The following is a 115,343-nucleotide window of genomic DNA, read 5'->3' on the forward strand; positions in this document are numbered from 1 at the left end:
GCCCGCCGCGTTCGCCGCGAAACGGACCCCTCGATGGCAGGGGCGCTGAGGACCGCCCATCCCGGGCGCTACCGCGCGTGGTCTCGGGGCAGGAACGGCACGAGACCGGGTTCCGGCTGGATTCCGAACGACCGCAACGCCATCGCCAGCATGGCGTAGCAGCCGACAGTGAACACCACATCCATGAGCTGTTGCTCGTCCATGTCGCGCGCGAGCGCGGTCCACGTCTCGTCGCGGATCGTCCCCTCGTTCAGCAGTTGGTCGACCGATGCCACCAGAGCTCGGTCGGCAGGCGACCATCCGGTCGCATCGGGACCATCGGCCACCCGCTCGATCTCGTCGGCGCTGACCCCGGCCCGGTCGGCGAGGATCACATGCTGGGCCCACTCGTATGCGGCCTGGCGCAGGTGCGCGACCCGCAGGATGAGCAATTCACGTTGTCGCGTCGACAATGCGGATCCGGCCAGCAGATGTTTGTTGAAGGACAGGAACGCCATCGCCAGGCTGGGGTATCGGGCGAGAGTGCCGAGCAGATTGTCGCCGGCCTGCCGCTCGTGATCGGGAGCCACGCTCTTGACCGACGACCGGAACCCGCTCACGAAGTCCCGCATCTCTGGGGACCAATCTACCTGTGGCGCAGGACTTATCCGATCGGTCACGTGTTGCGCCCGCCGTTGACCCCGATGATCTGGCCGGTGATGTAGCCGGCCTCCTCGCTGACGAGGAACGCGCATGTCGCGGCCACGTCCTCGGGCTGTCCGATGCGTCCAACCGGTGTCTTGGCGATCTGGGTGTCGACGTCGAACATCCCCGAATCGACGGTCTTGCGCAGCATCGGGGTGTCGATGAAGCCCGGCGGGATCGTGTTGACCGTGATCCCACGCCGTCCGAACTCGAGCGCGAGAACCTTTGTCAGCCCGACCACCCCGGACTTCGCGGTCACGTAGCCGGCCAATCCGGGGGAGCCGCTGTGCACGCTCGACGACGAGATGTTCACGATGCGGCCCCAGCCCTCCTCGAGCATGTCCGGGATCACCGCCTGACAGCAGTCGAACGTGCCGGTGAGGTTGATCGCGAGTGCGCTGTCCCAGCTCTCACGGGTGATCTCGAGGAACGGGGTCGCCAGGGTTGCACCTGCGCTGTTGACGAGTACGGTCGGGCGGCCGAGCCGGTAGCGCACCTCCTCGACACCCGCGTCGATCTGGGCGCGGTCGGTCACGTCGACGGCCAGTCCGATCGCCTTGCCACCGGCATCCTCGATCGCCCGGGCGGCCGCCTCGGCGGCCTCGCCGTTGACGTCGAAGATCGCGACCTGGTCGTTGCCGGATGCGAGTCGCGTACTGATCGCGCCGCCGATTCCCGATGCGCCGCCGGTGACAATTGCCGTACGACCACTCATTTGATCTTCTCCTCGCCTGCGACGGTGATGCGGTGCATGATTCGGGGCTTGTCCCGGTCGAACTCGCGGACCCGATGGACCAGGCCGGTGTTGTCCCAGAAGACGGTGTCTCCTTCGGTCCAGCTGTGGCTGCAGACCTTTCCCGGTCCGGTGATGCGGTCGCGTAGTTCGGACAACAGCGCCTTGCCCTCGTCGACATCCATCCCGGCGATATGCGACGCCGTCGCGCCGAGCACCAGGGAGCGACGACCGGAATCGTGTTCCCACACCAAGGGGTGTTCACGGACCGTGCGAGTTGCCCAGTCCTCCAACTGCTCCGGCGTCGGGTCGGTGTAGGTCATCCGCTGGACGGCGTCGAAGGTGTGGACGACCCTGAGCTGGGCGAACCGCTCCTTCTCGCTCTCCGAGAGGTCGTCGTAGGCCCCGTAGGTGCTGGCGAACTCCGTCTCGCCGCCTTCGGCCGAGGTGACCCTCGCGGTCAGGATGGACGACTTGGGCGCGATCTCGTCGAGGAGGCCGTCGATATGCCAGAACTCATTGCTCCGAAGATAGGCGGCATTCGGGTTGGACGGGTTGAAGCTGATCTCCATCACCTCCTCCGTCTCCGGTGGCAGGTGTGAGAAATTGATCAACGTGCCGAGCTTGCGGCAGAACTCGACCAAGACCTCGTCGCTCGCGTTCAACTCGGGGAACAGCAGGACCCCCGAGTTCTCGAGTGCCTCTGCGATCGTGCCCGGTAGATCGGCGTCACTGCTGAGTCGGCCGGCATCGACGTCGAGCACCTTTGCGCCGACGTTCTCCGAGAGCCTTTCGGTTCTGATCGTGCTCATGGGTGATTCTCCTACTGTCGGGTGTCGCGGGGTTCCCTGGTGTCAGCCGGGGATGTTCGCTGCGCGCTTGTTGGTCAGGGGCCGGGTGTAGGAAGGGTCGTCCGGACTGCGGGACGGGGCGCCGTTGCCGTTGATGTCGGGGACGTCGGCAAACGGGATGGCCATCGTCGGAACCATGCCCGACCATTCGATCGCGTTGGTACGCAACGCGATCTTCCATTGCCCTTCGCGCCGCTCGAGGCGGTCGATGTAGCGTCCGCCTGCGATCCAGTTGCTGTCGTCGCGGTTTCGGCCGACGAACAGGTAGTACGTCTCGGTATGGGCGACATCGCCGGTGATGTCGCAGGTGTGGTTCAACAGGTTGTGGTGCGTGGCGACCTGGCCTTGTTCGTGCATCGGCACGGACCACTCGTAGAGGTCGACCGGACCTCCGACGAAATCTCCTGCGGCGATCGTTGCGTCGGGATGGAAGGCCGACAGGAACGCATCGCGATCGAATCGGTCCATCCCACGGCTGAACCGCGTCATGACATCCATGATGTCCTGGCGATCCAACAATTCGTCGAGTCGCGTGAGCGACTCCGCGGATACCGTGCTACTCATCGTTGTTGGCTCCGTTCGTGTGGTGCTGCTTGCTCAGACAGGGGCCCAGATCGGCTCGCCGCGGGTGGCCCGCAGCGAGGGGATGGACCGTCCGTCGATGTCTTTGATCCGGTAGTCGTCAGCGAGTTCGGCGGTGATGAACGTTCCACCGCTGCGACTCATGACGGCGTCGTCGGCGGCCAGTGCCGCGATCACCCGGCCGGGGTACTCGGGCGAACAGCCGTGGGCAGGCTGCGTGGCGGCCTGTGCCTCCAGTCCCTCGATGGCGGCCAGATTGCGTTGGGCGCGCTCGGTGAACGTCAGCCCCTGCCACAGCGAGATCGAGGCGACACCATGACCTTTCAGTTCGATCGCCATGTCCCGTGCCATGCGGTCGACGGCAGATTTTGCGGTGCCGAAGACCACGCCGTAGGTGTATGCCACACCGGTATAGCCGGAGATCGCGACGATGAGACCCGACTTCTGCGGGACCATGATCCGTGCCGCGTGCCACGCGCACACGAAGTTCGACCGCACCCCGACGTCCATCATCTCCCAGTTGGCGAGGGGTTTGTGCCAGAAGGGCTCCGGGTCGGTGAGGTCGTCTGGCAGGGCGAAGGCGTTGTTGACGAGGACGTCGAGGCGACCCTGCTCGCGCTCGATCCGATCGAACAGGGCCGCGACATCGTCGTCGTCGCCGTGGTCGACCTGTACGGGGATACCCTTCCCGCCGCGGCGATCGCACAGCGCCGCCGTTTCCCCGATGGTGCCGGGCAGCTCGTGCGTGTCCGGGGTCAGGGTGCGGCCGGTCACGTAGACCGTCGCGCCCTCGCCGGCAAGGGCCAGGGCGATGCCCTTGCCGATGCCGCGGCTGGCGCCGGTCACGACGGCCACCCTGCCCGACAGCGAATACGGTTCCGACGACGACGTCACGTGTGGCCCTACCGCTGTCCTGCGACGAGGGAGGCGCCGAAGAAGGCTTCGCTGTGATCGCCGTTGGCTTTGCCGGTGTAGTGATCACCCCGGAATTGCTCGCCCATCATGCCCTGGGACCAGTCCGCTGCGACCCCGAGATCGCGGGACCAGTCGTAGAGCATGGTGCGCGCAGCGATTCGCCACTCGCCGTCCCGTCGCGCAAGGCGATCGAGGTAGCGGCCGCCGAGTACGACGTCGTGCTCCTCGGTACCGAAATCCACCCGGTGGTAAGCCGTGACATGGGTCTCGGCCAACGCTGTGGCACCGTCGAGGGAGATCACGCTCTGGCCGAGGGCATGCTGGGTCAGCGGTACCGCAGGCGATCCGGGCACGACCCAATCCAGGTAGGCATCCAGATCCCCGGCGAAGATCCCGAAATCCATGGCGGCGTCGGACCAGAAAGATGCCCGGATCAGGTCGGCATCTCGCCGGTCCTCACCCCGAGCGACCCCCGCGATACCCGCGCGGATCTGTTCGTGATCGAGCAGTGTCTGGACATCCTTCGGCCCGAACGTCATTCGCTGTCTCCCTGCGTGGGGCTGTATCCGAGGATGCCCTTGATCTCCAGGTAGTCGTCGAAGCCGAACTCGCCCCATTCGCGACCGTTGCCACTCTTCTTGTACCCGCCGAACGGTGCGCAGAAGTCGAACGCATCGTTGATGGCCACCGACCCTGCGCGGATTCGGCGGGCCACCGATCGCGCTTTGTCGAGGTCGGCGCCTGCGACGAAACCTGCGAGTCCGTACTCGGTGTCGTTGGCGATGTCGATCGCGTGGTCGATGTCCTCGTACCCGAGGATCGTCAGCACCGGGCCGAATATCTCCTCACGGGCGATCGCCATGTCGTTCTTGACATCAGCGAACACCGTCGGCTGCACGTAGAAGCCCTTCGTGAGGCCCTCGGGCCGTCCGGGACCACCGGTCACCAGGGTCGCGCCGTCGTCGATGCCCTGTTGGATGAGGCCCTGGATCTTGTCGAACTGCGATTCCGACACCACCGGTCCGATCGAGAAGTCACCTGCCGGATCGCCGACGGTGACCGACGGTGCGGCGTCCTTGGCTGCTGTGATCGCTTCTTCCATGCGGGCGTTGGGCACCAGCATGCGCGAGGGGGCACTGCAGGTCTGCCCGGAGTTGAGCATCATGGTGACGACGCCCTTCGAGACATTCTCGGCGAAATCCGCATCGTCGAGGACGATGTTCGGTCCTTTGCCGCCGAGTTCCTGGGTGACCCTCTTGACACCGGCCGCGGCGTTCTTGGCGATGTCGATGCCGGCGCGGGTGGAACCGGTGAAGGAGACCATGTCGACGTCCGGATGTCCCGACAGCGGCACCCCGACACTCGGTCCGTCGCCCTGGACCAGGTTGAAGACACCCGCCGGAACTCCTGCAGCGTCCAGGATCTCGGCAAAGACCTGACCGGTGAACGGCGATCTCTCCGACGGCTTGAGCACCATCGTGCAGCCGGTCGCCAGTGCGGGGAAGACCTTCACGGCGATCTGGTTCATCGGCCAGTTCCACGGCGTGATCAGTGCACAGACACCGATCGGTTCCTTGACCACCAGCGATTCACCGCGCTGCTCCTCGAAGGTGAAGTTCTGCAGCGCTTCGATCGCGGTGCCGAGGTGACCCGCACCCAGGCCGACCTGGAAACCGTTGGCGAGTGCGCTGGGCGCACCCATCTCCTCGGTCAGTGCGGCGGCCAGATCGCCGCTGCGGTTCTGGTATTCGGCGGAGATGTTCTGCAGCAGCTCGACACGCTCCTCGACGGTGCTCGTCGACCAGCCGGCGAACGCCTTCCGGGCGGCGGCCACCGCCTTGTCGACATCCGCCGCGGAACCCGACGCGACCGTGCCACAGACCTCTTCGGTAGCGGGGTTGATGACGTCGAAGGTCGCCGACTGTGCGGAGTCGACCCATCGGCCACCGATGTAGAACTTACGATACTCACGCATGACAGCCCCAATTCTCTTTTCGTGCAACGGGAAGTGCTACTGCTGGCCCTCGGCGTACCACGTGCGGAACTCGTCGTAGCTCGGCATCTCCTCGGAGTTCGCCTTGGGGTCGACGGCGACGTGGATGACGCCCGGCTTGCCACTGGCGAACGCGCGCTTGATGGCCGGTGCGATGTCTTCGTCCTTCTCGACGTATTCGCCGTAGCATCCGAATCCCTCGGCGACCTTGTCGAGCCGGGTTGCCTCGCTCCAGTGGACGCCGGTCTCCCGGGAACCCTGACCGTAGGTGCGCTTGTAGACGCCCACCTCGAGTCCCCACGCGTAGTCGACGGCGACGACGCAGACGAGCGGCAGATTGAGGCGTGCCGCGGTCTCCAACTCGGAGATGTGGAACTGGAACGACGAATCACCGGTGATCAGCATCATCGGACGCTTCCCGCCGTCGGCGACGCCTGCTCCGACCGCGTACGGCAACCCGGTCCCGAGGTGCCCGAAGTTCTGATTCCACATGACGTCATGCGGTTTGGCCTGCGAATAGGTCCAGCCGAAGATGGTCGTCGCGCCGCCGTCGCGCACCATGATCCCGTCGGCCGGGAAGTCCTTCGTCGCCTCGACAATCAATCGTGCGGGATGCACGGGGCTCGCTCCCGACGGCGCGGTCTCGGCGAGCTCGGCCAACTGCGCCGCGTCGTCGGAGATCCAGCGCTTGAGTTCCGGGGTCGCTGTGCGCGGCGAATCCTTCAGGGCCTCGACGAGTTGGGGCACCACGGCACGGAGATCGCCGACCAAGGGCACGTCGATCGGACGATTGACCCCGATCGCGGCCGGGTCCTGCTCGATCAGCAGCCAACTGCGCTCGGCCTCGCCGTCGACCCAGTGCCTGCCCTTGCCGAAGTGCACCGGCTCGCCGAGTTCGGTGCCGATGGCAAGGCACAGATCTGATGTGACGACTGCCTCGACGGCCGCCTTGGAGAAGCCGTACGGGAAGGTGCGGTCCTCCAGTCCTTCGATATAGGACGTGCCGCCGGAGGTCTGGATCACCGGACACGCCATCAGGTCTGCGAGTTCCTTCACCGACGCGCCGGCGCGAGCCGTGTGGACGCCGTGGCCGATGAGCAGGATGGGCTGCTTGGCAGCACCGATCAGGCGTGCGGCCTCGTCGACCTTGTCCTGGCCTGCGGTCTGTCCGACGAGCCGATATTTGCTGGGAGGCAAGGCAGGCGGCACATCCAGTTCTTCCTGGATCACGTGTGAGGGGTACTCGATGTAGACCGGACCCGGTGTCCCCGACAGCGCCTTGCGCAGACCTTCCCTTATGATCTCGTCGGTCTGATCGGCGTATTCGATACTGGCGCTGTACTTCACGGCCGGCTCGATGAGCCCGGACTGCTGGACGAACTGAATCCGTCCGCGGCGAACCCGCTGTTCGGTGATCCGAGCCCGCTGCCCACCGAGGAAGATGACGGGTGAGTTCTCGACCTTGGCGCACATGACGGCGCCGGCCATGTTCGCGATGCCCGGTCCCAGTGTGCCGATGCAGACCGCGGCTTTGCCGGTCATCCGGGACACCGCCTCGGCCATGAAACCCGCCGTCTCCTCATGGTGCGGGGCGACCACATTCCAGCCCCGCTCCTCGGCTGTGTGGAACAGGTGGACGAAATTGGGGTCCGGGATGCCGAACATCGTGTTGATGCCCTCGGCCTCGAAGAGGTCGAGAATTCGTTCATAGACCTTGACTGACACGCGCGCTGCCCTCCGTCGCTAGTGCGAAACTCTTCGTGATGTGGTCGACATGGCCTGACGGGACTACCGGCAGGAGCCACGAATTGGTGGTGTCGCGGATTTCGTCGATGCGCTCGCCGACGTCGTCGACGGACCACGAGGACTGGTACACGCCCTCGGTCTCGGCGATATAGGCGCGGGCCACCCGTCCGGCTATCGACACCAGCATCTCGCCGGTGATCGAACAGGATTCGTGGGCGAGCCACCCCACCGCGGGTGCGATCAGCTCCGGCCCCATCGGCGGGTAGGCGGAGGTGTCGAGTCCTTCGGCCAGCCGCGTCAGGGCGGCCGGGACGATGACATTCGACAGCACCCCGTGTTCGTGGCCCTCCAGCGCCGCGACATTGGAGAGGCCGATGATCCCGGCCTTGGCCGCGCCGTAGTTGGCGACGCTCTTGTTGCCGTAGATGCCGCCGATCGACGATGTCAGCACCACGCGGCCGTAACCGGCTTCGCACATCAGTGGGAACGCCGGTCGCACCACATGGAAGGCACCACGAAGGTGGACATCGAGGACGGCATCGAAATCCTCGTAGGTCATCTCCGACAACGACGCATAGCGATTGTTGCCTGCGTTGTGCACGAGAATGTCGATCCGGCCGAAACCCTCCACCGCCGAATCGATGATGGCGCGTCCGCCGTCGGCGGTGGCCACCGACTCGGTGCACGCGATGGCCTCGCCGCCCATGTCCCGGATCTCCCGGACCACGCCGGCCGCGGGACCGGAGTCGGTGTCCTCACCGCTGATGCTGCTGCCGGGATCGTTGACGACGACCTTGGCGCCACGGGATGCCAGCAGGAGGGCATAGGCCCGCCCGAGGCCACGTCCGGCACCGGTGATCACCGCGACCCGGTTGTCGAATCGGAGCTCAGACATCGAAGGCTCCGCACTGACGGTGCGTTTGACAATCGCGTATCACTTCTCCAGCACCAGGCCTTCCAGCTCGCCGGTGTCGCGCCACGCCTGCAGCCGATCACTGAGCTCGTAGAAGCCGCCCCAGAACGGATCACCCAGGAACGACCGTCCGTTCGGCTCACCCTCGCTGTTGTAATAGCCGGGGGTGCACTCCATGGTGAAGGTGCTGTTGTCCACGGAGAATTCGCGGATGGTCTGCACCCAGCCCTCCTCGGCCTCCGGGGTGGGCTCGACGTAGGTGGCGTCGCGGCGCAGGGCCTCTCCGATGATGTAGGAGATGTGATCGGCCTGCTGCTCGAACATCAGCGTGGTGGATGCGGTGACACCGCCTTGTACGAACCCGGTGGCGAAATGGTTGGGGAATCCGTGCGCCATCACTCCGTGCAGAGTGCGGAAGCCCTTGCCCCAATGGTCATACAGTGACACCCCGTCGCGGCCCGCGAACGGTTTGATGTCGAACTGCCGATCCAGGGCAGTGGTGATCTCGAAGCCGCTGGCGAACACGATGCAATCGACCTCGTACTCGACACCGTTGGCGACAACCCCCTTCTCCGTGATCCGCTCGACCCCCTTGGTCTCCGAGACGTCGACGAGGGTGACGTTCGGACGATTGAACGTCGGCAGGTACTCGTCGTTGAAGACGGGCCGCTTGCACATGTTTCGGTAGTAGGGCTTCAGCTTCTCCGCCGTCTCCGGGTCCTCGACGATCTGCTCGACGCGCTGACGAAGCCGCTCCATCGCGCGGTAGTCCTCGATCTCCTTGAGTTCCATGAACTTCGCCGGATCGGCCAGTGCGGCCCAGCCCTCGTAGTTCTCGGTCGCGTTGAGCTTTGCCGCCATGTTGCGTGCGACCTCGGTCCAGCCATCGCAGATGAGGTCGGGTTCACCCGGGTTGTAGAACGCGAACGCCGCATTGTGGAAGTTCCGCTGCCGCGCGGCCCGCCACCCCGGTTCCAGGGTCTGTACCCATTCCGGGTCGGTGGGGTAGTTTGCCCGCTCGAAGATGTAGGAAGGCGTGCGCTGGAAGACGGTGAGATGCTCGGCTCCGCGCGCGAGATGCGGGATGGCCTGTACACCACTGGAACCCGTGCCGATGACGGCGATGCGCTTGTCGCCGATCTTGTCCAGGCCACCGTGCAGATCGCCGCCGGTGTAGTCGTAATCCCAGCGGGCGGTGTGGAAGGTGTGGCCCTTGAAGTCCTTGATACCGGGGATGCCGGGCAGCTTCGGCCGGTTGTAGGGGCCCTGGCACATGATCACGAAGCGGGCGCGGATCGCATCACCGCGATTGGACGTGATCTGCCACCGGCTGATCTCGCCATCCCACTCCAGTGACTTCACCAGGGTGTGGAACAGCGCATGGTCGTACAGGCCGAAATGCTCCCCGATGCGCTGAGCGTGATCGAAGCACTCGTCACCCTTGGAGAACTTCTCCTTCGGCATGAAGCCGGTCTCTTCGAGCAGGGGCAGGTAACAGTAGGCGTCCGAGTCGATCTGGATGCCCGGGTAGCGGTTCCAGTACCAGACGCCACCGAAATCCCCGCCGAGCTCGATGATCTTGAAGTCGGAGACGCCCGCCTGTTGGAGCCGTTGTGCGGTGATGAGACCGCAGAATCCGCCTCCGAGAATCACCACGTCGATCTCGTCGGTGATCGGCTGACGCGGTACCACCGGGAGATGCGGGTCGCCCTCGTAGAACTCTGCGAAGTCGTCCTCGGCCTCGAGGTACTGAGCCTGACCATCGGAGCGGAGTCGCTTGTCACGCTCGTGGAGGTATTTCTCATGGAGAGCGGCGATGTCGACGTCGGGTGTCTGCGTGGGTTCGCAGTTCTGCATGATGATTCCTTGCTTCGGTACTGCTGGTGAGGGGACGGAGTGATCAGGGGTTGGAGACGATGGGCCTCAGGCCAGGTCTTCGGGGGCGCCGGTGCCCATGTACCTGGCCAGGTTGTGATGCAGGTTGACGATGCTGCGCTCCCGGTACGGATTGGGCTTGGCGCCCGAGAAGCCTTGTGACTTAACACCCTTCTGGACCGCGGCCATGTTGGAGAAGTCCTGGGGCAGCACGGTGCGCCAGCCCGGGTCGTCCTCCGGGGTGAACTCCCATTCGGTCTCCGGCTCTTCGCCTTCGGGGAACAGTTCGAAGACAGCAGCCTCGAAGTAGCACTTGTCGGGATCGTCGCCGTACGGTCGGGCGCTGTAGCAGAGCATGTTGTTGAGCGCGTGGCCGATCTGGAAATTGGGGAAAATCTGCCAGGCCGTCCCGCTCTTGGAGACGGTTTCGTTGTCGACGGTCGGCCAGATCACGCCCCGTTCGGCGTCGTCGCGCCGTGCCGACGTCAGCCAATGTGCGAGCACTTCGTTGGCCGGTGTCCCTTCGGGCAGTTCATCGATCAGCCGCTGAGCCGCGTCCACCAGGGTGCGGGTGGTGTTGGTGTTCGCGTTCTCCCACGTGAAGTTCTGTAGATCGATGGTCGAGATCCGGGCATCGGGGCCGTCGGCGACGCGTAGCTTGGCCTGGTTGTCCTCCATGCCCTTCGGCGCGTCGTACCCGATGTTGCTGTGCTTGCCCTGCGCGCGGGACCAGCCGAGGAACGTGCCATAGGCGCGGAACTCGGGGTGTGTGTAGGGAACGTGGTAGGTCTCCATGAAGGCTTCGAGTGCGATCTTCCAGTTGCAGTCGAATACCAGCCACTTGCGCCAGCGGTACCGCATGTTCTCGAGCTGGAACGGATCGAGCAGACTCGCCGCGGGCTCCAGGTAATCGCGCAACGGCTCGCAGTCCGGATCCATGTTGATCCAGATCCAGCCGCCCCAGGTGTCCACCTGCACGTTGCGCAGGTGGGTCTTCTCCTCGGTCAGACCCGTCGGCCAGTCCTCCCGTTCGGCCGCCCAGGTGTTGCGGCCTTCGAGATCGTAGGTCCAGCCGTGGAAGCCGCAGACAAACGTGCGGCACTTGCCCTTTGCCTCTCGTTTGCCCTCGGGGGTGTCCACCAGGCGGCGTCCACGGTGTGAGCAGACGTTGTGATAGGCGCTGATCGTATCGGGGGAGGAGCGGGCGATGATGAACGAGTCCTCCATGATCTCGTAGGTGAGAAAGTCGCCCACCTTCGGGATCTCCTCGACCCGGCCGACCTGCTGCCAGACCTTGTTCCACAGTTTGTCCCGCTCGGCGCGGAGATAATCTTTCGAGATGTAGGCTTCGACACCGATCTCCAGAGGAGTCGTCGGCGGCTCGCCGTTGGACTGTCGGGCCGCTTCCTGGATGTCGTCGATTGTGTCAGTCATGACGTTCTCCCGGTGAAAATTGTTGGTTCAGTGCGTGATTGCTTCGCGAAACGACTGGTCCTTGAGGAACAGCGAGGTGTGATCGGCGCCCATGTGGGTCCACTTGAGGTTCAGGCCGCCGTCCACGAGAAGGGTTTGCCCGGTGATGTAGCTGGAGAGGTCGGACAGGAGGAACAGGATGGCACCGGCCTGCTCCTCGGGGCGGCCGCGGCGCCCCATGGCGATGGCACGACGATCACGGTCCGCGTCGTCGTCGACATAGGTCAGCGAGGCGGGCGTCGCGGTCACGCCGGGCGCGACGGCGTTGACCCGGATGTCATCGATGGCCAACTCCACGGCCATGGTTCGCGTTGCCGCGACCAGGGCAGCTTTGGCGGTGCCGTAACCGATGTGGAACGGTGCGGTGTTCATGCCGCTGATCGACGAGATCGAGACGATCGAGCCCGGCAGGCCCTGCGACTTGAGTTCGGCGGCAACGGCCTGACTCATGAAGAACATCGTCTCGAGGTTCTGGGTGAACAGGTCGCGCCAATCCTCGCGGGTGACCCGGGTCGCCGGCATCCAGGTGGTGGGCGCCGCACCGCCCGCGACATTGACCAGCCCGTACAGCGTGCCGTCGGTGATCCGTACCTGGTCCATCACCGCGGCGATGCCATCGTCGGTGGAGGCGTCGGCGCTCACCGGGATGATCGAGAGTCCCTCGGCGACAAGCGGTGTGATGTGCGTGTCCAGGTTCTCCTTCGAGCGGCTCACCGCGATGACGGTTGCGCCTGCCTCGGCCACCATCTTGGTCACCGTGGTGCCGATGCCACCACCCGCTGCGCCGGAGACGATGATGATCCGGCCGGTCAGGCCGACAACATTGTTCTCCATGCGGCGATCAGCGCTCCTTCCGAAGCGCGACGACGCTTCCGTCGGCATCTGCGGAGACGTACAGGGTTCCGTCGGGGCCGGCCGCGATACCCGCGAACGGTCCTTGCGGTCCGGAGAATGGGACCAATCCGCGCAGCGGCTTGGGCGTCACCCCGGGTGGTGCGCCGACGGGAAGGTCGGTCGCGATGATCTGTCGGCTCTTGGTCTCCAGGTCGACGTTGACCAGCGACTTGCTCCCGGTGTCGACGATGTAGAGCTGCGACCCGACCACGGTGATCCCCTGCGGCGACTCGAGACCGTCCACGAGGGTGTCGGTGCCCGAACTCGTCACCGCCGCAACCCGGCCCGCACCCGACTCGGAGACGAGGCAGGTTCCGTCAGCCGCAAACGCGACCCCCATCGGGCGGTCGAGGCCGCTCGCGAGGACGTCGGCCCGACCCGACTGGACCGAATGCACCTGACCCGTACCGAGATCGGCGACCGCAATCGCCCCGTTCGCCGCGACGGCGACGCCGTAGAGCTGGTCGAGGCCCTCGACGAGTACCTCGCTCTCGGCGGCGGCCGGCCGGTAGCGCGATACCGTGCCGTTGCCGGCGACGACGAACTCGCCGTCGCCGGTGGCAGCCATCCCGCGGATGTAGCCGGGGTAGCCGGGGCTGAAAAGCATACCCAGCGTGCCGAGTTCGGCGCCCGGTCGTTTGGCCAGCAGGAACGTGCCGTCGGCGATGTACAGGGTGCCGTCCGGACCCACGGTGAGGTCGAGGGGCCAGGTCAGTCCGTCGGCCAGGGCAGTACGAGTGCCGCCGTCGCCGAGGATCTCGGTGATCTGCCCGGTGAAGCTCGACACGAACAGTCGATCGCCCACGAAGGTGAGGTTGTCGAGACCCGGTGAGAGCTGGGCCACGAGCGTCTGTGTGCCGTTGCGGGGATCGATTCGCAGGACCTGTCCCGAGGCGACCTGGGTGGACACGATGTTGCCGTCGGAATCGAACTTCACCGAGTCAGGACCGCCGAGATCGGCTGCGACCCTTTCGGGTTCACCGCCGTCGAGGTCGATGCGCCAGATCTCGTTGGCGCCGAGCAGCGGATAGTAGAGTTTGCCGTCCGGGCCGACCTCCATGCCGTTGGGCATGGGCAGATCCTCCAGGAGGATCTTGAGGGCACCCCCGGCGGGATCCAGCTCCATCAGGCGGCCACCGGGCCGGCATTCGTTGACGAAGAGCCTGCCCTGATGGATTGTGATGCCGTTGGCCCCGGGCAGATCGTCGCGCAGCAACCGGGTGGCGCCGCCCGCTTCGCGCACACTGACCCGTCCGTCGTAGTACTCGGTCACGTACATGTCCCCGCGCGGGTCGAACGCCACGTCGTCGGGCGCGATGATCTCGCTGCCCTTGGCGCTGACGGTCTCCAGTGCACCCGATTCGAGGTCGAGGGCGCTGATCTGGCTCCCGGCGACCTGCGCGATGTAGATGCGCCCGTCCGGGCCCGTGCGGATGCCGTTCGCCCCGAACAGTCGGCTCGGCTCGGTCAGTCGCTCAAGGCGCCAGCCATCGGCGAGTTCGTGCGACGAAGTGCTGGTGTAGCGGGCCGCCTGAGTCAAGGTGGGCCTCCTGTCCTGAGGAGAGATCAGTGATGGCGACGGTGTCCTGACGGCCGGTGCGTGTAGGCCGGATGGGCGTGATGCAGGCCACAATTTCGCTCGCGTCGGAGTCTAATCCGGGAACCGTAAGATTTACAAGTATTACTATCCTTGACAGGATGGGAATCACGTTCTCGGCTACGCGCAGTCAGATTATCGAGGGGTGGACGCGGTGACAGGGCCTTTGCGCCGATGCTCGATGACCGTCGCGCAGTATCTGCGCGACGGTCATCGTCGGTGCGTCACGGCGTCAGATGAGTGGCTTCGGAAGGGCTGTCGACAACGCACAAAAGCGGGCCCTCGCGACGATGGTCGTCGCGAGGGCCCGCTCTCGTGGGGACTGTGTGTGGGGCGCCTACGCGCTGCCGTCGAACAGGCTCGTCACCGAGCCGTTCTCGAAGACCTCGCGGATGGTCTGGGCGAGCAGCGGGGCGATCGACAACACCGTCAGGTTCTCGAACCGCTTCTCCTCCGGGATCGGCAGGGTGTCGGTCGCGATGACCTCGCGGGCGCCGCAGTTCGCGAGCCGCTCCGCGGCCGGATCGGAGAAGACGCCGTGGGTGGTCGCGATGACGACCTCGCCGGCACCGGCATCCTTGAGCACTCTCACGGCACCGGCGATCGTGCCGCCGGTGTCGATCATGTCGTCGATCAGCACGCAGGTGCGGCCGTCGACATCGCCGACGACACGATTGGATTTGACCTGATTGGGCACCAGGGGATCGCGCGTCTTGTGGATGAACGCCAGCGGTGCGCCGTTGAGCGCATCGGCCCACTTCTCGGCGACACGCACGCGACCGGAGTCCGGCGACACCACGGTGACGTTGTCGGTGCCGTAGTTCTCCCGGACATAGTCGGCGAGCTGCCCCTGGGCATGCATGTGGTCAACCGGGCCGTCGAAGAAGCCCTGGATCTGGTCGGTGTGCAGATCGACGGTGATGATCCGGTCCGCGCCTGCGGCCTTCAGCAGGTCGGCCATCAACCGGGCGGAGATCGGTTCGCGACCGCGATGCTTCTTGTCTTGGCGCGCGTAGGGGTAGAAGGGCAGGATCACGCTGATGCGTTTTGCCGATCCGCGCTTGAGGGCGTCGATCATGATGAGCGACTCCATGACCCACTGGTTCATCGGGTATGGGCAGCTCTGCAGGACGAATGCGTCGGAGCCGCGCACCGACTCCTCGAAGCGTACGAAGATCTCGCCGTTGGCGAAGTCCCGCGCCGTCTGCGGTGTCACCTTGATGCCGAGCTCGTCGGCGACGGACTGAGCGAGGTCGGGATGGGCGCGACCAGAGAACAGCATCAGGTTCTTCTGGTTGTCCGTGGTCCAGGTCATGAAAACTCTTCTGTTGGAGATGTAGCGGTCAGGCGCCCGGCTGGTCGTCTGCCGGGCTGTCGGTCGGTTGGGCCTCGAGCGCGGCACGGGCCGACTCGCTGTCCGGGCGCTTGCGCACCACCCAGTTCTCGATATTGCGTTGTTGTCCCGCCGACACCGCAAGGGCACCTGGTGGGACATCGTCCCGCAAGACCGTACCCGCTCCGGTGTATGCGCCATCGCCGACCTGCACTGGTGCGACAAACATGTTGTCAGAACCGGTGCGGCAGTGGGACCCGATCACAGTACGGTGTTTCGCCACGCCGTCGTAATTGACGAACACGCTCGACGCTCCGATGTTGGAATACTCGCCGATCGTCGCGTCTCCGACGTAGGTGAGGTGGGGGACTTTGGTGCCGGCCCCGATGTCGGCCTTCTTGGTCTCGACAAAGGTGCCGATCTTGCCGCCGACGCCGAGTCGGGTGCCCGGACGTAGGTAGGCAAACGGTCCGACCGACGCATTCGCGCCGATCTCCGACTCACTGCCGTGGGTACGGATCACCGCGGCGCCTGCTCCGATCGACACGTCGCGCAGGGTGGAATCGGGGCCGATGACCGCGTCGTCGGAAACGGTGGTGGTGCCCAGCAGTTGTGTGCCGGGTTCGATGCGCACGTCCACGCCGATGGTGACGTCGACGTCGATCCAGGTGCTGGCGGGATCGACGACGGTCACCCCGGCCAGCTGATGGCGCCGCACGATCCGACGGTTGAGCTCGGCGCCGAGTTCGGCGAGTTGGACGCGGTCGTTGCACCCGGCCACGAGAACCGGATCGTCGACGGTGAAGGCTCGCACGGATCGTCCGTCGTCGCGGGCGATCGCGATCACGTCCGTCAGATAGAACTCGCCCTGCACATTGTCGGTGGACAGGCGGGAGAGCGCCGACCTGAGGGTCGCCGCGTCGAACGCATAGACACCTGCGTTGACCTCCGAGATGGCGAGCTGCTCGTCGGATGCGTCCTTGTGCTCGACAATGGCCTGCACCAACGAATCGTTGGTCCGGATGACCCGCCCGTACCCGGTCGGGTCATCCGTCCGGAAGCTGGTCAGCGTGACCGCGGCACCGCCGTCCGCGGTGTGGGTGGCGACCAGTGCGTCGAGGGTCGTCGCGTCGAGGAGCGGTACGTCGGCGGCGGTGACGACGACCGTGCCGTCGAAGTTTTCGGCCAGCGCGGTGAGACCTGCGCGCGCCGCGTCGCCGGTGCCGAGTGGCCGGTCTTGAACTGCGATCGTGACGTCACGTCCGAGTTCCTCGGCGACCTCGCCGATCATCGCACTGACGCGTTCGCGTTCATGACTGACGACGGCGATCAAGGTATCGGGCCCGATGCCGGCGGCACCATGCAGCGCGTGGCCGACCAGTGGCCGTCCGGCCAGGGTGTGCAGGATTTTCGGGGTCTTCGACTTCATCCGGGTGCCCGCGCCTGCCGCGAGGACGATCACGGCAGTAGCCGACGAGGACGTCTCCGTCATGTGGCCCGATGTTACGCAGTCGATGGACCGGCGCCGCGCTCACCCGCCGAAGTGCAGGCCTGATAGAAAACAGTGAGGTGACCAGACCTGGCACGGACAAACGGAGGTACATCAGATGAGCACTCAGAAAGTCGCGATCGTCACCGGCGCCGCGCGTGGTATCGGCGCGGGTGTTGCCAAGCGATTGGCCGCCGACGGCCTCGCCGTGGCCGTCCTCGACCTCGACGCGGGCGCCTGTGCGGACACCGTGTCGGCCATCACGGGAGATGGCGGAAAGGCGATCGCGGTCGGCGCCGACGTCTCGAAGGAGGAGTCGGTCAAGGCGGCCGTGGAGAAGATCGTCGAGGAACTGGGTCCGCCCACGGTTCTGGTCAACAATGCCGGCATCCTACGCGACAACCTCTTGTTCAAGATGTCGGTCGACGACTGGGACGCGGTTCTGGGCGTGCACCTGCGGGGCGCGTTCAACATGAGCAAGGCGTGCCAGAAGCACATGGTCGACGCCGGCTGGGGACGCATCGTCAACCTGTCGAGCACGTCGGCGCTCGGCAACCGTGGACAGGCGAACTACTCGGCCGCCAAGGCGGGCATGCAGGGCTTCACCAAGACTCTCGCCATCGAGCTCGGCAAGTTCGGTGTCACCGCCAACGCGATCGCACCCGGATTCATCGCAACGGAGATGACCGCCGCGACCGCCGAGCGCGTCGGCGTGCCGTTCGAGGACTTCAAGAAGGCCGCGGCCGCGGAGATCCCGGTGCAGCGCACCGGCCTCCCGGAGGACATCGCACACACCGCATCGTTCTTCGCCAGTGAGGGCGCAGGCTTCGTCTCGGGTCAGGTCATCTACGTCGCCGGCGGTCCGAAGGACTAGTTCGGTATTCCCGCGCCCTCATCTCGTTCCCGCGCATTCGGTTGGATGAGCGGGAACGAGACGGGGGCGCGGGAACTGCGTCGAACTGCCACCACGACGCTGTGGCACAATCGTCTGCGCAGTATTCCCCCATGGTGTAATCGGCAACACTTCTGATTTTGGTTCAGGCATTCCAGGTTCGAGTCCTGGTGGGGGAGCAGATCACGTCGGTTCACACTCGCACCGGATACGGCTGTGGCCCGTTGCTCCGCAAGGAACAACGGGCCACAGCCGTGTTTCGGGGTCAGGCCGCGATTGATGCGATCATGGCCATCCGGTCACGGCACCGCGGGATTCTTGCCCGCGGCCAATCCGATGTCGGCGGTGTTGTGTTGGCCGGCAACGACTTCGACCTGGATTGCGGCCGGCTCGTACAGGTTGGCCACGATGGTGAACCGGCCGTCGGTCAGTCCGTCGATGCGGTAGCGGCCGTCGGCGTCGGTGGTGGCCGACGCGACGATGGTCTGGTCGGGACCGATCGCAGACACCGTTGCGCCCTGCAGCGGGGCGCCGCTGTGTGCGGCTCGCACCGCACCCTGGATACCGCTGGTGGGGGCCAGCAGGATCTCGATGGGCTCGACACTTCGCCCGGCGGCCGCGTCGATGGCCACCAGTTGGCTTGCCGGCTGGTAGCCGGGCGCGGAAGCGGTGACCGCGACGGTGTCGCCCGCCGACAGACCGGGGATCGCGAAGTGCCCGTCGGCATCGGCATGCGCCTGGGTCACCACGGCACCGGATTGATCGGTGACGATCAGTTTGGCACCCAGGGCCCGATGGCCGTCGCGGACCCGTCCTCGCAGCACGGAGCCGCCGGCGAGGGTGAAGTCGCGGTGGGACACCGTGTCACCGACGACGGAGACGGTCATGGCCTTGGGGGCGTGGCCGGGTGCGGTGGCGATGACGGTATAGGTGCCGTCGGCGACGTCGTGCACGGTGTAGAAGCCGTCGCCGTGGACCGCCGTCGTGCCGACCTGTCGGCCGTGGATGTCGGTGACGGTGATCGCGGCGGTGTCCAGAGGTGTGCCGTCGCCGGTGATGACGCTCCCGGCGATGCGTGGACGGACCGCCGGTGCGTCGGCGTCACCGACGATGGCCGGGCGCGCGTCCGATGATTCGGCGACATCAACCACATCCGTGACATCAACGATATCGGCGTCGCTGGGGGCGGCCGACGGCAGCTTGCCGCTCCGGACGAGCAGCCCCGCGATGAGTCCGCCGACCACGAATACCCCTGCGGCCACCGCGAATGCGGTCGTGTAGGAATCCACCGCGGCCATCTGCGCCAGCTCGTTCTGGTTCGAGACGGTGGCCGCGTGGTCGGTGATGTACGAGGCCGCCGCACTCGACGCGATGGTGCTGAGCAGCGCCGTGCCCACCGACCCGCCGACCTGCTGCATGGTGTTGACCGTTGCCGAGGCGACGCCGGCGTCCTCGGGCGAGACGCCCGAGATGGCACCCTGCATCGCCGGGGCCATCGAGGCACCGATGCCGACTCCGAGGATCAGCAGCGCGGGCAGGACATGCGTTGCGTACGAACTGGTTACGGTGATCTGCGTGAGCAGTACCATGCCGCCCGCGGCGATCAGCATGCCGCAGGCCATCAGCCAACGCGGACCGAAGCGGGGAAGGATCACCGCGGTCGACGTGGTCGCCGTGATCACCAGCATGCCGATCATCGGGAGGAAGGCGAGTCCCGTCCGGATCGGGCTGAACCCGAGGTTCTGCTGCAGGTAGTAGGTGAGGAACAGGAAGATGCCGAACATGCCGATGCCGGCGATGAACACCACCAGGTAGGACCCGCCACGGGTGCGGTCCTTGATCACGCGCAGCGGCAACAGAGCGTGCTTGCTGCGTGACTGCCACCAGATGAATCCGGCCACGAGCACCACACCGGCGATCAGCCAGGTGATGGTTGCCCAATCGGCCCAGCCGTTGGTCTCGGCGTTCGAGAAGCCGTAGACGATCGAGAACAGTCCGGCCGACGCGGCGACAACGCCGGGCAGGTCCAGTTTCGGATGGTGCTCGGACTTGTGCGCGCCGAGGAACAGTACGGCACCCACGAGTGCGATCGCGGCGATCACGAGATTGACGTACAGGCACCAGCGCCAGTCGGCCCACTCGGTGAGCATCCCGCCGAGCAGCAGTCCCAGTGCGCCACCGCCACCGGCTATCGCGCCGAAGATGCCGAAGGCCTTACCGCGTTCGGCCGGGTCGGTGAACGTGGTGGTCAGCAACGACAGGGCGGCCGGAGCGAGCAGCGCGCCGAAGATGCCCTGACCCGCACGTGCGGCGACCAGCATCTCGAAGTTCACCGCGGCGCCGCCGACAGCCGACATCCCGGCGAATCCGATGAGTCCGATGATGAAGGTGGTCTTGCGGCCCCACAGATCCGACAGGCGGCCACCGAGCAGGAGCAGGCTGCCGAACGACAGTGCATAGGCGGTGATGATCCACTGCCGATCCGCGTCGCCGAAGCCCAACGATTCCTGGGCGTGGGGGAGTGCGATGTTCACGATGGTCGCGTCGAGCACGACCATGAGTTGGGCAAGGGCGAGGACGCCCAAGACGACCCAGCGCAGCCGATGATGGCGCGCCTGCTCCGATTCCTTCTCGACGGGTGCGGCGTCGAGGTCCTCGTAGACAGTGCTCATCCGAGCCTCCGTTCTAGGCGGAGGTATCTCCTCCGGTTGCTGGCACCAACGTACGCCAACCGGAGGCTATTCCTCCACTTGCTATGATGTGAGCATGGACACGCAAGCCGCCGATGCCGTCGGCACCCGCAAGCTGCGTGCCGACGCCGAGCGCAACCGGCTGCGCATCATCGACGCGGCCCGCGAACTGTTCGCCGAACGTGGGCTCGAGGTGTCCCTCGACGACGTCGCAGAGCGCGCCGGAGTGGGGGTGGGCACCGTCTATCGTCGGTTCACCAACCGCGACGAACTCATCGTCGGTGTCCTCGCCGAACACCTCACCCAGGTGGCCGAGCAGGCTCGCCTCGCATTACAGGACCCCGACGCCTGGCAGGCCGTGGTGGATGTCCTGACGCTCGTGGGCACGTCGATGGCCACCGACCGGGGACTGGCGGCACTCATCATGCGCATCGACCACGAGCACCCCGACATCAAATCGGCGAAGTCGATCCTCACCGGACAACTGACGCAGCTCTATGAGCGGGCCATGGAAGCCGGGGTGTTGCGTCCAGATCTGGCGCCGAGTGACTTCTTCGGTATCTTCACCATGCTCGCGGCCCTCGCCGACGTCACCCAGCCGAGTGTGCCGGATGCGTGGCGGCGCTTCCTCGAGCTGATCCTCGACGGCGTGCGCGCGACCGGTCGCACCACGTTGTCGGTACCGGCGCTCACCGACGAACAGATCCTGGAGATCCAGTGCGCGCGGCGAGACGCCCAGCGGTAGCCACGACGAACTCGGTTACGTGATCAGCCCTTCGCTCTTCAGCCAGTCATAGGCGACGTCGGAGGGATCCTCGCCGTCGATGTCGACCCGACCGTTGAGATCCTGCATCACGTCGTCGGTGAGCCGCTCGGACACTGCGTCCATGAGTGGGGCGATGTCCGGGTACGCGTCCAGTGTCTCCTTGCGGACCACCACCGTGCCGCTGTAGGGCAGAAAGTACTTCTTGTCGTCCTCGAGGGTGACGAGTTGCAGGTTCTTGATCCGGCCGTCGGTGGTGTACACCATGCCGAAGTTGCACGGCTGGCTCTTTGCCGTCGAGGTGTAGACGACCCCGGAGTCCATCTGCGTCACATTCCCCGCGGGCACCCCGTTCGGTGTGTTGTACGGCATCCCGTAGGCCTCGAGCATCGGCAGGAAACCATCTGGCCTGCTGAAGAACTCGTCGTTGATACAGAAGGTCCGTTCCTCGACGGGGAGCTTGGCGATGTCGGACATGGTCTTGACGTTCAGTCGTTCGGCCGTCGGCCCGGACACGGCGAAGGCGTAGGTGTCGTTGAAGTTCGCGGGCGGCAGCCACACGAGGTTGTTCTCACTGAGCTCGATGTCGTGGACGCGGGTCCACAGTTCCTTCGGGTCCGGGATCGTCTCCGTCTCATGGTGATAGGTCACCCACGCGGTGCCGGTGTACTCCCACAGCAGGTCTGCGTCGCCGTTGAGCTGCGCCTGCCGTGACGACGCGGACCCGGGTGCGTTGGTGAGATCGGTGACGTCGGCACCCGCGGCCGCGAGGTAGGTGGCCGCGATCTTGCCGAGCAGGACGCTCTCGGTGAAGTTCTTCGACGTCACGGTGATCTGGGCGCCCGCCAACGGTGTCTTTCCGTCGGGTAGCGACGACTTCTGGAAGGTGCCGGACGAACTGACGAGGCCGCAGCCGGCAACCGCGAACAGGGCGACCACCGCGAGCCCGACGGTCTGCGTCAACGACTTTCGCGGGCGCGGCCACCTCATGAGATCCCCCTGGGGGTCGCGAAGAGTTCGACGAGCCGACCGATCCAGTCGATGGTCAACGCCAGCAGACCCACCAGGATGGCGCCGGACACCAGGAGTTTCGGCAGGAACAATGTGACACCGGTGGTGATGAGTGTGCCCAGGCTCGTGGCACCGATGAAGGTACTCAGCGTGGCGGTGCCGACCAGGATCACGAGTGCGGTGCGGACGCCGTTGAGGATCACCGGGACCGCGAGCGGCAATTCCACCTGGACGAGGGTTCGCCCGGCCGAATAGCCGATCCCTCGTGAGGCCTCGATGGTTCGCTGATCCACCTGGCGCAGCCCGACGATGGTGTTCTGCAGGATCGGGAGGATGGCGTACACGACGAGACCGATGACCGCGGTGCGGAATCCGGTGCCCAGCCAGAAGGTGAAGAGGACGAGCAGACCGACCGCGGGTGCGGCCTGACCGACATTGGCGATGTTGATGGCGATGGGGTTGAGCCATCGCATCGTCGGCCGGGTGAGCAGGATGCCCAACGGGATCGCGATCACCACGACGATGACGGTGGCCACCAGGGTCAGCTTGATGTGTTCGAGAATCGTGGTCCGGAGGTTGTCCCAACCGAGTGCTGCCTGCTCGGTCTCGGTGAATGTGGTTGCCTGGTACCAGATCACATATCCGACGGTGAGCACGACGATGAGCAATGGCTCGAACCACACGTCCATCGGCAAGCGGCGTAGTCGTCTCATGGGTTCTCGCCGGCTCCCGGTTCGCCTGCCGGCTTCTGGTCGTCCACCGGCGTCTCGATCCCCGGCTCGTCGTCGGCGGCGACGATCACCGGCATCTCGTCGGTCAACGAACCCTCGGGATGATCGACATAGGTAGGGGTTTCGGGGTCGTCGCGGACCTCGGCGAGCTGGCCGCGGATCACATCCATCACCAATCCGATGGTCAACGACCCGACGACGGCGCCGCGCCCGTCGGTCACCAGGACACCGCCCTGACTGGCCGCGAGCATGGAGTCGAGAGCGTCGTTGAGCGTCGACGATCGTGCGACGACGGGTAGTCGCCGGTCGATGTAGTCGGACACCTGAGGCTTGGCCCGTAGCTCCTCAAGTGATGGCCACGCGCGCGGATGTCCGTAATTGTCGACGACGACCACCCAGTTGTGCCCCGCGGAGCGTGCTCGCGCGATGACCGCGTCCGCCGACTCGCCGACGCGGGCGGTCGTGACGGGCTCGTGCTGTACGTCGCGTACCCGCGACAGGGTCAGATGGGCCAGCGTCGCACCGGATCCGACGAACTGCTCGACGAATTCACTGGCCGGATTGGCCAGGATCTCCTCGGGTGTCGCGTACTGCTCGATGTGGCCGCCCTCGGACAGCACCAGGACCTTGTCGCCGAGTTTCGTGGCCTCTTCGAAATCGTGGGTCACCACGACGATAGTCTTGCCCAGTTCGTGCTGGATGGCGATGAGACTGTCCTGCAGACGAACCCGCGTGATCGGGTCGACCGCGCCGAACGGTTCGTCCATCAGGAGCACCGGAGGATCGGCGGCGAGGGCACGTGCCACGCCGACACGTTGCTGCTGCCCGCCGGACATGTCCTTGGGCAGCCTGTCGGCGAAGGTATCGGCATCGAGCCCGACGAGATCGAGCAGATAGGCGGTGCGCTCGGCGATCCTCTTCTTGTCCCAGCCGAGCACGCGGGGGATCGCGCCGATGTTCTTCGACACCGACCAGTGTGGGAAGAGGCCACCGGACTGGATCACGTAACCGATGGATTGCCGCAGTTTGTCGGGATTCTCGTTCGTGACATCGCGATCGCCGATGAAGATGTGGCCCTCGGTGGGCTCGATGAGCCGGTTGATCATCTTCAGCATCGTCGTCTTCCCGCATCCGGACGGACCGACGAAGGCAACGATGTCGCCGGCGTCGATCTCCAGATCCAGGCTCTCGACAGCTGGCTTGTGTTGTCCTCGATAGCGCTTCATCACGCCGTCGAGTCGGATCGACGCTCCGGTGACGGTGCGGTCGGGGGAGGCCGAGTCGATTGCCGGTTCGGTCATGACAGTCCTTTGGAGATCGTGAGGCGGCCGAGCAGGACGAGGAGGCCGTCAAACACCAACGCGATGATGACGATGAGAACGGTTCCGGTGAGGGCCATCTCGAGGGCGTTGGCGCCCCCGAGCCGAGACAGGCCGCTGAAGATCAGCGACCCGAGCCCGGGGCCGAGTACGTAGGCGACGATGGCGGCGACGCCGATGATCATCTGGGTGGAGACGCGAATCCCGGTGAGGATGACCGGCCAGGCGATGGGCAACTCGACGGAGAGCAGAATTCGCCAGCGGGACAGGCCGATGCCCTGAGCCGCCTCGATCACCGACGCGGGAACCGATCGCAATCCGACGATGGCGTTGCCGATCACGGGCATCGCGGCGAAGAACGCCAGCATGATGAAACTCGGGATCACGCCCAGCCCGAACGGCACGATCAACAGGGCGAGGAGGGCCAATGACGGGATGGTCAGCGCGACCCGGCTGGTGGTCAGGGTGAACGACGAGAAGAACGGCAGCCGATAGACCACGACGGCGATGAGTACCGCGACCACCGCGCCGACCAACACAGTCTGAAATGCCAATGAGGCGTGTTGGTACGTGAGGAAGGTCAGGTTGGCCGCATGCCCCTGGATGTAGTCCCACAATTGCACGGGAATCCCCTCGTCGTCTGCCCGTCGGCATCAGAACCCGAACTGACGGACACAATCTGAGGTCTGAGCCGGATCTCACAGTAATGCGCCGACATACGTTCAGGCAGGGTTTTGTTCGATGCGGCCGCACTCTTGACTTCCGAAAGGACGCCGACACATACCGTCTGACCTGCCCTCATGTCGAATAGGTAACGATTGGCGGCCGACCGGTGTCGCGTACGCGACACCGGTGCCGGTCAGAGCTGTTTGTCGAAGCACTTCTCGAGCGTTCGGGTCCTGATCCGCCAACCGTCGTCGGTCAGCAGCCAGGTGTCGGCGTACCAGATGCCGATGAGAAACGTCGACGTGTCCGGTGTCTGCATCGGGTTCAGGCACAGGGTGCGGGTGGTCGCGGTGGCGCCGTCGACCCGGATGTCGTGGTTGCCCAGCAGGTGACAGTAGGCCGAGAAGCTCGGAAGAACTTCGGCGAGCCACGCTTTGACCTCGACGGGCCCGCCCACGATGCCGCCCATGACGCTGTAGTCGACGACGGCGTCGGTGGTGAACACCGCGTCGAGGTCGTCGAAGCGTGCGGAGTCCACAGCCGTGGAGTAGTCGGTCAGGACCTGCTGGATCTCGAGGCGTGCGGAGATCTCTTCGATGCTCAACATGCCCAACAATTACCAGTGTCGGGCGCGCGTCGTTAGTGTTGTCGTCATGGCAGTGAGCCGCCCGACCGACAAATCCGACGAGGTGCAACGAGCGCCCCGCGCGCGGATGACCGGTCCCCAGCGTCGGCTGCAGCTGATCGAGGTGGCCAGAGGTCTGTTCGCCGAGCGCGGGTTCGAGGGGACCTCGATCGAGGAAGTCGCCCAGCGCGCCGGCGTGTCCAAGCCGATCGTGTATGAACACTTCGGCGGCAAGGAAGGTCTCTATGCGGTTGTGGTCGACCGCGAGATGGAGACCCTGCTGGAGATGGTCACCTCGTCGCTGACCAAGAACCGTTCCCTCTACCGAGTCCAGCAGGTGGCGTTGGCGTTGCTCACCTACATGGAGGAGCGGACCGACGGTTTCCGCATCCTCGTTCGCGGCGATCGCACCGGTACTGACGAAACCACTACTTATTCAAGCCTTCTCAACGATGCGATCAGTCAGGTGGAGCACATCCTGGCCAGTGATTTCGAGCGCCGCGGCTTCGACCCCGCGTTGGCGCCGCTCTATGCGCAGGCCCTGGTCGGCATGGTCTCGGTGACCGCGCAGTGGTGGCTGGACGTCCGTGAGCCGCCGAAAGAGGTTGTGGCGGCCCACCTGGTGAATCTGTGCTGGAACGGACTCACCAGGCTCGATCCCGATCCGAAGCTCGTCGGGCCCAGTTACGTCGAGAACCGGGACCGGACGACCGTCGAGGACTGAGGATCCCACTCGGACATCGCCAGGGCCATCAGTGCATCGGCGGTCTGTGTGCAGAAGGTCTCGCTGTCGTGCAGACCGAACGTCAGCGCGCGTACCAGTGTTGCGCCGACCAGGAGATCGAAGAGCGCGTCGGTGCGTGCGGCGCGCAGCGTCGCCGATCCGGACGGGATGACGTCTGCCACGGCATCGGCCACGTGCGATCGCAAGCTCCGTTCGACCCGGGTCAGCAGGCTTCCGTACAGATCGTCGTCCTGCTGATAAGCGACGAGTAGTCCTGGTATCGCAGCGCGTGTCGCGGGGTCGGCCAGGTGAGCGAGAAACAACCGCACCCACGCGCGCAGGTCGGCATGGAGATCGTCGGTGGGGGTCGGCAGGGAGATGTCGCGCGCACCGAAGACCGCGTCCTCGATCAGCGTCTCCCGTCGCGCCCAGCGTCGGTAGATCGTCGGTGTGCCGACGCCCGCGCGGCGGGCGATGGCGGCGATGTTCGCCGCCTGATAGCCGCCCTCCCGCAGCAGCGCACGTGCAGCTTCCAGCACGGCGACGTCCTTGTCCGGGTCGCGAGGGCGGCCGGCGACGGTTCGCTGTTCGGCGGTCACGGACCGACTCTAGCGAATCTGCGACGTAATTTCGTTATGGTCCGTAACGTAATGCCGTGCCGCGACCCGTGCGGACAATCGGAGGAGGAACACCATGCTGACTGCGCACGACGAGCTGCTCTGTCATCAGCTGCCGACCACGTTCGACCACACCGACCAGAGTGATCTGCGCTGGGTCGAGCGCATCGTGATGTACGGCTTCGATACGTCCGGCGACGTGACGGTGATGACCGGGATGGCGCGCTACCCCAACCGCAACGTGACCGACGCCTACGCGATGGTCTCCCGCCGCGGCGGGGAGACCCGTGTGGTCCGGGTGTCCAGCCAGATCGACGCCGCACCCGTCGGGCTGGGCGCATACTCGATCGGTCCCTACACGTACTCGGTCGAAGAGCCGCTGCGCCGCACCCGGGCGACCCTGCGGGGCAACGAGCACGGGCTGGAGCTCGATCTGGTGCTGACCGCCGAGTTCCCCGCCTACGAACAGACGCCGGCGTTTCATCGGACGAGGGGGCGGGTGCAGGAGAACGCCCGGCGCTTCTATCAGAACGGGAATCTGTCCGGGCACATCGTGATCGACGGCGACCGCATCGACATCGACCCGCACCGTTGGTGGTTCGGGCGGGATCATTCATGGGGCGTACGCAACGGACCCGGGGGCGGCAGCCTGCCGGACGGTACCGAGATGCAGCCGGGCGAGATCCCCGATGGAGTGCTGTATTACATGGGAATCTTCGAATTCGACGACGAGCTGGTGCATTTCGCGCAGCGTGAGGATTCCGAGGGCCGCCGAACACAGTTCGAGGGCGAGATCGTGCACCGCCTGGCCGATGGTGGCTCGTCGTCGCCGATCATCGACGTCGACCACGATCTCAAGTTCCGCGACGACCTGCGCGTGATCAGTGGTGGAACCTTCGACGTCCACCGTGACGACCGGACCACCAGCTCCATCGAGGTGACGCCGATCTGCGACTTCTGGCCGGGTCTGGCCGGGTATCAGGAGTTCCGTGGCTACGCGTCGGGGTACTGGCGTGGAACGGATTTCATCGATGGATTCACCATCGACGCGAGTGATGCCGAGGCGATCCGTCCGGTCAGTTTCGTCAGTGAGACGCTATGCGAGGTGCAGATGGACGGCACAGTGGGACACGGGCTCGTCGAGATGGTGTTCGTCGGTGCCTATCCGCGCTACGGCTACACGGGCTGGTGACGACGTGACGGTTTCGCGCGCCGCGCGCATCGCGGCCGACCTCCTCCCGGAGGCGCTCGAACCGATTGTTCGCCGACGTGTTCGGGGTGCTGGGCGGGCCGTGATCGAGAACTGGCGACCGGCGGCACAAGGTTATTCCACGGAGACCTACCTCTTCGATCTCGTCGGAGTCGACGATGGCGACGACGATTCGGTCGGACTGGTCTTCCGGAGGCCTCCCGAACGTCCGGTCCTGCCGGATTTCGACTTGCGTCGGCAGTATCTGACGATGGACCGTCTCCGCGCCACCGACGTCCCCGTCCCCACGATGCGCTGGATCGATGCGCCTGGAACCGACCTGGGGACACCGTACTTCGTGATGGACCGCATCGACGACGCCGTGACCGTCAGCGATGTGCCGCCTTATCACCAGGCAGGCATCTTCGCCGACGCGGACGCGGCGGGCCGGGCCGAATTGTGGAGCGGCTGCGTCGATGTGATCGCGTCACTTCGCGCGGTGGATCCGGCAGCTCGGCGCCTCGGCTTCTTGGACCTTCGTGCATTCGGATCGTCGGCGCCACAACGGCTGGCGGGGTTCCTCAGGTATGCGATCGAGTGGGCAAGCGGATCGACGGCGCCGCGCAAGGAGTTCATCGACGCCCTCGACTGGCTGGACGGGCATCTGTACGAGCCCGAGCACGTCGGGCTCTGCTGGGGCGACAGCAGGATGTCGAATGTGCTCTACAACAACGAGTTCGACGTGGTCGCGGCGCTGGACTGGGAGATCGCCTACCTCGGCGACCCGGCCGGTGATCTCGCGTGGATGCTGACCACCGACTGGATCAGCAGCCCGTTTCCCGACCACGCCCCGGCCCCGGGCACGCCGTCGACCGAAGAGACCCTGGACCGCTATCGGCGGCGTACAGGGCTGCGCCTGGACCACATGAGGTTCGCCCATGTGGCCGCCGGACTGTTGCTGGCCGTTCCTCTCCTGCGCCTCAACGAGATCCTGGACCTCGGGGACGTCGACCTCGCGGAGATCTGCATCGAACGACTCGATCACGTCTTCGGTGACCGGCTAGTCTGATCAGGACAGGACCAGACTCCGCTTGGCCAATCCCATCCAGAACCCGTCGATCGCCTGATCGGGCTTCTGCTCGACGTCGCTGCTCGCACCGAGTGCGACGAAGAGCGGGGAGAAGTGCTCGATGGTCGGGTGCGCATAGGGCATGCCGGGGGCGCGATTGCGGAAGTCGATGAGCGACTCGACATCTCCCGCTGCGAAACGCTCCTGGGCCCAGGTGTCGAACTCCGCAGACCACCCCGGCGGGGTGGCTTCGGGCGTCGGGTCGGTCAGGTAGGGGAGGCCGTGGGTGGTGAAGCCCGAACCGATGATCAACACACCCTCCTCCCGCAGCGGTGCCAGACGACGACCGAGATCGAGCAAACGTTCCGGGTCGAGCGTCGGCAGGGAGACCTGCAGAACCGGGATGTCGGCGTCGGGGTACATCACCGTCAGCGGGACGTACGCGCCGTGGTCGAGGCGGCGACCCCGGTCGTGGGCGATGGGCTCGCCGTCGGGCATCATGGCCGCGACCCGGGTGGCGAGGCTGTCGGCGCCCGGGGACCAGTAGGTGGTCTGGTAGTACCGATCGGGAAAGCCCCAGAAGTCGTAGGTGAGCGCGGTTGTCGGGTCGGTCGACCCTATGGTCAGCGGCGCCGCCTCCCAGTGCGCTGAGACCACGAGAATCGCCGACGGCCGGTCGAGACGCCCCGCGAGTGCGGTCAATTGATTCACCCAGCGTTCGCTGTCGACCAACGGCGGTGCGCCGTGGCTCAGGAAGAGCGCGGGTTGAAGTGACGTCTCCTCTGACATGGTCATATCCTACTCAACTGGACCACGGTCCGTTTGATTCCGAGCAGGTGCCACTCGCTCGCGAGCAGCACCGTCGATCCGGCATCATCGACCGCATGGTCTCCATCCGTCCCGCCGTATCGGCCGACTGCGCCACGGTCTCCGACATCTACCGGCATTACGTCGAGCACACGTTTGCGACCTTCGACTACGAGGCGCCGACCCGGGACGCCTGGGAGGCCAAGCTCGCCGCGATCGCCGCGGCCGGGCGCCCGTTCCTGGTGGCAGAGGACGAAGGGGCGGTCCTGGGGTTCGCCTACCTCGGATCCTTTCGAGACAAGCGTGCATACGCCTGGACCGCCGAGGACACGATCTACCTGAACCCCGAAGCCGGCGGTCGGGGGATCGGATCGGCGTTGCTGGGCGCCCTCCTCGAGGCGGCCGACCCGGACAACGTGCGGCAGGTCATCGCGGTGATCGCGGCCACCGGTGGTGAGGCGTCGATCGCCTTGCACCTCAAACACGGCTTCACCGAGGTCGGCCGGACACCCTCCGTGGGGTACAAGTTCGACCAGTGGATCGACTGCGTATATCTGCAGCGCCCGCTGCGCTGATCCGTCGTCGCACCCACAAACTAGAATCGTTGGAGTGTCATCTACCCCCGCCCTACACGGGCTCGCCGCGGTCACATGTTCGGACAAGGCGATCGCGGATCTGGTGGGGCGGCGAGGCCAGGAGCGTCTCGACATCAGCGCGCCCGATTCGGCCCGGCCGTTCGTGGTGGCCTGCCTCGCGGGCGCCGCGGCGACCGAGACCTCGGCCGCTCCTCTACTGGTGGTCTCCGCCAACGGGCGCGAGGCAGACGATCTGACGGCCGAGCTGGCCGAACTCCTCGACGACCCGGCCGCGGTCGCCCAGTTCCCGTCCTGGGAGACCCTGCCGCACGAGCGACTGTCACCGAGCGCGGACACGGTCGGCCAGCGTCTGGCCGTCCTGCATCGACTGGCCAACCCCGGGGAGGGCACCGCCCTGCGGGTGGTGGTCACCACGGTGCGTTCGCTGGTCCAGCCGATGGCCCCCGGCTTGGGTGAGACCCGCACCATCACGCTGCGCGAAGGCATCGAGATCGATTTCGAGGGTCTGCTGAACGACCTCGTCGAGATGGCCTACGAGCGCGTGGACATGGTGGGTCGGCGTGGCGAGTTCGCCGTCCGCGGCGGCATCCTCGACGTCTTCCCGACGACGGCCGACTTCCCGGTAAGGGTCGAGTTCTGGGGCGACGAGATCTCCGAGATCCGGGCTTTCTCGGTGGCGGACCAGCGTAGTCAGCCCGAGATCGACGCATCGGTGGTTCGCATCCATCCGGGTCGCGAGCTGATCCTGACGCCCGAGGTCCGTGCACGGGCAGCCGACCTGGCGGCCGAGCACGCGGGCGAACAGGTGCTCGCGGAGATGCTGACGAAGCTGGCCGAAGGCATCCCCGTCGAAGGCATGGAAGCCCTGATCCCGATGCTCGTCGAGGGTCGGATGCAGATGCTGACACAGGTGTTCCCGGACGGGACCGGTGTGCTGTTGCTGGACCCGGAGAAGGTCCGCACCCGCGCAGCGGATCTCGCGCAGACTGGTGCGGAGTTCCTGGAGGCGTCGTGGACGGCCGCGGCGCTGGGGGCGGCCGCCCCCGTCGACGGCCGTTCGGCCGACGGTTCGGGTATCGACCTGCAGGCGAGCTCGTATCGATCCCTCGACGAGGTCGAGAAGACGACGCTGGCCGCCGGTCGTTCCTGGTGGACGATGAGCCCGCTCTCGACCGGGAGCGGCGACGAGATCGAACTCGACCTGACCGCGGGACCGACCCCACGTGGCAACGAGGCAGACATCGCCGCCACCTTCGCGAATCTCCGCGCGCATGTCACCACCGGTGGTATCGCGGCCGTCGTCGTGGCGGGCAAGGGAACCGCGCAGCGGGTCGGCGAGCGACTGGCCGAGGCCGAGGTGCCCGCCGAGATCGTCGAACCCGGTGTCCAACCCCAGCCGGGGCAGGTCTCGGTGTTCCACGGGACGCTGCGCAGCGGTGTGGTGTGTCCCGATGCGCGGCTGGTGATCGTCACCGAGACCGACCTGACCGGCAACCGGGTGGCCGGCGTGCGTGACGGCCGACGGCTGCCGGCCAAGCGTCGCAACCAGGTCGACCCGTTGGCCCTGACCGCCGGGGACATGGTGGTGCACGACCAGCACGGCATCGGCAAGTTCGTCGAGATGATCGAGCGAACCGTGTCCGGGGCGCGGCGGGAGTACCTGGTCCTCGAGTACGCGGCGAGCAAGCGCGGTCAACCGGGTGATCGGCTCTATGTACCGATGGACGCGCTCGACCAGTTGTCGCGGTATGTCGGTGGCGAACAGCCGTCGTTGTCGAAGTTGGGTGGCTCCGACTGGCAGAACACCAAACGCAAAGCGCGCAAGGCGGTTCGGGAGATCGCCGGTGAGCTCGTGCAGCTCTACGCCGCCCGCCACGCGGCCCCTGGGTACGCCTACAGCCCGGACACGCCGTGGCAGCGCGAGATGGAGGACGCCTTCGACTTCACCGAGACGATGGATCAGCTCACGGTGATCGCCGAGGTGAAGTCGGACATGGAGCGAGCGGTCCCGATGGACCGCGTGATCGTCGGCGACGTCGGCTACGGGAAGACCGAGATCGCTGTCCGGGCGGCCTTCAAGGCGGTCCAGGACGGCAAGCAGGTCGCCGTCCTGGTGCCGACAACCATTCTTGCGCAACAACACCTGCAGACGTTCACCGAACGGATGAGTGAGTTCCCGGTGCGCGTCCGCGGTCTGTCGCGATTCACCGACACCAAGGAGTCGAAGGAGATCATCGACGCGATGGCGACCGGCGATGTCGACATCGTCATCGGGACCCACCGGCTCCTCCAGACCGGGGTGACGTGGAAGGACCTCGGTCTGGTGATCGTCGACGAGGAGCAGCGGTTCGGCGTCGAGCACAAGGAACACATCAAGTCGTTGCGCACGCATGTCGACGTGCTGACGATGTCGGCGACCCCGATCCCGCGAACCCTGGAGATGTCGATGGCAGGCATCCGGGAGATGTCGACAATCCTCACCCCGCCGGAGGAGCGACATCCCGTCCTCACCTACGTCGGCGGGTACGCGGCCAAACAGGTCGGTGCCGCGATCCGACGGGAGCTGCTCCGCGACGGCCAGGTCTTCTACGTGCACAACCGCGTCTCGACCATCGACAAGACCGCTCGGGACATCGCCCAGATGGTCCCCGAGGCGCGGGTCGTGGTGGCCCACGGTCAGATGAACGAGGATCAGCTCGAACGCACGGTCGCCGGGTTCTGGAACCGCGAGTACGACGTCCTGGTCTGCACCACGATCATCGAGACCGGTCTCGACATCTCGAACGCCAACACCCTCATCGTCGATCGCGCGGAGAATCTGGGTCTGTCGCAGCTGCACCAGCTGCGCGGACGTGTCGGTCGCAGCCGGGAGCGTGGGTACGCCTACCTGCTCTACAGCCCCGAGCGTCCGCTCACCGAGACCGCGTACGACCGCCTTGCCACGATCGCGCAGAACAACGAGCTCGGCGCGGGCATGGCGGTGGCGCTCAAGGACCTCGAATTACGTGGTGCGGGAAATGTTCTGGGTGCCGAGCAGTCCGGACACGTGGCGGGCGTCGGGTTCGACCTCTACGTGCGACTGGTCGGCGAGGCCGTCGAGGCCTACCGCGCCGCCGCCGACGGCAAGCCGGTGTCGACAAGCGAACCCGCTGAGGTTCGGATCGACCTGCCCGTGGATGCCCACATCCCCGTCGAGTACGTCGACTCCGACCGTCTGCGCCTGGAGGCCTACCGGAAGCTCGCGTCGGCGACCGACGACGCGGCCGTCGACAGTGTCCTGGCCGAACTCGCCGACCGCTACGGCGAACCGCCCGAGGAGACCGGCCGGCTCGCGGCGATCGCTCGGCTGCGTCTGCGCTGCCGGGAGCGGGGGGTCACGGAGATCGGCCTGGCCGGTACGGGCATGAAGATCGCGCCGATGACCCTGCTCGACAGCGAACAGGTCCGGCTCAAACGGCTCTACCCGGCGGCCGGGTACCGCGCCACCACGTCGGTCATCACCTTGCCGATCCCGCGGACCGGAGGTGTCGGGTCGGCCCGCCTGCGCGACGAGGAGGTCATCGACTACGTCAACGGCTTCTTGCTGGCCCTTCGGCCGCAGCCCGACTGAAAGCCCGTCGAGGGCACCCGATTTCTCGTCGAGAGCACCGACACACGTCGTCGACTCTGCCGGTGTGGCCACCCACCTGGCTCGTCCTGGGTTACGGTCGTGACACCCGCAGCCCGACCCGGAGGATGACTCGATGACCGTCGTGCTACTCGATCCCCTTCGCCATGACGTGATCCCGTTGCGTGCCATCCCTCTGCTGTCCGGTCCGCTCGTCATCACCGAGGACATCCATCCGTCGACGCTGTGGGAATTGGGCAAGACGTCGGCGTCCTGGGCCGAGGTGGACGATCCGGAGTCGACGCTGCTCACGAGCGACCGGACGCACCGGTTCGTCCGCGCCCGGCTCGAGCGCGGCGACGACCTGATCGCCGCCCGGGGGGTTCCCGGCGATGCATTGCTCGCGGCTGTCGCGCTGATGGACACCCTCCGACGAACCGGACCGTGGGAGAGCACCCAGACGCACGCCACACTGCGCCGGTACCTGCTCGAAGAATGCTATGAACTGCTCGATGCGATCGACGACGACGATCCCGAGCTGCTACGCGAGGAACTGGGAGACCTGTTGCTCCAGGTGTTGTTCCACGCCCGGATCGCCGCCGACGATCCCGACCATCCGTTCGACATCGACGATGTCGCCCAGAGTTTCACCGACAAGGTGACCGGCCGCACGCCGGGCATCCTGTCGGGTGCTCATGCCGACCTCGAGACGCAGATCCGGGAATGGGAAGAGCGTAAGGCGGCCGAGAAGAACCGCGGATCGGTTTTCGACGGGGTCGCCACGACGGCGCCGGCGCTGGCCCTGACGCAGAAGGTCCTGGAACGGCTGTCGGCCGCCGACTTTCCGCTCGACACCATCGATCCGGAGATCACGTCGGTCGCCGTCGAACCCGGGGGTGACAGCGTCGAAGAGCTGGCACGACAACGAGTCCGGGCGTTCATGGCGCACGTCCGTGACGTCGAGAAACGTGCGGATGCCGACGGGGGAGCGCCGAGCACTCGTGCGGCGTGGCTCGCGGCGCTGGCCCCCGTTGCTGTCGACGAAGAACCTGGTGCTGTCGACGAAGATCCCGTTGCCGTCGGCGAGAACCACGTTGCTGTCGGCGAGGAATCGCGGGCTCAGCCGAACAGTCCCTGACCCCACCACTCGCCGGGTCGCAAGCCCGGCGGTACCGCGAACACCGACGACCCGTTGGGGATCAGGTACTCGGTCATCGCGTCCTTGCGGGACAACACCTGCTGCATCGGCACGAATTGCTTTCCGGTGTCCCGGTTGAACGCGATGAAGAACAGCCCGGCGTCGAGGTGACCGAATCCGTCGGAGCCGTCGGTGAAGTTGTAGCCCCGACGCAGGATCTGGACCCCGCCGAGGTTGTCGGGATGGGCGAGCCTGACATGTGCGGTGCGGGGGATCATCGGTGCGCCGTACGACGTGACGTCGAAGTCCGGGGCGTCGAACTCGTTTTGTTGACCCAACGGTGCGCCGGAGCCCTTCAACCGCCCGACGATCTGTTCCTGCTCCAGCAGGTTGGCGCGATCCCACGGCTCGATGTCCATCCGGATGCGGCGTGCGACGAGGTAGGTGCCGCCGGTCATCCACTGGGCGTTCGCGGGGTTGTCCTCCTTCGTCACCCACACCCAGCGGTCGAGCAGATCGGTGTCCTCGGCCCGGAGGTTCGCGGTTCCGTCCTTGAAGCCGAACATGTTGCGCGGCGTTTCCTGGGACTGGGTGGTCGACGACGTGCGGCCGAATCCCAGCTGCGACCAGCGGACCGCCACCACACCAAGACCCATCCGGGCCAGGTTCCGGATGGCGTGCACGGCGACCTGCGGGTCGTCGGCGCAGGCCTGAACGCAGATGTCACCGAACGAACGGGACGATTCGATCTTCTCGGCGGCGAACGCCGGCAGGTCGACCAGCGCGGGCGGTTTGCGATCCGCGATGCCGAATCGATCGCGACGATCGGGATCGGATGCACTCGGCCCGAACATCCCGGGGCCGAAACCGATGGTGAGCGTGAGATTGGCGGCGTCGAGACCGAGCGCTTCCCCGGTGTCGGCGGGCGGTGTGTAATCGCCGAGTCCGACGGCGCCGTCGGGAGCGGTCTGTTCGCCCCTGGTCATGCGCTCGGCCGCGACGGTCCACTTCTGGAGCATCGCGACCAGATCCGATCGCGAGTCGGTGATCACGTCGAAACTGGCGAAGTGCAGGCGGTCCTGTGCTGCCGTGATGATCCCGGACTGACGTTCGCCCCGGAAGGCGACGACCTGCGTCCCGCTGGTGTCCTCGGCCGCGGTGGCCCGGCCGATCGCACCACCCGCGGCGGCGGCGACCACCCCGACGCCGGCACCCCCCAACAGTGCTCGACGCGAGATGCGTTGGCGTCCTGTGGGTTCGGCCGGCGGCGGGGTGTTCTCCGACATTTATCCCAGCACCAGCCCCGGGACCTGCGACAGTGACGCCGAGAGCGCGTCGATCTTGTTGGACAAGTCCTTGCGCTGCTCGGCGGTGACCTGGGTGTAGGTGACGTAGCCGTCGCCGTCACGGTACTGGTTGATGGCGGTGCGGACATCGGCGAACTGGGCGGTGATCTTGTCCATCAGCGCTTGGTCCTTGGCCGAGATCATCGGCTGCATCTCCGCGATCAGGGTCTCGGCACCATCGACGTTGGCGGCGAAGTCCCACAGGTCGGTGTGGGAGTAGCGATCCTCTTCACCGCCGACCTTGGTGGCGGCGATCTCGTCGATCAACGCCTGCGGTCCCTGCACGAACTGGCGTGTCTCGAAGGTGAAGTCGGGCTTGTTGACCTCGGTCTTGAGCTTGTTGACGTTGGCCAGCAGTTCGTCGGCGGCCTTGTCGATATCGGCCTTGTTGTCGGTCGCCTTCGCGTTGGCGGCATCGGCCGGGGCGATCTGCCCGGGTGCCTCGCCGACCTCGGCCTGCTGCGGCGGCCACAGGGCCCGCTCGACGCGGTGGAAGCCGGTGAACGGCTGCGAACCGTCCTCGGTGTCGTCCCAGCGCATGTCGATGGCCGGGTCGAGATCGGGGAAAGACTCCGCGACGGGCTCGATCCGCTCGTAGAAGGTGCGCACCTGACCGAACATGGCCTTGGCCTGGTCGAGTTCACCCGCCTTGACGTGGTCGACGAAGATCTGCGCCTGCGCCGACAGTCCGTTGACCTGGCCGCGCACATAGTCGAGGTAGCGCGCCTTGGCGGCGTTGACGTCGGCGGGAACCTCCTCCTTGGCCTTCTTCTCGCCGGTCACCGAGATCTCCTTGCGGATGCCGGTGCCGACCATGCCGGGCTTGCAGGCCACCGTGTAGGTGCCCGGATCGGTGACCTCGACGGTCAGATTCCCCGACAGGCCCGGCCCGATGTTCTCCACCTCGCCGAGAACCCGGTTGTTGTTGCCGTAGAGATAGAACTCGGTGACCTTGGAGCCGTTGTTGGCGACCTTGAAGTTCACGTCGCCGGTCGGGGCCTCGGTGCTGTCGAGTTCGCAGCCGTCGTTGGTCGAGGTGACCGCGATCGCCCCGTTCTCACTGTCCTTGGAGGTGCAGCCGGCCAACAGGATCGGCGCGGCGACCGCCAGCGACAGCAACGCGATGGGAGTGGTGATTCTCGGATTCACCTGTGTTCCTTTCAGGTACCGGCGTCTGTGGCTGCCGGGGCTTGCGAGGTGGAACCGTCATCGGTCGGGGCCGGTGGCCGCTGCCGGTTCGCGCGGAGGAAGAAGTAGAGGACGATCGCCACGTACAGGCACCACGCCACCACCTGCAGGACGGTCGGATCGGGGCGGACGTTGAAGATGCCGGCCAGCACGGTGCCATACCATGACGACTGGTCGTAGTGCTCGGAGATGTCGAACGCCAGCGTGCTGCCGCCGGGGAGCCATCCGACGGTCTGCAGGGCCCGCACCCCGTAGGACAAGATGCCGGCGGCGACGAAGATCAAGAAGATCCCGGTGTAGAGGAAGAACTTGTGGAAGTTCAGTCGCACCGCACCGCGATAGAGCAGCACGGTCACCACGATCGCGACCACGATGCCCAGTAACAAACCCAGCAACGGCCACAAACTGCCCGACACGCTCTCGGCGTAACCGACCATCAACAGCGCGGTCTCAAATCCTTCACGCCCGACGGCCAGGAACGCCAAGCCCATCACCGATACACCACCGGTGAGCAACGCATGCGACATCCCCGATTTCAGGTCCGTCGAGATGTGGGCGGCGGCCTTGCTCATCCACAACACCATGAACGTCACGATCACCACCGCGACCAGCGACGCCAACCCGGCAATCAACTCCGCGGTCAAAGTGGTGACCGTTGAGGTACCCAGATGGATGATCAGAAAGATCACGATGACCATCGCGACCGCGGCCGAGACCCCGGCCCAGATCCACTTCAACGCGTCCCGACGATCCGCCTTCACGACGAACGCCACCAAGATCATCACCACGATGCCCGTTTCGAGGCCTTCGCGAAGTCCGATGAGTCCGCTGCCGAACATCTGCGCGAAAATCGAGGGCGCGCCACCCGCGGCCAAATGCGTCATGCCGGACTTTCTGCGACTGATTCACACTGGTGATCAGGTTTGGTGAGGCTAACCACGTGACAGTAGCCTCGCGGCGCGGGAACCGAAAGGGGTACCCCGCAGTTGTCATGGAGAACGGGACAAACGACTCAGAAGGAGATGCAGTGAGGGGGCGCATGAGTGTGTGGCGTGGGGCCGGTCGCCGGCTGGTTCTGGCTCCGCTGATGATCGGCGCGACCGCGCTCGTCGCCTCCGCGTGCCTCGATCTGCCCTCACTGAACCGTCCCGACATCCCGGACGGCATCCCGCCGGGTCCTGGCGCGCCGACCCCGTATATCGACGTCAACGCGCCGGGCCGGACCGCCGAGTTGCTCCGTGGCTGGGCAGGCCCGATCTCGGACTCCACCGGCATCCCGCTGATCGCGCTCGAGGCATACGGCAACGCCGCCGAGATCCAGCGTCAGCAGCACCCCGAATGCGGACTCGCGTGGACGACGCTGGCCGGGGTGGCAGCGGTGGAGAGCAAGCACGGCACCCACCACGGGACCGACATCGCGGCCAACGGTGACACCGCGCCGCCGATTCGTGGTGTGGCCCTCGACGGCACCAAGGGCAACATGCAGATCCACGACACCGATGGCGGAAAGCTGGACGGTGATCCCACGCATGATCGCGCGATGGGACCGTTCCAGTTCATCCCGGAGACGTGGAAACGCTATGGAGTGGATGCCAACGGCGACGGAAGGGCCGATCCCGACAACATCGACGACGCCGCGCTGTCGGCCGCACGGTATCTCTGCGTGTCCTCGGGTGGTGACATGACCACACCTGAAGGCTGGGAGGATGCAGTGAAGGTCTACAACAACTCGATGAAGTACGTCCTCGATGTCCGGGACCGCGCCAACGCCTACTCGGTCAACGTCCGATACTGAGGCCCCGCGCCGGGTCCCTCCCTTGTCACGTGCGTCCACCGGCCAACGATTAGGCTTTGACGCGTACCCGTCGGCGTTGAAGTGGCGTCGACCCCGTCGACCATAAAGGGGCACAGCTGTGGCAATGATCGAGCAGGTCGGTGCACGCGAGATTCTCGATTCGCGGGGCAATCCGACCGTCGAGGTCGAAGTGGTTCTCGACGACGGCACCTTCACCCGCGCGGCGGTCCCCTCCGGAGCTTCGACCGGTGAGCACGAGGCCGTCGAATTGCGAGATGGCGGTGAGCGTTACGGCGGCAAGGGCGTGACCAAGGCCGTCGAGGGTGTGCTGGGCGAGTTGGCACCTGCGGTCATCGGTCTGGAGGCCGAGGACCAGCGCCTGGTCGATCAGGCGCTCCTCGACTGCGACGGCACCCCCGACAAGGGGCGACTGGGCGCGAACGCGATCCTCGGTGTGTCACTCGCCGTGGCCAAGGGCGCCGCGGAGTCGGCGGGTCTGCCGCTGTTCCGCTACCTCGGCGGCCCGAATGCTCACATCCTGCCTGTCCCGATGATGAACATCATCAACGGTGGCGAGCACGCCGACAACGGAATCGACTTCCAGGAGTTCATGATCGCTCCGGTCGGCGCTCCGACGTTCAAAGAGGCATTCCGCTGTGGTGCCGAGGTGTACCACTCGCTGAAGTCGGTCCTGCACAAGCAGGGGATGAACACGGCGCTCGGCGACGAGGGCGGGTTCGCGCCCGACCTGCCGAACACCGAGGCCGCCCTGGCCGCGATCGGCGAGGCGGTGGAGAAGGCCGGTTACAAATTCGGCCAGGACGTCGTCGTGGCGCTCGACGCCGCCGCCACCGAGTTCTACTCCAACGATGTCTACAAGCTCGAGGGCAAGGACTGCTCGTCGAGCGACATGATCGCCTTCTTCGAGAAGCTGGTGACCGACTTCCCGATCGTGTCGATCGAGGACGGGCTCGCCGAGGACGACTGGGCCGGCTGGGCCGCGCTGACCGAGGCCATCGGCGACAAGGTCCAGCTCGTGGGGGACGACCTGTTCGTCACCAATCCCGAACGCCTCGAGCGTGGCATCTCGGAAGGTGTCGCCAACGCCCTGCTGGTCAAGGTCAACCAGATCGGCTCGCTCACCGAGACGCTCGATGCCGTGGCGCTCGCCCACAACAACAGCTACAAGACCATGATGAGTCACCGGTCGGGTGAGACCGAGGACACCACCATCGCCGATCTGGCCGTGGCCTGCAGCTGTGGGCAGATCAAGACCGGCGCGCCGGCCCGCAGCGAGCGTGTCGCGAAGTACAACCAGCTCCTGCGTATCGAAGAGGGTCTGGGCGACGCGGCACGGTACGCGGGGGACCTCGCCTTCCCGCGATTCTCCTTCGGTTCGTGATTAGCTTGAACCCATGACATCAGGCGGGCGCCGGGAGCGGAGTGAGCGTGCCCAGCCGTCTCGCGGGATGCCGGATGGACGGCGTCATCGGGTGCGGGCTGACCGACGTGGCGGTGCCGCGCGCGGTCATGCCCGGCCCCGGTCTCCGGGGGTGACCCCAGGTCCGACGCGTCCGTCCCGGATCTCGGTGACGGAGACCGGCGAGCAGGAAGTTCATGCGGACGAGCTGGATTCGGCAGGACGGGATGCCGCCGAGGCGGAAGCCGATCCGGCCGGCCGGATCTCCTCTCGCGCGCGGCGCTCGTCGACGCGACGAACGCGCAGGCGCACCTTCGATCGCGCCTCGCTGACCGCCCGGTGGGAGGGTCTCGATGCCAAGCGGGCGATCATCCTAGCGCTGGTCATCAGCGTTGTCGCGCTGACGCTTGCGATGCCGGTCCGAACCTATTTCTCGCAGCGTTCGGAGTTCGATCAGCTGCGGGCGGGCAACGAGCGCCTCCGATCTGAGGTCACCGACTATCAGCAGAAGGTGAACGAGCAGGGTGACCCGGCATATATCGAGGCGAAGGCGCGCGAGCGCCTTCAGTTCGTGCGGCCGGGCGAGAAGGCCGTGGTGATGATGTACCCCGATGACGATGCGCGGGTCGCCGCGCAGAAGAAGGCCGAGGAGCGCGCCCGCAACCCCTGGTACGGCAATCTCTGGGAATCCGTGTCGACCCCTCCGAACGCCAAGTGAGCGTCTCTGCAACCGACCTGGCCACCATCGCCGCGCAACTCGGTCGGGAGCCGCGTGGCGTCGTGGAGGTCAGCTATCGCACACCAGACGGTGCACCGGCGGTCATCAAGACCACTCCTCGGTTGCCCGACGGCACGCCGTTCCCGACGCTCTATTACCTGACCGATCCGCGGCTCACCGCCGAGGCGAGTCGTCAGGAGTCGGCCGGGGTGATGAAGGAGATGACCGCGCGCCTGGGCGCCGATGCCGAGTTGGCGGCGGCCTATCGTCGCGCCCACGAGTCGTACCTCGCCGAGCGTGATGCGATCGAGTCGCTGGGCACCGATTTCACCGGCGGCGGCATGCCCGATCGGGTGAAGTGTCTGCACGTGCTGATCGCACATTCGCTCGCGAAGGGGCCCGGTCTGAACCCGCTGGGCGACGAGTCCGTCGCGCTGGCGGCCGAAGGGCCCTTGCGCGGCACGGCAATTCCTGCGGACTGGCCCCGCTATGCGCACACCGACAACTCTGAGGACGACCCAGAGTGACCGTCGTGGGGGCCGTGGATTGCGGAACCAACTCGATCCGCCTGCTGGTCGCCGAGCGCAGCGAGGAGGCGGATCGAGATCACTCCTCGAGCCCACTCGTCGACATCCACCGCGAGATGCGCGTCGTCCGGCTCGGCGAGGGCGTCGACGCCAATGGTGAGTTCGCCCCGGCAGCCATCGAACGCACCCGAAAGGCGTTGTCGGACTACGCCGACATCATGGTGGCGGCGGGCGTCGAACGTGTCCGTATGGTCGCGACGTCGGCGACCCGTGATGCCTCCAACCGCGACGACTTCTTCGCGATGACCTCGGAGATCCTGGGTCGGGTGGTGCCCGGTGCAGGCGCCGAGGTGATCACCGGTGACGAGGAGGCGCGGCTGTCGTTCCGCGGCGCGGTCGGCGAACTCGACGCTGCGAGTGGGCCTTTCGTGGTCACCGATCTCGGTGGTGGATCGACGGAGGTCGTGGTGGGTGATGCCGACGGCGTGCGCGCCGCGTACTCCGCAGACATCGGTTGCGTCCGGCTGACCGAACGGTGTCTCCCGTCGGACCCGCCGACCACCGACGAGGTGGTGGCGGCGCGTGAGTTCGCACGCGGCCGACTCGATCCGGCCTTCGCCGCGGTGCCCGTCGACGATGCCCGCACCTGGGTGGGTGTGGCCGGCACGATGACCACGTTGTCGGCGGTGGGTGCGGGACTGGCCGAATACGACCCGGAGGTCATCCATCTCTCACGTATCTCGCTCGACGATCTCGACGTGGTGTGCCGGCGGCTGGTCGGGATGACCCGGGCCGAGCGGGCCGCGCTCGGTCCCATGCACCCCGGCCGGGTCGACGTGATCGGCGGTGGTGCCCTGGTCACCATGGAACTCGCCCGGGTTCTGCGGGAGCGCGCCGAGATCACCGACCTCGTGGTCAGTGAACACGACATCCTCGACGGCATCGCGCTGGGTCTGCTGGACTGAGTTTATTTCAATCGCCCAACACATTTGTTGGGTACGATCGGGTGATGACCACCGCACGTGTGAGCGACCTGCCGAAGAAGTCGCGCCGTCCGGGATCGAGATCCGCCGACCGCCTCGACCCACTGGCTCCGAGCCGGGTCGGTTACCTCGCCGACAGCTTCGGCAAGGCACGCCTGGCGGAGCTGATCGGCGTGAGTCGATCCCAGCCGACGCGGTGGATCTCCGGAGAGGAGTTCCCGGGCCCGATTGCCGCACCGTTGCTGATCGACCTCGAGCACGTCTACGCCCGTGCTCGGCTGATCTGGGGTGAGCAGGCCGCACAGACATGGCTGACGAGTCAGAACGCCCATCTCGGCGGGGCTCGACCGATCGACGCCCTCAAACAGGCGGGCGCGGCGGGGGTGCTCACCGCACTCGACGCCGAATCGTGGGGCGGGGCAGCCTGATTGCTCGTCTATCGGGTTTTTCCGTACCTCGAATCCGCCGTGACCGGTCGTCCCGGCCATCCGCTGTACGAGCACCGGCCGCAGGTCGGTGGCCGCATCGATCATCCGGATCACTACGTCTGGTACGTCTCGCGGCACGCGGAGGCGGCATGCGGTGAGAGCTTCGGCAACCTCCGCGAATGGGTGGACGACATGTTCGAGTTCCCGCAGTTGCCGGGTGCTCGTCGCGCACTCGGCACGTTCCGACTAGCCGATGACCTGCGGATACTCGATCTCGACGATCCTGCCCAGCTGGTGCGACTTGGACTGCGCCCGTCGCACGTCGTCGGGCGCAATCTCACTCTCACACAACGGTGGGGGCATCAGATCTGGTCCGAGTCCGACGCGCGCGGCGACCGCGCGTGGGAGGCCGTGTCGTGGTGGTCATATCACCGGCCACAGTGGAGTGTGCTGGCATCGTGGACGCGTCCCGAGGTGGTAGCGGTCGACGATCTGGACCTCGGCCACCCGGCCATCGTGGACGCGGCCGAATCGCTGCTCCGGCCGATCGTCGACTGATCCTGGATCAGGTGGCCGCGGGAGTGCGCAACGACAAGTTGTTGCAGGCCTCGCACACGGTTTCGGGAATGATGCCGCGACGCTGCAGGAAACCGAATGCGACACAACCGAGGCAGAGGCCGAACACGAACTCGAGCCCGGCGGCCACGATGAGGAGACCGACGACGATCTGTGCCGCCGATCCCACGCCGAGCAATGACAGCAGGAGGGCGGTGCCGCTGAAGACCAACCCGATGGTCTGTGCGAATCGCTTCGGCGGTCCCGGGACGAGCTTCGATTTACGCCAGATCTTGGGCGCGATCACGCGGACGGAGAGCTGCCCGAACGGCGAGAACCGTGGGCCGGCCATCACTCGTAGCAGAAAGCCGAGCGCGAGGAGTGCATACACGACGGGACTGTTCACCAGGATCGCGACAACGGCGAGGAGGATGACCAGTCCGGCGGTCGATCGCGCCGCGTAGTCGTTGACGGGATTGGGAAACGTCAGCGCCGAGGGCAATGAACGGGACACGGGACCTCCTGGAGACAACGACGGCTCAGGATAGGTACAACCGCGCTAGCAGGGCAAATGTTCCGCTCACGCCGGTTCGAAGGTGGCGATGGTCGCCAGGACGTCGTCGCCGTACTGCTCGAGCTTCGCGTCGCCGATGCCCGACACACTGCGCAGTTGTTCCGGGGTCTCGGGGCGGCGGGCCGCCAGTTCCCGGAGTGTGGCGTCGTTGAACACGACGTATGGGGGGACGCCGCGGCTCGAGGCCTCGGCCTTTCGCCAGGAACGCAGGTGTTCGAACAGTTCACGGTCGGCCTCGGGGAGATCGTCGGCAGGCTTCGCCGACCGGCTACGGGTGACGCTCCGCACCGGATCGTTCCGCAGCATCACCGCGACGTCGCCGCGCAGTACCGGCCCGCTCTTCTCGGTGAGTGTCAGCACCCCGTAATCGCCTTGCGGCGCGATGATCCCGGTCGCGACCAGCTGTCGGATCGCGCTGCGCCAGCCCGCTGCGTCGAGCTCGGTGCCGATCCCGTAGGTGGTGAGCCGGTCGTGGCCGAACTCCCGGATACGGGCTGTTTCGGCACCGCGCAGGATGTCGACGAGATGTCCGGCGCCGAAGGACTGCCGGAACTCGCGCTGTAACCGGACGATCGTGGACAGCAGCTTCTGTGCAGGGACCGTCCCGTCCGAGGTGGCCGGCGGGCTCAGGCAGGTGTCGCAGTTTCCGCAGGGCTGGGTCGCGTCCTGGCCGAAGTACCGCAGGAGCTGCCCGCGCCGGCAGTCGACGGTCTCGCACAACGCCAACATCGCGTCGAGGTGCTGCTGCTGGACTCGACGATGGTTCGCGTCGCCGTCGGACTGGTCGATGAGCCGCCGTTGCTGCATGACGTCGGCCAGGCCGTAGGTCATCCAGGCCACCGAAGGCAGACCGTCACGTCCTGCGCGGCCGGTCTCCTGGTAGTAGCCCTCCACACTCTTCGGCAGATCGATGTGCGCGACGAAGCGGACGTCTGGTTTGTCGATCCCCATGCCGAACGCGATCGTCGCGACCACCACGACGCCGTCGGCGCGCAGGAACCTCTCGAGTGTCCGCTGACGGACGGTGCGGTCGAGGCCTGCGTGATAGGGCATCGCGTCGACGCCGTTGGCCGCGAGGAACTCGGCGGTCTTCTCGACCGACGCCCGGCTCAGGGCATACACGATGCCCGTGGCCGGCACGCCGTCTACCACGCCCTCGCTGCGGATGAACGCCAGCAGCTGTTTGCGCGGTTCGGCTTTCCCGACGATGCGGTAGGTGATGTTCGGCCGGTCGAAGTCCGCCACGAAATGGCGGGCGCCGCCCAGGTGCAGTCGTTCGGTGATCTCGGCATGGGTTCGTGCGGTCGCGGTCGCGGTCAGCGCGATCCGCGGGACGTCGGGCCACAGCTCGGCCAATTCTCCGAGCGCCAGGTAGTCCGGCCGGAAATCGTGACCCCACTGGGACACGCAGTGCGCTTCGTCGATGGCGAAGAGCGCGATCTTCCCTTGTTGCAGGAGGTTTCGCGTTCCTGCGGTGTTGAGGCGCTCGGGTGCCACGTACAGGAGGTCGAGCTCGCCCGAGCGAAATGCGTCCTCCACCGCGGCCCGTTCGTCGGGCATCTGGGTGGAGTTCAGGTACGCGGCGCTGACACCGAGTTCACGAAGTGCCGCCACCTGGTCGGCCATGAGCGCGATGAGTGGCGAGACCACGATGCCGCACCCGTCGCGAACCATCGCCGGGACCTGATAGCAGAGACTCTTGCCGCCGCCCGTCGGCATGAGGACCACGGCATCTCCGCCGCCGACCACGTGCCCGACGATCTCTTCCTGGTCGCCGCGGAACGACTCATATCCGAAAGTGGACTCCAGCACGTGCCACATGTCCGACATGGGCACAAGGTTACTGGCGTCGTGTGTCAGGGTTGCTCGCCCGGCAGCTCGCCGACATCGACTGGTTCCTCCGGGACATCGTCTGCGCCCGCGAGAGCAGCCGGCTCGGATGCGGGCAGCTCGCCGAGATCGACCGGATCGCCGATCTCGTCATCCTCGACGGCGTCGCCGCCCTCGAGGATGTCCTCCTCGTCGACATCGAGGATGCCGCGCTCCTCGTCCTGTCGGGCCTTACGGGCTGCGTCACGCATCTCGAAGCCGTCGGTGACGAGGTCACCGATCTCCCGTGCGACGCCGGCGACTGCTCCGGTGATGATGGTGGCGATCTGACCCACGTGGGTGGCCGTCGATTCGACCAACTCCTGGACCAGATCCTTGTTGCGTTCGATGCGATCGACCATGGTGAGTCCCCTCGAGCTGATGGTCGGTGGATGTGCACCGAGAATACCTCTGTGCGCACCCACCGTCGTCATGCCGCCGACGCAGGGTTCTCGCGTTCGACAGTGACCACCAGATCGTTGTCGTCGCGCGTCATGAAGTTCGGCAGCGAGAGCTTGGCGATCTTCTTCCAGGTCGACCCGAGCTGTTGGCTCAGCGAACCGGTGTTGTACGGCAGTCCGTAGCGCTCGCAGATCTCTTGCACCTCGCCGGACATCTCCGGGTACCGGCTGGCCGGCAGATCGGGGAAGAGGTGGTGCTCGATCTGATGCGAGAGGTTGCCGCTCATGATGTGGAACAACGGGCTACCGGTGATGTTGGCCGACCCGAGCATCTGACGCAGATACCACTGGCCGCGAGTCTCGTTCTCGCACTCCTCGGGAGTGAAGGTCTGTGCACCGCTGGGGAAGTGGCCACAGAAGATGATCGAGTAGGTCCACACGTTCCGGACCAGGTTCGCCGAGGCGTTGCCCAGTAGCGTGGTGACGAACATCGGGCCGGTCAGCGCCGGGAACACCACGTAGTCCTTGAGGACCTGGCGACCGGCCTTGCGCCACATGCCCTTCACGAGCCCTTTGACGTCGTACCACTTGCGCTTGCCCGCGACGATGTTCTCGACCTCGAGGTCGTGCAGCATCACGCCCCACTCGAAGAGCAGCATCAGGCCGGTCGCGTAGGCGAGATTGCCCAGGTAGTAGGGATTCCACTTCTGGTCGCGGTCCATCCGGAGGATGCCGTATCCGATGTCGCGGTCCTCACCGACGATGTTGGTGAAGGTGTGGTGCATGTAGTTGTGGCTGTGCCGCCACTGATCGGCGGGACAGACGGTGTCCCACTCGAACTCGCGCGAGTTGTAGGTGTCCTCGCGCATCCAGTCGTACTGGCCGTGCATCACGTTGTGCCCGATCTCCATGTTGTCGAGGATCTTCGACACGGAGAGGGCGCCGACGGCGGCGATCCAGGCCGGCGGGAAGAAACCGAGGTACATGAGCCCGCGGCCCGCGATCTCGAATCCGCGCTGAGCCCGGATGATCGAGTACAGGTATTCGCGGTCCTTTTCGCCGAGGTCGGCGACGATTCGCGCGCGCAGCTCGTCGAGGTCTCGACCGAGAGCCTCGACCTGCTCGTAACCGAGCGTGATGTGGTTGGGGTTGCCGGTGGCCGTCGGCCGATCGTCCTCGGTCGGGTGATGCTCGACGACGACCCCGGTGAGCGGTGTGGTGGTGGGTGCGATCTCGGTGCTGGTCATGGCTATACCTCGATTTCCACGTCGCCGACAGGTGCGTTGATGCAGAGCTGGATCCGCTTGTCGGTTTCGGTGTCGGTTTCTCCGGTCAGCACGTTGCGCGTGCAGCCGGATTTCTTGATGGCGGTGCAGGAAAAGCAGATTCCCATCCGGCAGCCGGACTCCGGGCTGAGCCCGGCGGATTCCGCCTGATCGAGGATGGTGCGGCCGTCGTTGGTCGCAGATCTGCCGGAGTTCAGGAATGTCAGTTCGCCGTCGATCGGGGCATCGGGGTCGACGGCGATCGGCGACGCGAGGACGAACGCCTCGCTGTGCAACGGCTGGGTCATCCCGGTGGTGTCGTAATGGTCATTCACCGCGTCCATCAGGGCCGGGGGCCCGCAGACGAACAGGTGGGCCTCGTCGAGGCCGTCGATGTCGTCGAGGTGCTTGCCGGAGAAGTGTCCGTCGCCGTCCCCACGGGTGTAATGCAGCCGCAGGTCGATGGCGGGACAGGTGGAGGCCAGAGCGGTGAGTTCCGCACGGTAGGCGACATCGGCAGGGGTGCGCGCGTAGTGCACGAACGTGATCGGTCCGGGGTGGTTCTCCGCTACGAGCGTTCGCGCCATCGAGAGTACAGGTGTAATGCCGCTGCCGCCGCTGATGAAGACGGCGGACCTGGGTCGCTGCGTGGGGAGGGTGAACTCCCCGGTCGCCTGGCTCAGTCCGACCACCATGCCGACGTGGGCATGGTCGCGAAGATGCTTGGACACGAACCCGTCGTCGTGTGCGGTGATGGTGAGTTCGATGTCGCCTGCAGGACGGCCCGCAGTGTTGGCCGGGGAGAAGCACCGTACGTGGCGGACTCCGTCGATCACCGTGCTGAGCTGCACATACTGTCCGGCCTGGTGGCCCTTCCACTGGCGGGTCGGGCGCAGGACGATTCGCACGGACCGATCTGTCGGACGGTGGACGGCGACGACCTTGCCGCGGAGATCCCGCCAGGTGAGCATGGGATCGAACAGTTCGAGATAGCGATCGACCGGGTGAGGCGAGAGGGCGGCCTCGACGATCGGGCCGACGAGGGATGGGATGCGGATGCTCATGGGCTGGCTCCGTTCGTGGGTGCACTTTTCAGTGAACATCTGTACACCAGAAGTGTGGCACGCCTCCGGGGTGTGTCGTCAAGCGGAAACAGTTGTGACGGCCACCACGGGTTTGCGACGCGGTGCGGTGGGCGACACCGCTGCCGTCGGACGGGCCACTTAGACTCGGATGGTGACCAGGACCCGACACACCGCCCGTCCGCGCTCGTCGCGTGATGAGGGCGAGTCGGAGACCCGGGCCGAACGGAAGAACCGCACTCGTCAGGCCCTGCTGGACGCCACCATGGAATTGGTCGCGGATCGGAGCTTTGCCAGCATCAGCCTCCGCGAGGTCGCACGCGGGGCAGGCATCGTGCCGACGGCCTTTTATCGCCACTTCGCGTCCATGGAGGATCTCGGCGTCACCCTCGTCGAGGACTCGATGCGCGTGCTGCGCCGCACGCTGCGTGAGGGGCGTCGCGATCTCGCGGCGCGCCAGGCGTTGCCCACCGCGCAGAACTCACTCGCGATCCTGCTGCGGCACGTCCACGACAACGAGGCGCAGTTCCGTTTTCTCGTCCGCGAGCAGCATGGCGGCATCGCCGAGATCAGGCGAGCGATCGACACCGAGCTCCGGTTGTTCTCCAAGGAGTTGGCGATCGACCTCTCGCGGCTACCGGACCTGGCCACCTGGCTCCCCGAGGACCTCGAGATCGCGGCAGAACTCATCGTGACGATCATGCTGACGGCCGTCGCCGACCTGCTCGACAACGACCATCGAGGGCGTGGTTCGGAACGCGAACTCGTCGAGCGGACCGAGCGGCAACTCGTGATGGTATTTCTCGGTATGGGCCGCTGGCGACCGCGCTCTGAGTAGGCGACGTCGGTCGTGCCGTGCGCCGAACGATTGCTACGACTTCGCATCATGGCTGGTAGTCATTGCGTCTTGACCCTATCCTGCTGTTACAGATGTGACTCAGGAGATAGAAGTGACTCGTGTGAAATTGGCTGTGGGTCTCACAGCAGTGGCCGTGGTGTGTTCGGTGGTCTTCGGCACGGCGAGCGCTGCTGCGGCCTCGCCGCCGTGGTGGCCACCGCAGCTACCGCCGCTGCCAGCGCAGATCGCGCGACTTCTCGAGCCACCGGTCCCAGTGGAGAAGAAGCTGACGAAGAGCTTCGCCGCGTTGCAGAAGTCCATGCGCAAGTCGTTGCCGGGCTCGTTGGGGCTGGCGATCACCCCGGTGGGCACGGACCAGTCGATCACCATGGGAAATCTCAAGTCGGGCCGCGCATGGTCGACCCTGAAGGTGCCGGTCTCACTGGCGGCGCAGCGCAAGAACGGCGCTGCCGTCGCGGTGAAGGAGGACAAGGCGATCACGTTCTCGGACAACGACGCGGCAGGCGACCTGTGGGGATCGCTCGGCGGTGGTCGAAGCTCGGTGGATGCCGTGACGGAGGTCCTGCGCGAAGGGCACGACCTGCGGACCGCCGTGACCTCGGAGGCCGACAATCCGCCGTCCTACCCGGGATACACGCCGTGGGCGCTCGCCGATCAGGCCCGATTCGCTGCACATCTGCCGTGCCTCGCCGAGAGTGAGCATGTGGTCCGGCTGATGAGCTCCGTCGCGGCCAATCAGCAGTGGGGCATCGCGAAGATCGGCCGCAAACAGGGTGCTGTGACGGCGGTGAAGGGTGGTTGGGGGCCGGCGACGTCCACCTCCGGCGGGTATCTGGTGCGGCAACTCGGGATCATCAGCACCACCCGGGGGCAGGTCGCGGTGTCCATGGCCGCGGTGCCTCGCAGCGGATCCTTTTCCAGCGGTATCGCGATGCTCAATCGGGTCGGGGACTGGATCGACCGCAATCTCGCCACCCTGCCCACCGGACGCTGCTGATCAGTCGCCCTCGACCTTCGCGTGCCGACCGGTCGAGACGACCGACGACGGTCGCTCCACCGGTTCGATCTGCTGCGCACGGTGATCGCGGACGCGTCGCCGACCGGTGTCCGGCTGGGGCGTCGTCGGCCGGGTCGCCGTGCGGGCGGGTGCGGCCGGTGTCCGCTCCGCAGCAGCAGCAGCAGCAGTAGCAGCGACGCGTGCGCGTCCCGCCGGCCGGGCCAATGCCGCGGCGATCACCGTCGTCAACGGCACCGAGAGTGCGATCGCGATGCCGCCGACGAACGATCGCGCGAGTTCGACGGCCACTGCGTCGGTGGTGATCAGCGAACCGAACGGTTGCTGGGCGACCGAGAACAGCAGGAGCAGGGGGAGTGCGCTGCCCGCGTACGCGAACACCAGTGTGTAGACGGTGCTGGCGATGTGGTCGCGGCCGACGCGCATCGCGGCGCGGAAGGTGCCCAGTCGCGTCGACTCGCCCGCGGCCGCGAGCTCGAAGGCCGCCGACGCCTGCGTGATGGTGACATCGTTGAGGACACCGAGTGTGCCGATGATGAACCCCGCCAGCAACAGCCCGCTGATCGAGATACTTCCTTGGTACACCTGGAGATTGGTGGTCTGATCGCCCGACAAACCGGTGAGGTTCATCGTGTCGATCGCCAGCCAGCTCAGCAGCCCGGCCAGCATCAGTGACATCAGGGTGCCGAGCAATGCCGAACTCGTTCGGAGGCTCACGCCGTGAGCCAGATAGAGGACCACGAACAGGATGGCTGCCGAGGAGACCACGGCGACCGCCACCGGTGATTCGCCGTCGAGGATGGCGGGCAACGTGAACACACCGAGGACGAGAAAGGCGAATGCGAGTCCGATGATCGACCGGAAACCACGCCACGCGGCCACCAGGACGATGGCGGCGACGAACAGGAACGCCCACACCAGGGTCGGAACGGTCCGGTTGAAATCGAAGAACGTATAGCGCGGGTTGCCGTCGGGACCGGGAACCACACTGAGGCGGAGTTTGTCGCCGGTGTGCAGCGTCGGCTGCCCGGCCTGGGGCTGATCCGGCGATCCCCTCGATTGGGTGACCGCACCCGGCTCGGTGCCCGACTGCGCCCGGTTGGTGGGGACTTCGAGCAGGGTGTAGCGCCCCTCATCGTCGCCGCTGTCGATCCGGACCGTGCTCTGGATGCACGGCCCGAGGTCGGTCACCCCCTCGATCTGGAACTCGGCGCTGTCCTGTGCGGTGCCCGCCAGCGGATTCAGGCACTCCGCCCGAACCTGCTCGACGACCTCACCGTCGACGGCGCGGATGGAACCGCCGTCCGCAGAACGGAATTGCATCGGGATCGCGTGCTCGCTGCTCGACGGCCACAACACCACCGCCCCCGCGACGACGCCGATGCCGATGACGGCGAGGCTGACGATCACGATCCAGCGGGCGATGGGCGAGAGGACAGCAGGGATTTCCGACAGGTTGTGGGAATGTCCGTGGCCGTGTCCGGGATGACTCACGACGACACCCTATGCGCTTTCCCACGGTGTGCCCATTCGCCGGGGCGGCCGTGGATGTCGTCGACGGCCTCGGCGATCAGATCGACACGGTCACCGAGCGGTGGACCCGATGAAGCGAGCCGAGTCGTCGATGGTGGACAGCGGACCGTCGACACGGTGGGCCGCGCCTCGATGATTGTCGGGTAGCAGGTCGCCCCGACCGAACAGCTTGTGCCGCAACGTTCCCGGAACATACGAGCGGTCATAGACGCCGCGCCTCTCGAGCGCGGGAACGACGTGGGTGACGATGTCCTCGAACGACCCGGGGGTGACCGCGTAGGCGATGTTGAATCCGTCGACATCGGTTTCGGTGACCCAATCCTGGAGGGCATCGGCCACCTCCTCGCCCGAACCGATCAGCACCGGGCCCATACCGCCGATGCCGCCCCAGGCCGCGATGTCGCGGACCGTCCATTCGCCGCCGGTGTCCGAGGCCTGCTGGAATGCGGCCACCGCGGACTGGATCGCGTTGCTCTCCACGTGGCCGATCGGCTCGTCGAGGTCGTAGGACGCCAGGTCGGTCCCCATCCAGCCGGACATGAACACCAACGAGCCCTCTTCGCTGGCGTACCGGCGATACTCCTGCGCCTTGGCCCGCGCGGCCTCCGGAGTCGCATCGGTGATGATCGTCAGAAGTGTGTAGATCCGTGCGTCGTACGGGCCTCGGCCGGCCGAGACCAGCTCGTCGCGAGTCTTCGAGACGACCTCACGCAGGATGTCTTTCGTCGGCGCGGCGACGAAGATCGCCTCGGCGTTCTGCGCGGCGAACCGGCGGCCGCGGGGTGACGCGCCGGCCTGGTAGATCACCGGTGACCCCTGCGGCGACGGTTCGGCGAGGTGGATTCCCGGCACGGTGAAGTGTTCACCTCGGTGCCCGATGTGGTGCACCTTGGCGGGGTCGGCGAACACGCCGTTCTCGCGGTCGCGGCGCACGGCGTCGCGTTCCCAGGAGCCCTCCCACAGCTTGTAGAGCACCGTCAGGTACTCGTCCGCGTGGTCGTAGCGGCTGTCGTGTTCGAGGTGATTCTCGTCGCCCATGTTGCGTGCCGCGGAGGGCAGGTAGCCGGTGACGACATTCCAACCGATGCGGCCTCGGGTCAGATGGTCGAGGGTGGAGAGCCGCCGGGCGAACGGGTATGGATGCTCGAATCCGGTGCCGGTGGTGATTCCGAAGCCGAGATGCTCGGTGGCGTGGGCCATTGCCGACACGAGTAGCAGCGGATCGTTGACGGGGATCTGGGCGCCCTGCCGGATGGCTGCCTCATCGGTTCCCGCGTAGGCGTCATAGGTGCCGAGGACGTCGGCGATGAACAAGCCGTCGAAACCGCCGCGTTCCAACAGTTTCGCGAGGTCCACCCAATAGTCGAGGGTGTTGTAGTCCCAGGACCGGTCGTCCGGATGGCGCCAGAGGCCGGGGGACTGATGCGCGACACAGTTCATGTCGAAGGCATTGAATCGGATGGGGCGGGATGGCTGTTCGGACACCCGTGGGATGGTGCGCGGCCGCCGAGCCGATCGCCAGGTTTGCGCCCACGGAGAACCTAACCGGACGGCCCAACCCGGTGTCGTGGCCGCGGCACCGGAGTACAAGTGGAGATATGCGATCAATCGACGTACTGATCGACGGCCTCGGCCGGGTGTCCGACAATGTCCATGCGGTGCTCGACGGCATCACCTCGGATCAACTCGTCCATCGCCCGACGCCGGAGGCGAACACCATTGCCTGGCTGGTCTGGCACCTGACCCGTGCTCAGGATGCGCAGATCGCCGACGTCGCAGGAACCGAGCAGGTCTGGACGTCGGCGGGGTTCCATGAGCGGTTCGGCCTGCCGTTTCCGCCGTCCGCCTCAGGCTATGGACAATCCGCCGAGGAGGTCGGGCAGGTGGTGGCCGAGCCCGATCTGCTCCGCGAGTACTACGACGCGACGCACGACGTCAGCATCGAGTACCTCAGTGCACTCACCGACGACGATCTCGACCGCGTCATCGACGAGAATTGGGATCCTCCGGTGACTCTCGGTGTTCGTCTGATCAGCATCGTCGACGACGACGCACAGCACGTGGGGCAGGCGGCCTATGTCCGCGGTCTCGTGAGCTGACCCCTCTCCCAGCCGCGACGGTTTCCGTCATCCGCGACCACGAAAAGGCGGCGCGGATGACGGGAACCGTCGCGGCTGCGGAGAGGAACCTTACGAGCGGCAGCCTTTCAAGGTCTGGAAGTCGCCGGCGAACGCGGCGCCGCCGGTGCAGGTCGGACCGTTCTTGCCGTCGACCACGACGGTGGCGCCCGGTCCGGCGATGCCGATCGCCAGGCCCGGCCGCACGCCGGTCATCGTGACCGTCGCCCCCTTGCCGATGGCGATCGCGGCCGGACCGGCGTAGTTGTCGCCGGTCACCGCTGCCTTGCCGCCGCCATCGGTGACCGCCAGAGTGAGTCCGGTCGGGCCGGAATCGACCTGGCAGTTCGACATTGTCGACGATTGTCCGGGCAGACCTGGACACACCTCCGGCGCAGCGTGGGCGGCCGGTGCGGCGGCGAGCGAGATACCGGCGGCGCCCGCCCCGGCGATGATGACCCCGAGGACGGTGCGGGTGGCAGAACGCATGATGGTGACTCCTCTGTTGCGGGTGGCTGACCGCAGCGATTCGGAGCCGATGGCGGCATGGATGGGTGTCGCTGCTCCTGGACGTGCCGGGTGGCAGATGCCCGTCCCCGCACAGTGAGCCGTGAGACCATCGGTGCATGTCGAAGGATGCGACGGAGTCACCGGCCGGCACGTCAGACGATTCGGCCGGCGAGTCCATGCTGACGGTCGTCATCGCGTTCGCGATGAATGTGCTGATCGCCGTTGCCAAGACCGTGGCCGCAGGGATCACCGGCTCGGCCTCACTGGTCGCGGAATCCGCGCATTCGTGGGCCGACGCCGGCAACGAGGTCTTCCTGCTCATCGCTGAACGGCGAGGCGCCCGCGGCCGCGACGGGAGACATCCCTTCGGCTATGGGCGAGAAACCTACATCTGGTCGATGTTCGCCGCGTTCGGCCTGTTCACGGTGGGGGCCGTGGTGTCGGTGATGCACGGGATCTCTGCGCTGACCGAGCCCGAGGAGGACGCGAATTACCTCGTCGGCTACCTCGTTCTGGCGATATCCGCAGTGCTGGAATGTGTTTCGTTCCTGCAGTCGATTCGGCAGGCTTCGGCTGGTGGGGCGCGCTTCTCGATCCACCCACTCCGCTTCGTCAGCCGTACGTCCAACACGACGTTGCGAGCCGTGTTCTTCGAAGATGCCGCAGCCCTGGTCGGACTGGCGATCGCCGCCGCAGGCATGGCCCTCCACGAGATCACCGGGCAGGCGGTCTGGGATGCGATCGGATCGATCCTGGTCGGCATCCTGCTCGGCTTCATCGCCGTGTTCCTCATCAAGCGCAATGGCGAGTTCCTGCTCGGACAGTCGGCGATGCCCGCGACGCGGAGCGAGATCCTGACCGCGTTGCTCGGGCGCCCCGAGATCGACCGGGTCACCTACCTGCACGTCGAGTACGTGGGCCCGATGAAGTACTTCCTGGTCGCTGCGGTCGACATGACCGGCGACCTCGCGGAACACGATCTGGCCGTCCGGTTGCGGAGGGTGGAACGTGAGATCGAGGAACACGAGAGCATCGTCGAGGCAGTCCTGACCCTCTCGACGTCGGATGAGCCGTCGCTGACGCCCTGAACGGACGTGGGCGTAGGTTGGCACCGTGGAATTGCGAATCTTCACCGAACCCCAGCAAGGCGCAACGTACGACGACCTGCTCCGCGTCGCGAAGGCCACCGAGGACCTCGGCTTCGACGCCTTCTTCCGGAGCGATCACTATCTGGCGATGAATGTCGACGGCCGGCCCGGTCCGACCGACGCCTGGCTCACCCTGGCCGGCCTGGCGCGCGAGACCTCGCGTATCCGGCTCGGCACGCTGGTGACTTCCGCAACCTTCCGCTATCCCGGCCCGCTCGCGATCTCCGTCGCCCAGGTGGACCAGATGAGTGGCGGCCGAGTGGAACTCGGACTCGGTGCCGGCTGGTTCGAGGCCGAACACAGCGCCTATGGCATCCCGTTCCCGCCGCTCGGCGAGCGGTTCGACCGGCTGGAGGAGAGTCTCGAGATCATCACCGGCCTCTGGGGCACCCCGGACGGGGAGACCTTCGAGCATCCCGGTGGGCATTACCCGATCAGCGAGTCGCCCGGGCTGCCCAAGCCGACCCAGTCGCCGCGACCACCGATCATCGTCGGCGGTACCGGCAAGAAGCGGACACCGGCGCTGGCCGCTCGTTTCGGCGACGAGTTCAACGCGGCCTTTCAGCCCGTCGAACAGGCCCGGGCTCAGTTCGAGCGGGTTGGCGCGGCCGTCGGGGATGCGGGGCGCTCTGTCGACTCGATCACCTTCTCGGCGGCGCTGGTGTTGTGCTGCGGTGCCACCGAGGACGAGTTGGCACGTCGCGCGGCGGCGATCGGCCGTGAGGTCGATGAGCTCCGGGAGAACGGTGCAGCGGGTACCCCCGCCGAGGTGGTCGAGAAGATCGAGAGCTACCGCGCTGCCGGCGCGAGCCGGATCTACCTGCAGACGCTCGACCTGAGCGATCTGGATCACCTCGAGCTGGTCGCGAACGAGGTTGCGCCGCAATTGCGCTGACTCAGCGCACCGAGGCGTTCATCGCCCAATACAGGAGCTCGGCGCTCTCGTGAGAGCGGAGGCGCACGTCTGAGTGCCGGGTGAGTCGGACAGCGTCGCCTTCCGAGAGGTCACCGATGCCGTCGGCCGATACGGTTCCGGCAGCGACGAACAGATGTCCGAACCGCGCCGCCGGGAACTCGATGGGGCGATCCGCTCGCGCTCGTGCGACGTACAGTGCCGACCGGTGGTTCGCGAGCCAGACGCCCGGACCGTCGGCGTGGTCGGGCATCCCGGACGCCACGACGACCGGCTCACCGGAAGAGAGTTCGGTGGTCAGGTCGCGTTGCTCGTATCCGGGATCGAGGCCCGCGGTGTCGGGGGCGATCCACATCTGGATGACGCGCAACGGTCGATCTTCGTTGCGGCGAGCCGGATTGCGTTCACTGTGCCGGATGCCGCGCCCGGCCGTCATCCGCTGGATCTCGCCGGGGTGGATCAGTGTCTCGTGACCGGTGGAGTCCCGGTGCGCCGCAACGCCCTCGAGTACCCAGGTGAGTATCTCGGTGTCGGAGTGACTGTGCGTGTCGAGGCCTTCGCCTGCGTCGACACGATCGTCGTTGTGGACGAGCAGAACACCGTGGGCGTTGGCCGCCAGGTCGAAATTGCCCGTGGCGGGAAAGGACTGGCGAGAGTCGAGCCACTCGTTCCACCAATGGGCACGCTCGTCGGACCGGATGATCTGCATCATCGTCGGCCTCCCGTCTCGTGCTGGGACGACATGTGCCCCGACAGCCGGGTCATGATGTCGAGCAGGGCGACACCGTCGGTCTCGGACAGAGCGTCGATGAACAGCGTTCGGACGCACCGAGCGTGGTCCCGGGCGGCGTGCCGGAAGACCTCGGCGCCACGGGGTGTGAGCACGGCGTAGCTGCCGCGTCGATCCTCGTCGGCCCGCTCACGGCCGATCCAGCCGCGGCGTACGAGGGTGTCGATCTGATACGACAGTCGCGACGTCGAGAACACCAGGTGTTCGGAGAGATCCCGCATTCGGAGACGCCGTCGCGGCGCGTCGTGCAGCAACAGCAGTACCTGATAGTCGGCGAGGGACATGCCGGCACTCGCCTTCAGGTCGTCGTCGAGGACGGTCTGAAGGCGAGCGCTGGTCTCGATGAAGACCTGCCATGCCTCGCGTCGCGGGTCGCTCGCCGAAGGTGCGGCACTCACCGCGAGGTGTGTGGCATCAGCGCATCCGGCGGGATGACACCGAGTCGTCCGGCATTGAAGTCATCGATGGCCTCGACGAGTTGCTGCTTGGTGTTCATCACGAACGGTCCGTACTGGAACACCGGCTCGCGGATCGGCCGCCCGCCGAGGACCAGCAGTTCCAGTGCCGGACGGTTCGAGTCCTGCCCCTCGTCGGCGCCGACGGTGATCCGGTCACCCTTGCCGAACACCACCAGCTGGCCCTGACGGACCGGCCGGGCGTCCGGGCCGACGGTGCCGCGGCCGGACAGCACGTAGACGAGCGCGTTGAAGTCCGGGCGCCATGGCAGCGACAGTCGTGCGCCCGGCGACACGGTGGCGTGCGCGAACGTGATCGGCGTGTGGGTCGAGCCGGGCCCGGCGTGCCCGTCGACCTCTCCGGCGATGATGCGGATCAGGGCGCCGGCGTCTTCGGTGGTCAGCAGCGCGGCCTGGCCGCCCTCGAGGTTCTGGTATTTGGGGGTGATGAATTTGTCGGCCGCCGGCAGGTTCACCCACAGCTGGATGCCGTGGAACAGGCCACCGGAATCGACGAGTTCGGCCGGCGGGGTCTCGATGTGCAGGATGCCTGCTCCCGCGGTCATCCATTGCGTCGCGCCGTTCTCGATGAGACCGCCGCCCCCGGTCGAGTCCTGGTGCTGGAATCGGCCGTCGATCATGTAGGTGACGGTCTCGAATCCGCGGTGCGGGTGCCATGACGTGCCCTTGGGTTCGCCCGGCTCGTAGTCGACCTCACCCATCTGGTCCATGTGGACAAAGGGGTCGAGGTCGGCGCTGGACACCCCGGCGAATGCCCGGACCACCGGGAACCCCTCACCCTCGAAGCCGCGGGGCCCGGTGGTCACCGACTTCACCGGCCGTTCGGTCTGTTCGGGGGTTGCGCTGCGCAACCGCGGCAAGGTCAGGGTGTCGGCGGTGATTGCGGGCATGACGGGCTCCTCTCGGTAGCTCAATTTTGAGCTATACCGCCCTCAACGGGGTGGGGCCGTGTCGTATTCCCCCGAGTGGGGCCCTCGACGATGAATAATCAGGTCATGGCCGAAACCGGTGGTGGGAATCGTGGCTCTGACGACGCACGACCTGCCGAACGGCAGCGATTCAAGAAGCTCGCCCAGGCCGCGCTGAACGCGGATGTGACGGTGGACCAGGTCGAGGCGATCCTGACCGACCTCGGTGATGTGCTCGTCGACATGAACAAGACGATCGGTGGGCTCGACGGCGCCATCGACAATCTCGGCGTCACCATGTCGCGACTCACCGGCACGCTCGACCAGGTGGATTCGACCGTTGTCGCGATGGTCGATGTGGTCGACCGGCTCGAACGGGTCGTCGGGCGGGTGGAGATCCTGGTCGGGATCGGCGAGGCGGCGATGAGGCCGCTCGCCGCACTGGAATCGGCGGGCCGCAGCGTGGCCTCGCGACTCGGACTTCTCAGCTGAACGGGGTGCAACCAGAATGACCGACATGACAGTGGAGGAACGCTCGTTCCGAGGCAGGCACGGCGAGACCATCACCTACGACGTGAGTCGCCCCGAAGGTGCTCCCCGGGGGACGGTAGTGATCGCCCACGGGCTCGGTGAACACGGCCGCCGTTACCGTCACGTCGTCGAGCGACTCGTCGGTGCGGGCTACCTGACAGCCGTGCCCGATCATCTGGGTCATGGGCGGTCGGGTGGCAAACGTCTTCGCGTCCAACGGTTCTCGGACTACACCGACGATCTCGGCACGGTGCTGGACCAGGTCGCGATCGGCGACCTGCCGACCTTCCTGATCGGGCACAGTATGGGTGGCTGCATCGCGCTGGACTTCGCGCTCGACGATCAGGACCGACTGGACGGCCTGGTGCTCTCCGGTGCCGCCGTGGTGCCGGGCGACGATCTGTCGCCGGTCGCGGTCAAGCTGGCACCTTTGCTCGCGCGAGTGGCACCCGGATTGCCCACCACGGCACTGGATTCCGCGAGTATCTCGCGAGACCCGCAGGTGGTCGCCACCTACGACACCGATCCGCTGGTGACGCGGGGGAAGATCCCGGCGGCCCTCGGCGGCGCGATGCTGGCCACCATGGGGTCGTTCCCACGACGGTTGCCGGGTCTGCAGATCCCGCTGCTCGTCCTACACGGCGGGGCCGACGCTCTCACCAGTGCCGCGGGCAGCGAGATGGTGGATCGGCTCGCCGCGTCATCGGACAAGACGCTCACGATCTACGACGGTCTCTACCACGAGATCTTCAACGAGCCGGAGCGCGATCAGGTGATCTCGGACGTGCTCGGCTGGTTGGCCGATCACATGCCCGAGCCCTGATTCGCGGACCCGACGACCGCATCCCGCCGAACCGTCGTCGGCGGGATGCGTCACGCTGTCAGGCCGCCGGGGTGGTGGTCGGTGTCGTCGCCGATGGTGCGACCGACTCCTGCGAGCTCGCCGGCGCCTGCGACTGGGTGGCGGAGCTCGCGCCGGCATTCGTGTCGGCGGTGCCGGCAGGCGGGGCGGGGACCGTGGTCCCGACCTCGGTGCTGCCGGGGCTGTCCGCGGTCGCATCCGATGCGTCGCCGGTCGCCGCAGGCACCTCCGAAGAACCGGACGCGGCACTCGGGGCCGACGACTCGGCCGAACTCGCAGCCGACGACTCCGATGCCTCGGTGGCGGCCGCGAGGACCTCGGGGGTCAGCGCGGGTGAGGCCTTCGCGGCCACCAGTGCCGCCTGGGTGGCCTTGGCCGCGCCCTCGGGTTCGGGGCTTCCCGACGCGCTGACGAGCTGCACCTTGTCGGTGACCGGCGGTGTGCTGCGCAGCGCTTCGAGGACGTGATCCTTGCCGTCGGCGAGCCCACGACCCCAGTTCTCCCAGGTGTGTCCGCCGTAGTTCGGCAGCGAGATGACCGACGCTCCGGTCTGTGCCGCCTGCAGCTGCATCAGCACCGTCGAGAAGGCCGACAGGATCTCCAGCGCCATCGCACTGATCTGATCCTGCTGCGACAGCTTCGCCATCTCACTCGCGGTGAGGAAACCGTTGCCCGAGGAGATGATCAGGGTCTGGCCGTTCTCCTTGAGCTTGTTCACGTTCTTCGACGGATCGTTGTCGGTCCACCGCTGACTGCCGGGCGCACCCCACATGTTGACGATGCCGTTGGTGTAGTTCGACACCATCGTCTGCGAACCGAACACACCGAGCGCACCGATGGGGTTGTCGGTCTGGTAATAGCCGGACATCGCCTGCACGACCTTGAACTGCTCGGGATGCCGCTCGGCGAGGGTGACGGCCGGGCCGCCCGACATCGACAGGCCGATGATCGCGTTGTTGCTCTTGCTCACGCCGAAGTTCTCCGCCAGGTAGTCGGGGAGTTCGTCGGTCAGGAAGGTCTCTTCCTTGATGGTGGTGTTCTGGTCACCGGCGCCCGCGTCCCAGTCGGTGTAGAACGACGACGCACCGCCGACGGGCATGACCAGGGTGGTGTCGCTCGCACCGTCGTAGACCTTGGCCGCCTGCACATCGGTGGTCCAGGCCGAACGCTCCTCGCTCGCGCGCATGCCGTCGAGCAGATACACGCCGTTGTCGCTGCCACTCGAAGCGCGGATCTGGACGATCACGAACTTGTTCTGCGACGCCGACCAGACCTTGCAGTTCTGGACGTAGTTGCCGGACTTGTCCCAGGTACAGCCCTCGCGGAGGACCTCAGGGTGACCGGTGAGGGCCGACGCCTTGTTACCGCCCGAGATCAGCGAGCTGATACCGAACAGGCCGAGGCTCAACGCGACGACGACGGCGATGCCCGCGAGCCGACGGCGACGGCGACGATGCGGACGGGCGGCCGTCGCGGTGGTGGGCGAGGCCTGCCACCCTTCGGTGACCAGATTCGGATCCAGAGATTCCGGAGGGATGGGCATGAGACTCCTGACACAAGAATTGAGCGATGTCCCCCGACGCACGGACCTCCGACGCGGAGGGCTTCCGTGATGACTGATTTGTCGTCGCACGGCGGGTGGGCGTTACACGCGTGAGGCTGCGCGTTTCGCTGTGAAATCGCTGTGAGGTGGGACGATCGCGGACCTCGACTTCCGACGCCCTGTCCGGTTCGCGCGCGGCGCGGGTCGTTCTGTGGGATGTTCACTGCGTGAGCGCCGCTCGCCCGATCGGAGATCCCAATGACACGGTTGTTGATGGTGCTCGGCTCGGTATTCGTGGTCGCTCTCGGATTGTTGTCGGCGCCGGGCTCGGTGCACGCGACGCCTCTGCCATCCGCGGATCCCTTTTATCGGCCGGGCCCGGACCTGGGTTCTCACCGGCCCGGCACGGTCCTGCGGACCCGGCCGGTCGAGTTCGTCATGTCCGGTGTGACCGTCCCCGTGACGTCGACGCAGGTGCTCTACCGCAGCAACGACGACGGCGGTGCGCCGATCGCGGGTGTCACCACGGTGCTGCGACCCGCCACGGCGAACGGCCGGATCGTCTCGTTCCACATGGCCTACGATGCGCTCGGACCGCAATGCGATCCCTCATACACCCTGCAGGGCAACAAGCCCAGTCGGGCAGGCCAGTTCGAGGAGATCGCGATCGGCGGATATCTCGCCGCCGGCTACACCCTCGCTGTGCCGGATTACGAGGGGCAGCAACAAGAATGGACGATCGGCCGGCAGTCCGGCCATCTCGCCCTGGACGGGATTCGCGCGGCGGAGAAGGTGCTGAGGCTGCCACCGTCGACACCGGTCGGCATGGTCGGGTACTCCGGGGGATCGGTTCCCACCGGGTTCGGGGCGGAGCTCGCCCCGACCTATGCTCCCGAATTGGCGATCGTGGGTGCCGCGGCCGGCGGTGTGCCCGTGAATCTCGCCCACAATCTGCCGTACATCAGTGGCAGCCAGGACTGGGCGGGCGTCATGCCCGCGCTCGTCGTCGCCTATCAGCGCGCGTACGGACTGGACCTCTCGTCGTTCCTGTCGCCGTACGGACTCCGCCTGGTGAACACGGTCAGGGACGACTGCATCATCGACTTCGCCGGCGACTATCCCGGGCTCACCGACGCCCAGATGGTGCGGTCGCCGTACCAGGGGTTCCTGCAGGTCCCGTCGGTGCGTGCGGCCATCACACGCAACGTGATGGGATCGGCAGGCACACCCGCGGCGCCGATGATGCTCGGTGTCGGGAAGAAGGACGCGGTCGGCGACGGGGTGATGGTCGCCGCCGACGTGGCCGACCTCGCCCGCCGTTACTGCGCGCGTGACGTCCCGACGCAATTCCATCTCTACCGGGGTGATTCGCACAGCACCGCCTTCATCCCGTTCGAGCGCGACGCCGCGGTGTTCCTGAACGAGCGATTCGCGGGACGTCCGACCGGCGGCTGCTGACGCCGCCGACCGGCAAGGTGGTGCCACGGAGAAATCCATCGCATAACGGATGCCTGTCGGTCGGGAAGGGCGCATCCTGGGAATACGGCGTGGGACAAGCCCCTCCCGCGCAGAAGTTTCCGAGAGGCGGCCCCATGACCACCACGTCACCGACCCCCGCCCGGCCCGCGCCGGTCGACATGGCACACCACGCCCATCTCTCGGGAGTGTTCGCGCCACAACGCGCAGAGGTCGACGTCGACGATCTCGAGGTGATCGGCACGATCCCCGACGACCTGCACGGCAGCTATCTCCGGAACGGACCCAATCCGCGATTCGATCCGATCGGGTCGTATGTCTATCCGCTCGACGGAGACGCGATGGTGCACCGCCTCGAGATCGGCGGCGGCACAGCCCATTACCGGAACCGGTTCGTCCGGACGCCGATGGTGGTCGCCGAGGAGAAGGCCGGGCATGCGATCTGGTCGGGTCTCACCGACGGTTACACGCCGTCGGCCGACGACGTCGGTCCCGATCTCGCCGGGACGTTCCGGCAACTGCCGGACATCAACATCGTGCAGCATGCCGGCCGACTGCTGGCCATGGCCGAGTCCGACCAGCCGTATCGTCTCGATCCCGCCGACCTCGGCACGATCGCCCGCGACGGCTGCGACGGTGCCATGGCAGTCGGCAGCACGGCGCACCCGAAGATCGACCCCTCCACCGGGGAGCTCGTGCTGTTCAACTATGTCCTGGAGGCGCCGTACCTCACGTGGGCGGTGATCGGACCGGACGGCCGGACACGTCGGCCACCGACCCCGGTAGAAGGTGTCGACCGGCCATTGATGATCCACGACATGGCCCTGACCTCGCGCTACATCGTGCTGTTCCTGTGCCCTCTCGTCTTCGACATCACCGCGATGCTCAGCGGCGGGTCGTTGCTGCAGTGGCATCCAGAGTCCGGCACCCGTATCGCGCTGATACCGCGTGACGGCGGCTCGATCCGCTGGGTCGACTCCGAGCCGATGTGGGTGTGGCACTTCGCCAATGCCTTCGACACCGGTGCTGATGATGCACCGGGCGATGGCACGGTGACCGTCGACTACGTGGAATGGACCTATCCGGGAGCGTTCGCGGACATGCCGCAGCCGGCGTCGTCGGCGCTGGTGCGCGCGGTTCTCGACCCGGCACGGGGGACGATCGCTCGCACCGTTCTCGGCGAGAGTGCCGATGTGGAGTTCCCGCGCGTCGACGACCGCCTGCTCACTCGATCGCATCCACGCGTCGCGACCGTGGGCAAGAGTGGGAACGACACCGGAGATCGCGACAGCCTCTGGTTCCACGATCTGCGTGCCGGAACCGAGACCTGTTGGCGCCCAGGTGTCGCCATCGGCGAACCGATCTACATGCCAGGCGCACACCACGATTACTGGGGTGCCTTCGGCACCGACCCGGCAGACATGGCGTCGTACTTCTACGTGCTGGCCGCCGACGATCCCGCCGCGGGCCCGCTCGCGACCGTGCGGATGCCGATCCGCGTACCGGCCGGTCTGCACGGGGCGTGGCTACCGGCCGAGTGAACCGTCTCCCCACAACCCTCCGCCGGTCGAGTTTCCTGAAAAGCGCCCCCGAAAAGCGCCCTCCGCAGCGTCACCGTCGACGTATCGACGACGGCGACGCTGCAGAGGGCGGTTCTCTGGGGCGCTTTTCAGGAACTCAGCTCAGGCGTCGTAACCCAGGAGCGACTTGACCTCCAAGAACTCGTCGAACGCGTAATCGCCCCACTCGCGGCCGTTGCCACTCTGCTTGTATCCGCCGAACGGTGCCGACGGGTCGAGCTGCGCGCCGTTGAGCGAGATCGACCCCGCCCGGATGCGGGAACCGACCTTGCGGACCTCGTCGACGTCCTTGCCCGAGACGTAGCCGGCGAGACCGTATTCGGTGTCGTTGGCGATCTCGATGGCGTTGTCGATCGAGTCGTAACCGATCATCACCAGCACCGGGCCGAAGATCTCGGTGCGGGCGATGTCCATGTCGTTGGTGACGTCGGCGAACACGGTCGGCCGGACGTAATACCCGGTGGGCAGCTCGTCGGGACGCCCCGGGCCACCGAACACGACGTCGGCGCCCTCCTCGATGCCGCGCTCGATGAGCCCCTGGACCTTCTCGAACTGTGGCTCGGACACCACGGGACCCATCCGGACGTCCGTGCTCGGATCACCGACGGTCAGAGTCGACTGCACGGACTTCGCCGCCTCGGCCGCCTCGGCCATCCGCGACTTCGGGACCAGCATGCGGGTGGGTGCATTACAGGATTGTCCGGAGTTCATCATCATCGCGGCCACCCCGCCGCTGACATTGGTCGCGAAGTCCTCGTCGTCGAGAATGATGTTGGGGCTCTTGCCGCCGAGTTCCTGCGCAACACGCTTCACGGTCGGTGCAGCATTCTTGGCGACCTCGATGCCGGCGCGGGTGCTGCCGGTGAACGACACCATGTCGATGCCGGGGTGGGACGCGAGGGCTGTGCCGACGCCCGGCCCGTCGCCGTTGACGAGGTTGAACACTCCCGCGGGAACGCCTGCCGCATCGAAGATCTCGGCCACGATGGCGGCGCTGAACGGAGCCACCTCGGACGGCTTGAGCACCATCGTGCAGCCGGTCGCGAGTGCCGGGGCAACCTTCACCATGACCTGGTTCAGCGGCCAGTTCCACGGTGTGATGAAACCGCAGACGCCGATCGGCTCCTTCACGATCCGCGACGACCCGCGGTCTTCGGAGAAGCTGAACGTCGGCAGCTGTGCCGCGGCGGTCATCAGGTGGGCGAGCCCGATGGGGACCTGGACGTTGTTGGCCAACCCGTTCGGCGCGCCCATCTCCTCGGTCACCGCCGCGGCGAGTTCGGGCATCCGCTTCTGGTACTCGGCGACCACCGCGTTGAGGATTCCGACGCGCTCGTCGACGCTGGTCTGGCTCCAGGTGGTGAATGCCTTACGTGCCGCCTGCACCGCGGTGTCGACATCGGCGGCCGTGCCGAGTGCGACGTGGCCGGCGGCCTTCTCGGTCGCGGGGTTGATCACGTCGATCAGATTGAGTTCGGTGGGCTCGACCCACTGGCCGTCGATGTAGAACTTGGTGATTTCGCGCATGGTGATCCTCCATATCCGCGGGGTGTTGTCGACACCACACTATGCCTGCCTGCAGAGTGCCGGGGCAGCCTTTGAGGAAACGTTTGTTGTCAGATTTCCGTCTCGGTCTGAGACGGTGCGCCACCACCTGGTCAGTAGGCTTGGATCATGATCTTCATCGTCGCGAAGTGGCCCGTGAAGCCCGAATACGTCGAGCAATGGCCCGATCTCGTTCGGGAGTTCACGCAGGCCACCCGGGCCGAAGCGGGAAACAAGTGGTTCGAATGGTCACGCAGCCTCGACGAGCCCTCCACCTACGTCCTCGTCGAGGCCTTCGACGACGACGCCGCGGAGGCCCATGTCACCAGTGAGCACTTCCGCGCGGCGACCGCGCAGCTGCCGAAGTACCTCACGCGGACGCCCGACATCGTCAACGCCACCATCGATCAGGAGACGTGGTCCGAGCTCGGGGAGATGTCGGTCGACGGCTAGCATGCTCACAAGTTCTGGTTGTGGGCACACAAGGTGTGGGCGTCTACCGGCGCAGGACGTGCTCGGCGAGGGTTGATCCATGACCTCCGCAGCCCTTGTCGACCGACGGTTCCTCGGCGAGCTCGAGCGCCCCGGCCAGGTGTTCGAACACCTCACCCCCAACTGGTTCGCCGCCGTCATGGGCACCGGCATCGTGGCCAACGCGGCGGTCTCGCTGCCTCTGCAGTCGGGCATCCTTACCGCGTTCGCCACGATGATCTGGGTCGTGGCCGCCGTGTTGCTGATCGCGATCTCCACGGGGTTCGTCGTGCACTGGGTCCGGCATCCACACGCCGCGCGACACTATGCGGCCCATCCGGTGATGTCGCAGTTCTACGGCGCCGTGCCGATGGCCGTTCTCACCGTCGGTGCCGGGGCCGTGCATCTCGGTGCACCGCTGCTGGGATCGACGGTCGCCGTCAGCCTGGGCTCGGTCCTGTGGGCGGTCGGAACGGTGCTCGGCGTGGCGACGAGCATCTGGGTTCCGTTCACCATGATGACCCGCACACGGCAACACGAGGTGCATGCACTCCCGGCCTGGCTGATGCCGGTCGTGCCGCCGATGGTATCCGCGTCGACCGGTGCGGCATTGCTGGCCCATGTGCCGGAAGGTCAAGCGAGACTTGCCATGCTGTCGTCGTGCTACGCGCTGTTCGGCCTGAGTCTGATACTGGGCATGATGACCATGACGATGGTCTATTCGCGGCTGGTTCACGGTGGGGTGCCGGTTGCCCAGTCGGCGCCGACGATCTGGATCACGCTGGGGATGATCGGGCAGTCCATCACGGCCGCGAATCTCCTCGGTGCCCAGGCCGGCCTGGTCTTTGCCGGGGCGATGGCACCGATAGCGCTGGGGCTCAAGATCTTCGGGATCATCTACGGCCTGGCGATGGGGGGCTTCGGAGCGGCGATGTTCGCCCTTGCGACGGCGATCACCGTACGCACGGTACGCCAGGGCCTGCCGTTCGCGCTCACCTGGTGGAGCTTCACGTTCCCGGTGGGAACCTGCGTGACTGGTATGAGCGCGTTGGGAATCGCGCTGGGTTCGACCCCGATCCGGGGGCTCGCCGACGTGCTCTACGTGGTGCTGGTGATCGCCTGGGGGATCGTCGCGACCCGGACCGCGCACGCCGCATACATCGGCAGGGTGTTCCGACCCGCGTGACGCCCGGCCGGATCGTCAGGCGGTGCGCTGCACACGGATTGCGCGTGCCGCCGATGCGGCCGCCGCGGCGATCGCGAGCACGATCATCGGCGCGACGATACCGACCGTCGGCTCGATCGTGGTCAGCAGGACGGGCAGTCCGAAGCCGAGATAGCAGGCCACGTAGAAGATCCCCGTCACCGCACCACGGCTGCGGCGGGGCGCGAACGCCTCCACATCCATGAGCCCGTCGCGCAGACACAGCCCATAGGCGAGACCCAGTACCACCGCGGTCACCGCGAAGAACACCATCGACGGGTGGCCACCCGCCACGGCCGACAGCGTGAACCCGACGGCCGCCAGGGCGGCGCCGACAACTCCCGCCATCCGCCCGACTCCGAGGCGGCGCACGACGAACTGGATGATCACCCCGGCCCCGAGACTGAGGGCAGCGGCCACGCCGGGCACCCACGGGCCGTCGTACCGGTCGCTGATGCGGTGGGCCATCACGACCACCGCGACCGTCACCGACGAGAACACCCAGAGTGCCATGGGTACCGACCAGGACAATGCCGCTCCGACTGACCTCCCGTCGGCATCGTCGACCCCGGTGAGCGGGTGGTCGTGGCGGACGGGAGTCGTCGGCGTCAGCACGAACCCGACGGCCGCCACCACGAGCGAGACGACCCCGCTGAGCGCGAACGGGACTTCGACGGGATGAGGCGCGAACTCGGCGAGGAGCCCCGTGATCACCGGGCCGATGGCGAAACCGGTCGTGAGCAGCGCGCCCGCCAGCGTGGCGCCAGATCTGCCGCGTAGGTCGGCGGCCCAGGCGGTTCCGGCGCTGATCGTCAGTCCGGCACCGAGACCGACCACGAGCCGACCCACCAGGACACCCGCCTGATCATGCCAACCGATCATCATGAGGTTGCCGATGCCGGCCAGCGCGGCACCGGTCAGGACGACCGGACGCCGGCCGACACGGTCGGACAACGATCCGCCGCCGAACAGTCCTGGCAGGAGTCCGATCGCGTAGATGCCGAAGGCGCCGTCGAGGACCGCGGTCGCCAGCCCCTCGTCGGACTTCAGCACCGGGATCATCGAGGCGAAATGATTGGCGCCCCAGCCCGTCGCGAACAGGACCGCAAGGATCGCAGGCAGTGCGAACCGCTTCACCGGACTTTCGGCAGTGTGCATCGAATCCGATTCTGCCGGTTATAGAGTTGGCGGACCGCACCGGTACCGACAACAGGACGGAACGTCGACGATGACCGCAAACGTGCAGGACTTCCATCCCGATCTGCAGCGGATGGCACGCTTCCTGCCCCGAGGGGTCGTCGGACCGAGGACCCTCCCGCTGATCCGGATGGTGCAGAAGGGGATGGGCCGGCTGCAGCGTGATCCTGAGGTGGAGGTCCGTTCGCTTCCCTCCGGTGGGGAGGCCCGGGTGTTCCGGCCGTCGGGGGTCACCGGCGACGCCCCCGGGCTGCTCTGGATCCACGGCGGCGGGTACGTCATCGGGGAGGCGCAGCAAGACGACGATCTGTGCCGACGGTTCAGTCGTGATCTCGGTGCCGTTGTGGTGTCCGTCGACTACCGGTTGGCGCCCGAGCACCCGTTCCCGGCGCCGCTCGACGACTGCTACGAGGCGCTCGATGTGCTCCATCAGCTCGACGGCGTCGCCGACGGACAGTTCGCCATCGGTGGGGCCAGCGCGGGCGGCGGACTCGCGGCGCAGTTGGCGCTGCGGATTCGTGACCGGGGCGGGGCCACACCAGTCCTGCAGTTGCTCGTCTATCCGATGCTCGACGACCGAACCGTCCGCACCTCTGTCGATGAGGACGACCTGCGCATGTGGCACGCGAAGTCCAACCGATTCGGTTGGGACAGCTACCTCGGCGGCGCCGATCCCGAGATCGTCGCGCCGGCCCGACGGGACGATCTCAGCGGTCTGGCACCCACGTGGATCGGCGTCGGGGGTCTGGACCTCTTTCACGACGAGGACCTCCAGTACGCCGACCGGCTCCGCGCTGCCGGCGTCCCGTGCGAGGTCGAGGTGATTCCCGGTGCCTTCCACGGGTTCGACCTCGTGAATCCCGCAGCGCCGGTGTCGCGAGAGTTCTTCCGACTCCAATCGGCAGCGCTGCGGGCAGCGCTCCGCGGCAGGAGATGACCGGCGTCGATCGGCCCTGACCGGCGCGGGCGGTCACGGAGCGGCCTGCTAGCGTCCAGGTATGGCAAGGCTTGGCTTAGCTGGGGATGCGGCGGGACCGCCGCGATGCGTCGACGGCCCGTCGATACGCGGGATCGACGACGACCCACGTCACGTGACGGTCACCTTCGGCGCCCGGACAACCGCCGATGTGAGGCGCGTACTGCTCGTCGGCAACGGACTCATCGAGCGTGACCGACCGGCCGACGGCCTTTTTAACCTTGTCGGCGACGGGATCTGGCAGCTCGCATTGCGCGTGCCGGTCGACCATCGAGGTTCGTATCAGGTTGCGTTCGACATGGACGCGACGCCCGGTCCGCTGCCCGAACTCGCCGGCCGGGCGGTCGCGGATCCACTCAACGCCGCGAGGATTCCAGTGCGCTGGTCGGCGGGCGAGGCCAGTGTGCTCGAACTCCCGGATGCGCCGCCGAGCCGGTGGCGACCGGTGTCCCCGGACACTCCTCGCGGCACCGTCACAACCCTCCGGTGGGCGGGCAGTGCGGCGGTATCGGCTCGTGATGTCCACGTCTACCGATCCGCCGGGACGCGTGAGGCGACCGGGGTCGTCGTGCTCTCCGACGGCGACATGTGGTTCGGCAGAATCGATCTGGCCGGTCAGCTCGACGCCATGGTGGCCGCGGGGGAGATCCCACCGATCACGGTCGTCGCACCGAGTGCCGTCGACATCGACACCCGCTGGCACGACCTCACCGCGCAGGATACCTACGCCGACTTTCTGGCCGCCGAAATCCGTTCCTTCGCTACCGAATCGGGCCCGGTGAGCAACGAACCACGCGACTGGACCATCGCCGGTCAGAGCTTGGGCGGATTGACGGCGCTGCACACCGCCGTCCGTCATCAGGAGGTCTTCGGTGGGGTGCTCGCACAGTCGCCGTCACTGTGGTGGCGACCGGGTTCGGAGTATCGTGTCCGGCTCGACACTCAGGGGATGTGGCTGCTCGACCATCTCGTGAATGCGTCTGCCGACCAGCGATTTCGGATCGACGTCGGCCGCAGCGAGGGGCGGATGGTCGATCTCGCGCGCGCGGCGGCGGCTGCACTTGCCGATCGTGGTGCTGACGTCACCCTCACCGAGTACAGCGGCGGACACGACCACGCCTGCTGGCGCGTACACCTTCTCGACGGAATCAAGGAGCTCCATTCATGACCGGACACACGATCTCTCGCTGGGCCGCGATGGCCGCCTCGGCGGCCTGCGTGGTATTTCTCGCGGGCTGCGGCACCAGTGGCGCTACCGGGGATGCGGCCGTTGCCACGCGACCGTTCGTGGACGCGCAGCATCGGACCGTCGACATCCCGGTGGCTGCCAAACATGTTGTCGCGCTGAGTGAACCCACCATCGATGCGACGTTCGCGTTGGGGATGTCGCCGGTCGGTATCACGGCGGGCCGCGGACAGCAGGATGCGCCCGGATACCTCGCCGACCGCCTCGATGGTGTCCCGATCGTGGCCACCGTCGGTGCCGTCGACCTGGAGAAGGTCGCGGCATTGCATCCCGATCTCATAGTGCTCGACGAGACCACTTCTGCCAAGGAGGAGCTCGACGAGCTCTCGGCGATCGCGCCCACGATTGTCACGGCGAGGTTGAAAGCCGATTGGCGCCAGGCCTTTCTGACGGCGGCCGACGCACTCGGGAAATCTGCCGAAGGCCGCTCGACCCTCGACGATCTCGACAACGACATTGCCGCCACCAAGAGCCGACTCGGATCGAATGCGGGAGCATCGGTGAGTGTGGTGCGCTGGCAGAACGGCCGTCCGGCCGCCGTCGGTCAGGGGGCCGGCCCGGTCGGGCAGACGATCGCCGCGCTGGGGCTCACGCGCCCGAGGGACCAGCAGGGGGAAGGTCCCGGGCACAGTGTGCCGGTCAGTCTCGAGATGTTGAACACGATCGATGCCGACTGGATCTTTTTCGGCACTCTCGGGGACCGGGCGTCGGGGGAGGCTGCCTTGGTCGACGCGCACAAGCTCCAGGTTTTCGATCAGCTCGGTGGGGTCCGGGCGAACCATGTGGCGGTGGTGGCAGGTTCGGCCTGGAACACCACAGGTGGCCCGTTGGCCGCGCGGTCGGTGCTCGGGGACCTGTCGGCGACGCTGACCGACAACACGTGACCTGTTCGGCGCGCCGTCGGCTTCGGGATCGACGCAGCGTCTAGCCGATACTGCTGGCTACCGCGACGACCACACCTGCCACCACCAGCACGAGCACGACGACGGCTGCGGCAATCGCGCGATTCTTGCGGTGGTGGGTCACCGCATTGACCGCCAGCCCGATCCCGATGAGGATGGCCGCCGCGTAGATGGCGATGCCCAGGGTGAGCGCGGCCGCATTCGCGTCCGCCATGGCGAGGGTCGTCGGGTGGTGGCTCATCAGTCGAGTAGACCATGTGGGCCGACTTCGCCGATGGGGGAGGATTGCACCTCTGCTGATCTCGTGAGAACATCATTCTCGTGATCCAGAACAGCATTCTGAAGTTCGTGAGTCGGCCGTGAAGGCGGAGGACATGTTCCACGTCGGGATCGTCACCGACGATCTGGACGCGACACGTTCGCAGCTCTCGGAGTTGCTGCGGTACGAGTGGGGGCCTGAGATCGCAGCGCCGATCGCGGTCGACTTGGCGGGCGGGCCCGCCACCGTCGAGATCACCTGCGCGTACTCGACCACCACGCCCCGGCTCGAGGTCATCCGCAGTGTGCCAGGGACCTTCTGGGAATCGTTGGGAGGCTCCGGGATTCACCATGTCGGTTACTGGTCGGACGATGTGGGTGCCGACGCGGCCGAACTCGAGCGGCTCGGATATGTCACCGAAGCCACCCGGAGCGCACCCGACGGAAGCCCGTTCTTCGCATTCATGCGTAGCGACAAGGGCTTTCGCATGGAGCTCGTCACCAGGGCCGCGGAACCGTCATTGCGTCAGTGCTGGGCGGATCGTTCATGACCACCGTCGGCGTCGTCACCGGCGCGGGTCGTGGCATGGGTTTCGAGTGCGCCAAGCGGCTCACGACGATGGTGGACACGCTGGTGCTGGTGGATTACGACGGTGCCACCGTGACTGCTGCCGCAGAGCAACTGTCGGCCGATGGTGGGGCCGTGGTCGAGCCGTTCGTCCTCGACATCACCGACGTCGCGGGTCTTGGTGGACTGGCTGCCCGCGTCAGTGAGTTGGGCACCCTTCGTGCCGTTGCGCACGTCGCCGGTATCTCACCGACCATGGCCGACTGGCAACGGATCTTCACCGTCGACCTAGTTGGCACGGCGACCCTGGCCGAGGTCTTACGCCCGCTGGCAGCCGTCGGCACAGCGTGGGTCTGCTTCGCATCGATGGCTCCGACCATCGGCGGTGTCGAGATCGACACGGCCACCGCCGCCGTGCTCGATGATCCACTCCACGAACACTTCCTGGATAAGATCCGCGAGAGCCTCGGCCCGATGGTCGAGCAACCCGGTGTGGCCTATTCGCTCGCGAAGCTCGGCGTCAAACGTTTCGCTCAGCAGGAGGCCGTGCGACTCGGACCGTCGGGCGGCCGTATCTGTTCGATCTCGCCAGGGCTCATCGACACCCCGCAGGGGCGCCAGGAAGCCGCCGACAATCCGCGGATGGCCGCCTGGGCCGAGCAGACGCCCCTCGCACGACTCGGGCAAGCCCATGAGGTCGCGGCGGTGGCCGCGTTCGTGTTGTCGGATTCGGCGAGCTTCCTCAACGGGATCGATCTGCTCGTCGACGGGGGTCTGTGTGCGGCGGTGCGTGGGCCGCAGCCGGTACTCGACTCGTAGTGCGGCGGAGTGGGCCGTGGATGTCAATGCCGAGGCGATGCCAGGTCGGTGCCACAGATGGCCCACCACCTGCGGCGACGCAGTGCCCCCAGTCGGACTCGAACCGACACTGGGCGGATTTTAAGTCCGCTGCCTCTGCCAATTGGGCTATAGGGGCCGGCGTGCCCGAACTCGAGAACGCACCTACCAGAATGGCATGGGGGAGAACGCCGGACGAACACCGGGGGCTCCGCGCAGTGCGCGGAGCCCCCGGTCCCTGTGAGAGAGGTTCTTTCCCGATCAGCCCAGGCTGAACGGTTTTCCGTAGAGGTAGACGACCTGAGTGGTGTGGTCGGTCATGACCTGCACCTTGGCGTAGGACCGGGCCTGTGCGTACCCGGCGCAGCCGTTGATCATCATCGTCTCGTTGGTGTATGCCACCGCACCCGAACCGGCGAACTTGACGGCGGCTCCGTGTGACTCGGCGCCGAAGTCGTCTTTGCCCTCGACGTCGTTGATGGTGTAGTTCGCGGCCTGTCCGGGGCCGAGGGTGACCGAGGCGCCGGTCTCTGCGGTCGCGCTGATCGGCACGTCGTAATCACCGGTGCCAGGTTTGGCGCCACCCTTGGTGGTGGAATTTCCGCCGAGGGTCAACTGGCACCCGACGATGTAGCCCGAGGCGATCCCCAGCTTGGCCTTTTTGTCCGACGCCTTGACGTCGTAGCGGCCCGAGACCCAGGCATTGCGATGCAGCGGCGTGCCACCCATCGAGGGGTTGATGCGTGCCCGCTCGTTGGTCCGGGTGATCGTCAGTGCGGTGCCGTCGGCCAGCTTCTTGGTGACCGTCTGGTTCGGCAGCCGGACCTGGGTGTCGGCGTGCGCCATCCCCTGACCGACCAGGGGCACCGCGGCGAGCACGCCGATGGCAATGGCGCCGGCGCGGACCGCGTTGCGGGGAAATCGTTTGGCGACAATCTTGTTCATATCGACCTCTGTCATCCGATGGAGAAGGGCTTGCCGTACAGGTTCACCTTCTGGTGCAGCTTGCCCGTCGTCTCGATGGTGCTGAAGGCGCGTGCCTGCGCGTAGCCGCCGCAGTTCTGCAGATTCAGTCCGGCGCGGTCATAGCCGACGGTGTACGTGCCCGGCTTCTCGATGTCCTTCTTGGTCAGCTGCACGAAGAGGACCTGTCCCGCCGAGATCGGGACCGTCAGGCTGGCCGAGGCCGACGGCGACGCCGACAGTGTCCCCGACAGGCCGCCCGAAAGGCCCTTGATGTCGACCTGGCAGCCGACGATGTAGCCGGTCGACAACGTGGCCGCCGCTCCGTTGGTGCTGGTGCCGTTGGTGCCGGGAAGTTCCGACTCACCCTCGGCCCCGTTGGTCGGTCCCGCCTTGCTCGGCTTCAGGTTCGGTGCCTTGACCGTGACGGTTCCGCTCACCCAAGCGGTACGCGAGGCGGGGTTGCTCGCCATCGACGGCGAGATCTGTGCGCTCTCGCCGGTACGGGTCAGTGTCAGGCCCTCGCCGTGGGCGGTACCACCGGGAAGCTTTACGAAGGCGTCGGCGCCGGCCGAGCCGATACCCGCCGCCAAGGCGGCCGCCGCAGCGCCCACGCTCACCGTTGTGAGGCCGGCTACCCGAAAGGCCTTATGTCTGTTACTCAATCCACTCCTCCTCATCTCAGCGGCGCCGAGCGACGTGAGACCCCGACCGGCCCGAATCGTGACTGTCCCCGCGATCCGAGCGCACCGCGCTGCAAGCATGAGTACCGTATATGGAAGACTTATGAAAGTCTAATGTGACTGACCGAACTCCATGGGCGACGTTCCGACGTGGGCGCGGAAGGCTCGCGCGAAGGAACTCTGGTTGTGATATCCGACCCGATGTGCCACCGCGGCAACCGATCGGACAGTCGGCAGAAGCGCCTTGGCGGTCTCCATCCGGCACTGGGTTCGCCACTGCCGAAAGGTATTACCGGTTTCGCGTCGAAACGCGCGCTCGATGGTTCGGGTCGATGTGTGGGTGACCAACGCCCAGTCGTCGATCGTACGGGTGTCCGCCGGATCTCTGCGAAGGGCCTCGGCCACGACTCTGGCGGGCCCGCTCGACGGCATGGCCAACTCGAGGACCCCGGACGGCGTGGCCTGTTCGATCAAGGACAGGAGTTGTTGTCGAAGAACGGTTTCCGGGGCGAGGTGCGGTGCGTGTTCGGCACCGACGAGGGCGAGTGCCAGTGCACGGAAATGGAAGTCGACGGCGACGATGTCCGCGCAGCGCAGTGATGACGTGACCGACGAATCGAAGAAGGTCGGCACGACGACCGAATTAGCACTGATGCGCAAGGTGTATCGGGTGCCTGACGGCACCCAGATGGCGTGGTCGCTCGGCAGGGTGCCCGACAGCCCTTCGAAGTCGAACGCCGTCTGGCCGCAGACCTGCCAGAGCAGTACATGTGCGGACGGGTGCGACCGATTGGTCACCGTGATCGGCGGGATGTCCGCTGTCCGGGGGAGCCCCGCGGCCCACGGGCCATCGGCTGCGACGTCGGATGTTGACGCCATGTGCACAACTCCTGTCGGGTTGCGTCGAGGTCCATAGCTTAGGTAAAGGTAGCCTAATAAGCCGAGCGACACTCGCCGCGGGAGGGGGACCCGGGCGAAGCGACGAAACGGACACCACCTCGGTGTTGTGAACGCGACGGGGATGATTGTGAAGCAGCTTTTGACACCGCACTCCTTGCTGAGTGAGGCGCAGGACTCGTACGGACTCACTCCTGCGGTGACCGTGGACGGGGACGCCCTCGACTTCGAGAGGTTCGCGGAATCCGTGGAGTACCTATGTACCGACCTGCGTGCCTGCGGGGTGTCCTCGGGGTGCCGGATCGGGCTGGGGGTGCAAACGGGCTGGATCTTTGTGCTCACATGGCATGCTCTCGTGTCGATCGACGCGGTGGTGATCCCGGTCGATCTCTGCGACGAGGACTCCGTGATGACCGCGCGAGATCTCGACCTCGACTATCTGCTGACCCACCGGACTCACGACTACGTCCTGGAAGACGTCATCGACGAATTGGTGCAGGACGAGTCGTCGATTCCGGTGTTCCGGGTGGCCGACGAGTTCGCACTCGTCGAGGTCGGCTGCGGTAGGTCCGTCCGATCCGGCGGGGGAGGCCTGGTCTCCGATCTGGGTACCGGAATCGTGGAGAAGACCGATCAGCTACTCGTCGAGGCCGATCGGATCGGCCGGCGACTTGATCTCTGGCCCGGCGTATCGGTCCGCCTCGGCGGACCACTGAACACGCGTCCCACGATGTTGCTCATCATCGCCTGCGCGACACGGGGAGCGTGTGCGTGTGTCGAGAGCGCGGCACTGCCGGTCGCCGACGAGGGCGTCGAGATGGTGCCGGTGATCGATCGGCCCGGCCGGCCCTGCGAAGCGCCCCTGCTGTCGGTGTGCTGAGAGCTCAGTGCATCGCGGAGTCGACGAGCTCGGCAAGGTCGTTCTCCTTGCGCTGGCGCAGTGCAGCGATGATCGTGCTGAGATCGGCGTCGTCCGGCAGCCAGAGGGATTCCCGGAGTGTGTCCACCACGGTCGACCGGGAGACGCGGCCACGCGGTCGACGCCCCAACCGGGCGAGGATCTGCGATGCCGGTGAGCCGCGGCCGGCGTCGGCAGCCCGGACGTCGAACGAATCAGGTGTGAAATCGAGGAAGATCGGATCCCCTTCGGAGAGGCCGAGATCCGTGACGAACCGCTTGATGGTTCCCGACCTCGCCTGGACCGACACCCACATGAACGACTGCGGACCGTGCCGTGTCTCGAGCTGGACGGGCCTGCCCGGGGCGATGCCGACGATGCCGGCGAGCGCAGACGGCAGGTTGAAGGCCGATCCCTTGACGTGGGCGGAGGTCACCGTCGTCGACCAGTGGACCGTGTCACCATCGCGATACAGGCCTCGGGTCCGGGTGGGTGACTTGCGCGGTGAATACGGGCGTTTGCGGCGCATGACCATGTCGTCGCGGGTCACGAAATCGCCCGCACTGGCGTATGCCCGGACGCTGGCCTCGGTGACGTCGTAATGTCCGGTGATCTCGTCGATCACCGTGGCGAGAGGGACGGGCTCGCCATGCGCCTTGGTGAGCAGCCGTTCGATCTGGACGTGGACGGGCACGTATTGCTCCATGCCCCAGCGTCGGAGCCCGTAACTGTTCCGGTCTGTCTTCACGACGCGTTCGTCGGTGACCAGCGCATTGCGCACCGACGACGGCGCCCGGGGGAACTCGCCGAGCCCTGCGATGATCCGGTCGAAGGTCTGTGGCTTCTCTGCGATCGACAGGACAGCGGCGACCAGATCTCCGGTCGAGGAGGTCGACGACACCGCGTGATCACCGAGAAACGAGTACCCGCTGCGATGCAACCAGCGTCGGGCGGCGTCGACGGAGAGCCCGAGGCCGTCGGCGACCGCACGGATCGGTGCGGTCTTCTCCGGGGTCGCTTCGGCATCAACGCAGGCATGTGTCGCGGTGGTGGCCTCCTTCAGGGTGCCCCGGATGATCCAATCGTCGACGGCCGTCAGGGCGGGAGCGGCGGCGGCCACGAGGCGCCAGATCGGCACGCCGAGAGCATCGGCCGTGGTCCCCGACTCCGGTAGCTCATCGACCAACGATTCGACGTCGATCACGGGATCGGCGAGGTCGACCATCGCCCCTTCCAGCGCGTGCAGGCCGGGGATCTCGTTCAGCAGCGCAGACAGACGATTTCGCAGGTTGCGATCGATCTGGGTCACCCGCTCGCGTGAGCTGCCCAGCATGCCTGCGAGTTCCGACTGTGTTCGGGGCCGGGAGGCGAGGATGCGGTCGTACAGTACGAGTCGGTCGCGTTCGGTGAGTGAGCCGACGAAATCACGCAGCTCTGCCCGACCGGTCGACGCCGACTGCTGTTGCTGCGCCGGGCGCTCCTCGTCCCGCACCACACCGGATCTCGCCACGAAGCGAGCGATCAGATTGACCACCGTGACCGGGCCGATGCCGGGCAGCCGAACGAGTTCGTCGACCGAGAGGGTCATGAGTTCGGAGATCGTGTCGACGTCGCTCGCGCCGAGCTGCTCTCGCGTCGATCGCGGCAGTGGCAACGGCTCCGGGCCGGCCTGCACGTGGGGGAAATCGTCGATGAGTCGGCGCGACGACCGATCCGAGACGTAGCGCTCGGCGAGCCGGTGGCAGAAGCGTTCCAGGTTGACATCGGTCAGGGTGTCGGCGGGGGTGTTCTGGATCCAGGCATTCACGACGATCTCGTCGTCGGCGAGTATCCCGGGCCCGTGCCGGTACTCCGACAGCCACGGCAACAACTCGAACCATGGTCGGTCGGAGAGGGTTTCGTCACGAAGTCGGTCGGCGAGCTGACGGTCGTCCGGGACCGCCGCCTCGGCGGAGGTCAGAACCTCGGAGGGGGACGGTGACATCGGTGGCTTCCCTGACTGTCGTGCATGGTGGCCGCCTGTGCGGTCGCGTTTCGCGGCGAGGTCGGACGTGGCCGCACACGTCGGGTCTGCGGCCGAGAATAGCCTATCGCCGTCACGCCTCGGTTGCAGAAAGTTCTCCTCGCCGGCTCGTATGTCAGGAAGGTCGGGAAGGTCACGAAGGTCGGATTGTCATGTGGGAAGTTCGATGTCGAGAGCCGACAGCACGGTGCGGAACTTCGCCGACGTCTCGGCGAGTTCGTCTGCCGGGTCGGATTCCGCGACGATGCCACCACCCGCCCAGGTGATCAGCCCTCGTCCGTCCGGACCCAGGTCAGCGCAGCGGATGCTCACCATCCACTCGCCGTCGCCGCGTGCATCGCACCAGCCGACCGCTCCGGCGTAGAACCCGCGGTCACCCTCGACGGCCAGGATGTGGTCGCGGGCGGCCGGTGTCGGGGTACCGCAGATGGCCGGCGTCGGGTGCACGGCGGCGGCGAGGTCGAGTGCGGTCGTCCCGGGGTCGGCGATGCGTCCGCGGATGCCGGTGCCGAGATGCCACATCGTGGGCGTCGAGGTGAGTGAGGGCTCCGCGGGTACTTCGAGGTCTCGGCACAGCGGTGACAGTGCCGAGGTCAACGCATCCACCACATAGCCGTGCTCGCGCCGATCCTTCGGTGAATCCGCCAGGCGGCGAGCGTTTTCCTGGTCGGCCGTCGGGTCGGTGCTACGGGGGGTCGAACCGGCGAGGGGATGACAGGAGACGACGTCACCGCGTTTGCGAATCAGGACCTCGGGGCTCGATCCGACCAGGTGGTGACCTTCGTACTCGGGCCCGGCGGCCGACAGGTCCGCCGCGAAAGCGTTACCCGCGTGGTCGCGAGCGGCCAATCGAGCAGCCAGGTCCCACGGCGAGAGGGCCCTCGTCGCCTGCACGCTGAGCCGGCGGGCGAGTACCACCTTCGACATCCCGCCGCACGGGTCGGCAATGGTGCGCACCGCGTCGGCGACGTGCCGTTCGTGTTGCTCGGGCTCGGGGTGCGCGGCCGTCACCCGTGCTCCGACAACCGCTGCGGCGGGGCTCCGGCACCAGCGGCCGGGGCTCCGGCGGAAAGCGCGTGGTGCGATCAGCGAACAGGGGCGTCGCAGGTCGAACGGCAGGGCGCCGACGATCGCAGGCGAATCACCGTGATCGAGATGTATGCGCGCGGCGTGGACCGAGTCGAAGTGGTGGCGCGCGCCCGAGGCGTATACGTGTTCCTCCGGCCGGGACAGCAGGAAAACCGCATCGTGGTGGAGATCATCGTCGGCCATGACGCCACAATCTACCAACAATGGTGTTTCTACGATAGGCTTTGTGCCTGAGCCTGGTGGCTCCGACCGAACCCGCCGACCGCCCGACTGAGGGAGAGCTGAATGCTGCGCACCGTTGTCAACGGAAAGATCCACCGAGCGACGGTCACCCAGGCCGACCTGCATTACGTCGGATCGATCACGATCGACGAGACCCTGATGCGTGCCGCCGACCTCGTCGAAGGCGAGAAAGTGCAGGTCGTCGACATCACGAACGGCGCCCGGCTGGAGACCTACGTCATCACCGGGCCCGCCGACACCGGTGTCATCTGCATCAACGGTGCTGCCGCACATCTCGTCGATCCCCGCGACCTGGTGATCATCATGTCGTTCCTGCAGCTCGACGAAACCGAACTGATCGCCCATCAGCCGAAAGTTGTTCACGTCGGCGACGACAACCAGATCGTCGCGCTGGGCAACGATCCTGCGCAGCCCGTTCCCGGCGCGGTCGACCAGATGTCCTCGCGCTGAAGGTTCCGATGACGTCATCCACGCTCTCCACGACCAACCGGATTCCCGCCACCGAGGCCCAGACCGCGACCTGGCTCGGTCAGCAGATGGTCGGGGCATCGTCGGTCTTCGTCGTGGCGCAGGCGTGGGAACTGCGGGGTGCGATCGACCTCGACCTCCTGCGGAGCTCTCTGGCAACGGCGCTGGGGGAGGCGGAGGGGTTCTCGGCCGCGTTCGCCGTAGACACCGACGCAGTCATCCAGGTGCTGGGCGCCCACGACGTCGGGCGGCCCGACGGGATCGATCTCCGGACGGCTGCCGATCGGGAGTCGGCATTCGAGTGGATGCGCGCGGAATGCGGACGTGCCATCGACCCGTCCGTGGACCCGTGTTGTACCGCTGCGATTCTCAGCGTTTCGGATGACGAGCACCATGTCTTCCTGCGTGCACACCACATAGTCGCCGACGCCTTCGCGCTCACCCTGGTCGGACGTCGTGCAGCAGAGGTCTACTCGGCGCTGTCCGCTGGAGAGCCGCTGACGGAGAGCTGGTTCCGCCCGGTTGGAGATGTGGTGGACGAGGAATCGGCCTATCGGTCCTCGGAGCGACGTGACGCGGACGAGCGCTACTGGCGCGAGTTGGGCGAGAAACCTCACGAGACCGCGTCCCTCTCCGACCGCACGGGCACGGCCCCGATCGCGTCGGCCGTCCGCTCACACGCCGTCGTCCTCTCGGAGGTGGTCGCCGATGGCCTCGCCCGTCTTGCGGCAGCCGAGTCGGCGACGTGGGGTGATGCCCTGACCGCGCTGATCGCCGGGTTCATTGCGTCGGTCCGGGCATCAACGGTCGAGATGCCTGTCGCGATCGGGTTCCCGGTGATGAACCGATTCGGCTCGGTTGTTCTGACAGTTCCCGTCACGGCCGTCAACGTCGTGCCGATCCATCTCCGACTCGGCCCGGCGACCACGCCGCGGGACGCGCTCGGCTCTGCTCGGGACGGCGTCCGGGATGCGCGCCCGCACACCAGACTTCGCGGTGAGATGATCGCCCGGATGAACGGCGCCGAGCTACCCGGGGTCTGGATCAACATCAAGCCCTTCGGTGACGAACTCCGGTTCGGAGCGATCTCCGCGACGATCCACTCGCTGGCCCGCGGGCCGGTGCAGGAACTCACCATCACCGGCCGCCGCCTGTCCGGGTCCGGCGCCCTCGAACTACAACTCGATGCCGACGCCGATCGGTTCGGCCCAGACGATCTACGTGAGGTCGGAGAACGTCTCGGGGACTTCGTGTCCGGCGCGGTCGGGACCGGCCGGTGGGATCAATCGCTGGCTCGGATACCGCGCCCGCAGCACGACGCGATCACCGACGAGTGGGGTGATGGCGATCAGATCGCCCCGGCCGCGGTCACCGTCCCGGATCTCGTGCTGGCCGAGCCACGTCCATCGATCACCGCGGGTACCCAGGAAGTGTCGGGAGATGACGCGGCGGCCCGCGTCTCGCGCCTCGCGCGGGAACTGATCGCCCGCGGCGTGGCTCCCGAGGACCCGGTGGCGATCGTCCACCCGCGGTCCGGCGACCTGGCCGTCGCGGTGCTCGCGGTGCTCGCCGCCGGCGGTGTCTGTGTACCGGTCGATGCCTCGCTCCCGGATGAGCGCATCCGGTTGATGCTGGAGACCGCGACGCCGCGTCTGGTCATCGCCGCCACTACCGTCCTCGAGCGAGATATGTTGGGCGACAGAGCGCCCGCCGCTGTCGTGCTCGACGATCCGGCCACGCTCGCCGAACTCACACGGAGATCGTCGGAGCCGGTGACCGATGCCGATCGGCTCGGCGCGCTCCGCGGCGCGCATCCCGCGGTGGCCATCTTCACCTCGGGGTCGACCGGGCGGCCGAAGCTGGTGGCCATCCCGCACGCAGCCCTGGTGAACAGACTCACCTGGGCCGAACGCTACCTGCGCGGCGAGGGCGATTCGGACGTCCGGATCGCCAAGTCGTCCATCGGATTCATCGACGGCATCACCGAGCTCCTCGCCGCCGTCCACGCGGGGGCGCGGATCGTGATCGCCGACGAACAGGACGTCGCCAGTCCGATGCGGCTCGGGACGTTGATCGACGCCGCATCGGTGACGGCGTTGACGGCGGTGCCATCGGTGGTCGCCGAGCTGCTCGACGGCCGGGACGCCAAGGGAGAGATCGCGGGCGCGAACCTGTCGTCGGTCCGACGATGGACCCTCAGCGGGGAGGACCTGCCGCCCCGGGTGTTGGACCGGCTCCGTGGCCTGTCGCCCCGGTCGATCGTGAACTCCTACGGCTCCACCGAGATCACCGGCGACGTGACCTACGCCGAGCTGGGTGACCCGAGATCTCCCTTGACCATCGGCGGCCCGGTGGCGAACAGTGCTGTGCGGGTGCTCGATTCATGGCTGCGCCCGGTCGTCCCCGGCACGCCCGGTGAACTCTATGTCGCCGGTGACCAGCTGGCCCGCGGATATGTCGACGCCGCCGGTGAGACATCGGCGCGGTTCGTCGCCGATCCGTGGGCGACCGTGCCGGGCGGGCGACTGTACCGAACCGGTGACCGTGTGCTCCGGCGCGACGGCCGACTCGTGTTCCTCGGCCGGGTCGATCACCAGATCTCGTTGCGGGGCTTGCGCATCGACCCGGGTGAGGTGGAGGCCGCGCTGACCTCCCAGGTGAGCATCACGGCTGCGGTGGTCGTGGTCCGTGAACTCGTCGCCGACGAACCGGTGCTGGTCGCGTACGTCACGACCTCGGGCGACCTCGATGTGCCGACGCCTGCGGAGATCCGTACACGGGTCGGGCGCGTGCTCCCCAGATACCAGGTACCTGCAGCCGTCGTGATCCTCGACCGGTTCCCGACGACCGGGAGCGGCAAGGTCGACCGCGCTGCGCTACCGACCCCGACGCGGTCGGAGCCCGGCGCGACCCCGATCATCACCGACCCGATCGAACGTCTCCTGTGCGAGGAGTTCGCCGACCTTCTCGGTGTGGCCTCGGTTGGCCGAGACGACAGCTTCTTCACATTGGGCGGGCATTCCCTGTCGGCGACCAAACTCGTCGCACGCCTTGCGACCCGGGGCATCCACGCCGACATGGCGCTGATCTTCGACAATCCGGATCCGGCCGGCCTGGCCGCCGCACTCGCCGACGTGGTCGACCGGCCTGACGGTGCCCACATCGACGAGGGCCCCGCCATCGACCTCGCCGCCGTGGAGGTCAGCGACACCTCACCGGCATCCTTTGGCCAGCAGGCACTCTGGCTGACCGAGCAGATGTCCGAGGACCGGTCGGCGTACCGGGTGGGCGGACTGTTCGATGTCGACGGGGCGCTGGACGCCGAGGTGCTCCGCCAGGCGGCGATCGATCTGGTCGGCCACCAGCCGGTGCTGCGGACGACCTACCACTGGGACGGCACCGACCTGCATCAGGAGGTCGTCGACGTCTCCCGGCTCGACGGCGTGCACTTCGTCACCGAGCAGACGGTCGCGGATGCTGATGTGTCCACCACCATCCGCGACTTCTCGGCGCGGCCGATGGACCTCTCGGTCGACCTACCGCTGCGACTGCTGGTGCTGCGCACCGCGAGCCGGGACATGGTCCTGCTCTCCGGGCATCACATCGCCACCGACGAAGGATCGATCCCCCATGTGGTGATCGGCCTCGTGGAGGCCTATCGGGCGCGTGAGTCCGGGCGGGCGCCGCAGTGGCCCCCGCTCGCGGTGACATACGCGCAGTTCGCCCGTCGGCAGCGGGATCTCCTCGGGAGCCACGCCGACGTCCGATCGCGGCTCACGGCCGATCTCGCGTTCTGGCGGGATCAGCTCGGCGAGGTACCGCGCACGATCGCCCTGCCGCACACCGCGACCCCGGAGCCCGGGCAGACCTACTCGGTGCGCAGCCGACGCATCCGGCTGCCGGAGCCAACCGCGGGACGGCTGCGTGAGCTCGGCAACAGCCTTACCGCGAGCCCATTGATGGTCACCGAAGTGCTGATCGCGATCGCGTTGCGTGCCTACGGCGCAGGCGACACCATTCCGCTGGGCTCGCCGGTGACGCTTCGCGACGACGAACGCCTCGCAGAGGTCGTCGGATTCTTTGTCAACACGGTGGTCTTCACGGTCGACCTGTCCGGCGGGGTGGACGCGGTCGGCGCGCTTCTGCGGGTCCGTGACGACAACCTGGCGGCCGTGGCGCACCGTGCGACACCGTTCGAACTGGTCGTCGACGCGGTCAGTGCAGATCACGGAGCAGACGGATCCGGCCGCTCACCTCTCTTCCAGGTGATGGTCGCCTACCGGGACGGGGCGGCCGAGACGGACTTCGATCTGGGATCCGGCACGCTGCACCGAGTCGACCGCGCCGAGGTGTTCGAGCGCACCGGACTCTCGCCCGATTCCGGTGCGGCCAAGTACGAGCTCGTCTTCGGGATCGAGGAGACCCGCGAAGGCGAGTGGATCATCGGGGTCGACTATGCGCACGAACTCTTCGACGTGGCGACCGTCGACGGGCTGATGGAGACCCTCGGCGCGGTGGCGACGGCGGTCGCGAATGACCCGACGACGCCCGTCGACGACCTGGGCCGGCTCGCCGCCCCGGAGCTCGCCGTCACCCCGGAACCGGTCGACACCGCCGTCGACGCGGACCGTGAAGCGGGGGTCGACCTCTCCGCGCAGCACGGCGAGATAGCGCTGCCCATAACCGAACCCGTACCCGTGTGGGCGTTGCGTCGTGCCTACCTCACCTGCGCGCCGGTGATTTTCGGTGTACCGGTCTGCGGTGGGTCCGAGGTCACGGCCGACGCTCTGAGCCCTCCCAACGCCGAGCGTGCGATGGCGATCGCCGGCGGATTCCGAGTCGGGTCGGGCACCCTCGACGACGTGTCGCCCGCGACGCCCGAGGTGGGGGTCGGATGCCTGGTCGATGAGAGCGGGCTGGTGGTGTCGGGTCGCCTCGCCATGCGATACGGCGATCCGGTGTCGGTGGACAGCGCCGCCCAGACCCTGGTCACGGCGACGAGAGATCTTCTCACCGAGGGACGGTCGGGGCCACCGAGTGTGACCCTGCCGGACCCGGAGCGGATTCGGCGCCGGTGGACCGACCTCGCCGACGACGGTGAGCTGCTCGACGACGACTTCTGGGTCGATTTCGTCGAGGACACCGCAGACGCCGAGACCTTCAGTCTCTCCGATGATCTCGTGATCCCGCAGGCCTGCGCGGTGACCAATCAGGTGGGCGAGGGCCCGGTGGCGGTGAGCGACCGGACCACGTCCGACACCATCCTCGCCGCACTGGCCGTGGCGATCGGGACGGGCCCCGGATTCGGCGGGGCGGACACACTCGTCGTCGACCTCGAGACCTCTGCGCGAGATGCCGAGATCGCCTGCACACCTGGAAGGCTCGTGCACCGACATCCGGTGGCGGTTCCGGCCGCCATCCCGCTCGACGATCCGGCAGGTGTCTACCGCGCGGTCGCCGACCTCCACGTGACAGATCAGCAGGCGAAGATCTATCAACTGCTGCGACACGAGGTGGTCCACACCCGCGACATGTTCGACGAGGCCCCGGAGAGCGACATCCTCCTGCAGGTCTTCGACACCGACGTGGAAATCCTCGCCCCGCCGACCGAACTCGGCCGGTACCGGCTCGTCGTCATCGCCCACGTCGGAGGTGAGGCCGACGGTCAGCGCCCGGTTCGCCTGAACATCGTCGGCCGCTCCGGCTCAGACACCATCGACCTGGCGGTGATGGCGGAGATGATCGCGGAACTCGGTGTCGGCGCAGGCACCGAGCTGCGCGAGATCGTCGACGGTGGCGCGGCACAGGCATTGTCGGCGGCGCAGGCCCCACTGGTGGGACTCACTCCGGTGCAGTCCCGCCACCTGACGGAGATGTTCGGGCCCTGGGACGACGTGCTGCCCGTCTCTCCGCTTCAGGAGGGTCTGCTGTTCCACCTGCAGGTGGCGGCCGAGCAGGGCGTGCCGGATCTGTACGCCTCCCAGGCGAAGCTGCGGCTACGCGGTGCCGTGGACATCGAGCGCCTCCGCGAAGCAGTCGGTGCGCTGCTGAACCGACACCCCAACCTCCGGGCCGGGTTCGCGACCCAGGCCGATCGCAGCGTCGCGGTGATCCCACGCTCGGCCCCGGTGCCGCTGCGTGTCGAGCATGCCGACAGCGAGGCAGTGGCCGTCGAGATCCTGCGCGATGAACGCGCCCGGCCGTTCGTGGCCGACGATCCGCCGCTGATCCGCTTCCTGCTGATCGAGATGGGAGGGGATGGTGCGGTTCTCGCCCTCACCTTCGAGCACATTCTCATCGATGGCTGGTCATATCAGCTGGTTCTCGGGGAATTGCTGGCCCTGTACGACGATCCGGACGGGAAGTCGCTGGCACCGCCGACCGCCTACCGCGACTATTGTGCATGGCTTGCGGCGCAAGATCTGACGGCCGCCCGGTCGGCGTGGGCGCACCATCTGTCCGGCGTGACCGAGCCGACGTTGCTGCGCCCGGATGCGGTGGGACGCGAGGCCGATCCATCCGCGGCGCGCGACCACCATCGGGACCTCTCCCGGGCGGTGACCGATCGGGTTCGTGCACTCGCACGGTCGACGGGAACCACTGTGAGTACGGTGCTGCAGACGGCGTGGGGGATCACGTTGGCACGGCTGACCGGGTCGTCGGATGTCGTGTTCGGCACGACGGTTTCGGGCAGGCCACCGGAGCTGCCGGGTTCGCAGAGCATCGTCGGACTGTTGTTCAACACGGTGCCCGTGCGCGTTCAGATGGACCCCTGGGAGAACGTCGACGAGCTGCTGACCCGACAGCAGCGAGCGCAAGCCGAGGTGGTGGATGCGCCGTACCTGAGCCTGGTCGACATCACGGCGGGGACCGGTGTCCGTCAGCTGTTCGACACACTGTTCATCACCCAGAACCATCCGGCAAGCGACACCGGTCGCCGCTACGGTCCAGGGGACGGGATCGCGGTGACCGACACGGTCCTCGACGACTCGACGCACTATCCGGTGTCGTTCGCGGCATACCCGGGCGAGACCATCCACCTGCGTTGCGCCTACCGCGGAGACCTGTTCGGCGACGACGAGATCGTCACGCTCACCGACAGATTCGTCGCGGTGCTCGACACGATGGCCTCGGCGTCGACGCTGAGGGTCGGTTCCCTGGACGCGATCACCGCGAGCGAGATGGAGCAGGTGATCACCGGGTGGAACGACACCAGCCGGCAGGTCTCACAGCAGACGGTCGCCGACCTCTTCGACGAGCAGGCGACGCGCACCCCGGACGCACCGGCGGTGATCGCAGGCGATCGTCGGATGACGTTCACGGATCTTCGCTCCGAGGTGAACCGCCTCGCCCGCCTGCTGGTCGATCGCGGCGTGGGCGTGGAACATCGTGTCGCGCTGCTGCTCCCGCGCGACGAGCGCATGGTGGTCGCGATGTTCGCCGTGTTCGCCGCCGGGGCGGCCTATGTCCCGATCGATCCGGATCACCCCGTCGACCGTATCGAGTACATGCTCGACGTGGCCGGACCCTCGGTCCTCGTCACGACTGTCGAGCTCCATGGCCTGATCGGCAACACGGCGGTACCCAGGCTGGTGCTCGACGATCCCGTGACCCGAAAGACGCTTGCCACGAACGACTCCGGTCCCTTGACGACCGACGAACGAGTGGCTGCCCACCCCGACAACCTCGCATATGTCATCTTCACCTCTGGATCGACCGGACGCCCCAAGGGCGTCGCGGTGGGTTACCGGGGCTTGACGAACATGTACGTCAACCACCAGGAGAAGATCTTCGACCGCGTGGTCGCCCATCAGGAGGGCCGGCGGCTCGCCATCGCCCACACGACCTCCTTCTCCTTCGACGCGTCGTGGGAGCAACTCTTCTGGCTGCTCAGCGGGCATCACGTCCACATCATCGACGAGGACATGCGCAAGGCGCCGCCGGAGTTGCTGGCGCACTACGACGACACCTCGGTGGACGGGTTCGATGCGACGCCGTCGTACATCGACGTGCTCGTCGAGAACGGACTGCTGGAGCGCGAACGACCGGCCGGACGCTCCACTGCGGGCGACGGCGTCGGCGTGGTCTTCGTCTCCCTCGGCGGTGAAGCGGTGCCCGACGCGTTGTGGCAGAGACTTCGCGCTGCGCCGGGCGTCGAGTCGTACAACCTGTACGGCCCAACCGAGTACACGATCAACGCACTCGGTGCCGATCTGGCCGACAGTGCGCATCCCACGCTCGGCAGGCCCATCGCCAACACCCGCGCGTACGTGCTCGACCGCGGCCTTCGGCCGGTCGCGCCGGGGGTGACGGGTGAGCTCTATCTCGCCGGTGCCGGAACGGCGCGCGGCTACCTCGGGCAGTTCGGCAAGACGGCTGAGCGTTTCGTTGCCTGCCCGTGGGGCGTCGCCGGAGAACGGATGTACCGGACCGGAGACCTGGTGCGGTGGCGCGAGAACGGGACACTCGACTATCTGGGCCGTGGGGACGACCAGGTGAAAATTCGGGGATACCGTATCGAGCCGGGCGAGATCGCCGATGTGCTGGCCGAGGACGAGAGCGTGGCGCGCGCCGCAGTGGTGGCGCGTCCGGGGCCGGACGGCCGGCTGCAGCTGCACGCCTACGTGGTGCCGAGCAGCGCGGTGGGAACGGACGTCACCGCGCTGCATGAGCACCTGCGTGACCGGCTGCCCGACTACATGATCCCGGCAGGCCTGATGGAGGTCGACGCGATCCCGCTCACCGTCAACGGCAAGATCGACGCGCGTGCCCTCCCGACGATCGATCTCGCCGACGAGCAAGCGCAACCACCGGAGACGGAGACCGAGCGACAGGTGTGCGCTCTGCTGGCAGACCTTCTCGGCGTCGAGGCGGTGTCGGTGGCGGCATCCGTGCGGGACGCGGGTGGCAATTCCCTGGTGGTGATGCGTCTGGTGTCGCGTCTGGCGGAGCTTGCGGGCGGTGACGGGGTGTCCGTGCGGGACCTTTTGTCGGGGTTGACCCTTCGGCAGATCGCCGCGCGCATCGACGACGCTCCCGGCGACACGGCGACGGCCGAGATCGACCCACTGGTCCTGGAGTTCGCGGAGTCGCGCTGTGGCCGCTCCCTGATCTGCCTTCCCGAAGGTTTCGGACTCGTCATCCCGTACGCGGCCCTGTTGCCGCACCTCCCGGACGGCTGGGGACTCATGGCTCTGCGTGATCCGGCGCAGGTGAACTCGGAACCGTCGTACGCCGATTGGGGAGAACTGGTCACCCGGTACGCCGACGCCATCGATGCCGCGGGAGCGTCGACCGCGGGAACCGGAGTGGACCTCGTCGGCTGGTCGTATGGCGGACATCTCGCATTCGCCGTCGCGAAGGAACTCGTGCGGCGCGGCCATCGGGTGTGCTCGCTCACCATCGTCGACGCCTACCCGGTCCCACGTCGACCACACGGTCCGCTGTCGGCGGAGGACGCGGTGACCCTCACCGAACGCGGAATGCGTTCGGCCACCGGAGCGGCACCGGGTACCGACCGTGCGGAGTTGGTGCGACTGATGCTGGGTGGCGCCCAGGCGGGAGCCGGCGATGACGCGGATCGTCGTGCGATGTTCGATGCGTACGCACGATGCGAGCAGATGCTGTCCCACGGCACCAACGGGATCGTGCGCGTCCCGACTGCTCTGATCGGATCGACGACAGGCCGATCGTCGGATCTGCCGACGATCGCCGAGGCGTGGCGCGAGCACCTGCCGGAGATCCGGGTGGTGGACGAACACGCGATCGACCACGCGCGCCTGTTCGACGAGGCGTCGGTGCGCCTGTGGGTGGCGGCTGCGGAGAAGCTCTGGCAGCCATGACCAGCGATCCGGGGCCCGAGTCGCTCACGACGAGACATACGCCCGATCGGGCACGATTTTTGCCACTGAGAATGAGATGGAGAACCGAGGACATGCGAAAACTACGATTGGCGATGGCGAGCGCCGCTGCGGTGGCGGCACTGGTCGCTTCGGGCTGCTCATCCGGGGACTCGGACAGCGCCGACAGCTCGACGAGCTCCGGCGGGACACGCTCCTTCGAGGCCGCGAACGGGACCTTCCAGATCCCGGCGAACCCGCAGCGGATCGTCGCGCTCTCGCGTGTCATCCCGTCGCTGTTCATCGCCGACGCGCCGGTCGTCGGTGCGACGTCGGGTTACGACACCAGTACGATCGTCGACGAGGACGCGATCGACCGCTACGAGAAGGTGGCGACGCTGTCCACCGGCACCGCGAAGACCAATGCCGGTGGTGGCACACAGCTCTCGTACGAGCAGATCGCCGCGCTGAAACCGGACCTCATCATCTCGGGCTTCCCTCAGAAGGCCTACAAGTCGGGTATCAGCGACGAGCAGTTACAGGCGATCGCGCCAACGTTGAGCCTCGGACCTGCCACCCCGACCGAGTGGCGAGCGGTCGGGGAGAAGGCTGCCGACGCCGCGGGGAGGGCCGAGCAGTTCGATCAGGACAAGGTCGAATACGAGAAGCTGGCAACGCAGTTGAAGCAGAAGTACGCCCAGACGATCGCCGGACAGAGGTTCGCTGCCCTTGCGGTGTTCAACTCCACCCAGGCCGACTCGTACCAGCGGGAGTACGACGATTCGTTCACCACGAACATCGCCAACGACATCGGCATCACGTTCCCGGGCGGGACGGCCACGAAGACGTCGGAGATCGTGTCGATCGAGCGGCTGTCCGATCTCGCGGACGCGAATGTGATCGTCTACCAGGTGAATCCCGACGGATCGTTGAAGTACCCGCGGATGCAGGAGGTCTTGGACTCCGAGGCCTGGAAGAACCTGCCTGCGGTCCGCGCAGGTCGAGTGATCCCACTGGCGTACGCGTCGTCGGAGACGTACGCGGGTGCCATCAAGAGTCTGCAGTCGCTGTCGGCCTCGCTCGACAAGTTGCCCGCCGCTCCGACCGACGGGAACTGACGCGCAATTGGCCGCTCCATTGTCCCGAGGATTCCTTCGCATCGCCTCACCCGCACGAGCACAGGTGATCGCCGCGATGGCGTTGCAGATGGTCTGCGCGCTGATGGTCGTCGGGACCTACATCGCCATCGTCGTCGCGGTGCGTCGGCCGGCGGACACGGGAGTGATCTCGTGGCCGCCGGTCGTCGTGGCCGCTTCTCTCCTGTTCGCGGTGCCGGTGGTGCACGCGTGCTCCTACTCCCTGAGTTTTGCCGCGAGCCGGCGCATCGAGCTGGGTCTGCGCCGTGAGATCGTCGATCACCTGGCGCGGATCCCGTTGGGCTGGTTCACCAGTGGTAACGCGGTCACGCGCCTGCGCAAGACGGTCAACTCCGATGTCGCCACCGTGACCGCTACGGTCGGTGAGGCGCTGCCGAATCTCGCCCGCTATCTGACCGTCACCGTGGCGGCTGCGGCGTACCTGTTCACGGTTTCGTGGATGCTGGCCGTCGTCGTGGCGGTGCCGGTGATCGTCGCGTCGCTGCTGGAATGGCGTCGGTTGGGCGTGGCGTCGGAGGCTGATCGGGTCCACGAGGACGCCGTCGCCACCCTCGCCGCCCGCACCACGGAGCTGAGTCAGGGCATCGCGGTCGCCAAGGTCTACGGGATGGCCGACCGGGAGAACAACAGGTTCGGATCGGCCGCAGATGCATACGCCGACAGCTACATCCGTCGGGAGGACGATCAACTCCGCCGCGGACGGATGACGGCGGTGCTGGCGTCCTGGATGTCGGTGCTCGGTCTGGTGGTGCTGATCGGTACCGCATTCGTCGCCGCCGACGTGATGGAGCCGGTCGATCTGGTGGCGTTCGTGCTGCTGTCGTGGATCATCTCCCGCGGCGTGTGGGCGGTCCCGACCGCCCTGATGACCTGGCGGCGGACGGCGATGGTGCTGGCCGGGGTCGACCGGATTCTCGACGAGCCGCCGCTCGCCGCAACCGGGGCCCCGGGTCGAGCGGTCTCGAATCCGGTGACCGTGCGATTCGACGGTGTCGGATTCGGTTACACACCAGGCGAACTGGCGATCCACGACATTGACCTCACGCTGGCTCCGGGCACCACCACTGCGCTCGTCGGCTCGTCCGGATCGGGCAAGTCCACCCTTGCCCGGCTGATCCCGCGCTTCTGGGATGTGGACCACGGCACGATCACGTTCAACGGGACGGACATTCGCGAGCTCGCGCCCGAGGGCCTGTACCGGGTGGTGTCGTTCGTCTTCCAGGACGTTGCGCTGCTACGGATGTCGGTCGCCGACAACATCAGGCTCGCACGGCCGGACGCCGACGACGCCGTCGTGGAGTCGGCGGCACGCGCTGCGCAAATCCACGACCGGATCCTGCGACTGCCACGTGGATACGACTCGGTGATCGGCGTCGACGCGCCGTTCTCCGGTGGCGAGGCACAGCGGGTCTCGATCGCCCGGGCGATCGTCGCCGACACTCCCGTCGTGGTGCTCGACGAAGCGACGTCGGCCGCGGACCCGGAGAACGAATCGGCTGTGGCCGACGCCCTGTCACGTCTCATGGAAGGGCGGACGGTGCTGACCATTGCCCACCGGTTGTCGACGATCACTTCCGCGGATCAGATCGTCGTGCTCGACGGCGGCCGTATCGTCGAATCCGGCACACACTGCGATCTCGTGGACAGCGGTGGCCGATACGCACAGATGTGGCACGTCGACGGGGTGGCGATCCGATGAGAAGTGGGGTGTTCGCCGGTCTGCTGCCGGTCGTGGGTACCGAGGCGACTCGTCGGCTCCGCGGCGCGCTCGTCGTCGTCGCGCTCGCCGCGATCCTCGAGGCCGCGTGTTTCGCGTTGTTGGTGCCGCTGTTCGCCGATCTGTTCACCGACCGTTTCCCACGCGCCTGGCTGTGGGCCGGATTGTTCGCCGCCGGTGGTGGACTCGCTCTGGCGCTGGAGAGATGGGCGATGCGCAGGCAGAGGTCGGTGACCACCGACGTGGTCGCGACGCTGCACCACCGCGTGGGCGATCACGTGATGACCCTGCCGTTGGGCTGGTTCACGCCCGTCCATCAGGACGCGCTGCATCGGTTGCTGAACGAGGCGACCAGGTCGCTCGCGGTGATGCTGAACGGCATCGTCGCTATCAACGTCCGTGCCGTCGCGACCGCCGCGGCGCTGTGGGTGGTCATCGCCGTGCTCGACCTGCCGACCGCCCTCGTCGCGGCCCTCGCCCTGGCACTGCTGGGCGGAGCCTATCGCCTCGCAACGCGATTGCTCCGGCGCGGCAACACGGTCGGTGCGGATGCGGCGCAGGAAATCGGTGCCCGGGTGCTCGAGTTCGCACAGCAGCAGCCGGTGTTGCGCGCGCACGGTCGGCTCGGCGAGGCGAACACCGACCTGCGGGCGGCTCTCGATCAGGTGCGCCGGGCTGCATCGACCTATTTTCGCGGGGCGATCATCGGGGTGACCGCCTTCTCGGTCGGTACCGCGATTCTGCTCGCGGGAGTGCTGTGCACCGCGTGGTGGCGGATCCAGGAGGGAGCCGTCCCGATCGCGACGGGGATCTCCCTGGTCGTGTTGGCGGCATTGATCGTGGACGCCGTCGCCGCCCTCGGCCGGACCGGCAGCGTCATCTGGGCATCCGAACAGACCCTTCGCGAGGTCGGCGAGATCCTCCACACCGAACCGCTGGCCGAACCGGAGACCTCGGCGCCGATCGCCGACGCGGGCGTCGAGTTCCGTGATGTCACCTTCGGATACAACGACGGTGCCACGGTGATCGACGGTGTGTCCGTGACCATCCCGTCCGGCGGTATGTGTGCCGTGGTGGGACCGTCGGGCTCCGGCAAGACCACGCTGGTGCGGCTCGCCGCGCGGTTCTGGGACGTCGACGCCGGACAGGTGGCGCTCGGTGGGGCGGACGTGCGAGATCTCCGCAGCACAGACCTGATGCGGCAGATCTCGGTCGTGTTCCAGGACGTCTACCTGTTCGACGGGTCCATCAGGGACAACGTGCTGATGGGCCGTGCGGACGCCACCGAAGCAGAACTCGCGCGAATCGCCTGGCTTGCCCGACTCGACGAGATCGTCGAACGACTCCCACTCGGCTGGGACACCTCGGTCGGCGATCGGGGCACGGCGCTCTCCGGCGGTGAGCGGCAACGGGTCTCGATCGCTCGGGCCCTGCTCAAGGACGCGCCCGTTGTCCTCCTCGACGAGGCGACCTCGGCTCTCGACCCGGAAAACGAGGCCGCCGTGCGAGATGCGTTGGGGCACCTGGGCGAAGGTCGCACCCGGCTGATCATCGCGCACCGGCTCCAGACGGTCCGGAACGCGGACACCATCGTCTTCCTCGACGACGGTACGGTCTGCGAGGTCGGCACTCACGAGGAACTGACCGCGCGCAGCGAGCGGTATGCGCGGTTCTGGCGCGACCACGACGAACCCGGCCGATCCGATCCGGCCGACGACTCCCCGACGACTCCCCGATGACAAGGAGATGAGATGAGCACAGCCCCGCTCGAGCCTCACGAGACCGAGATCAATCTGGTCATGTACGGCATCACACCGAGATACCTCGAGGTGATCCGTTCGGAGCGATTGACCCCGCAGATGCAACGCATCACCTTCGCGTGCACCGACCCCGAGGGTTTCCACTTCGTCCCGATGGCACCTGACGAGCACGTGAAGCTGTTCTTCCCCCAGCCCGGCACGGACGAGATCGTGATGCCTGCGATCGGACCGAACGGCATCGAGCCCTCGACCGACGGCCCTCGCCCGGTTTATCGCGACTACACTGTGCGCGCGTTCGATGCCGAACGCGCCGAGGTCGTGATCGACTTCGTGCTGCACACCCACGGAGTGGCCGGCTCCTGGGCGGCCGATGCGCGGCCCGGTGGCCGGCTGGGCATGCTCGGTCCGCGTGGGTCCCACATCTATCCCGTCGGGTACGACTGGTACCTCCTCGCCGCCGACGAGACCGCGTTGCCGGCGATCGGCCGGTGGTTCGAGGAGTTGCCCACCGGGAAGCGCGTCGTGGCGTTCATCGAGGTCGCCGACCCGGAAGCGGAAGTCGCCCTGGAGATGCGGACCAATGCCGAGGTGCATTATCTGCACCGGCGCGGCGCCGAGCCCGGTAACAGCCCGCTGCTGGAGCAGGCCATCCGCGAGTTCGATCTCCCGACGGGGGAGTACTTCGCCTGGATCGCCGGTGAGGCCAACACCCTCAAGCCGATCCGGCGCTACCTCCGGCGCGAGCTCGGGCTACCGAAGGACCGGATCAAGGTCGACGGCTACTGGCGGAGCGGTACCGTCAACCTCGACCATCACGATCCCGGCGACGGCGAAGACTGACCGTTGGTGGCAACACAGGAACTCGTCACCGAGGAACGTTCGGTCGCTGCCTCCAACACGCGGCGCGCGATCGGGGCAATCGTCGGAATCGGACTGCTCGTGGTGGTCTGCGTGCTCAGTATCGCGGTCGGTGCCAAGACGATACCGATCGAAACCGCGTGGCACGCGTTGTTCGCGTTCGATCATTCCGGTGATCAGATCATCATCCGCGAACTGCGTGTGCCCCGTACCGTTCTCGGACTCGTCGTCGGAATGGCGCTCGGGGTCGGCGGGGCGCTCATCCAGGGGATGACCCGCAATCCGCTCGCCGATCCGGGGCTGCTCGGTGTCAACGCCGGTTCCGCGTTCTTCGTCGCGATCGCCGTCGGGCTGCTCGGATTGACGGGGATCTGGTCGTACGTGTGGTTCGCCTTCGCCGGCGCGGCCATCGTGGCCGTGGTGGTGTACGTGCTGGGTTCCATGGGCCGGGCGGCCCCGTCGCCGATCCGGCTCACTCTCTCGGGTGTGGCGGTGAGTGCACTGCTCACCGGCATCACCACCGGCCTGACCCTGCTCGATCCCCAGGCCTTCGACGAGATGCGTTTCTGGCGAGCCGGTTCCATCGCCGGCCGCGATCTCTCGGTGACGGGTGCGGTTCTGCCCTTCATCGTCGTGGGCCTCGTGCTGGCGGTGGTGGTGGCCCGGTCGCTGAACGCGCTCGCGCTCGGCGACGATGCCGCCAGGTCCCTGGGGGCGAATGTGAACCTGACCCGCGCTCTCGGCACGGTCGCGGTGACCCTGCTGTGCGGCGCAGCGACCGCGGCCGCTGGTCCGATCTCCTTTGTCGGTCTGATGATCCCGCATATCGCGCGTTGGATCGTCGGCCCCGATCAACGATGGATCGTGGCATACAGCATCGTCGGTGGCGCGATCCTGGTGCTGCTCGCCGACGTGATCGGTCGGGTCGTCATCCGGCCGGGAGAGATGCAGGTCGGTGTGATCACCGCGTTCATCGGGGCACCGGTTCTGATCATCCTGGTACGCAGGGCGAAAGCGAGCGGCCTGTGACCGGCACCGACATCGACTTCGGCCGCTCCGTGGTGGTCCTGCGCGGCCGGTCCGGGGTACCGTCCCTGCGGATCGGGGTGCGCGCGCTGATCGTCGTGCTCATCCTCATCGCGCTCGCGTTGCTGGTATCCGTCCTGGCACTCGGCACCGGTGACTATCACGTGCCGCCGGGACGGGTGATCGAGACGATCTTCGGTGGCGGAACCCGATTCGAGCGGCTGGTGATCACGCAGTGGCGAGCGCCACGGGTGGCGGCGGCCCTGGTACTCGGCGCGGCCCTCGGCATGAGTGGCGCGATCTTCCAGTCGCTGACCCGGAATCCACTCGGCAGCCCGGACATCATCGGGTTTAACACAGGTGCCTACACCGGTGCGCTGGTGGTCATCCTCGTGGTGGGCAGCGATCACCGCTATGGCACGGCGGCGGGTGCACTCGTCGGTGGCGTCGCGACGGCCCTGGCGGTGTACCTGTTCGCGTTCAAGCGGGGAGTGCAAGGGTTCCGGCTCATCATCGTGGGGATCGGCATCTCGGCGATGCTGGCGTCGCTGAACACCTGGCTGATCCTGAAGGCCGATCTCGACGACGCGATGTCGGCGGCCACCTGGGGCGCCGGCACCCTCAACGGCATCACCTGGGCCGACGCGACGCCTGCGCTCGTCGTGACGTTGGTCCTGGTGCCGTTCATCCTGATCGCCGGCTATCTCGGACCGCTGATGGAAATGGGAGACGACACCGCACGGTCTTTCGGCATATGCGTGGAGCCGACGCGATTGTTCGTGATCGTGCTCGGCGTCGCACTGACCGCCGTCGCGACGGCGGTGGCCGGCCCGATCGCCTTCGTCTCGTTGGCGGCACCACAACTGGCACGCCGGCTGACCCGTAGCGCGGGTGTGCCGTTGGCACCTGCGGCGGCGATGGGAGCCCTGCTGCTGGTGGCGAGCGACTACATCGCCCAGCATGCGTTCGCCCCCACTCAGCTTCCGGTGGGTGTGGTGACCGCATCCATCGGCGGCGTTTATCTGATCTGGCTCTTGGCGCAAGAGGCGCGACGACAATGAGTACGACACCGCCCACCGCGGCATTGCAAACGGCGACCCCTGGACATCGGCTCCGGGCCGACGGGATCACCATCGGTTACGACGAGCGGGTCATCAGCGAGTCGTTGTCCATCGAGATCCCGGATGGCGAGTTCACCGTCATCGTGGGTCCCAACGCCTGCGGCAAATCCACACTGCTGCGGGCATTGTCGCGACTGCTCAAACCGCGATCGGGGGCGGTGGTCCTCGACGGCAGGTCGATCAGTTCGTACCCGGCCAAGGAGGTCGCCCGGCGGCTTGGGCTGCTCCCGCAGACGTCGGTTGCGCCCGAAGGAATCCGGGTCGCCGAGCTCGTCGCGCGCGGGAGGTTCCCGCGCCAGTCCATGTTCCGGCAATGGACCCCCGACGACGAGACCGCGGTGCAGGACGCGATGAACGCGACCGGCGTCACAGATCTCTCCTCCCGTCTTGTCGACGAGTTGTCCGGAGGCCAGCGCCAACGCGTGTGGGTCGCGATGGTGCTGGCTCAGGAGACACCTCTCGTCCTGTTGGACGAGCCGACCACGTTCCTCGACATCGCCCATCAGATCGAGCTCCTGGACCTGTGTGCCGAGCTCAACCGTGAACGCGGCCGCACCATGGTGGCGGTGCTGCACGACCTCAATCACGCGTTCCGGTACGCCGATCACCTGGTCGCGATGAAATCGGGCCGCATCGTCGCGCAGGGCGGGCCCGCCGAGATCGTCGACGCCGAGCTGATCGAGGACGTCTTCGGGCTCCGGTGCCGGATCATCGACGATCCGGAATCCCATACACCGCTGGTCATCCCACGACTGAGAGGCACATGATGACGGCGCATCTGACGAGTACGCACGGGGTGACCGGCGCGCAGGCCGGGATCTGGTACGGGCAGGAGCTGATCGGCACCTCGTCGACGTATGTGGTGGCGCAGGCCTGGGAATGCCTGGCGCCCGTCGAACTCTCGGCGCTGGCTTCGTCGGTCGCAGGCGCGATCGGTGAGGCACCCGGCCTGTCGGCCTCCTTCGGCATGGTCGGCGGAGAGGTGGTGCAGAGCGTCGGCCGACACGAGGTGGACACGGTTGCGGTGCTGGACTTCTCCGGTCACGACGATCCACGGGCTGCAGCCTGGGACTGGATGCGCAGGCGCAGCCGCGAGCCGGTCGACCCGGCCACGGACCCATGCTTCGAGGCCGTCGTCCTGCGGTTGGCTGCCGGGACCGGCGGACAGTCCCCGGCGATCGTGTTCGTCCGCGCCCACCACATCGTCACCGACTTCTTCGGCCTCGGCCTGCTCGGTCGCCGCGCTGCGGAGTTGTACGCCGCCACGACCTCTGACACCGAACCACGGCCGGCGTGGTTCGGTCCGGTCGAGGACGTGCTCGACCACGAGAACCATTATCGAGACTCGGGGGACCGGGAAGGCGATCGGACCTTCTGGGCAGGCGAGGTCTTGGCGGCGGACGCCGTCGCGTCCCTCGTACGGCATGCGGGCCGCGAGCGGACGTCGTCGGTGCTCTCGCACACCCGGACGATCGGTGGCACCGCCGCCGATCATCTGACCGAGCTGGGACGTGAGCAGGGCGGCTCGTGGAGTGACGCGGTCACCGGGCTGGTCGCCGCGTTCATCGCGGGACGGACGGGGACCGATGAGGTTGTGCTGGGGTACCCGATGATGAATCGGTTGGGCTCGCCGGCGATCTCGGTGCCCACCATGGTGGTCAACGTGGTTCCCTTGCGCCTCACGGTATCCGCGTGGTCGTCGGTCACCGACGTCACGGAGGCGGCGGTGCACGGCGTCCGCCGGGTCCGGCCACACGCGCGATTTCGCGGCGAGGACATCGCCCGCCTCGGAGGCCACGGGCGGCCACGGATCTGGCTGAACGTGAAGGCCGTCGACGACCGACTGCGATTGGGCGACGTGGACACCGAGGTCCATTCGCTGGCCCGGGGGCCGGTGGAGGAGATGACGATCACGATCCGCCGAACCTTGTGCGGCGAGATCGAATTCCAATTCGACGGGGACGAATCCGTCCTCGACGCGACCGGGCTCGCCGTGCTCGGCGCCGACATCGTCGCCTACGTCGAGGAGGCCGCACAACCGGCTGCCCGGGGATGGCGGTGGCCGGGGTGGGCTGCGCCGGCGCCGCGGCGGCGACCGGATCGCCCGGTGCCGTGTCCGGTTCGTCGACTCTGGTCGACGAACTCTGCCGGGCGCTTGCCAGGCAGTCCGGTGGCGTCGCGGTGATCGCGGGCGAGCGGGAACTGAGCCGGGCCGAGATCCATGGCCGCGCCTGGCAGCTCGCCCGGATGCTGATCGCCGACGGTGTCCGCCCCGACGACCGCGTCGCGATCCTCCTACCGCGCGATGAATCCGCGGTGGTCGCGATGCTGGGCGTGTCGTTGGCCGGCGCCGCCGCGGTTCCCGTCGATCCGGACTATCCGCCGTCGCGCGTCGAGCACATCGTGACCGACGCCCGTCCCCGGCTGTTGGTGACCGGACGCCGGATCGCACACCGATCACGGCTGCCGTGCCTCACGCTCGATGACCCGGCAACGCGCGCACGGCTTAGCCAACTGGCGACGACCCCGATCGATGCGGCGGGACGTACCGCCGTCGTACGGCCCGACCATCTGGCCTGTGTGGCATACACTTCCGGTTCCACCGGGACCCCGAAGGGGGTGATGGTCACGCAGATGGCCATGGTCAACCGCCTGCGGTGGGCCGCCGAGAGCTGGTTGGGTGACGGCAACGCACCTTCGGGGGGCAACGGCCGGACCTCGCTGTGGAAGAGCCCCGTCGGCTTCATCGACGGGATCACCGAGGTGATGGGAGCGCTCCTGCGCGGCGACCGGATCGTGCTCGCCGACGCCGGTTCGGCGCGTGACCCCAGAGCGATCGCCGATCTCCTCCGTCGGCATCGCGTCACGCATCTGACGGCGGTGCCGTCCCTGATCCGGGAACTCCTCGACCTTCCCGGCGATGACCGGCTGGCGGGCGCGCCCGATCTGGACCTGTGGGTGTCGAGCGGCGAGCCGCTGCCGGCCGCGGTGGTCAGCCGAGTGGCACGGAATGACCGTGCCCGACTGGTGAACTCGTACGGCTCCACCGAGGTCACCGGTGATGCGACCTACAGCGAGGTATCCCTCGGCGAGTCCATCGGAATCGGTACTGCGGTACCCGGGATGCGGGCCATGGTGCTGAACCCCTGGCTGCGGCCGGTCGGAACCGGGGACGTCGGCGAGCTGTACATCGGCGGGGTGCAGCTCGCGCGCGGCTATCTCGGAAGACCCGATCAGACGGCGCAGCGATTCCTCGCGGATCCCACCCGGCCAGGGGAGCGGATGTACCGCACCGGGGATCTCGTGATGCTCGATTTCACAGGTCGACTGCGGGTCATCGGCCGCACTGACGATCAGGTCAAGGTTCGTGGCGTCCGCGTCGAGCCCGCCGAGGTCGAACGCGCACTCGCCGATGCGCGTGGGATCGATCAGGCAGTGGTGGTCGCGACCGCCGACGGACCAGATGCCGACGTCACCCTGGTCGCCTACGTGACAGCAGAACCGTCACAGACCGGGACCGACGAGTTGCCGCTCGATCTCGCAGAGGTGCGAGCGCACATCGCGGCGACCTTGCCGTCGCACATGATGCCCGCGCTCATCATGCCGATCCCCGAGATGCCGTTGTCGGCGCACGGCAAGGTGGATCGCCGTGCACTGCCCGAGCCGGTCTGGGCTGCGGACCCATATCCCGGTGCCGAACCATCGAATGCCACCGAGCGAGCCGTCGCAACGGCGTTCGCCGACATCCTCGGACGTGGCGGAACCTCGTTGCAGGACGACTTCTTCGCGCTCGGCGGCCACTCCCTGCTCGTGACCCGGTTGCTCAACCGGCTGACCGAGGAGTTCGACGCACATCTCGAGATGCGGGATGTGTTCGACCATCCGACGGTTGCCGGAGTATCCGCTCTGATCGACGAGAGCCGGAGAGTCGATGACGGCCAACGGATACCGCGGGTCCTCGCGCGGGGACCGTCAGCCGAGGACACCGAACTCTCGACGGCCCAGGAACGTCTGTGGTTCCTCTTCCGGCTGGAGGGAGCCACCGCCGCATACAACATCCCGATCGTGTTGCGACTCGACACGACACCCGAGCAGACGGCGCTCGAGGCCGCGCTGCGCGATGTGATCGAGCGTCACGAGCCGCTCCGGACGATCATTGTCGACGACCGGGACGGACGAGCGTGGCAGCGAGTTCTGCCGATGACCGACGTCCACCTGCCGGTGGTCGTCCGTCACCTCGACGATCATGTCGTTCATCGCACCGTCGACGACGAGGTGCGCGACTGTGCCGCACATCGATTCGACCTCAGCGGCGAGATTCCCGTCAAGGCGTTCCTGATCGACGACAGATCAGGGCCGGACGACTCCTGTGCCGTGGTGCTGCTCGTCCACCACATCGCCGGGGACGAGTGGTCGTCGCCGTTGCTGGTGGACGATCTCTCCCACGCGTATCTGGCACGACTCGACGGTCGTGCACCGCAGTTCCGGCCACTCCCGGTGACCTATCGGGACCATGCGCACTGGCAGCGGGCACTGCGCGGACATCCGCGACTGCACAGTGGGATCGAGTACTGGCGTCGGCGACTCTCCGGTGCACCCGAGGAACTCGACCTCCCCTACGATCGCCCGCGGCCGTCCGTGACGGATTATCGCGGCGGCCGCGTGGGCTTCCGCCTCGACGACGAGGTGGTCGGTGCCCTGCGGGAAGCCGCACGCCACCAGCGGGTCTCGATGTTCATGCTGATGCACGCGGCGGTGGCGATGACGTTGGCCACCATGGGCGCCGGCGACGACATCGTCGTCGGGACGCCGGTGGCCGGTCGTGACGACGCGGCGGTCCACGATCTGGTCGGCTTCTTCGTCAACATGGTGGCCCTGCGTACCGATCTCACCGGCAACCCGACGATCTCGGAGGTGGTGAGTCGTGTGCGTGATGCCGACCTCGAGGCCATGGCGTGGTCGGACATCCCGTTCGAGGCGGTGGTCGACGCGACGTCGCCGCGGCGTTCGATGGGCCGGCACCCACTCTTCGGGGTGATGGTGCAATACCGGGCGAACTGGGGGATTCCCGACTTCGCCGGGCTGGACACCGACGCGACCCCGATCGACCCCGGCACCTCGAAGTTCGACCTGACCGTCGATGTCACCGAGCATGCCTCGTGCGGGGTCACCGAGGTGCGGATCGATTACGCGAGTGCGCTGTTCGACCACGACACGGCCGAATCGATCTCCCGGTCCCTTAGTTCGCTACTGGGGCTCGTCGCGTCGGCGCCGAACTTGCGCCTGTCCGACGTCGACGTCTGCGGTGGCGACGTGCGTCGGCAGATCCTCGAGCAGTGGGCCCACGGGCCCGCGTCGCTCGAGGCACCCACCACGATCGACGCGATGCTGCGCACAGTCGCCGCGGAGCATCCCGATCGCCCGGCGATCATCTGTGGCGACACGGCGATCGACCATCGGCAGTTCGACGCCTCGATCCGGACCGTCGTCGGGCACCTGCAGACACACGGAGTGGCCACCGGCGATCACGTGGCGGTACTCATGGCGCGCAGCGAGCTCCTGCCCGTCTCGATCGCCGCGGTACTGCGCGTCGGGGCGACCTGTGTCCCCGTCGACGCCGACCATCCGGAAGACCGGATCCGCCATGTGCTCGACGACTCCGGTGCCGTCGTGGTGCTCACCGATCAGCACACCGCGGACCGACGGGCCGACGTGCTGTCGAACCGGGAAGCCGTTCGCGTCGATGACATCGTGCGGGTCGGTGACATTGGGCGACCGGATGTCGCGCGGTCGGCGACGATCGGGCCGGCACCGCGTCCGCGATCGACGGCGATGTTGCTCTACACCTCGGGCTCCACCGGTGAACCCAAGGGTGTGGTGCTCTCGCACGCCGCGCTGGCACACCGGATTCAGTTGGCCACCAGGGATTTCGGCGTGGGAATCCACGCTGTCGGGCTCGCGAAGTCGGCGGTCGGATTCGTCGACGCGACCACCGAGCTCTTCGGTGTGCTCTGCGCAGGCGGGGCGGCGGTGATCGCGGACGACGAGACCGCGCGCGACCCTGCGGCACTGGCTGCGGCGATCGCCCGGCATCGGGTCACCGAGCTGGTCACGGTCCCGACCATCGCGCGGATCGTTGCCGACGTCGATCCCGAGATGCTGCGGACCGTCCGCCGGTGGGTGTGTTCGGGTGAGGAGATGACCGCGGCGGCGGCACGTCAGATCATCGCGTGCACACCGGACGCGACCGTGGTGAACCTGTATGGCTGCACCGAGGTGGCGGGTGACGTGACAGGTCTGGAAGGCGTCGACACGCCGTCTGCCGAATCGGGGCGGCCGGTACCGATCGGCCGACCCCTGCGGGGCAACTCGGTCTACCTGCTCGACCGGTGGCTGCGGCCAGTGCCACGAGGCGTCCTCGGCGAACTGTACGTCGGTGGAGCACATCTGGCCGACGGTTACCACGGCCGCGGGCCGGAGACGGCGGCGCGATTCATCGCCAACCCCTTCGGCGGCGAACCCGGATCCCGGCTGTACCGAACCGGCGACCTCGCCCGCTGGGGCCGCGACGGCACGGTGCATCTCGCCGGTCGTTCCGACGATCAGGTCACCGTGCGGGGCGTCCGCATCGAACCCGGCGAGATCGCTGCGGTGCTCGAGTCACTCGACGCGGTGGACACGGCTGTCGTCACGGTCACGACGTCGGAGGTCACCGGCACGACGATGATCGCCGGATACGTGACCCTGCGTCGCGACGGGGACGGAGTGGTGATCTCGGACGGGGCTCAGTTGCGATCGGCGTTGATCGGGCGGCTGCCCGACACCATGGTCCCCGCCTCCGTGGTGATTCTCGATCGGTTCCCGCTCAACCCCAACGGCAAGATCGACCGGCGGGCGCTGCCATCGCCGACCTCGGACCGGGCGGCGCCGCACCGTGAACCGAGTACCGATCACGAACGCGCACTCCGGCAGATCTTCGCGCGGGAGCTCGGATTCGACTCCGACGACCTGCACACGGTCGGAGTGGACGACGACTTCTTCGAGCTCGGCGGCGACAGCATCGCCTCCTTACGGGTCGTGGCCGCGGCGGTGCGAACGGGTCTGCAGATCACGTCACGGCAGATGCTCGAGCAGCGGACGGTTGCGGCGCTTGCAGCCTGTGCTGCGGGAGCAGAGGCCGTCGTCGCAGACACCGCGGCTATCAGCGGGGCGGCCCCGGCCGCCGAGGTGATCCCGATCCCGTCGACGACGGTCATACAACGGTTGCGGGCGTCCGGCCGTCCAATCGATGACTGCGTGATCACCGAGGTCGTCCGGGCAGGCCGGTTCGACACCGCCGCGGTGACCGCGACCCTCGACGCCGCCGCACGGCGATATCAGGCGCTGCGCATGCGGGTCACCCCGAAGAACAAACTGGTGTGGGTGGCCGAGGTGCTGCCGGAGCCCCGGGCGGTGCCGTGTGTGAACGAGACGCCGGCGCAGAGCGTGGCCGATGCCGCCCACCGCGCCGTCGATCGGGTTCGCCTCACCGAGGGGACGCCGGTTGCCGCCGAGGTCATCGACATCGACGGAGGTTCGGCGGTCGTGCTCGCTGCACACCAGGTCGCGCTCGACCGGCGATCCCTTCATGAGGTGGCATCCGAGATCGCCGAGATCGCCGGGATCGCGGCCGAGCGGGCCCGCAGCGAGACCACACCGCAGACACCGTCGTTGTCGTTCGTCGACGCCGCGACAACTCTGGACGAGCGCGCGCGATCATCGGATGCCGATCAGCTCGCCGCGGACCTCGCGACCCGTGCCGCCGCGTTGGGCGATGCGAGGCCCGGGCGTCCGGCGCCGGGCGACGACGCGGTGGGCGCGAGCGGGGTGGTCCCGACAGCCGATCCGGCGATGCTGCGGGATGCGCTTGTCTCCGCGCTCGGCGCCGAGTTCGGCGACGCCTCGCTCGACGTCGACACGGACCTGCGGACGCTGCTCGGAGCCGATGGCGCGGGCGTCGTCGGCTCGTTCACGGCACCCGTTCCATCGACCGGCATCGACGGAAGCGAACTCGTTGTGGGTGACGACGAGGCCGCGGGTGCATGGTGTGCCGTGCTGCGTCATGGAAACCGCACAGCTCGCAAGGCGCTCAAGCGAGTCGGCCACGCTCCGGTGTTGATGACCGAGATCGTCGGCGAGTCGGCGCGACCCGGCAGGCGCGAGGGGATCGAACAGGACTATTCGGTCGTCGCGCGATTCCGGTACTGCGACGACACCGCAGATCTCACGATCGTCGCGCCCGACCACGATGTCGCGCACGCGTTGTTGCACCGGTGGATCGGCGCACTGGAGGGCGGTGCCGGGCGCTGACCGCGACCTCCGCTCCGGTGATCGGTTGGCGTCGTCGCAACCCGAGACCAGCAGGACAACGGTGGCGAGTGAGTGCTCAGACGATCCCGCTGGGTGCCCTTCTGGTCCCGGGCTGCTGCCGGGGCATGTGGTTGGGCGGAACCGGATAGGGGCGCCCACGTCCGAGAGTGCCTGCGGCGACGTTCGGCCCGCAGCCGAGCAGCGCGTTCTGGGCGCCGGGAACCGGGTCACCGAATCGCGGACGAGCCGCGTTGGGCCGGTGGGCGAAGTCGAATGCGGACGTCATGTCACCCACGGTCTTCCGGCGCCAGGGCGTCAGATTGGGGACGTCGACGCCGAAGCGCCGCTCGATCAATCGGAGTTGTGACGTGTGGTCGAAGGTCTCCGATGCCACCAGACCGCCTCGGCTGTATGGCGAGATCACGAAACACGGGACCCGGTAGCCGAGCCCGATCGGACCGCGAATGCCCTTCGACGACGGCACCTTCGCGATGTCGGGCACGCTGACGAACTCGCCCGCGGTACCCGCAGGCGGCGTGGGCGGGGTGACGTGATCGAAGAAGCCGCCGTTCTCGTCGTAGGAGATGATGAGAGCCGTCTTCTCCCACACCGCCGGGTTGGAGGTGAGGATGTTGAGGAGTTCGACGATCCCCACCGCTCCGAGGGCGGCGGGGAGGGCCGGGTGCTCACAGTTGATCGCCGACGGGATCACCCAGGAGACCTTCGGCAGCCGATCGGCCGCCACGTCGGCGGCGAAGTCGTTGGGGTAGGTCGGCGCGATGCCACGTCGGGCCAGTTCCGAGCCCGGGTTCTGCGCCTGTTTGAAGCACCCCATCATCCCGTCCAGGACGACCGACGACACCGGTCCGAGATCCCGGTTGTTGTAGATCTTCCAGCTCACCCCGGCGTCGCGCAGGTTCTCCGGCATGGTGCGCCAGGAGTAGACGAACTTCGGTATCAGCGTGGGGGTTTCGAGAAGCGGGCCGCCGTGGGCGCCCGTCGGGTCGATGCTCGCACTCATCCAGTAGAGGCGGTTGGGATCGGTGGGCCCGAGGACCGAGCAGTGATAGTTGTCGCACAGCGTGAACGCCTCGGCGAGGGATCTGTGGACGGGGATGTCCTCCCGCTCGTAGTAGCCCATCAGGGCGGGGGCGTTGGCCGGCCCGACCGACTCGATCGACATCGGCAGCCAACCGTCGTTGCGTCCGCCGTTCCACGACCGGTGCATACCTTCCCACGAGTGGTCGGGATCGTTGATGCACTCGCCGTCGAGGTTCGCATCGTTGCGGGTGTCGAGCCGGAACGGCAGGGTGTGGCCGCGGCTGGTCGGTCCGACGCCCGGTGCCCAGCCGCGCTGCTTCCAGGCCGCCGACTTCTCACCGAATCCTCGTACGCCGGAATAGGTTCCGAAATAATGGTCGAACGACCGGTTCTCCTGCATGAACAGGACGACGTGTTCGATGTCGTCGAGCGATCCCGTACCGGCTGGGTCGGCCGACGCGTATGCCCGGTCGATGATCGGCCCGGCCCAGGAGGTCAGGAGGGCGCCACCTCCGACCGCACCCACCCGGGCGAGGAACTCGCGGCGTGACAGACCTGCAAATGGCGTACCCGCCATGTTCGATTCCCCTCGGCAGACGATGCCTGTGAGCTGTTCAGGCCGGGTCAGTGTACTCGCTGAAACCGTACTGTTGGTGCGGTCCGATCGCGGCGAATTCGAACAGGCCATCACCGGTTTCCTCTGTCTCGCCGTCGAATAGGGCGAAACGGGCGTAGTGGTCGGTGACGCAGAACATCTTCATGGTCGGATCGAGTTCGGGCACCTGCAGGTGCAGGTCCTCGACCTTCAGGTCGCCCTGCCACATGCCGTGCCGCCAGTCGGATTCGAGTCCGTAACCGGTGCCGAACGCCAGGTAGTTGGCCAGCTGGGGGTGGCAGGTGACGGTGGTGACCGTGCCCGAGGGCCGTGTGAAGGTCAGCGTCGCCTCCGCCGTTTCGCGCGTGCCGGGGATGAAGGTGATCTGGTGTGAGACGTGTCCGAGCCATTCGGGTTCACGGTCCGGGTCGCGCCAGACCCGCCGCGCATCACCCATCACGCGCTCACCGGTCTCGGTCTCCTGGATGACCACCACGATCGAGTGCTCGGCGAACTCCATCACCGAATAGATCCAGAAGAAGGTCCCCGAGATGTTCGCATCGGCCCGGCGCCCGGGCGGTTCGGCCTCGCCCACCGGGCGGACTCCCCACGACCGGTCGCGGTTGCCACGCCAGCTGTCCGGTTCGACGTCGAATCGTGTGCCGTCGACGGTCAGTTCGCCGGACCACTTGCCCACCTGGACGAAACGTTGCGTGTCGAAGGTGACGCGCTCGACCTGCCTCAGGAAATGCCGCGGTTCGAGAGCAGCGGGACCGGTGGCGTCGAAGACGAGGTCGAAGGAGAGGTCGCCGTGGCCGGCGTCGAGGGCCACGCGGACGCGTTGCAGGCCGTCGAGGATCTCGATGGTGAACGGACCGACCCGCAGGTCGCCGCGGTCGGCCCCGAGGGCGCGTGACGCTCGGACCACGATGTGCTCGTCGTGGTGACGGACGACGGCGAAGCAATCGGTGACGCCGAGGTTGGGATAGACCCCGAGCCCCACGATGAGCCACGGTGAGTCGGATTCCGGCCCATGGCAATTGAAGTAGTAGCGGTCGTAGAAGTTGCGGTCGGAGGTCTGGACGTGGCGAACGACCTCGGCGACCTGATGGATGGGGTAGTCGTCCATCGGTGACAGCATCTATCCGACCTTCTCCCAGTAGGTGCCCTCGAGCATGGCTTCGAGGGTCGCGCGGTGCAGGATCATGTCGTCGGGATCGGCGGGCTCTTCGGCCTGGCCGAAGTGGATGGCACGTGACTGGATCCGGTACATGACCACGGCATGGATGAGGGCTGCATAGGTGATGTAGAAATCGAGATCGTGCGGCTGATGTCCGCTCTTGCGGCTGTAGGCCTCGGCGACCTCGTCACGACGCAGGAAATCGGGCAGTCCGGGCAGGCCTGCCATCTCGGCCAGATCCTGGAAGAACCGGTGCAGGAAGATCATCCACGCCACGTCCAGCTCACGCGGTCCGTACGTCGCCATCTCCCAGTCGAGTACCGCGGCCGGAGCGAAGTCCTGATAGATGATGTTGCCAATCCGGGCGTCGCCCCACGACAGCACCGGATCGGTCTCGTCCGGGACGTTCTCGTCGACCCAGGCGAACCCGCGCTCGATCAACCCTGATCCGGCCCGGCCGTCCGATGCCCACGCGTAGAACTCGCGCAACCGTCGGATGTGGGCGCGTAGCGGAGTCTCTCCCGGCCCGGGCCGATCCAGCAACTCATGCGGCACGGGCGCGGAGTGGATCATCGCCAGGGTCTCTATCGTCTTCTCGGTCAACGTCGCCCGCTGCTCGGGCGTCGCCTCGCTCATCCATGAGCCGAAGGTGTAGGGCATCACATCCGGCGGCACCTGTCCGTCGACGCGGCCCATGATGAAGAACGGGGCGCCGAGCGGGCGGGGATCTGGTTCGGACCAATAGAGCTTCGGAAGGGCCACATACGTGCTCGACGCCACATGGCCGATGATCCGGAACTGGCGGTCGAGGTCGTAGGTGGGGAAGACCGGATCGCTCTCGGCGAGCGGGGCGACACGGACCACGAGCTGGTGTTCGGTCTCGTCCCACCGGGCGTCGAGGACGATCGTCTCGCTGGACATCCCGTTCGCCGACGGGATCTCCAACCGGGTGACGGTCACCGGCGAGTCGACGACGGTGTTCAACCAGTCTTCGAGACGGGCGCGGAGCCAGTCGGGGTCGCGACGCGACGACGTCGGGCGTGCGACCTCGTTGGGGTCTGCTGAATCGGTATCCGGCATAAGGCCATCCATCGGACGAGTGCGGGTGGGGCGGACAGAATTAGAACACGTTCCAGCCCGCCTTGTCTGCCGACTCGGAGAGTTCGTCTGTGGAGCGGTCGACTGCACCGAGCGACCCATCCGACACGCTGCCCGACAGCGCCGGATGGTGCTTGACCTGCGTACATGCAGTGGTCACCATGGTGGTATGGATGCCGCGTCGATCACCGGGGCGCGCAATTGGGATGCGGTCCGGCAGCGTCACCCCGAGATGGTGGATCGCCTCGAGGTCGGTCTGTCGCGGTCCGATGCGCTCGCTGATGCCGTGATCGCGCAGATGCACGAACGCGATGTCTCGTGGATGCGATTGCTCGCATCCGTGGAGGCCGGCGTCGACGATCCGGCGACGTTGCCGACCCTCGCGGATCTGATGCGGTCGGCGAGCGAGCCTCCGCCGTGGTTCGACCGGGCGCTGGCCGAGGCCGGTGCGCGCGCGTGGTGGCGGTTCGGCACGCTGCAGTCGTCGACGCTGTATCAGTCGCTGATCTATGGGTACAAGGCGCAGGGATTCGTCCGGCCGCTGGCCGCCACGGGCCGGCTCGGCGACGGGACGCTCGAGCGGGTTCAGAACACGGCGCGCTGGGTGGCCGAGGCGACCGCGCCGGGGGCCATGCGTCCGGGCGCCCCCGGGTGGGTGGCGACCATCCGAATCCGCTTGCTGCACGCGTTGATCCGTGACCATCTGCTGGCCGACCGAGGTGGCACGGGGGAAGTCTGGGACGCCGACTCGTGGGGCGTGCCGATCAACCAGACCTATTCGGCGCTGACCATCGGTGGGGGCTTTCTCGTGCTGCCCCTGATCGTCGCGCGCGACCTTGGGATCCACTACAGCAGCGCCGAACGTGAGGCGATCACCCATCTCTGGCGATGGATCGGCTGGGTGATCGGCGTCGACGACCGTTGGCTGCCGACCGACTTCGCCGGAGCCCGTGAACTGTTCGCCGTCGCGGCGGAGTTCGAGCTGGAACCCGATGCGGTCTCGAAGACCTTGACCCGTGCTCTGCTGCGGGACGGCTACGATCTGCAGAACGCGATCCCGCTACCAGGACCGGTGGTGTCGATGATGGGACTCGTGATCAAACCGGTTCTCTCCACGTCGTTCTCATCGATCAGTACCCGCTGGATGGAACAACCCGCGGCGGGCGCCATGGGGTTGCGCAGGACACCGCTCCATCACCTGGTGGACGTGGCCCGCCCGGCCGTTCGCCTGCGTGAGGTCTTGCGTGCGACAGGTCTATTGGGTTCCGAGGCCGCCGTCGTCCGCCGGGAACTGCGGACGGTACGCCGAGGTCTCGGGTTGCCCGCACTGGACGCCGAGCCGTTGACCGAAGTCGGTTAATGTTGATAACTTAACGCCGATAAGCGACCCGTGGGAGTGCGTATGTCGGCGAGGCTGACGCGACTGATCATCAAGGCGCCGAGGGCGGTGCTGGCCGTCGCCGTGCTGGTCCTCGCGCTGGCGGGTCTGTACGGCGCGACGGCGGCCCAGCATCTGCTGGCCGGCGGCTACAGCGATCCGAACTCGGGATCGGCGCGCGCCGACCACATGCTCGACGAGACCTTCCATCGCGGCGGACTGCAGGTGGTGATCAAGCTCGACGGGCCGGCCGGGATGAACATGGCGACCGATCCGGTCGCCCGGGAGGTCGGCACCGGGATCGTCGACGAGCTCGAACGCCGCGACGATGTGCAGAGCCCGATCCTCTCGATCTGGCAGGACCCGAACCTGGCCCCGGCCCTGGTGAGCCGGGACTCCACATCGACCCTGATCGTCGCGACCCTCGACGGCGGGGAGGAGCTGGCGCCCGAGCGTGCCGAGCAGATCGCCGACCTGGTCTCCGGTGAGCAACAGGGGATCTCCGTCCGCGTCGGCGGGCAGGGGCTGGTGTTCAGTCAGGTCAACGCTCAGACCACGAAGGACCTGGCCAAGGCCGAGGCGATCGCGATCCCGATCAGTTTCCTCGTCCTGATCGTCGTGTTCGGTGGCCTGGTGGCGGCCGCGCTGCCGGTGATCATCGGGATCGTCGCGATCGTCGGCACCTTCGCATTGCTCCGCCTGATCGCGGAGTTCGCCGATGTCTCGATCTTCGCCCTCAACCTCACCACCGCGATGGGGCTGGCGTTGGCCATCGACTACACGCTGCTGATCGTGACGCGATATCGCGAAGAGGTCGCGACCGGTGCGCAACGTGCGACTGCGATCGCGACGACGATGGCGACGGCCGGTCGGACTGTGGCGTTCTCGGCGGTGACCGTCGCGCTCTCGCTCGCGGCCCTGGCGATCTTCCCGATGTACTTCCTCCGGTCATTCGCCTATGCCGGTATCGGCGTCGTACTGGTCGCGTCGCTGGCGGCGCTGATCCTGACCCCGGCGATCCTGCTGGTGCTCGGACACCGCGTGGACGCGCTCGACGTACGCAGGCCGGTCCGCAGGCTCTTCGGCCGGCCGGAGCCGACGCCAAAGGTGATCGAGGAGACCCGGTGGTATCGATCGGTGCAGTACGTCCTTCGGCACGCGGTGCCCGCCGCCATCGCGGTGACGGCACTGCTCCTCGTTCTGGGAGCACCGTTCTTCGGGCTTCGCTTCGGCTTCCCCGACGATCGGGTGCTGCCGGTGTCGGCGTCGTCGCACGCGATCCAGCAGGAGATCCGTGAGGACTACCCGCAGAACCTGTCGTCGTCGGTGACCGTCGTCGCCTCGGGGGTTTCCGACCAGGCCGCTCTCGCCCGGTACACCGCAGCGCTCGGAGGTCGGACAGGTGAACTCGGCGACGTCGTCGGCGGGCACATTCGTCGACGGTCGATCGGTCGCCCCCGGCTCCGCCGACGACACCCGCGGCGACGTCTCCGTGATCACCGTGGCGACCGATCTGGAGCCCATGGGCGACGACGGTCTGGCGCAACTCGACCAGTTGCGTGACGTCGCTGTCCCGGACGGTGCGGACGTACTGTTCACGGGCCTCGCGGCCACCAACGAGGACACGGTCGACGCCATCTACGCGCACCTTCCGTGGGTTCTGGCGACCATCGCGATCGCCACCTTCATCCTGCTGTTCCTGTTCACCAGCAGCGTCGTGCTGCCGCTGAAGGCGCTCGTCCTCAACGTGCTGTCGCTGACCGCGACATTCGGTGCGATGGTCTGGTTCTTCCAGGACGGGCATCTCGGCGGGTTGGGTACC

At 66.9% G+C, this 115,343-nt stretch carries 95 protein-coding genes, 2 tRNA genes and 2 pseudogenes (2 of these 99 cut by a window edge); 47 read left to right on the plus strand and 52 right to left on the minus strand.

The features are described from left to right. Nucleotides 1-49: the 3' end of an enoyl-CoA hydratase/isomerase family protein gene (locus OVA31_RS18140; protein ID WP_267628006.1), read on the plus strand. The gene continues 713 nt to the left of window position 1, outside the view; only the last 49 of its 762 coding nucleotides appear in the window; its start codon lies beyond the left edge, outside the window; it ends in the stop codon at nucleotides 47-49. Nucleotides 50-68: 19 nt separating this feature from the next. On the opposite strand, the gene OVA31_RS18145 is transcribed toward OVA31_RS18140, so the two are convergent. The 15 genes from OVA31_RS18145 to glmU form a co-directional block, all read right to left on the minus strand. Next, on the minus strand, nucleotides 69-611 hold the full coding sequence (locus tag OVA31_RS18145; RefSeq protein WP_267628007.1) for a carboxymuconolactone decarboxylase family protein: 543 nt from the start codon (nucleotides 609-611) through the stop codon (nucleotides 69-71). Nucleotides 612-655: 44 nt separating this feature from the next. After that, nucleotides 656-1,399: an SDR family NAD(P)-dependent oxidoreductase gene (locus OVA31_RS18150; protein ID WP_267628008.1), complete on the minus strand. Its 744-nt coding sequence runs from the start codon at nucleotides 1,397-1,399 to the stop codon at nucleotides 656-658. Beyond that, nucleotides 1,396-2,229 carry a TauD/TfdA dioxygenase family protein gene (locus OVA31_RS18155; protein ID WP_267628009.1) on the minus strand — a complete coding sequence of 278 codons (834 nt, stop codon included), beginning with the start codon at nucleotides 2,227-2,229 and terminating at the stop codon, nucleotides 1,396-1,398. Before OVA31_RS18155 ends, OVA31_RS18150 begins: the two co-directional genes overlap by 4 nt. A 42-nt stretch (nucleotides 2,230-2,271) precedes the next feature. Further along, on the minus strand, nucleotides 2,272-2,832 hold the full coding sequence (locus tag OVA31_RS18160; RefSeq protein WP_267628010.1) for a nuclear transport factor 2 family protein: 561 nt from the start codon (nucleotides 2,830-2,832) through the stop codon (nucleotides 2,272-2,274). Between the two features lie 33 nt (nucleotides 2,833-2,865). Beyond that, nucleotides 2,866-3,696 carry an SDR family NAD(P)-dependent oxidoreductase gene (locus tag OVA31_RS18165; RefSeq protein WP_267628011.1) on the minus strand — a complete coding sequence of 277 codons (831 nt, stop codon included), beginning with the start codon at nucleotides 3,694-3,696 and terminating at the stop codon, nucleotides 2,866-2,868. A 56-nt stretch (nucleotides 3,697-3,752) separates the two neighbouring features. Beyond that, nucleotides 3,753-4,304 carry a nuclear transport factor 2 family protein gene (locus tag OVA31_RS18170; RefSeq protein WP_267628012.1) on the minus strand — a complete coding sequence of 184 codons (552 nt, stop codon included), beginning with the start codon at nucleotides 4,302-4,304 and terminating at the stop codon, nucleotides 3,753-3,755. After that, nucleotides 4,301-5,740, minus strand: coding sequence for an aldehyde dehydrogenase family protein (locus OVA31_RS18175; protein ID WP_267628013.1), 1,440 nt, complete (start codon nucleotides 5,738-5,740; stop codon nucleotides 4,301-4,303). The genes OVA31_RS18170 and OVA31_RS18175 overlap by 4 nt, the downstream gene beginning before the upstream one ends. A gap of 36 nt (nucleotides 5,741-5,776) precedes the next feature. Beyond that, entirely contained in the window at nucleotides 5,777-7,483 is a 1,707-nt protein-coding gene (locus tag OVA31_RS18180) for a thiamine pyrophosphate-binding protein (protein ID WP_267628014.1), read from the minus strand. Beyond that, a complete protein-coding gene (locus OVA31_RS18185) occupies nucleotides 7,464-8,399 on the minus strand; it encodes an SDR family NAD(P)-dependent oxidoreductase (protein WP_267628015.1) in 936 nt (311 codons plus the stop codon). The genes OVA31_RS18180 and OVA31_RS18185 overlap by 20 nt, the downstream gene beginning before the upstream one ends. A gap of 39 nt (nucleotides 8,400-8,438) precedes the next feature. After that, the gene (locus tag OVA31_RS18190; RefSeq protein WP_267628017.1) at nucleotides 8,439-10,274 is read right to left on the minus strand and encodes a flavin-containing monooxygenase; all 1,836 of its coding nucleotides are present in this window, start codon (nucleotides 10,272-10,274) and stop codon (nucleotides 8,439-8,441) included. Between the two features lie 66 nt (nucleotides 10,275-10,340). Beyond that, the gene (locus OVA31_RS18195; protein ID WP_420714220.1) at nucleotides 10,341-11,714 is read right to left on the minus strand and encodes an aromatic ring-hydroxylating oxygenase subunit alpha; all 1,374 of its coding nucleotides are present in this window, start codon (nucleotides 11,712-11,714) and stop codon (nucleotides 10,341-10,343) included. 39 nt (nucleotides 11,715-11,753) lie between these two features. Further along, nucleotides 11,754-12,599 (minus strand): SDR family NAD(P)-dependent oxidoreductase, encoded by an 846-nt coding sequence (locus OVA31_RS18200; RefSeq protein WP_267628019.1) that lies wholly within the window; start codon nucleotides 12,597-12,599, stop codon nucleotides 11,754-11,756. 7 nt (nucleotides 12,600-12,606) lie between these two features. Next, entirely contained in the window at nucleotides 12,607-14,199 is a 1,593-nt protein-coding gene (locus tag OVA31_RS18205) for an SMP-30/gluconolactonase/LRE family protein (RefSeq protein ID WP_267628020.1), read from the minus strand. A 394-nt stretch (nucleotides 14,200-14,593) separates the two neighbouring features. Then, nucleotides 14,594-15,571, minus strand: a complete 978-nt coding sequence (locus OVA31_RS18210; RefSeq protein WP_267628021.1) for a ribose-phosphate diphosphokinase — start codon at nucleotides 15,569-15,571, stop codon at nucleotides 14,594-14,596. Between the two features lie 28 nt (nucleotides 15,572-15,599). Next, nucleotides 15,600-17,081 carry a bifunctional UDP-N-acetylglucosamine diphosphorylase/glucosamine-1-phosphate N-acetyltransferase GlmU gene (glmU, locus tag OVA31_RS18215; protein ID WP_267628022.1) on the minus strand — a complete coding sequence of 494 codons (1,482 nt, stop codon included), beginning with the start codon at nucleotides 17,079-17,081 and terminating at the stop codon, nucleotides 15,600-15,602. Between the two features lie 115 nt (nucleotides 17,082-17,196). On the opposite strand from glmU, the gene fabG reads away from it, so the two are divergent. Beyond that, nucleotides 17,197-17,952: a 3-oxoacyl-ACP reductase FabG gene (fabG, locus tag OVA31_RS18220; RefSeq protein ID WP_267628023.1), complete on the plus strand. Its 756-nt coding sequence runs from the start codon at nucleotides 17,197-17,199 to the stop codon at nucleotides 17,950-17,952. Between the two features lie 125 nt (nucleotides 17,953-18,077). Beyond that, nucleotides 18,078-18,149 (plus strand) — tRNA-Gln (locus OVA31_RS18225). Nucleotides 18,150-18,269: 120 nt separating this feature from the next. Here OVA31_RS18225 and OVA31_RS18230 read toward each other — a convergent pair. Both OVA31_RS18230 and OVA31_RS18235 read right to left on the minus strand, forming a co-directional pair. Beyond that, a complete protein-coding gene (locus OVA31_RS18230) occupies nucleotides 18,270-19,121 on the minus strand; it encodes an MSCRAMM family protein (protein WP_267631592.1) in 852 nt (283 codons plus the stop codon). 33 nt (nucleotides 19,122-19,154) lie between these two features. Beyond that, a pseudogene (locus OVA31_RS18235) lies at nucleotides 19,155-20,642 on the minus strand (DHA2 family efflux MFS transporter permease subunit); the annotation flags it as partial. Between the two features lie 94 nt (nucleotides 20,643-20,736). On the opposite strand from OVA31_RS18235, the gene OVA31_RS18240 reads away from it, so the two are divergent. Next, nucleotides 20,737-21,405 (plus strand): TetR/AcrR family transcriptional regulator, encoded by a 669-nt coding sequence (locus tag OVA31_RS18240; protein ID WP_267628024.1) that lies wholly within the window; start codon nucleotides 20,737-20,739, stop codon nucleotides 21,403-21,405. 15 nt (nucleotides 21,406-21,420) lie between these two features. Here the strand turns inward: OVA31_RS18240 and OVA31_RS18245 are convergent, their stop codons facing one another. From OVA31_RS18245 to OVA31_RS18265, 5 genes are all read right to left on the minus strand, one after another. After that, complete coding sequence (locus tag OVA31_RS18245; protein ID WP_267628025.1) at nucleotides 21,421-22,413, minus strand: glycine betaine ABC transporter substrate-binding protein; 993 nt, start codon at nucleotides 22,411-22,413, stop codon at nucleotides 21,421-21,423. Continuing rightward, a complete protein-coding gene (locus OVA31_RS18250; RefSeq protein WP_267628026.1) occupies nucleotides 22,410-23,147 on the minus strand; it encodes an ABC transporter permease in 738 nt (245 codons plus the stop codon). Before OVA31_RS18250 ends, OVA31_RS18245 begins: the two co-directional genes overlap by 4 nt. After that, nucleotides 23,144-24,466, minus strand: coding sequence for an ABC transporter ATP-binding protein (locus OVA31_RS18255; RefSeq protein ID WP_267628027.1), 1,323 nt, complete (start codon nucleotides 24,464-24,466; stop codon nucleotides 23,144-23,146). The genes OVA31_RS18250 and OVA31_RS18255 overlap by 4 nt, the downstream gene beginning before the upstream one ends. After that, entirely contained in the window at nucleotides 24,463-25,107 is a 645-nt protein-coding gene (locus OVA31_RS18260) for an ABC transporter permease (protein WP_267628028.1), read from the minus strand. The genes OVA31_RS18255 and OVA31_RS18260 overlap by 4 nt, the downstream gene beginning before the upstream one ends. Nucleotides 25,108-25,343: 236 nt before the next feature. Continuing rightward, nucleotides 25,344-25,757: a nuclear transport factor 2 family protein gene (locus OVA31_RS18265; RefSeq protein ID WP_267628029.1), complete on the minus strand. Its 414-nt coding sequence runs from the start codon at nucleotides 25,755-25,757 to the stop codon at nucleotides 25,344-25,346. Nucleotides 25,758-25,803: 46 nt separating this feature from the next. Here OVA31_RS18265 and OVA31_RS18270 point away from each other — a divergent pair, with 46 nt between their 5' ends. Continuing rightward, a complete protein-coding gene (locus OVA31_RS18270; RefSeq protein ID WP_267631593.1) occupies nucleotides 25,804-26,499 on the plus strand; it encodes a TetR/AcrR family transcriptional regulator in 696 nt (231 codons plus the stop codon). Here OVA31_RS18270 and OVA31_RS18275 read toward each other — a convergent pair. After that, a complete protein-coding gene (locus tag OVA31_RS18275; protein ID WP_267628030.1) occupies nucleotides 26,460-27,098 on the minus strand; it encodes a TetR-like C-terminal domain-containing protein in 639 nt (212 codons plus the stop codon). The genes OVA31_RS18270 and OVA31_RS18275 overlap by 40 nt on opposite strands. Before the next feature lie 94 nt (nucleotides 27,099-27,192). Here OVA31_RS18275 and OVA31_RS18280 point away from each other — a divergent pair, with 94 nt between their 5' ends. Further along, nucleotides 27,193-28,308 (plus strand): hypothetical protein, encoded by a 1,116-nt coding sequence (locus OVA31_RS18280; protein WP_267628031.1) that lies wholly within the window; start codon nucleotides 27,193-27,195, stop codon nucleotides 28,306-28,308. Between the two features lie 4 nt (nucleotides 28,309-28,312). Further along, nucleotides 28,313-29,374 carry a phosphotransferase family protein gene (locus OVA31_RS18285; RefSeq protein WP_267628032.1) on the plus strand — a complete coding sequence of 354 codons (1,062 nt, stop codon included), beginning with the start codon at nucleotides 28,313-28,315 and terminating at the stop codon, nucleotides 29,372-29,374. Here the strand turns inward: OVA31_RS18285 and OVA31_RS18290 are convergent, their stop codons facing one another. Continuing rightward, nucleotides 29,375-30,169, minus strand: a complete 795-nt coding sequence (locus OVA31_RS18290; protein ID WP_267628033.1) for a dioxygenase — start codon at nucleotides 30,167-30,169, stop codon at nucleotides 29,375-29,377. Nucleotides 30,170-30,258: 89 nt separating this feature from the next. On the opposite strand from OVA31_RS18290, the gene OVA31_RS18295 reads away from it, so the two are divergent. From OVA31_RS18295 to OVA31_RS18305, 3 genes are all read left to right on the plus strand, one after another. Next, nucleotides 30,259-30,756, plus strand: a complete 498-nt coding sequence (locus tag OVA31_RS18295) for a GNAT family N-acetyltransferase (RefSeq protein ID WP_267628034.1) — start codon at nucleotides 30,259-30,261, stop codon at nucleotides 30,754-30,756. A 34-nt stretch (nucleotides 30,757-30,790) separates the two neighbouring features. Next, on the plus strand, nucleotides 30,791-34,387 hold the full coding sequence (gene mfd / locus OVA31_RS18300; protein WP_267628035.1) for a transcription-repair coupling factor: 3,597 nt from the start codon (nucleotides 30,791-30,793) through the stop codon (nucleotides 34,385-34,387). 133 nt (nucleotides 34,388-34,520) lie between these two features. Further along, nucleotides 34,521-35,522, plus strand: a complete 1,002-nt coding sequence (locus OVA31_RS18305; RefSeq protein ID WP_267628036.1) for a MazG family protein — start codon at nucleotides 34,521-34,523, stop codon at nucleotides 35,520-35,522. Here OVA31_RS18305 and efeB read toward each other — a convergent pair. The 3 genes from efeB to efeU are packed head-to-tail and all read right to left on the minus strand — an operon-like array spanning nucleotide 35,504 to nucleotide 38,940. Next, the gene (efeB, locus tag OVA31_RS18310; RefSeq protein ID WP_267628037.1) at nucleotides 35,504-36,808 is read right to left on the minus strand and encodes an iron uptake transporter deferrochelatase/peroxidase subunit; all 1,305 of its coding nucleotides are present in this window, start codon (nucleotides 36,806-36,808) and stop codon (nucleotides 35,504-35,506) included. The genes OVA31_RS18305 and efeB overlap by 19 nt on opposite strands. After that, nucleotides 36,809-38,017, minus strand: coding sequence for an iron uptake system protein EfeO (gene efeO / locus OVA31_RS18315; protein WP_267628038.1), 1,209 nt, complete (start codon nucleotides 38,015-38,017; stop codon nucleotides 36,809-36,811). A gap of 11 nt (nucleotides 38,018-38,028) precedes the next feature. Next, the gene (efeU, locus tag OVA31_RS18320) at nucleotides 38,029-38,940 is read right to left on the minus strand and encodes an iron uptake transporter permease EfeU (RefSeq protein ID WP_267628039.1); all 912 of its coding nucleotides are present in this window, start codon (nucleotides 38,938-38,940) and stop codon (nucleotides 38,029-38,031) included. Between the two features lie 155 nt (nucleotides 38,941-39,095). Here efeU and OVA31_RS18325 point away from each other — a divergent pair, with 155 nt between their 5' ends. The 7 genes from OVA31_RS18325 to OVA31_RS18355 all read left to right on the plus strand — a co-directional run bounded on the left by OVA31_RS18325 (nucleotide 39,096) and on the right by OVA31_RS18355 (nucleotide 44,485). Further along, nucleotides 39,096-39,851, plus strand: coding sequence for a lytic transglycosylase domain-containing protein (locus OVA31_RS18325; protein WP_420714070.1), 756 nt, complete (start codon nucleotides 39,096-39,098; stop codon nucleotides 39,849-39,851). Nucleotides 39,852-39,969: 118 nt separating this feature from the next. After that, nucleotides 39,970-41,253, plus strand: coding sequence for a phosphopyruvate hydratase (gene eno / locus OVA31_RS18330; RefSeq protein WP_164306911.1), 1,284 nt, complete (start codon nucleotides 39,970-39,972; stop codon nucleotides 41,251-41,253). A gap of 187 nt (nucleotides 41,254-41,440) precedes the next feature. Further along, nucleotides 41,441-41,989, plus strand: a complete 549-nt coding sequence (locus OVA31_RS18335) for an FtsB family cell division protein (RefSeq protein ID WP_267628040.1) — start codon at nucleotides 41,441-41,443, stop codon at nucleotides 41,987-41,989. Then, entirely contained in the window at nucleotides 41,986-42,516 is a 531-nt protein-coding gene (locus OVA31_RS18340; RefSeq protein ID WP_267628041.1) for a DUF501 domain-containing protein, read from the plus strand. Before OVA31_RS18335 ends, OVA31_RS18340 begins: the two co-directional genes overlap by 4 nt. Further along, nucleotides 42,513-43,481 (plus strand): Ppx/GppA phosphatase family protein, encoded by a 969-nt coding sequence (locus OVA31_RS18345; protein ID WP_267628042.1) that lies wholly within the window; start codon nucleotides 42,513-42,515, stop codon nucleotides 43,479-43,481. Before OVA31_RS18340 ends, OVA31_RS18345 begins: the two co-directional genes overlap by 4 nt. 44 nt (nucleotides 43,482-43,525) lie before the next feature. Then, on the plus strand, nucleotides 43,526-43,927 hold the full coding sequence (locus OVA31_RS18350; RefSeq protein ID WP_267628043.1) for an MbcA/ParS/Xre antitoxin family protein: 402 nt from the start codon (nucleotides 43,526-43,528) through the stop codon (nucleotides 43,925-43,927). Next, nucleotides 43,928-44,485: an RES domain-containing protein gene (locus OVA31_RS18355; RefSeq protein WP_267628044.1), complete on the plus strand. Its 558-nt coding sequence runs from the start codon at nucleotides 43,928-43,930 to the stop codon at nucleotides 44,483-44,485. It abuts the gene before it with no gap. 7 nt (nucleotides 44,486-44,492) lie between these two features. On the opposite strand, the gene OVA31_RS18360 is transcribed toward OVA31_RS18355, so the two are convergent. From OVA31_RS18360 to OVA31_RS18380, 5 genes are all read right to left on the minus strand, one after another. Further along, nucleotides 44,493-44,996: a DUF4395 domain-containing protein gene (locus OVA31_RS18360; protein ID WP_267628045.1), complete on the minus strand. Its 504-nt coding sequence runs from the start codon at nucleotides 44,994-44,996 to the stop codon at nucleotides 44,493-44,495. A gap of 66 nt (nucleotides 44,997-45,062) precedes the next feature. After that, a complete protein-coding gene (recQ, locus tag OVA31_RS18365; RefSeq protein WP_267628046.1) occupies nucleotides 45,063-46,886 on the minus strand; it encodes a DNA helicase RecQ in 1,824 nt (607 codons plus the stop codon). 26 nt (nucleotides 46,887-46,912) lie between these two features. After that, entirely contained in the window at nucleotides 46,913-47,287 is a 375-nt protein-coding gene (locus OVA31_RS18370) for a hypothetical protein (protein ID WP_267628047.1), read from the minus strand. 68 nt (nucleotides 47,288-47,355) lie between these two features. Continuing rightward, nucleotides 47,356-48,573, minus strand: a complete 1,218-nt coding sequence (locus OVA31_RS18375; RefSeq protein WP_267628048.1) for a fatty acid desaturase family protein — start codon at nucleotides 48,571-48,573, stop codon at nucleotides 47,356-47,358. Nucleotides 48,574-48,575: 2 nt separating this feature from the next. Beyond that, nucleotides 48,576-49,655: a ferredoxin reductase gene (locus OVA31_RS18380; RefSeq protein ID WP_267628049.1), complete on the minus strand. Its 1,080-nt coding sequence runs from the start codon at nucleotides 49,653-49,655 to the stop codon at nucleotides 48,576-48,578. Nucleotides 49,656-49,827: 172 nt separating this feature from the next. Here OVA31_RS18380 and OVA31_RS18385 point away from each other — a divergent pair, with 172 nt between their 5' ends. Beyond that, nucleotides 49,828-50,511 (plus strand): TetR family transcriptional regulator, encoded by a 684-nt coding sequence (locus OVA31_RS18385; RefSeq protein ID WP_420714072.1) that lies wholly within the window; start codon nucleotides 49,828-49,830, stop codon nucleotides 50,509-50,511. A 112-nt stretch (nucleotides 50,512-50,623) separates the two neighbouring features. Then, nucleotides 50,624-51,529, plus strand: coding sequence for a hypothetical protein (locus OVA31_RS18390; RefSeq protein WP_267628051.1), 906 nt, complete (start codon nucleotides 50,624-50,626; stop codon nucleotides 51,527-51,529). Here OVA31_RS18390 and OVA31_RS18395 read toward each other — a convergent pair whose 3' ends face one another. Further along, nucleotides 51,530-53,041, minus strand: a complete 1,512-nt coding sequence (locus OVA31_RS18395; RefSeq protein ID WP_267628052.1) for a YibE/F family protein — start codon at nucleotides 53,039-53,041, stop codon at nucleotides 51,530-51,532. Nucleotides 53,042-53,131: 90 nt separating this feature from the next. Continuing rightward, nucleotides 53,132-54,520, minus strand: coding sequence for an LLM class flavin-dependent oxidoreductase (locus OVA31_RS18400; RefSeq protein WP_420714221.1), 1,389 nt, complete (start codon nucleotides 54,518-54,520; stop codon nucleotides 53,132-53,134). 158 nt (nucleotides 54,521-54,678) lie between these two features. Here OVA31_RS18400 and OVA31_RS18405 point away from each other — a divergent pair, with 158 nt between their 5' ends. Then, complete coding sequence (locus OVA31_RS18405; protein WP_267628054.1) at nucleotides 54,679-55,179, plus strand: mycothiol transferase; 501 nt, start codon at nucleotides 54,679-54,681, stop codon at nucleotides 55,177-55,179. Between the two features lie 90 nt (nucleotides 55,180-55,269). Here OVA31_RS18405 and OVA31_RS18410 read toward each other — a convergent pair whose 3' ends face one another. Further along, nucleotides 55,270-55,686: a hypothetical protein gene (locus OVA31_RS18410; protein WP_267628055.1), complete on the minus strand. Its 417-nt coding sequence runs from the start codon at nucleotides 55,684-55,686 to the stop codon at nucleotides 55,270-55,272. Nucleotides 55,687-55,823: 137 nt separating this feature from the next. On the opposite strand from OVA31_RS18410, the gene OVA31_RS18415 reads away from it, so the two are divergent. Both OVA31_RS18415 and OVA31_RS18420 read left to right on the plus strand, forming a co-directional pair. After that, nucleotides 55,824-56,795, plus strand: a complete 972-nt coding sequence (locus tag OVA31_RS18415) for a cation diffusion facilitator family transporter (RefSeq protein WP_267628056.1) — start codon at nucleotides 55,824-55,826, stop codon at nucleotides 56,793-56,795. 25 nt (nucleotides 56,796-56,820) lie between these two features. After that, nucleotides 56,821-57,750, plus strand: a complete 930-nt coding sequence (locus OVA31_RS18420; RefSeq protein ID WP_267628057.1) for an LLM class F420-dependent oxidoreductase — start codon at nucleotides 56,821-56,823, stop codon at nucleotides 57,748-57,750. A gap of 1 nt (nucleotide 57,751) precedes the next feature. On the opposite strand, the gene OVA31_RS18425 is transcribed toward OVA31_RS18420, so the two are convergent. From OVA31_RS18425 to OVA31_RS18435, 3 genes are read right to left on the minus strand one after another with little or no spacing between them, the layout of a single operon-like run. Then, nucleotides 57,752-58,480 carry a pirin family protein gene (locus tag OVA31_RS18425; RefSeq protein ID WP_267628058.1) on the minus strand — a complete coding sequence of 243 codons (729 nt, stop codon included), beginning with the start codon at nucleotides 58,478-58,480 and terminating at the stop codon, nucleotides 57,752-57,754. Beyond that, nucleotides 58,477-58,956, minus strand: a complete 480-nt coding sequence (locus OVA31_RS18430) for a MarR family winged helix-turn-helix transcriptional regulator (RefSeq protein WP_267628059.1) — start codon at nucleotides 58,954-58,956, stop codon at nucleotides 58,477-58,479. Before OVA31_RS18430 ends, OVA31_RS18425 begins: the two co-directional genes overlap by 4 nt. Then, nucleotides 58,953-59,924 (minus strand): pirin family protein, encoded by a 972-nt coding sequence (locus OVA31_RS18435; protein ID WP_267628060.1) that lies wholly within the window; start codon nucleotides 59,922-59,924, stop codon nucleotides 58,953-58,955. Before OVA31_RS18435 ends, OVA31_RS18430 begins: the two co-directional genes overlap by 4 nt. A 105-nt stretch (nucleotides 59,925-60,029) precedes the next feature. Between OVA31_RS18435 and OVA31_RS18440 the strand changes: the two genes are divergently transcribed. Next, nucleotides 60,030-60,434, plus strand: coding sequence for a hypothetical protein (locus OVA31_RS18440; protein ID WP_267628061.1), 405 nt, complete (start codon nucleotides 60,030-60,032; stop codon nucleotides 60,432-60,434). A gap of 25 nt (nucleotides 60,435-60,459) precedes the next feature. After that, nucleotides 60,460-61,296, plus strand: coding sequence for an alpha/beta hydrolase (locus OVA31_RS18445; RefSeq protein ID WP_267631595.1), 837 nt, complete (start codon nucleotides 60,460-60,462; stop codon nucleotides 61,294-61,296). A 58-nt stretch (nucleotides 61,297-61,354) separates the two neighbouring features. On the opposite strand, the gene OVA31_RS18450 is transcribed toward OVA31_RS18445, so the two are convergent. Continuing rightward, complete coding sequence (locus OVA31_RS18450) at nucleotides 61,355-62,878, minus strand: alpha/beta hydrolase-fold protein (RefSeq protein WP_267628062.1); 1,524 nt, start codon at nucleotides 62,876-62,878, stop codon at nucleotides 61,355-61,357. Nucleotides 62,879-63,136: 258 nt separating this feature from the next. On the opposite strand from OVA31_RS18450, the gene OVA31_RS18455 reads away from it, so the two are divergent. Both OVA31_RS18455 and OVA31_RS18460 read left to right on the plus strand, forming a co-directional pair. Next, nucleotides 63,137-64,336, plus strand: coding sequence for a lipase family protein (locus OVA31_RS18455; RefSeq protein WP_267628063.1), 1,200 nt, complete (start codon nucleotides 63,137-63,139; stop codon nucleotides 64,334-64,336). Nucleotides 64,337-64,470: 134 nt separating this feature from the next. Then, nucleotides 64,471-65,895 carry a carotenoid oxygenase family protein gene (locus OVA31_RS18460; protein WP_267628064.1) on the plus strand — a complete coding sequence of 475 codons (1,425 nt, stop codon included), beginning with the start codon at nucleotides 64,471-64,473 and terminating at the stop codon, nucleotides 65,893-65,895. A 141-nt stretch (nucleotides 65,896-66,036) separates the two neighbouring features. Here the strand turns inward: OVA31_RS18460 and OVA31_RS18465 are convergent, their stop codons facing one another. Then, nucleotides 66,037-67,461 carry an aldehyde dehydrogenase family protein gene (locus tag OVA31_RS18465; RefSeq protein WP_267628065.1) on the minus strand — a complete coding sequence of 475 codons (1,425 nt, stop codon included), beginning with the start codon at nucleotides 67,459-67,461 and terminating at the stop codon, nucleotides 66,037-66,039. A 147-nt stretch (nucleotides 67,462-67,608) separates the two neighbouring features. Between OVA31_RS18465 and OVA31_RS18470 the strand changes: the two genes are divergently transcribed. Then, complete coding sequence (locus OVA31_RS18470; RefSeq protein ID WP_267628066.1) at nucleotides 67,609-67,932, plus strand: putative quinol monooxygenase; 324 nt, start codon at nucleotides 67,609-67,611, stop codon at nucleotides 67,930-67,932. Between the two features lie 79 nt (nucleotides 67,933-68,011). Next, entirely contained in the window at nucleotides 68,012-69,136 is a 1,125-nt protein-coding gene (locus OVA31_RS18475; protein WP_267628067.1) for a TDT family transporter, read from the plus strand. A gap of 15 nt (nucleotides 69,137-69,151) precedes the next feature. On the opposite strand, the gene OVA31_RS18480 is transcribed toward OVA31_RS18475, so the two are convergent. Then, a complete protein-coding gene (locus OVA31_RS18480; RefSeq protein ID WP_267628068.1) occupies nucleotides 69,152-70,312 on the minus strand; it encodes an MFS transporter in 1,161 nt (386 codons plus the stop codon). 70 nt (nucleotides 70,313-70,382) lie between these two features. On the opposite strand from OVA31_RS18480, the gene OVA31_RS18485 reads away from it, so the two are divergent. The 3 genes from OVA31_RS18485 (at nucleotide 70,383) to OVA31_RS18495 (ending at nucleotide 73,457) form a co-directional block, all read left to right on the plus strand. Then, complete coding sequence (locus OVA31_RS18485) at nucleotides 70,383-71,288, plus strand: alpha/beta hydrolase (protein WP_267628069.1); 906 nt, start codon at nucleotides 70,383-70,385, stop codon at nucleotides 71,286-71,288. A 154-nt stretch (nucleotides 71,289-71,442) separates the two neighbouring features. After that, entirely contained in the window at nucleotides 71,443-72,495 is a 1,053-nt protein-coding gene (locus OVA31_RS18490) for an alpha/beta hydrolase (RefSeq protein ID WP_267628070.1), read from the plus strand. Beyond that, nucleotides 72,492-73,457 carry an ABC transporter substrate-binding protein gene (locus tag OVA31_RS18495; RefSeq protein ID WP_267628071.1) on the plus strand — a complete coding sequence of 322 codons (966 nt, stop codon included), beginning with the start codon at nucleotides 72,492-72,494 and terminating at the stop codon, nucleotides 73,455-73,457. Before OVA31_RS18490 ends, OVA31_RS18495 begins: the two co-directional genes overlap by 4 nt. A gap of 40 nt (nucleotides 73,458-73,497) precedes the next feature. Here OVA31_RS18495 and OVA31_RS18500 read toward each other — a convergent pair whose 3' ends face one another. Beyond that, on the minus strand, nucleotides 73,498-73,716 hold the full coding sequence (locus OVA31_RS18500; RefSeq protein ID WP_267628072.1) for a hypothetical protein: 219 nt from the start codon (nucleotides 73,714-73,716) through the stop codon (nucleotides 73,498-73,500). A gap of 118 nt (nucleotides 73,717-73,834) precedes the next feature. Between OVA31_RS18500 and OVA31_RS18505 the strand changes: the two genes are divergently transcribed. Both OVA31_RS18505 and OVA31_RS18510 read left to right on the plus strand, forming a co-directional pair. Beyond that, complete coding sequence (locus OVA31_RS18505; protein ID WP_267628073.1) at nucleotides 73,835-74,284, plus strand: VOC family protein; 450 nt, start codon at nucleotides 73,835-73,837, stop codon at nucleotides 74,282-74,284. Beyond that, nucleotides 74,281-75,120 (plus strand): SDR family oxidoreductase, encoded by an 840-nt coding sequence (locus tag OVA31_RS18510; RefSeq protein ID WP_267628074.1) that lies wholly within the window; start codon nucleotides 74,281-74,283, stop codon nucleotides 75,118-75,120. The genes OVA31_RS18505 and OVA31_RS18510 overlap by 4 nt, the downstream gene beginning before the upstream one ends. Nucleotides 75,121-75,203: 83 nt before the next feature. On the opposite strand, the gene OVA31_RS18515 is transcribed toward OVA31_RS18510, so the two are convergent. From OVA31_RS18515 to OVA31_RS18530, 4 genes are all read right to left on the minus strand, one after another. Next, a tRNA-Leu gene (locus OVA31_RS18515) sits at nucleotides 75,204-75,277 on the minus strand. A 122-nt stretch (nucleotides 75,278-75,399) separates the two neighbouring features. Next, nucleotides 75,400-76,098: an MspA family porin gene (locus OVA31_RS18520; RefSeq protein ID WP_267628075.1), complete on the minus strand. Its 699-nt coding sequence runs from the start codon at nucleotides 76,096-76,098 to the stop codon at nucleotides 75,400-75,402. Then, a complete protein-coding gene (locus tag OVA31_RS18525; protein WP_267628076.1) occupies nucleotides 76,095-76,766 on the minus strand; it encodes an MspA family porin in 672 nt (223 codons plus the stop codon). Before OVA31_RS18525 ends, OVA31_RS18520 begins: the two co-directional genes overlap by 4 nt. A 129-nt stretch (nucleotides 76,767-76,895) precedes the next feature. Next, nucleotides 76,896-77,663, minus strand: coding sequence for a helix-turn-helix transcriptional regulator (locus OVA31_RS18530; RefSeq protein ID WP_267628077.1), 768 nt, complete (start codon nucleotides 77,661-77,663; stop codon nucleotides 76,896-76,898). 148 nt (nucleotides 77,664-77,811) lie between these two features. Here OVA31_RS18530 and OVA31_RS18535 point away from each other — a divergent pair, with 148 nt between their 5' ends. Further along, a complete protein-coding gene (locus OVA31_RS18535) occupies nucleotides 77,812-78,561 on the plus strand; it encodes a hypothetical protein (RefSeq protein ID WP_267628078.1) in 750 nt (249 codons plus the stop codon). Between the two features lie 4 nt (nucleotides 78,562-78,565). Here OVA31_RS18535 and OVA31_RS18540 read toward each other — a convergent pair whose 3' ends face one another. Together OVA31_RS18540 and OVA31_RS18545 are read right to left on the minus strand one after the other, a co-directional pair. Then, nucleotides 78,566-80,563: a sigma factor-like helix-turn-helix DNA-binding protein gene (locus tag OVA31_RS18540; protein ID WP_267628079.1), complete on the minus strand. Its 1,998-nt coding sequence runs from the start codon at nucleotides 80,561-80,563 to the stop codon at nucleotides 78,566-78,568. A gap of 189 nt (nucleotides 80,564-80,752) precedes the next feature. Further along, entirely contained in the window at nucleotides 80,753-81,874 is a 1,122-nt protein-coding gene (locus tag OVA31_RS18545) for an isochorismate synthase (protein WP_267628080.1), read from the minus strand. Nucleotides 81,875-81,976: 102 nt separating this feature from the next. Between OVA31_RS18545 and panD the strand changes: the two genes are divergently transcribed. The 11 genes from panD to OVA31_RS18600 all read left to right on the plus strand — a co-directional run bounded on the left by panD (nucleotide 81,977) and on the right by OVA31_RS18600 (nucleotide 108,229). Beyond that, a complete protein-coding gene (gene panD, locus OVA31_RS18550) occupies nucleotides 81,977-82,384 on the plus strand; it encodes an aspartate 1-decarboxylase (protein WP_267628081.1) in 408 nt (135 codons plus the stop codon). Nucleotides 82,385-82,392: 8 nt separating this feature from the next. Next, nucleotides 82,393-92,244 (plus strand): non-ribosomal peptide synthetase, encoded by a 9,852-nt coding sequence (locus tag OVA31_RS18555; RefSeq protein ID WP_267628082.1) that lies wholly within the window; start codon nucleotides 82,393-82,395, stop codon nucleotides 92,242-92,244. Nucleotides 92,245-92,336: 92 nt separating this feature from the next. After that, the gene (locus tag OVA31_RS18560; protein ID WP_267628083.1) at nucleotides 92,337-93,359 is read left to right on the plus strand and encodes an ABC transporter substrate-binding protein; all 1,023 of its coding nucleotides are present in this window, start codon (nucleotides 92,337-92,339) and stop codon (nucleotides 93,357-93,359) included. A 76-nt stretch (nucleotides 93,360-93,435) separates the two neighbouring features. Further along, on the plus strand, nucleotides 93,436-95,097 hold the full coding sequence (locus OVA31_RS18565) for an ABC transporter ATP-binding protein (protein ID WP_267628084.1): 1,662 nt from the start codon (nucleotides 93,436-93,438) through the stop codon (nucleotides 95,095-95,097). Beyond that, entirely contained in the window at nucleotides 95,094-96,854 is a 1,761-nt protein-coding gene (locus tag OVA31_RS18570) for an ABC transporter ATP-binding protein (RefSeq protein ID WP_267628085.1), read from the plus strand. Before OVA31_RS18565 ends, OVA31_RS18570 begins: the two co-directional genes overlap by 4 nt. A 12-nt stretch (nucleotides 96,855-96,866) precedes the next feature. Next, on the plus strand, nucleotides 96,867-97,715 hold the full coding sequence (locus OVA31_RS18575) for a siderophore-interacting protein (protein WP_267628086.1): 849 nt from the start codon (nucleotides 96,867-96,869) through the stop codon (nucleotides 97,713-97,715). A 3-nt stretch (nucleotides 97,716-97,718) separates the two neighbouring features. Further along, nucleotides 97,719-98,762, plus strand: coding sequence for a FecCD family ABC transporter permease (locus OVA31_RS18580; RefSeq protein ID WP_420714074.1), 1,044 nt, complete (start codon nucleotides 97,719-97,721; stop codon nucleotides 98,760-98,762). Further along, a complete protein-coding gene (locus OVA31_RS18585) occupies nucleotides 98,759-99,820 on the plus strand; it encodes a FecCD family ABC transporter permease (RefSeq protein ID WP_420714075.1) in 1,062 nt (353 codons plus the stop codon). Before OVA31_RS18580 ends, OVA31_RS18585 begins: the two co-directional genes overlap by 4 nt. After that, on the plus strand, nucleotides 99,817-100,647 hold the full coding sequence (locus tag OVA31_RS18590; protein ID WP_267628088.1) for an ABC transporter ATP-binding protein: 831 nt from the start codon (nucleotides 99,817-99,819) through the stop codon (nucleotides 100,645-100,647). The genes OVA31_RS18585 and OVA31_RS18590 overlap by 4 nt, the downstream gene beginning before the upstream one ends. Continuing rightward, nucleotides 100,644-102,065, plus strand: a complete 1,422-nt coding sequence (locus OVA31_RS18595) for a condensation domain-containing protein (RefSeq protein WP_267628089.1) — start codon at nucleotides 100,644-100,646, stop codon at nucleotides 102,063-102,065. Before OVA31_RS18590 ends, OVA31_RS18595 begins: the two co-directional genes overlap by 4 nt. Then, nucleotides 101,948-108,229: a non-ribosomal peptide synthetase gene (locus tag OVA31_RS18600; protein WP_267631597.1), complete on the plus strand. Its 6,282-nt coding sequence runs from the start codon at nucleotides 101,948-101,950 to the stop codon at nucleotides 108,227-108,229. The genes OVA31_RS18595 and OVA31_RS18600 overlap by 118 nt, the downstream gene beginning before the upstream one ends. A gap of 76 nt (nucleotides 108,230-108,305) precedes the next feature. On the opposite strand, the gene OVA31_RS18605 is transcribed toward OVA31_RS18600, so the two are convergent. Genes OVA31_RS18605 through OVA31_RS18620 form a run of 4 tightly spaced genes read right to left on the minus strand, consistent with a single transcriptional unit; the run spans nucleotide 108,306 to nucleotide 112,306 of the window. Beyond that, nucleotides 108,306-109,847 (minus strand): phospholipase C, encoded by a 1,542-nt coding sequence (locus OVA31_RS18605; RefSeq protein WP_267628090.1) that lies wholly within the window; start codon nucleotides 109,845-109,847, stop codon nucleotides 108,306-108,308. A 37-nt stretch (nucleotides 109,848-109,884) separates the two neighbouring features. Further along, nucleotides 109,885-111,006, minus strand: coding sequence for a hypothetical protein (locus OVA31_RS18610; protein ID WP_267628091.1), 1,122 nt, complete (start codon nucleotides 111,004-111,006; stop codon nucleotides 109,885-109,887). After that, nucleotides 111,007-112,125: a phosphotransferase family protein gene (locus tag OVA31_RS18615; RefSeq protein WP_267628092.1), complete on the minus strand. Its 1,119-nt coding sequence runs from the start codon at nucleotides 112,123-112,125 to the stop codon at nucleotides 111,007-111,009. Between the two features lie 40 nt (nucleotides 112,126-112,165). Beyond that, on the minus strand, nucleotides 112,166-112,306 hold the full coding sequence (locus OVA31_RS18620) for a hypothetical protein (protein ID WP_267628093.1): 141 nt from the start codon (nucleotides 112,304-112,306) through the stop codon (nucleotides 112,166-112,168). A 6-nt stretch (nucleotides 112,307-112,312) separates the two neighbouring features. Here OVA31_RS18620 and OVA31_RS18625 point away from each other — a divergent pair, with 6 nt between their 5' ends. Together OVA31_RS18625 and OVA31_RS18630 are read left to right on the plus strand one after the other, a co-directional pair. Next, on the plus strand, nucleotides 112,313-113,503 hold the full coding sequence (locus OVA31_RS18625) for an oxygenase MpaB family protein (RefSeq protein ID WP_267628094.1): 1,191 nt from the start codon (nucleotides 112,313-112,315) through the stop codon (nucleotides 113,501-113,503). Nucleotides 113,504-113,545: 42 nt separating this feature from the next. After that, nucleotides 113,546-115,343, plus strand: a pseudogene (locus OVA31_RS18630) (MMPL family transporter) (it continues 510 nt past the right edge of the window).

The sequence above is a fragment of the Gordonia sp. SL306 genome, from assembly GCF_026625785.1.
Taxonomy (GTDB): Bacteria; Actinomycetota; Actinomycetes; order Mycobacteriales; family Mycobacteriaceae; genus Gordonia.

What these genes read in the sequence shown, in the direction of transcription:
- OVA31_RS18370 (WP_267628047.1), bottom strand. Translation starts at nt 47,287, where the DNA reads ATGGTCGATCGCATCGAACGCAACAAGGATCTGGTCCAGGAGTTGGTC.
- OVA31_RS18405 (WP_267628054.1), top strand. Translation starts at nt 54,679, where the DNA reads ATGCGATCAATCGACGTACTGATCGACGGCCTCGGCCGGGTGTCCGAC.
- OVA31_RS18540 (WP_267628079.1), bottom strand. Translation starts at nt 80,563, where the DNA reads ATGTCACCGTCCCCCTCCGAGGTTCTGACCTCCGCCGAGGCGGCGGTC.
- fabG (WP_267628023.1), top strand. Translation starts at nt 17,197, where the DNA reads ATGAGCACTCAGAAAGTCGCGATCGTCACCGGCGCCGCGCGTGGTATC.
- OVA31_RS18250 (WP_267628026.1), bottom strand. Translation starts at nt 23,147, where the DNA reads ATGAGACGACTACGCCGCTTGCCGATGGACGTGTGGTTCGAGCCATTG.
- OVA31_RS18480 (WP_267628068.1), bottom strand. Translation starts at nt 70,312, where the DNA reads ATGCACACTGCCGAAAGTCCGGTGAAGCGGTTCGCACTGCCTGCGATC.
- OVA31_RS18200 (WP_267628019.1), bottom strand. Translation starts at nt 12,599, where the DNA reads ATGGAGAACAATGTTGTCGGCCTGACCGGCCGGATCATCATCGTCTCC.
- OVA31_RS18500 (WP_267628072.1), bottom strand. Translation starts at nt 73,716, where the DNA reads ATGAGCCACCACCCGACGACCCTCGCCATGGCGGACGCGAATGCGGCC.
- OVA31_RS18615 (WP_267628092.1), bottom strand. Translation starts at nt 112,125, where the DNA reads ATGCCGGATACCGATTCAGCAGACCCCAACGAGGTCGCACGCCCGACG.
- OVA31_RS18425 (WP_267628058.1), bottom strand. Translation starts at nt 58,480, where the DNA reads ATGATGCAGATCATCCGGTCCGACGAGCGTGCCCATTGGTGGAACGAG.
- OVA31_RS18145 (WP_267628007.1), bottom strand. Translation starts at nt 611, where the DNA reads ATGCGGGACTTCGTGAGCGGGTTCCGGTCGTCGGTCAAGAGCGTGGCT.
- OVA31_RS18450 (WP_267628062.1), bottom strand. Translation starts at nt 62,878, where the DNA reads ATGCCCATCCCTCCGGAATCTCTGGATCCGAATCTGGTCACCGAAGGG.
- OVA31_RS18470 (WP_267628066.1), top strand. Translation starts at nt 67,609, where the DNA reads ATGATCTTCATCGTCGCGAAGTGGCCCGTGAAGCCCGAATACGTCGAG.
- OVA31_RS18530 (WP_267628077.1), bottom strand. Translation starts at nt 77,663, where the DNA reads ATGGCGTCAACATCCGACGTCGCAGCCGATGGCCCGTGGGCCGCGGGG.
- OVA31_RS18290 (WP_267628033.1), bottom strand. Translation starts at nt 30,169, where the DNA reads ATGACCATGTCAGAGGAGACGTCACTTCAACCCGCGCTCTTCCTGAGC.
- OVA31_RS18445 (WP_267631595.1), top strand. Translation starts at nt 60,460, where the DNA reads ATGACAGTGGAGGAACGCTCGTTCCGAGGCAGGCACGGCGAGACCATC.
- OVA31_RS18150 (WP_267628008.1), bottom strand. Translation starts at nt 1,399, where the DNA reads ATGAGTGGTCGTACGGCAATTGTCACCGGCGGCGCATCGGGAATCGGC.
- OVA31_RS18190 (WP_267628017.1), bottom strand. Translation starts at nt 10,274, where the DNA reads ATGCAGAACTGCGAACCCACGCAGACACCCGACGTCGACATCGCCGCT.
- efeU (WP_267628039.1), bottom strand. Translation starts at nt 38,940, where the DNA reads ATGACGCATTTGGCCGCGGGTGGCGCGCCCTCGATTTTCGCGCAGATG.
- OVA31_RS18570 (WP_267628085.1), top strand. Translation starts at nt 95,094, where the DNA reads ATGAGAAGTGGGGTGTTCGCCGGTCTGCTGCCGGTCGTGGGTACCGAG.
- OVA31_RS18560 (WP_267628083.1), top strand. Translation starts at nt 92,337, where the DNA reads ATGCGAAAACTACGATTGGCGATGGCGAGCGCCGCTGCGGTGGCGGCA.
- OVA31_RS18595 (WP_267628089.1), top strand. Translation starts at nt 100,644, where the DNA reads ATGATGACGGCGCATCTGACGAGTACGCACGGGGTGACCGGCGCGCAG.
- glmU (WP_267628022.1), bottom strand. Translation starts at nt 17,081, where the DNA reads ATGACGGAGACGTCCTCGTCGGCTACTGCCGTGATCGTCCTCGCGGCA.
- OVA31_RS18625 (WP_267628094.1), top strand. Translation starts at nt 112,313, where the DNA reads ATGGATGCCGCGTCGATCACCGGGGCGCGCAATTGGGATGCGGTCCGG.
- OVA31_RS18555 (WP_267628082.1), top strand. Translation starts at nt 82,393, where the DNA reads ATGACGTCATCCACGCTCTCCACGACCAACCGGATTCCCGCCACCGAG.
- OVA31_RS18510 (WP_267628074.1), top strand. Translation starts at nt 74,281, where the DNA reads ATGACCACCGTCGGCGTCGTCACCGGCGCGGGTCGTGGCATGGGTTTC.
- OVA31_RS18160 (WP_267628010.1), bottom strand. Translation starts at nt 2,832, where the DNA reads ATGAGTAGCACGGTATCCGCGGAGTCGCTCACGCGACTCGACGAATTG.
- OVA31_RS18185 (WP_267628015.1), bottom strand. Translation starts at nt 8,399, where the DNA reads ATGTCTGAGCTCCGATTCGACAACCGGGTCGCGGTGATCACCGGTGCC.
- OVA31_RS18545 (WP_267628080.1), bottom strand. Translation starts at nt 81,874, where the DNA reads ATGGCCGACGATGATCTCCACCACGATGCGGTTTTCCTGCTGTCCCGG.
- OVA31_RS18460 (WP_267628064.1), top strand. Translation starts at nt 64,471, where the DNA reads ATGACCACCACGTCACCGACCCCCGCCCGGCCCGCGCCGGTCGACATG.
- OVA31_RS18455 (WP_267628063.1), top strand. Translation starts at nt 63,137, where the DNA reads ATGACACGGTTGTTGATGGTGCTCGGCTCGGTATTCGTGGTCGCTCTC.
- OVA31_RS18265 (WP_267628029.1), bottom strand. Translation starts at nt 25,757, where the DNA reads ATGTTGAGCATCGAAGAGATCTCCGCACGCCTCGAGATCCAGCAGGTC.
- OVA31_RS18295 (WP_267628034.1), top strand. Translation starts at nt 30,259, where the DNA reads ATGGTCTCCATCCGTCCCGCCGTATCGGCCGACTGCGCCACGGTCTCC.
- OVA31_RS18380 (WP_267628049.1), bottom strand. Translation starts at nt 49,655, where the DNA reads ATGAGCATCCGCATCCCATCCCTCGTCGGCCCGATCGTCGAGGCCGCC.
- OVA31_RS18440 (WP_267628061.1), top strand. Translation starts at nt 60,030, where the DNA reads ATGGCCGAAACCGGTGGTGGGAATCGTGGCTCTGACGACGCACGACCT.
- OVA31_RS18605 (WP_267628090.1), bottom strand. Translation starts at nt 109,847, where the DNA reads ATGGCGGGTACGCCATTTGCAGGTCTGTCACGCCGCGAGTTCCTCGCC.
- OVA31_RS18240 (WP_267628024.1), top strand. Translation starts at nt 20,737, where the DNA reads ATGGACACGCAAGCCGCCGATGCCGTCGGCACCCGCAAGCTGCGTGCC.
- OVA31_RS18435 (WP_267628060.1), bottom strand. Translation starts at nt 59,924, where the DNA reads ATGCCCGCAATCACCGCCGACACCCTGACCTTGCCGCGGTTGCGCAGC.
- OVA31_RS18350 (WP_267628043.1), top strand. Translation starts at nt 43,526, where the DNA reads ATGACCACCGCACGTGTGAGCGACCTGCCGAAGAAGTCGCGCCGTCCG.
- OVA31_RS18245 (WP_267628025.1), bottom strand. Translation starts at nt 22,413, where the DNA reads ATGAGGTGGCCGCGCCCGCGAAAGTCGTTGACGCAGACCGTCGGGCTC.
- OVA31_RS18590 (WP_267628088.1), top strand. Translation starts at nt 99,817, where the DNA reads ATGAGTACGACACCGCCCACCGCGGCATTGCAAACGGCGACCCCTGGA.
- OVA31_RS18520 (WP_267628075.1), bottom strand. Translation starts at nt 76,098, where the DNA reads ATGACAGAGGTCGATATGAACAAGATTGTCGCCAAACGATTTCCCCGC.
- OVA31_RS18400 (WP_420714221.1), bottom strand. Translation starts at nt 54,520, where the DNA reads ATGAACTGTGTCGCGCATCAGTCCCCCGGCCTCTGGCGCCATCCGGAC.
- OVA31_RS18410 (WP_267628055.1), bottom strand. Translation starts at nt 55,686, where the DNA reads ATGCGTTCTGCCACCCGCACCGTCCTCGGGGTCATCATCGCCGGGGCG.
- OVA31_RS18210 (WP_267628021.1), bottom strand. Translation starts at nt 15,571, where the DNA reads ATGACCTGGACCACGGACAACCAGAAGAACCTGATGCTGTTCTCTGGT.
- OVA31_RS18565 (WP_267628084.1), top strand. Translation starts at nt 93,436, where the DNA reads ATGGCGTTGCAGATGGTCTGCGCGCTGATGGTCGTCGGGACCTACATC.
- recQ (WP_267628046.1), bottom strand. Translation starts at nt 46,886, where the DNA reads ATGTCGGACATGTGGCACGTGCTGGAGTCCACTTTCGGATATGAGTCG.
- OVA31_RS18465 (WP_267628065.1), bottom strand. Translation starts at nt 67,461, where the DNA reads ATGCGCGAAATCACCAAGTTCTACATCGACGGCCAGTGGGTCGAGCCC.
- OVA31_RS18175 (WP_267628013.1), bottom strand. Translation starts at nt 5,740, where the DNA reads ATGCGTGAGTATCGTAAGTTCTACATCGGTGGCCGATGGGTCGACTCC.
- efeB (WP_267628037.1), bottom strand. Translation starts at nt 36,808, where the DNA reads ATGTCGGAGAACACCCCGCCGCCGGCCGAACCCACAGGACGCCAACGC.
- OVA31_RS18270 (WP_267631593.1), top strand. Translation starts at nt 25,804, where the DNA reads ATGGCAGTGAGCCGCCCGACCGACAAATCCGACGAGGTGCAACGAGCG.
- panD (WP_267628081.1), top strand. Translation starts at nt 81,977, where the DNA reads ATGCTGCGCACCGTTGTCAACGGAAAGATCCACCGAGCGACGGTCACC.
- OVA31_RS18255 (WP_267628027.1), bottom strand. Translation starts at nt 24,466, where the DNA reads ATGACCGAACCGGCAATCGACTCGGCCTCCCCCGACCGCACCGTCACC.
- OVA31_RS18155 (WP_267628009.1), bottom strand. Translation starts at nt 2,229, where the DNA reads ATGAGCACGATCAGAACCGAAAGGCTCTCGGAGAACGTCGGCGCAAAG.
- OVA31_RS18610 (WP_267628091.1), bottom strand. Translation starts at nt 111,006, where the DNA reads ATGCTGTCACCGATGGACGACTACCCCATCCATCAGGTCGCCGAGGTC.
- OVA31_RS18170 (WP_267628012.1), bottom strand. Translation starts at nt 4,304, where the DNA reads ATGACGTTCGGGCCGAAGGATGTCCAGACACTGCTCGATCACGAACAG.
- OVA31_RS18575 (WP_267628086.1), top strand. Translation starts at nt 96,867, where the DNA reads ATGAGCACAGCCCCGCTCGAGCCTCACGAGACCGAGATCAATCTGGTC.
- OVA31_RS18495 (WP_267628071.1), top strand. Translation starts at nt 72,492, where the DNA reads ATGACCGGACACACGATCTCTCGCTGGGCCGCGATGGCCGCCTCGGCG.
- OVA31_RS18305 (WP_267628036.1), top strand. Translation starts at nt 34,521, where the DNA reads ATGACCGTCGTGCTACTCGATCCCCTTCGCCATGACGTGATCCCGTTG.
- OVA31_RS18325 (WP_420714070.1), top strand. Translation starts at nt 39,096, where the DNA reads ATGAGTGTGTGGCGTGGGGCCGGTCGCCGGCTGGTTCTGGCTCCGCTG.
- OVA31_RS18475 (WP_267628067.1), top strand. Translation starts at nt 68,012, where the DNA reads ATGACCTCCGCAGCCCTTGTCGACCGACGGTTCCTCGGCGAGCTCGAG.
- OVA31_RS18620 (WP_267628093.1), bottom strand. Translation starts at nt 112,306, where the DNA reads ATGGTGACCACTGCATGTACGCAGGTCAAGCACCATCCGGCGCTGTCG.
- OVA31_RS18485 (WP_267628069.1), top strand. Translation starts at nt 70,383, where the DNA reads ATGACCGCAAACGTGCAGGACTTCCATCCCGATCTGCAGCGGATGGCA.
- OVA31_RS18280 (WP_267628031.1), top strand. Translation starts at nt 27,193, where the DNA reads ATGCTGACTGCGCACGACGAGCTGCTCTGTCATCAGCTGCCGACCACG.
- OVA31_RS18415 (WP_267628056.1), top strand. Translation starts at nt 55,824, where the DNA reads ATGTCGAAGGATGCGACGGAGTCACCGGCCGGCACGTCAGACGATTCG.
- OVA31_RS18375 (WP_267628048.1), bottom strand. Translation starts at nt 48,573, where the DNA reads ATGACCAGCACCGAGATCGCACCCACCACCACACCGCTCACCGGGGTC.